This is a genomic window from Chryseobacterium lathyri, from assembly GCF_019970085.1.
Classification (GTDB): Bacteria; Bacteroidota; Bacteroidia; order Flavobacteriales; family Weeksellaceae; genus Chryseobacterium; species Chryseobacterium lathyri.
Genome location: NZ_JAHXYG010000005.1, coordinates 57,672 through 173,014, shown reverse-complemented (window position 1 = coordinate 173,014; position 115,343 = coordinate 57,672). Strand labels below are relative to the sequence as shown.

114 protein-coding genes, 2 tRNA genes and 1 riboswitch (2 of these 117 cut by a window edge) are annotated in these 115,343 nt (G+C 36.9%); of the genes, 64 read left to right on the top strand and 52 right to left on the bottom strand.

All coding sequences use genetic code 11. From position 1 onward, the window contains the following. The 4 genes from dnaK to LC418_RS16695 form a co-directional block, all read left to right on the top strand. A protein-coding gene (gene dnaK / locus LC418_RS16710) for a molecular chaperone DnaK (protein WP_223559982.1) crosses the window boundary here: on the top strand, positions 1-306 show its 3' end. 1,593 nt of this gene lie to the left of the window's left edge; 306 of the gene's 1,899 nt are visible here — the last part of the coding sequence; its start codon lies beyond the left edge, outside the window; its stop codon occupies positions 304-306. Between the two features lie 130 nt (positions 307-436). Then, positions 437-1,171: an alpha/beta hydrolase gene (locus tag LC418_RS16705; protein WP_223559981.1), complete on the top strand. Its 735-nt coding sequence runs from the start codon at positions 437-439 to the stop codon at positions 1,169-1,171. A 139-nt stretch (positions 1,172-1,310) separates the two neighbouring features. Then, entirely contained in the window at positions 1,311-1,649 is a 339-nt protein-coding gene (locus tag LC418_RS16700; protein ID WP_223559980.1) for a tetratricopeptide repeat protein, read from the top strand. Between the two features lie 240 nt (positions 1,650-1,889). Beyond that, positions 1,890-2,408 carry a thioredoxin family protein gene (locus LC418_RS16695; protein ID WP_111956715.1) on the top strand — a complete coding sequence of 173 codons (519 nt, stop codon included), beginning with the start codon at positions 1,890-1,892 and terminating at the stop codon, positions 2,406-2,408. Between the two features lie 340 nt (positions 2,409-2,748). Here the strand turns inward: LC418_RS16695 and LC418_RS16690 are convergent, their stop codons facing one another. From LC418_RS16690 to LC418_RS16680, 4 genes are all read right to left on the bottom strand, one after another. Continuing rightward, entirely contained in the window at positions 2,749-3,144 is a 396-nt protein-coding gene (locus LC418_RS16690) for a DUF7674 family protein (RefSeq protein WP_111956717.1), read from the bottom strand. 48 nt (positions 3,145-3,192) lie between these two features. After that, positions 3,193-3,324 carry a hypothetical protein gene (locus LC418_RS20925; protein WP_262510831.1) on the bottom strand — a complete coding sequence of 44 codons (132 nt, stop codon included), beginning with the start codon at positions 3,322-3,324 and terminating at the stop codon, positions 3,193-3,195. 79 nt (positions 3,325-3,403) lie between these two features. Then, on the bottom strand, positions 3,404-3,760 hold the full coding sequence (locus tag LC418_RS16685; RefSeq protein WP_223559979.1) for a DUF7674 family protein: 357 nt from the start codon (positions 3,758-3,760) through the stop codon (positions 3,404-3,406). 4 nt (positions 3,761-3,764) lie between these two features. After that, positions 3,765-3,926, bottom strand: coding sequence for a hypothetical protein (locus tag LC418_RS16680; RefSeq protein ID WP_223559978.1), 162 nt, complete (start codon positions 3,924-3,926; stop codon positions 3,765-3,767). A 391-nt stretch (positions 3,927-4,317) separates the two neighbouring features. Between LC418_RS16680 and LC418_RS16675 the strand changes: the two genes are divergently transcribed. Together LC418_RS16675 and LC418_RS16670 are read left to right on the top strand one after the other, a co-directional pair. Further along, positions 4,318-5,331 (top strand): nucleoid-associated protein, encoded by a 1,014-nt coding sequence (locus tag LC418_RS16675; RefSeq protein WP_111956908.1) that lies wholly within the window; start codon positions 4,318-4,320, stop codon positions 5,329-5,331. 63 nt (positions 5,332-5,394) lie between these two features. Continuing rightward, the gene (locus LC418_RS16670; protein WP_223559977.1) at positions 5,395-6,354 is read left to right on the top strand and encodes a hypothetical protein; all 960 of its coding nucleotides are present in this window, start codon (positions 5,395-5,397) and stop codon (positions 6,352-6,354) included. A gap of 87 nt (positions 6,355-6,441) precedes the next feature. Here LC418_RS16670 and LC418_RS16665 read toward each other — a convergent pair whose 3' ends face one another. Genes LC418_RS16665 through LC418_RS16645 form a run of 5 tightly spaced genes read right to left on the bottom strand, consistent with a single transcriptional unit; the run spans position 6,442 to position 12,423 of the window. Beyond that, positions 6,442-7,197, bottom strand: a complete 756-nt coding sequence (locus LC418_RS16665; RefSeq protein WP_223559976.1) for a succinate dehydrogenase/fumarate reductase iron-sulfur subunit — start codon at positions 7,195-7,197, stop codon at positions 6,442-6,444. 12 nt (positions 7,198-7,209) lie between these two features. Further along, positions 7,210-9,126: a fumarate reductase/succinate dehydrogenase flavoprotein subunit gene (locus tag LC418_RS16660; protein ID WP_223559975.1), complete on the bottom strand. Its 1,917-nt coding sequence runs from the start codon at positions 9,124-9,126 to the stop codon at positions 7,210-7,212. A gap of 11 nt (positions 9,127-9,137) precedes the next feature. Further along, a complete protein-coding gene (locus LC418_RS16655; protein ID WP_223559974.1) occupies positions 9,138-9,794 on the bottom strand; it encodes a succinate dehydrogenase cytochrome b subunit in 657 nt (218 codons plus the stop codon). 16 nt (positions 9,795-9,810) lie between these two features. Continuing rightward, positions 9,811-11,241: an anion permease gene (locus tag LC418_RS16650; RefSeq protein ID WP_223559973.1), complete on the bottom strand. Its 1,431-nt coding sequence runs from the start codon at positions 11,239-11,241 to the stop codon at positions 9,811-9,813. A gap of 21 nt (positions 11,242-11,262) precedes the next feature. Further along, on the bottom strand, positions 11,263-12,423 hold the full coding sequence (locus LC418_RS16645) for a porin (RefSeq protein ID WP_223559972.1): 1,161 nt from the start codon (positions 12,421-12,423) through the stop codon (positions 11,263-11,265). Between the two features lie 571 nt (positions 12,424-12,994). On the opposite strand from LC418_RS16645, the gene LC418_RS16640 reads away from it, so the two are divergent. From LC418_RS16640 to LC418_RS16630, 3 genes are all read left to right on the top strand, one after another. Next, on the top strand, positions 12,995-15,184 hold the full coding sequence (locus tag LC418_RS16640; protein WP_223559971.1) for an ATP-binding protein: 2,190 nt from the start codon (positions 12,995-12,997) through the stop codon (positions 15,182-15,184). Positions 15,185-15,210: 26 nt separating this feature from the next. After that, on the top strand, positions 15,211-15,762 hold the full coding sequence (locus tag LC418_RS16635; RefSeq protein ID WP_223559970.1) for a biliverdin-producing heme oxygenase: 552 nt from the start codon (positions 15,211-15,213) through the stop codon (positions 15,760-15,762). 116 nt (positions 15,763-15,878) lie between these two features. Beyond that, positions 15,879-16,805 (top strand): malate dehydrogenase, encoded by a 927-nt coding sequence (locus LC418_RS16630; RefSeq protein WP_111956739.1) that lies wholly within the window; start codon positions 15,879-15,881, stop codon positions 16,803-16,805. A gap of 83 nt (positions 16,806-16,888) precedes the next feature. Here the strand turns inward: LC418_RS16630 and LC418_RS16625 are convergent, their stop codons facing one another. From LC418_RS16625 to LC418_RS16575, 11 genes are all read right to left on the bottom strand, one after another. Beyond that, positions 16,889-17,824, bottom strand: coding sequence for an alpha/beta fold hydrolase (locus LC418_RS16625; protein WP_223559969.1), 936 nt, complete (start codon positions 17,822-17,824; stop codon positions 16,889-16,891). A gap of 160 nt (positions 17,825-17,984) precedes the next feature. Continuing rightward, a complete protein-coding gene (locus tag LC418_RS16620; RefSeq protein WP_111956743.1) occupies positions 17,985-18,233 on the bottom strand; it encodes a redox-active disulfide protein 2 in 249 nt (82 codons plus the stop codon). 1 nt (position 18,234) lies between these two features. Further along, positions 18,235-18,831, bottom strand: a complete 597-nt coding sequence (locus tag LC418_RS16615) for a hypothetical protein (protein ID WP_223559968.1) — start codon at positions 18,829-18,831, stop codon at positions 18,235-18,237. Between the two features lie 103 nt (positions 18,832-18,934). Then, positions 18,935-19,849, bottom strand: coding sequence for a helix-turn-helix domain-containing protein (locus LC418_RS16610; RefSeq protein WP_223559967.1), 915 nt, complete (start codon positions 19,847-19,849; stop codon positions 18,935-18,937). 16 nt (positions 19,850-19,865) lie between these two features. Further along, entirely contained in the window at positions 19,866-20,765 is a 900-nt protein-coding gene (locus tag LC418_RS16605; protein ID WP_223559966.1) for an NmrA family NAD(P)-binding protein, read from the bottom strand. Between the two features lie 145 nt (positions 20,766-20,910). Beyond that, the gene (locus tag LC418_RS16600) at positions 20,911-21,144 is read right to left on the bottom strand and encodes a bacteriocin-like protein (RefSeq protein ID WP_223559965.1); all 234 of its coding nucleotides are present in this window, start codon (positions 21,142-21,144) and stop codon (positions 20,911-20,913) included. Between the two features lie 169 nt (positions 21,145-21,313). Continuing rightward, complete coding sequence (locus LC418_RS16595) at positions 21,314-22,051, bottom strand: SDR family oxidoreductase (RefSeq protein WP_223559964.1); 738 nt, start codon at positions 22,049-22,051, stop codon at positions 21,314-21,316. Between the two features lie 69 nt (positions 22,052-22,120). Further along, positions 22,121-22,705, bottom strand: coding sequence for a TetR/AcrR family transcriptional regulator (locus LC418_RS16590; protein WP_223559963.1), 585 nt, complete (start codon positions 22,703-22,705; stop codon positions 22,121-22,123). Positions 22,706-22,823: 118 nt separating this feature from the next. Beyond that, positions 22,824-23,357 carry a GNAT family N-acetyltransferase gene (locus tag LC418_RS16585; RefSeq protein ID WP_223559962.1) on the bottom strand — a complete coding sequence of 178 codons (534 nt, stop codon included), beginning with the start codon at positions 23,355-23,357 and terminating at the stop codon, positions 22,824-22,826. Between the two features lie 22 nt (positions 23,358-23,379). Beyond that, positions 23,380-23,772: a VOC family protein gene (locus tag LC418_RS16580; protein ID WP_223559961.1), complete on the bottom strand. Its 393-nt coding sequence runs from the start codon at positions 23,770-23,772 to the stop codon at positions 23,380-23,382. A 9-nt stretch (positions 23,773-23,781) separates the two neighbouring features. Next, positions 23,782-24,561, bottom strand: coding sequence for a hypothetical protein (locus tag LC418_RS16575; RefSeq protein ID WP_223559960.1), 780 nt, complete (start codon positions 24,559-24,561; stop codon positions 23,782-23,784). 103 nt (positions 24,562-24,664) lie between these two features. On the opposite strand from LC418_RS16575, the gene pafA reads away from it, so the two are divergent. After that, positions 24,665-26,311, top strand: coding sequence for an alkaline phosphatase PafA (pafA, locus tag LC418_RS16570; protein WP_223559959.1), 1,647 nt, complete (start codon positions 24,665-24,667; stop codon positions 26,309-26,311). 184 nt (positions 26,312-26,495) lie between these two features. On the opposite strand, the gene LC418_RS16565 is transcribed toward pafA, so the two are convergent. The 6 genes from LC418_RS16565 to LC418_RS16540 form a co-directional block, all read right to left on the bottom strand. Further along, positions 26,496-26,810, bottom strand: coding sequence for a barstar family protein (locus LC418_RS16565; RefSeq protein ID WP_111956765.1), 315 nt, complete (start codon positions 26,808-26,810; stop codon positions 26,496-26,498). Then, entirely contained in the window at positions 26,807-27,397 is a 591-nt protein-coding gene (locus tag LC418_RS16560; protein WP_223559958.1) for a matrixin family metalloprotease, read from the bottom strand. The genes LC418_RS16565 and LC418_RS16560 overlap by 4 nt, the downstream gene beginning before the upstream one ends. 13 nt (positions 27,398-27,410) lie before the next feature. Further along, a complete protein-coding gene (locus tag LC418_RS16555) occupies positions 27,411-27,926 on the bottom strand; it encodes a ribonuclease domain-containing protein (protein ID WP_223559957.1) in 516 nt (171 codons plus the stop codon). Between the two features lie 22 nt (positions 27,927-27,948). Next, positions 27,949-28,743, bottom strand: a complete 795-nt coding sequence (nadE, locus tag LC418_RS16550; RefSeq protein ID WP_116010855.1) for an NAD(+) synthase — start codon at positions 28,741-28,743, stop codon at positions 27,949-27,951. Positions 28,744-28,897: 154 nt separating this feature from the next. Continuing rightward, a complete protein-coding gene (locus LC418_RS16545) occupies positions 28,898-29,425 on the bottom strand; it encodes a GNAT family N-acetyltransferase (protein WP_223559956.1) in 528 nt (175 codons plus the stop codon). Positions 29,426-29,433: 8 nt separating this feature from the next. Continuing rightward, positions 29,434-30,075: a leucine-rich repeat domain-containing protein gene (locus tag LC418_RS16540; protein WP_223559955.1), complete on the bottom strand. Its 642-nt coding sequence runs from the start codon at positions 30,073-30,075 to the stop codon at positions 29,434-29,436. A 52-nt stretch (positions 30,076-30,127) separates the two neighbouring features. Between LC418_RS16540 and gldB the strand changes: the two genes are divergently transcribed. From gldB to LC418_RS16485, 11 genes are all read left to right on the top strand, one after another. After that, positions 30,128-31,111, top strand: coding sequence for a gliding motility lipoprotein GldB (gene gldB / locus LC418_RS16535; protein ID WP_111956775.1), 984 nt, complete (start codon positions 30,128-30,130; stop codon positions 31,109-31,111). A 196-nt stretch (positions 31,112-31,307) separates the two neighbouring features. Beyond that, positions 31,308-31,634: a gliding motility protein GldC gene (gene gldC / locus LC418_RS16530; protein ID WP_111956777.1), complete on the top strand. Its 327-nt coding sequence runs from the start codon at positions 31,308-31,310 to the stop codon at positions 31,632-31,634. 31 nt (positions 31,635-31,665) lie between these two features. Beyond that, complete coding sequence (locus tag LC418_RS16525) at positions 31,666-32,226, top strand: hypothetical protein (protein ID WP_223559954.1); 561 nt, start codon at positions 31,666-31,668, stop codon at positions 32,224-32,226. Between the two features lie 11 nt (positions 32,227-32,237). Then, positions 32,238-33,380 carry a cystathionine gamma-synthase gene (locus tag LC418_RS16520; RefSeq protein WP_262484397.1) on the top strand — a complete coding sequence of 381 codons (1,143 nt, stop codon included), beginning with the start codon at positions 32,238-32,240 and terminating at the stop codon, positions 33,378-33,380. A gap of 19 nt (positions 33,381-33,399) precedes the next feature. Beyond that, positions 33,400-33,882: a nuclear transport factor 2 family protein gene (locus LC418_RS16515; RefSeq protein WP_111956781.1), complete on the top strand. Its 483-nt coding sequence runs from the start codon at positions 33,400-33,402 to the stop codon at positions 33,880-33,882. A 4-nt stretch (positions 33,883-33,886) separates the two neighbouring features. Then, complete coding sequence (locus LC418_RS16510; RefSeq protein ID WP_223559953.1) at positions 33,887-34,348, top strand: GNAT family N-acetyltransferase; 462 nt, start codon at positions 33,887-33,889, stop codon at positions 34,346-34,348. Between the two features lie 99 nt (positions 34,349-34,447). Next, positions 34,448-34,954 carry a DinB family protein gene (locus tag LC418_RS16505; RefSeq protein ID WP_223559952.1) on the top strand — a complete coding sequence of 169 codons (507 nt, stop codon included), beginning with the start codon at positions 34,448-34,450 and terminating at the stop codon, positions 34,952-34,954. Between the two features lie 187 nt (positions 34,955-35,141). After that, a complete protein-coding gene (gene tnpA / locus LC418_RS16500; protein WP_223559951.1) occupies positions 35,142-35,567 on the top strand; it encodes an IS200/IS605 family transposase in 426 nt (141 codons plus the stop codon). A gap of 284 nt (positions 35,568-35,851) precedes the next feature. Then, positions 35,852-36,400 (top strand): L-threonylcarbamoyladenylate synthase, encoded by a 549-nt coding sequence (locus tag LC418_RS16495; protein WP_111956789.1) that lies wholly within the window; start codon positions 35,852-35,854, stop codon positions 36,398-36,400. Positions 36,401-36,507: 107 nt separating this feature from the next. Then, positions 36,508-36,852, top strand: coding sequence for a nuclear transport factor 2 family protein (locus tag LC418_RS16490; RefSeq protein WP_223559950.1), 345 nt, complete (start codon positions 36,508-36,510; stop codon positions 36,850-36,852). A gap of 45 nt (positions 36,853-36,897) precedes the next feature. Further along, the gene (locus LC418_RS16485) at positions 36,898-38,319 is read left to right on the top strand and encodes a CCA tRNA nucleotidyltransferase (RefSeq protein ID WP_223559949.1); all 1,422 of its coding nucleotides are present in this window, start codon (positions 36,898-36,900) and stop codon (positions 38,317-38,319) included. Between the two features lie 155 nt (positions 38,320-38,474). Here LC418_RS16485 and LC418_RS16480 read toward each other — a convergent pair whose 3' ends face one another. The 3 genes from LC418_RS16480 to LC418_RS16470 all read right to left on the bottom strand — a co-directional run bounded on the left by LC418_RS16480 (position 38,475) and on the right by LC418_RS16470 (position 42,388). Beyond that, the gene (locus tag LC418_RS16480; RefSeq protein WP_223559948.1) at positions 38,475-39,518 is read right to left on the bottom strand and encodes a DUF5074 domain-containing protein; all 1,044 of its coding nucleotides are present in this window, start codon (positions 39,516-39,518) and stop codon (positions 38,475-38,477) included. Positions 39,519-39,531: 13 nt separating this feature from the next. After that, entirely contained in the window at positions 39,532-41,373 is a 1,842-nt protein-coding gene (locus LC418_RS16475) for a TonB-dependent receptor plug domain-containing protein (RefSeq protein ID WP_223559947.1), read from the bottom strand. A gap of 31 nt (positions 41,374-41,404) precedes the next feature. After that, positions 41,405-41,579: riboswitch (cobalamin riboswitch) on the bottom strand. A 326-nt stretch (positions 41,580-41,905) separates the two neighbouring features. Continuing rightward, a complete protein-coding gene (locus tag LC418_RS16470) occupies positions 41,906-42,388 on the bottom strand; it encodes a cytidine deaminase (protein ID WP_111956797.1) in 483 nt (160 codons plus the stop codon). A 97-nt stretch (positions 42,389-42,485) separates the two neighbouring features. Between LC418_RS16470 and namA the strand changes: the two genes are divergently transcribed. The 17 genes from namA to LC418_RS16385 all read left to right on the top strand — a co-directional run bounded on the left by namA (position 42,486) and on the right by LC418_RS16385 (position 58,410). After that, the gene (gene namA, locus LC418_RS16465) at positions 42,486-43,538 is read left to right on the top strand and encodes an NADPH dehydrogenase NamA (protein WP_223559946.1); all 1,053 of its coding nucleotides are present in this window, start codon (positions 42,486-42,488) and stop codon (positions 43,536-43,538) included. Positions 43,539-43,546: 8 nt separating this feature from the next. Then, entirely contained in the window at positions 43,547-43,840 is a 294-nt protein-coding gene (locus LC418_RS16460; protein WP_223559945.1) for a DUF2752 domain-containing protein, read from the top strand. 184 nt (positions 43,841-44,024) lie between these two features. After that, on the top strand, positions 44,025-44,429 hold the full coding sequence (gene tssD / locus LC418_RS16455) for a type VI secretion system tube protein TssD (protein WP_111956803.1): 405 nt from the start codon (positions 44,025-44,027) through the stop codon (positions 44,427-44,429). A gap of 156 nt (positions 44,430-44,585) precedes the next feature. Then, the gene (locus tag LC418_RS16450; protein ID WP_223559944.1) at positions 44,586-46,517 is read left to right on the top strand and encodes a type VI secretion system Vgr family protein; all 1,932 of its coding nucleotides are present in this window, start codon (positions 44,586-44,588) and stop codon (positions 46,515-46,517) included. A gap of 1 nt (position 46,518) precedes the next feature. Beyond that, the gene (locus tag LC418_RS16445) at positions 46,519-46,689 is read left to right on the top strand and encodes a hypothetical protein (RefSeq protein ID WP_157963379.1); all 171 of its coding nucleotides are present in this window, start codon (positions 46,519-46,521) and stop codon (positions 46,687-46,689) included. A gap of 64 nt (positions 46,690-46,753) precedes the next feature. After that, positions 46,754-47,728 carry a DUF2931 family protein gene (locus LC418_RS16440; RefSeq protein WP_262901814.1) on the top strand — a complete coding sequence of 325 codons (975 nt, stop codon included), beginning with the start codon at positions 46,754-46,756 and terminating at the stop codon, positions 47,726-47,728. A 51-nt stretch (positions 47,729-47,779) separates the two neighbouring features. Continuing rightward, positions 47,780-49,198 (top strand): T6SS phospholipase effector Tle1-like catalytic domain-containing protein, encoded by a 1,419-nt coding sequence (locus LC418_RS16435; RefSeq protein ID WP_223559942.1) that lies wholly within the window; start codon positions 47,780-47,782, stop codon positions 49,196-49,198. A 55-nt stretch (positions 49,199-49,253) separates the two neighbouring features. Then, positions 49,254-50,294 (top strand): hypothetical protein, encoded by a 1,041-nt coding sequence (locus LC418_RS16430; RefSeq protein WP_223559941.1) that lies wholly within the window; start codon positions 49,254-49,256, stop codon positions 50,292-50,294. A gap of 17 nt (positions 50,295-50,311) precedes the next feature. Continuing rightward, positions 50,312-51,352, top strand: coding sequence for a hypothetical protein (locus tag LC418_RS16425; protein ID WP_223559940.1), 1,041 nt, complete (start codon positions 50,312-50,314; stop codon positions 51,350-51,352). A gap of 2 nt (positions 51,353-51,354) precedes the next feature. Next, positions 51,355-51,843: a DUF4280 domain-containing protein gene (locus LC418_RS16420; RefSeq protein WP_111956815.1), complete on the top strand. Its 489-nt coding sequence runs from the start codon at positions 51,355-51,357 to the stop codon at positions 51,841-51,843. A gap of 11 nt (positions 51,844-51,854) precedes the next feature. Beyond that, positions 51,855-54,650: an OmpA family protein gene (locus tag LC418_RS16415; protein ID WP_223559939.1), complete on the top strand. Its 2,796-nt coding sequence runs from the start codon at positions 51,855-51,857 to the stop codon at positions 54,648-54,650. Positions 54,651-54,660: 10 nt separating this feature from the next. Continuing rightward, positions 54,661-55,248 (top strand): hypothetical protein, encoded by a 588-nt coding sequence (locus LC418_RS16410; protein WP_223559938.1) that lies wholly within the window; start codon positions 54,661-54,663, stop codon positions 55,246-55,248. Positions 55,249-55,250: 2 nt separating this feature from the next. Beyond that, on the top strand, positions 55,251-56,021 hold the full coding sequence (locus LC418_RS16405) for a hypothetical protein (protein ID WP_223559937.1): 771 nt from the start codon (positions 55,251-55,253) through the stop codon (positions 56,019-56,021). Positions 56,022-56,045: 24 nt separating this feature from the next. After that, complete coding sequence (locus tag LC418_RS16400; RefSeq protein ID WP_223559936.1) at positions 56,046-56,810, top strand: hypothetical protein; 765 nt, start codon at positions 56,046-56,048, stop codon at positions 56,808-56,810. Beyond that, the gene (locus LC418_RS16395; RefSeq protein ID WP_223559935.1) at positions 56,810-57,370 is read left to right on the top strand and encodes a LemA family protein; all 561 of its coding nucleotides are present in this window, start codon (positions 56,810-56,812) and stop codon (positions 57,368-57,370) included. Before LC418_RS16400 ends, LC418_RS16395 begins: the two co-directional genes overlap by 1 nt. Continuing rightward, positions 57,336-57,728 (top strand): hypothetical protein, encoded by a 393-nt coding sequence (locus LC418_RS16390; RefSeq protein ID WP_223559934.1) that lies wholly within the window; start codon positions 57,336-57,338, stop codon positions 57,726-57,728. The genes LC418_RS16395 and LC418_RS16390 overlap by 35 nt, the downstream gene beginning before the upstream one ends. 28 nt (positions 57,729-57,756) lie before the next feature. Next, complete coding sequence (locus LC418_RS16385) at positions 57,757-58,410, top strand: hypothetical protein (protein WP_111956823.1); 654 nt, start codon at positions 57,757-57,759, stop codon at positions 58,408-58,410. Between the two features lie 74 nt (positions 58,411-58,484). Here LC418_RS16385 and LC418_RS16380 read toward each other — a convergent pair whose 3' ends face one another. The 3 genes from LC418_RS16380 to LC418_RS16370 form a co-directional block, all read right to left on the bottom strand. Next, complete coding sequence (locus LC418_RS16380; protein ID WP_223559933.1) at positions 58,485-60,011, bottom strand: endonuclease; 1,527 nt, start codon at positions 60,009-60,011, stop codon at positions 58,485-58,487. A gap of 325 nt (positions 60,012-60,336) precedes the next feature. Next, a complete protein-coding gene (locus tag LC418_RS16375; protein ID WP_111956827.1) occupies positions 60,337-60,864 on the bottom strand; it encodes a DUF4136 domain-containing protein in 528 nt (175 codons plus the stop codon). Position 60,865: 1 nt separating this feature from the next. Then, entirely contained in the window at positions 60,866-61,048 is a 183-nt protein-coding gene (locus LC418_RS16370; protein ID WP_048502239.1) for a C1orf53 family protein, read from the bottom strand. A 40-nt stretch (positions 61,049-61,088) separates the two neighbouring features. Here LC418_RS16370 and LC418_RS16365 point away from each other — a divergent pair, with 40 nt between their 5' ends. The 7 genes from LC418_RS16365 to LC418_RS16335 all read left to right on the top strand — a co-directional run bounded on the left by LC418_RS16365 (position 61,089) and on the right by LC418_RS16335 (position 69,230). After that, entirely contained in the window at positions 61,089-61,415 is a 327-nt protein-coding gene (locus LC418_RS16365; protein WP_223559932.1) for a hypothetical protein, read from the top strand. A 325-nt stretch (positions 61,416-61,740) separates the two neighbouring features. Further along, positions 61,741-62,649 carry a 1-aminocyclopropane-1-carboxylate deaminase/D-cysteine desulfhydrase gene (locus LC418_RS16360; protein WP_223559931.1) on the top strand — a complete coding sequence of 303 codons (909 nt, stop codon included), beginning with the start codon at positions 61,741-61,743 and terminating at the stop codon, positions 62,647-62,649. 16 nt (positions 62,650-62,665) lie between these two features. Continuing rightward, positions 62,666-63,727 carry a glucosaminidase domain-containing protein gene (locus tag LC418_RS16355; RefSeq protein ID WP_223559930.1) on the top strand — a complete coding sequence of 354 codons (1,062 nt, stop codon included), beginning with the start codon at positions 62,666-62,668 and terminating at the stop codon, positions 63,725-63,727. Positions 63,728-63,800: 73 nt separating this feature from the next. Then, positions 63,801-65,087, top strand: a complete 1,287-nt coding sequence (gene hemL, locus LC418_RS16350) for a glutamate-1-semialdehyde 2,1-aminomutase (RefSeq protein ID WP_111956835.1) — start codon at positions 63,801-63,803, stop codon at positions 65,085-65,087. 374 nt (positions 65,088-65,461) lie between these two features. Continuing rightward, a complete protein-coding gene (locus tag LC418_RS16345; protein ID WP_223559929.1) occupies positions 65,462-66,796 on the top strand; it encodes an amidohydrolase in 1,335 nt (444 codons plus the stop codon). A 268-nt stretch (positions 66,797-67,064) separates the two neighbouring features. Beyond that, positions 67,065-67,907 (top strand): helix-turn-helix domain-containing protein, encoded by an 843-nt coding sequence (locus LC418_RS16340; protein ID WP_223559928.1) that lies wholly within the window; start codon positions 67,065-67,067, stop codon positions 67,905-67,907. An 84-nt stretch (positions 67,908-67,991) separates the two neighbouring features. Beyond that, positions 67,992-69,230 carry an amidohydrolase gene (locus LC418_RS16335; protein ID WP_223559927.1) on the top strand — a complete coding sequence of 413 codons (1,239 nt, stop codon included), beginning with the start codon at positions 67,992-67,994 and terminating at the stop codon, positions 69,228-69,230. A gap of 147 nt (positions 69,231-69,377) precedes the next feature. Here the strand turns inward: LC418_RS16335 and LC418_RS16330 are convergent, their stop codons facing one another. Both LC418_RS16330 and LC418_RS16325 read right to left on the bottom strand, forming a co-directional pair. Next, on the bottom strand, positions 69,378-70,589 hold the full coding sequence (locus tag LC418_RS16330) for a hypothetical protein (RefSeq protein ID WP_111956842.1): 1,212 nt from the start codon (positions 70,587-70,589) through the stop codon (positions 69,378-69,380). 33 nt (positions 70,590-70,622) lie between these two features. Beyond that, the gene (locus LC418_RS16325; protein ID WP_223559926.1) at positions 70,623-73,223 is read right to left on the bottom strand and encodes a TonB-dependent receptor plug domain-containing protein; all 2,601 of its coding nucleotides are present in this window, start codon (positions 73,221-73,223) and stop codon (positions 70,623-70,625) included. Between the two features lie 197 nt (positions 73,224-73,420). On the opposite strand from LC418_RS16325, the gene LC418_RS16320 reads away from it, so the two are divergent. From LC418_RS16320 to LC418_RS16270, 11 genes are all read left to right on the top strand, one after another. Then, positions 73,421-74,098: a response regulator transcription factor gene (locus LC418_RS16320; RefSeq protein ID WP_111956846.1), complete on the top strand. Its 678-nt coding sequence runs from the start codon at positions 73,421-73,423 to the stop codon at positions 74,096-74,098. A gap of 46 nt (positions 74,099-74,144) precedes the next feature. Continuing rightward, positions 74,145-75,176 (top strand): sensor histidine kinase, encoded by a 1,032-nt coding sequence (locus LC418_RS16315; protein WP_111956847.1) that lies wholly within the window; start codon positions 74,145-74,147, stop codon positions 75,174-75,176. A gap of 134 nt (positions 75,177-75,310) precedes the next feature. Next, positions 75,311-75,901 (top strand): plasmid pRiA4b ORF-3 family protein, encoded by a 591-nt coding sequence (locus LC418_RS16310; RefSeq protein WP_223559925.1) that lies wholly within the window; start codon positions 75,311-75,313, stop codon positions 75,899-75,901. Between the two features lie 423 nt (positions 75,902-76,324). After that, positions 76,325-77,671 carry an alpha-amylase family glycosyl hydrolase gene (locus LC418_RS16305; RefSeq protein WP_223559924.1) on the top strand — a complete coding sequence of 449 codons (1,347 nt, stop codon included), beginning with the start codon at positions 76,325-76,327 and terminating at the stop codon, positions 77,669-77,671. Positions 77,672-77,830: 159 nt separating this feature from the next. Continuing rightward, a complete protein-coding gene (locus LC418_RS16300) occupies positions 77,831-78,271 on the top strand; it encodes a hypothetical protein (RefSeq protein ID WP_223559923.1) in 441 nt (146 codons plus the stop codon). Positions 78,272-78,435: 164 nt separating this feature from the next. After that, entirely contained in the window at positions 78,436-79,230 is a 795-nt protein-coding gene (locus LC418_RS16295) for a thymidylate synthase (protein WP_223559922.1), read from the top strand. A 197-nt stretch (positions 79,231-79,427) separates the two neighbouring features. After that, entirely contained in the window at positions 79,428-80,750 is a 1,323-nt protein-coding gene (locus LC418_RS16290) for a serine hydrolase domain-containing protein (RefSeq protein WP_223559921.1), read from the top strand. Position 80,751: 1 nt separating this feature from the next. Next, complete coding sequence (locus LC418_RS16285; protein WP_111956852.1) at positions 80,752-80,982, top strand: hypothetical protein; 231 nt, start codon at positions 80,752-80,754, stop codon at positions 80,980-80,982. An 11-nt stretch (positions 80,983-80,993) separates the two neighbouring features. Continuing rightward, entirely contained in the window at positions 80,994-83,504 is a 2,511-nt protein-coding gene (locus LC418_RS16280) for a M1 family metallopeptidase (RefSeq protein ID WP_223559920.1), read from the top strand. Positions 83,505-83,653: 149 nt separating this feature from the next. Further along, a complete protein-coding gene (locus LC418_RS16275) occupies positions 83,654-84,982 on the top strand; it encodes a hydroxymethylglutaryl-CoA synthase family protein (protein ID WP_223559919.1) in 1,329 nt (442 codons plus the stop codon). Positions 84,983-85,095: 113 nt separating this feature from the next. Beyond that, positions 85,096-86,127, top strand: coding sequence for a hypothetical protein (locus LC418_RS16270; RefSeq protein WP_223559918.1), 1,032 nt, complete (start codon positions 85,096-85,098; stop codon positions 86,125-86,127). Between the two features lie 50 nt (positions 86,128-86,177). On the opposite strand, the gene LC418_RS16265 is transcribed toward LC418_RS16270, so the two are convergent. After that, positions 86,178-87,101 carry a helix-turn-helix domain-containing protein gene (locus LC418_RS16265; RefSeq protein ID WP_223559917.1) on the bottom strand — a complete coding sequence of 308 codons (924 nt, stop codon included), beginning with the start codon at positions 87,099-87,101 and terminating at the stop codon, positions 86,178-86,180. A gap of 179 nt (positions 87,102-87,280) precedes the next feature. Between LC418_RS16265 and LC418_RS16260 the strand changes: the two genes are divergently transcribed. Further along, the gene (locus LC418_RS16260) at positions 87,281-88,810 is read left to right on the top strand and encodes an aldehyde dehydrogenase family protein (protein ID WP_111956860.1); all 1,530 of its coding nucleotides are present in this window, start codon (positions 87,281-87,283) and stop codon (positions 88,808-88,810) included. 432 nt (positions 88,811-89,242) lie between these two features. Further along, entirely contained in the window at positions 89,243-89,626 is a 384-nt protein-coding gene (locus tag LC418_RS16255; protein WP_111956862.1) for a DUF779 domain-containing protein, read from the top strand. A 178-nt stretch (positions 89,627-89,804) separates the two neighbouring features. Here the strand turns inward: LC418_RS16255 and LC418_RS16250 are convergent, their stop codons facing one another. Continuing rightward, the gene (locus LC418_RS16250) at positions 89,805-91,004 is read right to left on the bottom strand and encodes a dicarboxylate/amino acid:cation symporter (RefSeq protein WP_111956864.1); all 1,200 of its coding nucleotides are present in this window, start codon (positions 91,002-91,004) and stop codon (positions 89,805-89,807) included. Between the two features lie 93 nt (positions 91,005-91,097). On the opposite strand from LC418_RS16250, the gene LC418_RS16245 reads away from it, so the two are divergent. Genes LC418_RS16245 through LC418_RS16235 form a run of 3 tightly spaced genes read left to right on the top strand, consistent with a single transcriptional unit; the run spans position 91,098 to position 92,890 of the window. Continuing rightward, the gene (locus tag LC418_RS16245) at positions 91,098-92,012 is read left to right on the top strand and encodes a DnaJ C-terminal domain-containing protein (RefSeq protein WP_223559916.1); all 915 of its coding nucleotides are present in this window, start codon (positions 91,098-91,100) and stop codon (positions 92,010-92,012) included. Positions 92,013-92,015: 3 nt separating this feature from the next. Next, on the top strand, positions 92,016-92,318 hold the full coding sequence (locus tag LC418_RS16240) for a chaperone modulator CbpM (protein WP_111956868.1): 303 nt from the start codon (positions 92,016-92,018) through the stop codon (positions 92,316-92,318). A 44-nt stretch (positions 92,319-92,362) separates the two neighbouring features. Beyond that, entirely contained in the window at positions 92,363-92,890 is a 528-nt protein-coding gene (locus tag LC418_RS16235; RefSeq protein WP_223559915.1) for a hypothetical protein, read from the top strand. A gap of 67 nt (positions 92,891-92,957) precedes the next feature. Here the strand turns inward: LC418_RS16235 and LC418_RS16230 are convergent, their stop codons facing one another. Then, the gene (locus tag LC418_RS16230; protein WP_223559914.1) at positions 92,958-93,941 is read right to left on the bottom strand and encodes a PLP-dependent cysteine synthase family protein; all 984 of its coding nucleotides are present in this window, start codon (positions 93,939-93,941) and stop codon (positions 92,958-92,960) included. A gap of 226 nt (positions 93,942-94,167) precedes the next feature. Next, positions 94,168-95,397, bottom strand: a complete 1,230-nt coding sequence (locus LC418_RS16225; protein WP_111956874.1) for an ABC transporter permease — start codon at positions 95,395-95,397, stop codon at positions 94,168-94,170. 4 nt (positions 95,398-95,401) lie between these two features. Here LC418_RS16225 and LC418_RS16220 point away from each other — a divergent pair, with 4 nt between their 5' ends. Next, positions 95,402-96,598, top strand: a complete 1,197-nt coding sequence (locus LC418_RS16220; RefSeq protein ID WP_223559913.1) for an exo-beta-N-acetylmuramidase NamZ family protein — start codon at positions 95,402-95,404, stop codon at positions 96,596-96,598. 106 nt (positions 96,599-96,704) lie between these two features. Here the strand turns inward: LC418_RS16220 and LC418_RS16215 are convergent, their stop codons facing one another. The 9 genes from LC418_RS16215 to LC418_RS16175 all read right to left on the bottom strand — a co-directional run bounded on the left by LC418_RS16215 (position 96,705) and on the right by LC418_RS16175 (position 108,306). After that, the gene (locus LC418_RS16215) at positions 96,705-96,911 is read right to left on the bottom strand and encodes a hypothetical protein (RefSeq protein ID WP_072921985.1); all 207 of its coding nucleotides are present in this window, start codon (positions 96,909-96,911) and stop codon (positions 96,705-96,707) included. Positions 96,912-96,915: 4 nt separating this feature from the next. Continuing rightward, positions 96,916-97,539, bottom strand: a complete 624-nt coding sequence (locus tag LC418_RS16210; RefSeq protein ID WP_223559912.1) for a DUF3575 domain-containing protein — start codon at positions 97,537-97,539, stop codon at positions 96,916-96,918. Next, positions 97,540-98,715, bottom strand: a complete 1,176-nt coding sequence (locus LC418_RS16205; protein WP_223559911.1) for a thioredoxin family protein — start codon at positions 98,713-98,715, stop codon at positions 97,540-97,542. Positions 98,716-99,167: 452 nt separating this feature from the next. Next, on the bottom strand, positions 99,168-99,659 hold the full coding sequence (locus LC418_RS16200; RefSeq protein ID WP_223559910.1) for a hypothetical protein: 492 nt from the start codon (positions 99,657-99,659) through the stop codon (positions 99,168-99,170). Next, on the bottom strand, positions 99,660-106,313 hold the full coding sequence (locus LC418_RS16195) for an RHS repeat-associated core domain-containing protein (RefSeq protein WP_223559909.1): 6,654 nt from the start codon (positions 106,311-106,313) through the stop codon (positions 99,660-99,662). Between the two features lie 13 nt (positions 106,314-106,326). Further along, a complete protein-coding gene (locus tag LC418_RS16190) occupies positions 106,327-106,803 on the bottom strand; it encodes a hypothetical protein (RefSeq protein ID WP_223559908.1) in 477 nt (158 codons plus the stop codon). A gap of 348 nt (positions 106,804-107,151) precedes the next feature. Beyond that, complete coding sequence (locus LC418_RS16185) at positions 107,152-107,430, bottom strand: hypothetical protein (RefSeq protein ID WP_223559907.1); 279 nt, start codon at positions 107,428-107,430, stop codon at positions 107,152-107,154. Between the two features lie 303 nt (positions 107,431-107,733). Continuing rightward, positions 107,734-107,806, bottom strand: a tRNA-Phe gene (locus LC418_RS16180). Positions 107,807-107,943: 137 nt separating this feature from the next. After that, positions 107,944-108,306, bottom strand: a complete 363-nt coding sequence (locus LC418_RS16175; RefSeq protein ID WP_111960897.1) for a winged helix-turn-helix transcriptional regulator — start codon at positions 108,304-108,306, stop codon at positions 107,944-107,946. Between the two features lie 140 nt (positions 108,307-108,446). Between LC418_RS16175 and LC418_RS16170 the strand changes: the two genes are divergently transcribed. Further along, positions 108,447-109,388, top strand: a complete 942-nt coding sequence (locus LC418_RS16170; RefSeq protein ID WP_223559906.1) for an alpha/beta hydrolase — start codon at positions 108,447-108,449, stop codon at positions 109,386-109,388. A gap of 23 nt (positions 109,389-109,411) precedes the next feature. Then, positions 109,412-109,978 (top strand): cysteine hydrolase family protein, encoded by a 567-nt coding sequence (locus LC418_RS16165; protein WP_223560200.1) that lies wholly within the window; start codon positions 109,412-109,414, stop codon positions 109,976-109,978. Between the two features lie 189 nt (positions 109,979-110,167). On the opposite strand, the gene LC418_RS16160 is transcribed toward LC418_RS16165, so the two are convergent. From LC418_RS16160 to LC418_RS16140, 5 genes are all read right to left on the bottom strand, one after another. Beyond that, positions 110,168-112,735, bottom strand: a complete 2,568-nt coding sequence (locus tag LC418_RS16160) for a TonB-dependent receptor (protein ID WP_223559905.1) — start codon at positions 112,733-112,735, stop codon at positions 110,168-110,170. Beyond that, positions 112,735-113,481, bottom strand: a complete 747-nt coding sequence (locus tag LC418_RS16155) for a GLPGLI family protein (protein ID WP_223559904.1) — start codon at positions 113,479-113,481, stop codon at positions 112,735-112,737. The genes LC418_RS16160 and LC418_RS16155 overlap by 1 nt, the downstream gene beginning before the upstream one ends. 75 nt (positions 113,482-113,556) lie before the next feature. After that, complete coding sequence (locus tag LC418_RS16150) at positions 113,557-113,865, bottom strand: hypothetical protein (RefSeq protein ID WP_223559903.1); 309 nt, start codon at positions 113,863-113,865, stop codon at positions 113,557-113,559. A gap of 528 nt (positions 113,866-114,393) precedes the next feature. Further along, positions 114,394-114,466: transfer RNA gene (locus LC418_RS16145), tRNA-Phe, on the bottom strand. A 106-nt stretch (positions 114,467-114,572) separates the two neighbouring features. Further along, positions 114,573-115,343, bottom strand: the 3' portion of a protein-coding gene (locus tag LC418_RS16140) for a lysophospholipid acyltransferase family protein (protein WP_111960686.1). Its footprint extends 1,071 nt past the window's final position; only the last 771 of its 1,842 coding nucleotides appear in the window; the start codon falls outside the window, past its right edge — the gene reads right to left on this strand; it ends in the stop codon at positions 114,573-114,575.

Sequence of the window (115,343 nt, the reverse complement as noted above, 5' to 3'; positions counted from 1 at the left end):
AAAGCTGACGGATTGATCTTCCAGACTGAAAAGCAGTTAAAAGAATTCGGAGAAAAGCTGTCTGCTGATAAAAAAGCAGCTATTGAAGCAGCTCACGGAGAATTGAAAACAGCTTTCGAAGCTAAAAACGCAGACGATGTGAAGGCTAAAACTGAAGCTTTAGATGCAGCATGGATGGCCGCTTCAGAAGAACTGTATGCAGCAGGACAACAGGCTCAGGGTGCAGATGCAGGAGCTCAGAATCCTGGAGGAAATGCAGGAGGTGCTGATGATGTACAGGATGCAGACTTCGAAGAAGTTAAGTAAGTAGCAATTATCATCGGTTAATATCGATTAAAATAAATTATCAAATCGCTGTAAATTTAATGTTTACGGCGATTTTTTTATTTTACATTATATCTTTGCAGTCTAAATTTAAAATACTTTAAATAAAACCATGAAATCATTTTACAGTTCTCTCATCTTACTTTTATTTTCATTCTTTGTTCAAGCACAGAATTACGATCGCTTTAGCACTGGATTTTCAGAAACCATATCTTCAAAAATATTGGGAGAAGATCGGGAAATTCTAATACATATTCCAAACAGTAATGGTGGAAGCAAAATAAAAGACAGAGGTCGTTACCCAGTAATTTATTTGTTGGACGGTAATGATAATTTTAATAGTGTCGTAAGTATTACCGAGCACATGGAAGAAACAAGCCTAGCTCCGCCAATGATTGTAGTTGGGATAGTACATTCTAATAGAATGAGTGAATTGACAACAAACTCTGATGAAGAATTTAAAGGATTTGTCGGTAAAGGAGAAAACTTTATGTCTTTTGTTGAAAAGGAGCTTATTCCTTATATTGATTCAACTTATCCTACCACATCATATAAGACATTTATAGGTCATTCAGTAGGAGGTTTAACAGTGATTAATACATTACTTCATAAACCTAATTTGTTTAATTCGTATGCTTCTCTAGACGGAGCATTGTGGTGGAATAAGGCAAAGGTTGTAGAAGATGCTAAAAGCATTTTAGCCAATCAGAATTATGAAGGAAAGACATTGTATATTGCTATGGCTAATCGGTTGGAAAAAGGAGTTGATACGGTAAGTGTGATGAAAGATACGAGCGGGAGTACAGATCTTATCAGGGGCAAACTTAAGGTTTATAGAGGAACTTAAAAAATCGAATCGAAATCAGCTACGTTACAAATACAAATTTTACGAAAATGATAACCATCCATCAGTAAGACTGATCGGTGAATATGATGCACTTCGATATATCTTTGATTTTTATCGTCTTAAGATTTATGACAGTGAGATGGGCGATCCAAACTTTAAACTAGATTCAATAGTAGTTGCTCACTACGAAAATGTATCTAAACAAATGGGGTATATTGTGAATCCAAATGAGAATTTGGTCAATAATTTTGGGTATCAGATGATGGCAAATAAGCAATTCAAAAAAGCAGAATCATTATTTAAACTAAATATTATAAACAATCCCAAAAGTTGGAATTGCTACGATTCTATTGGAGATCTTTACCTTGCCATGGGAAACAAAGCAAAGGCAATAGAATCATTTAAAAAAGCGTTGACGCTAAAAGAAATTCCGGAAACAAAAGAAAAGTTGGAAACGTTGTTGAAAGAAAAGAAATAAAATGATAGGCTTAAAATCTTTGCTAAGTCTTATCATTTTGTATCATAAAATTTAATTAACGATTTACAATGGGAATTATTTTCGAAAAAGTAAAATAAGGATTAATAATCCCAGACTATAAAAATCCCCGAACTCATGTTTGGGGATTTTTGTTTTTTAAATACATTTTTTCTAAATAAATGAAATATAGATATTCACTTTTATGTAAATTAGTGTCAGTAAAACCAAACCAAAATTTAAATGAAATTTTTTAAAGTAATCATCGTAGCATCTTTATTCCTGTTTCAGCTGAATGCTGCTCAGGAAAAAGCCGATATAGAATTGAATAAAGCTCTTGCAGAAGCCAAAACCCAAAAGAAAAATGTTTTGCTGGTATTTCACGCTTCATGGTGTGGCTGGTGCAAACTGATGGAAAAAAATATGAATCTTCCTGAAACAAAGCCTATTTTCGACAAGAAATTTGTAACGACTTATATTGATGTTCAGGAAAGAGGAGAAAAGAAAAAGCTTGAAAATCCCGGCGGGCAGGAACTGATGAATACCTATAAAGGAGAAAATGCCGGACTTCCTTTCTGGCTGATATTAAATCCGAAAGGAGAAGTGCTTGCCGATTCATTCGACAGTAAGGGGGAAAATTTGGGGTCACCCGCAACTCCTGAAGAAGTTTCTTCGTTTCTGGCCAAGTTGGAAAAGAGTTCAAAAATGAATAAAGAGGAACTTCAGATCATCCAGAAAGTCTTTGTGAAAAAAGATAAATAAAAAGAAAACTCCCCTGGCAATTAGTCGGGGGAGGTTGTTCTCAGATCAAATAAATGTATGAAAGGATATTTCTATGATCTGATTACACATCGTCAAAATTTGTAAATTTTTATAATCAGTAGCTGACTAAAGATCAGTATCTCCGATGATTATCAGCAGCATCGGATCATTTTGTAAAAGTATGTATTTTGCACCATATGGTGAAATATAATTCAATAAAATATCTGTAAAGCATAATAATATTTTGTTAAGTCTCCGTTTTGCCCAATATTTCAAAAAACTTAAATAAAAAGCTCCTCAGACAAGATGCCTGAAGAGCCTATTTACAAATTAAATTATTTTACTTACCGAAAAAGATCTCGTCCTGTTTCTGCTGCTCATGATAGATAAGCTGAAAATTATCAGGCATATTCTGATAAAGAAGCTTCCAGTGCTGGATCTTTGCATGTTTTTTAAAGCTTTCCAAAGATCTTACAAACAGGTTTTCAATGACGGTTCTTACATAAGAATCGCCGTTTCTGTAGATCCAGTCCATCAGTTTGATGTGATGGGCTACAATGTAGATCTTTGATTCCTGCAGCATATCCTTCAAATAATTGATGGTAGCCTGAATAACGCCGGCAAAGTTTTCCTGAACAGATAACTGTGTAATTTCATTTCGAAGTGGCGGATAGAAAAATTTTAAGTATTCAACGGCTATTTTCTTATTAATAGCCTGCATTTGTACTTTCATCATAACTAATATTTTTCAGTACTTATCTTTCAGCGAAATGTATACCAAAATTTACAGCATGGCAGCAAAAATAAAAACTCCTATAATCACTGCGATGTGAGTAGCCAATACCTCTGCATTGTGTCTGTTAGTCGTGGTTTTCAATGTTTTCCAGTCTGAAATTTTTCTGATTTTTGTTTTCATAACGTATTGATTTTGAGTGGTTTTGATTTTTGAATAAAAAATGCTTTTGTAATGAAACACATGAAATATGTAACAAAATTTATGTGCCATGGTTGTAAATCTGTCTTGAATAGCTCTGCTGTAAATCTTTTGAAATGTGACTAAAGATCACTTTTCTATATTCTAGGGTGCAGAAAGCTGTAAAATTGTCCAGAGAATAAATGAAAATTCCTTCTACTGCGTTTTTTAATGCAATATCTCCTTCTGTATAAATTTTGTCCATTTTCTGAAGACTTTTAAATAGAATACTCCTGTCATCCTGTCGGACCATATTTTTGATACGTTCTGTGAAAGTACGAATCACACTGTACGAGTTCTGGGGCATCGTTTTCGTAAGTTCGTTTTCAAAGTCAGGGATAATTTTTGAAATTTCCCGGACAGCTTCTGAATAGTTCATATGATTAATGATTTTGTTCTAAGACTTTAATGATGGCTCCAAAGATGAAAATGGTCAGGAAAGCCATGAATAGCATATGGTAAGGTTTCAGCCATTTCGGAGTTTTCGGACCTCTGCTTTTTAATCTTCTTAGCTTGTCGATGCGGTTTAAGGTATTTAAGTCCATATTATATATTTTTAAAATAATGAAGCGAATGGCATTCCTTTGAAGCGATTTTTATTTAATTAATTGAAAATCAAATAATTATTTAATTTTAATAAAAATATTCGATCTTAAAAAACATGTCAAAATGATAAGGTTTTTATCAAAACGAAATGAAGGAACTTATTTATGATTTAATTATCTGCTTCATCTGCAAAATCTGCGGGAAAACATAAACAGTTGATATTTTAATTTTTTATCTCTCACAGATTTTGCAGATGGAGCAGATTTTTTTAGTCTTAGTTTATCAGTTGACAAAACTTAATGTAATATCAATTTTTGGTTTTTGGGATTATTTTATTTGTATGATGGAAAGAATAGAATGAATATCTTTGCACTCCAAATTATTCAGGACATGTTTTCAAAAATTATAGTACACAGAGTAGGAAATAAAATCAACGGAGAATCTTTAACGCTGTCTCAGGAAGAGCTGAAGCTGGAAGAAGGAATGGCAGAATTGCTTGAAGATTACTTTTTAGGTTCTTTTAAATCAGAAGAAACCTTCAATTTTTACAGTGACACGTATTTGGTCAATAATCCGGTATACAGTTCAGTATCCGAGATCTTTGAAGACAAGGCCAAATTCCTTTGGGAATCTGAAAATATTGCAAAACATCTTTTTGAAGCGGCTGAAAATCCAAGAGTTCAGGGTGGGGAGCTGTTTATTGTACTTTTCGAGGAAGAAAGTGACCGTCCGGATAAAGTAGATAAGATCGGGATCTTTAAAACCGAAAAGAGAGAATCTTTCCTGAAAATTTCGCCTAAGGAAGAAACATTTGATATTGAAAAAGACCAGGGAATCGGTTTGTCTAAAATTGATAAGGCAGCTTTGATCTATAACAATAATAAAGAGACCGGATATGTACTTTCTGTAGTTGATAATAACAAAAACGGAGATATGTACTATTGGTTCGAAGATTTCCTGAAAGTAAAACAGCGTGACGACGAATATTTTCATACCCAGGAAGCCCTGATGGTGTACAAAGATTATATCACGAAACAGCTTCCACAGGAATTTGAAGTTTCCAAAGCAGACCAGGCAGATTTCCTCAATAAATCCATCAATTTCTTCAAGGAAAAAGAAGAATTTAAGCTGGATGATTTTGCCAATGAAGTATTGGGAGACCAGCACGTCATTGAAAGTTTCGTGAACTTCAAGACCGATTATGAACAGGATATGCAGGTGAATATTGCTGAAGAATTCCCGATCAGTGAAGCAGCAGTAAAGAAAACCCAGCGTCATTTCAAAAGCATTATCAAACTGGACAAGAACTTCCATATCTATATTCACGGTGACAGGCAGAAGCTCGAAATGGGAGAAGATGACAAAGGAAAATACTACAGACTTTACTTCGATAAAGAAGTTTAAAAAGAGAAAAGCCCATTAAAGAATAATATCATAACTTTATATCGCACCGCAAAATAAACAGTTATGAAATTTATGATCATTTTCTGGACGCTTTATATGCTTTTTTTCTGCATACCATTTCCGATCTTTATTTATATGACGACTTCGGAAATAACAACGGAACCGAGAAATACATTGGCAGTGAGCTATGTATTTCTCGGTTTTTCTTTGTTAATATGGCTGTATGTCTTAGCTTTTCTGATCAACAATCTTCTTATTAAAACCTTTAAGGAAAAAAATACTATCAGCTATATTTTGCAGAACGGACTTCCGAGGGAAGCGGAAATTACAGACTATAAGCTTGTAAAATATAATCCCAGAACCAATATCAATCTCATCCATATTGTGCTTTCTTTTCAGAATCTCCGCAATACACTGATCCGGCACGAAATGATGTTCTATGATACAAAACCCCAGGAAAAAAGATTTGACGTCGGAAAAATGGTTAAAATACTTCTGAATCCTGATCCATCGAAAGAGCCTTATTTTATTCTAAGCGGGGCACAGACTAAATTTAAAGTTAAAAATATGATCTTGAGGATCTTATTTGTGATTTTTATGATCGTTTATGTCATAGGTCTGTACGCTTATTTTTACCTCAAGGAATCATTTGATTTCGGCTGGAGGTTCCTTACCTTTATGCATCCAATTATTTTCAGCGGGGTCATGTTTATTTTAACCCTTTTGGTATATAAGCTGATCGTTGGAAAATTTATAAAGAATAAAAAAGAAGAACAGATCCTGTTTGCCGGGAGAAGTGCTCAGGCAGAAATCATCAGTGTCAGTCAAACCGGATTAACAGTGAATGATCAGCCCCAAATCATGTTTCAAGTTAGATTTAAAGACTTTAAAGGTATTGAACATATGACAGTCTACAAAAAGATTGTACGGCTTCTTGATCTTTCTTCTGTTCCAAAACAAGGAGCTGTAGAAATCCTGTACAACGAAAACGATCCTAAAAAAATAACGATACCGGGAATCTAGAATGATCAAAAATAAATAACCGGAACTCAGGTAAAATAGAAAAAAGCGGATTGGCAATTTGCTTCCTCCGCTTACTTTTATGTCCTTTTATTTATTCCTTTTCTTAAAAAACAATGCTCTTCCATACTCATAATTCATCCGGGCAATATTCAGCACAGAAATTCCCTGAGGACATTCCACTTCACAGGCTTCCGTATTGGAGCAATGGCCGAAAAGTTCATGATCCATCTGGGTAACCATATTCAGGACACGTTCGCTCCTTTCCTCCTTACCCTGAGGGAGAAGGACCATGTGGGTGATTTTTGCCGAAGTGAATAAGGCAGCACTTCCGTTTTTGCAGGTGGCTACACATGCACCACACCCGATACAGGCTGCAGAATCGAACGCTTCCTCAGCTGTTTGGTGAGTCACTGCTATAGCTGTTGCATCAGGAGCCTGACCCGTATTCACCGATACAAATCCGCCTGAAGAAATAATCCTGTCAAAAGCCGACCGGTCTACTTTAAGGTCTTTCTTCACCGGGAAAGCTTCTGCCCGGAAAGGTTCGATTAAAATAGTTTCACCATCTTTAAAAGACCGTAAGTGAAGCTGACAGGTCGTTGTATTTTTTAAAGGACCATGGGCAATTCCGTTGATCATCATACCGCACTGTCCGCAGATCCCTTCACGGCAGTCGTGATCGAATTCTACAGGTTCGTCGCCTTCCGTAATGAGCTTTTCATTTAAAGTATCCAGCATTTCCAGGAAAGACATATGGGGATTCAGTTCTTTCAGGTCATAACTGACCAGTTTCCCTTCGCTCTTTCTGTCTTTCTGTCTCCATATCTTAAGATGTAAATCCATAATTTCTGTTTTTTATTTGTAGCTTCTTACTGTCGGCTGTATTTCTTCAAATATCAACGGTTCTTTAATTAGTTCCGGTTCGGCACTTTCGCCTTTCCATGCCCATGCTGAGATAAACTGATATTCGGTATCATTTCTTAATGCTTCTCCGTCCGGAGTTTGAAATTCTTCGCGGAAGTGGGCACCACAGGACTCATTCCGGGTTAAAGCATCATAGCACATGAGCTCACCGATCTCGAAATAATCGGCTACACGTCCTGCTTTTTCTAGTTCTGAATTCATTTGATTATCCTGTCCGGAAACCCGTACATCTCTGTAAAATTCCTGTTTTAATTTCCTGATTTCTTCTATCGCGTATTTCAAACCATCTTCATTTCTGGCCAGACCGCAGTAATCATATAAAAGTTTCCCCAAAGTTTTATGGAAATAATCAACTGTTTTGGTTCCTTTAATATCCATGAAACCCTGGATCTGTTCTTTCACCGCTTTTTCTGCCACATCAAACTCAGGAGCATCAGGTGAAATTTTTCCGGTATGAATCTCATCGGCCAGATAATTGGCGATGGTATAAGGCGCAATAAAATAGCCGTCCACAGAAGCCTGCAGCAATGAATTGGCTCCCAGTCTGTTGGCCCCGTGATCCGCAAAATTAGCTTCTCCCAAAGCAAACAATCCGGGAATAGTGGTCATCAGCTCATAATCTACCCAAAGCCCACCCATTGAAAAGTGAGCAGAAGGAGAGATCATCATCGGTTCATTATAGGCATTGTATCCTGTGATTTTAAGGTACATATCGAATAAATTGCCATATTTCTCCTGAATCTTTTCTTTTCCCTGTTCTCGTATCGCTTTGGAAAAGTCAAGATAAACAGCATTTTTCAAGGGCCCGATTCCAAAACCGGCGTCAATTCTTTCTTTGGCGGCACGGGAAGAAATATCTCTTGGAGCCAGGTTTCCAAAAGCAGGATACCGGCGTTCCAGATAATAATCTCTTTCGTTTTCCGGAATATCATTGGGCGGTCTGGTTTCATCAGCTTTTGAAGGAACCCAGATCCTTCCGTCATTACGCAATGATTCTGACATTAGGGTTAATTTAGACTGATAATCTCCCGATTGCGGAAGGGAAGTAGGATGTACCTGAATCCAGCTCGGGGAAGCCATTAAAGCTCCTTTTTTGTGAGCCCGCCAGATCGCAGAACCGTTACAGCCCATCGCTAAGGTTGAGAGATAATAAATTTTTCCATAACCTCCGGTTGCCAGAATAACTGCATGGGCAGCATGTCTTTCAATTTCCCCGGTATCTAAATTTCTGACAATAATTCCCCTTGCTTTGCCATCGATCACGACCAGATCAAGCATTTCATGTCTGGAATACAGTTGCACGGTACCTTTTCCAACCTGTCTCATCAGTGCCTGATAGGCCCCCAGAAGTAGCTGCTGCCCGGTTTGTCCCCTTGCATAAAATGTCCGGCTCACCTGAACGCCACCGAATGAACGATTGTTGAGATAACCACCATATTCACGTCCGAACGGCACGCCCTGCGCTACGGCCTGATCGATGAGGTTTAAAGAACATTCTGCCATGCGGTAAACATTGGCTTCGCGGGCTCTGAAATCTCCTCCTTTCAGCGTATCTACAAACATTCTGTAGACGCTGTCACCATCATTTTTATAATTTTTAGCGGCATTCACGCCGCCTTGTGCGGCTACAGAATGGGCTCTTCTCGGGCTGTCCTGGAAACAGAATGATTTCACATTGTAGCCCATCTCACCCAGAGAAGCAGCTACTGAGCTTCCTGCCAGTCCGGTTCCCACAACAATAATATCCAATTTTTTACGGTTAGCAGGATTGACGAGCTTAGCTTTCTTTTTATAGTTGTCCCATTTTTGTTCCAACGGGCCTTGAGGTATTTTTGAATTTAAGATCATAACTTTTCTTTTTAATGGGCAGTAAAGAATACATAAACCGGCATCAGCGCAAAACCTACGCTGATAATTACTGAATAGACAATTCCGGCAGTTTTGAACCATTTGACAAACTTAGGATGGTATAATCCCAGCGTTCTGGCCGCACTGTGAATCCCATGAATGAGGTGATAGCATAAAGCTCCCATTGATAATACGTAAATGATAACGTACCACCATTCTTTGAAAACCGTTACGACAAGAATGTACAGATCCTTATTTCCGTTGTTATCCAGCGGTGGGTTTCCAAATTTGTAGACGTACCAGAAATTCTGGAAGTGGATCACCAAAAAGATCAGAATCAGCGTTCCCAGAATTCCCATATTACGGGAATACCATTTACTTGCTCTTCCACGTCTTTCCGACTGGTAACTGCCTCCCGATTTTTTATTTTTTAAAGTAATGACCAGTCCGTCCAGAGCATGCAGAATAATACTTGCATACAGAACGTACGAAACCATTTTGATCAGAATATTTCCGGACAGAAAATGTGAATAGGCATTAAACTGTAAGTGCGCCTGCTCCGGCGGAAGAAACAGCTGGAGGTTTCCCAAGAAATGGATCAACAGAAAGAAGCTCAGGAATAGTCCTGTAAGGCACATCAGCATTTTTCTTGACAAGGTTGACAGCATATTTTTTATTTAATGATTAATAATATCCTAAAACTTTCATCCACAGTCCTCCGACTACCATATAGATGATAAGTAACACGATTCCGATTTCAAGACCTCTCAGCCACCAGGCTTTCAGTTCGACATAACCGCTTCCGTAGAATACCGGAGCAGGACCATGGCCGTAATGGGTAAGCACCCCGTAAATTGAGCCTAAGAAACCAAGCATCATCGCCAATAGCATAGGCGGGATCCCTAGAGAAACACCAACTCCCAATAACGCTGCATACATAGCAGCTACGTGAGCCGTTGCACTCGCAAAAATATAGTGGCTGAAAAAGTATACGACAATAATTACCGGAAAGGCAACCTGCCAGCTTAATCCACCGATTTTTACTTTGATCAAATCACTGAACCAGCCAATAAAACCAAGTTCATTTAAAGAACTGGCCATCATCACCAGAACAGCGAACCATACAATCGTGTCCCAGGCTCCTTTTTCACCTTTGATATCTTCCCAGGTCAATACAGAAGTAAGAAGCAACATCGTCAATCCAATAAAAGCTGTTGTAGTAGCATCGATAGACAATGCTCCTCCAAATATCCAAAGCGCTAAAAGAATGAAAAATGCCAATAACATCAGCCATTCATTTCTGGAAATAGGCCCCATTTCTTTTAATTTCTGAGCCGCCATTCTCGGGGCATCACCTGTTTTTTTCAATTCAGGCGGATATAATTTGTATAAAACTAAAGGAACGACAAAGAATGCAACCAATCCCGGAACAAAACCAGCTGCAGCCCATGACATCCAGGTGATATTGATCCCTAAATTGGCTGCAAATTTCTGACACATCGGGTTACTCGCGGTTCCGGTAAGAAACATAGATGAAGCGATGAGGTTCATATAGTAACTGTTCAGGGTAAGGAAAGAGCCCAGTTTTCTATGGGTTTCCGGCTTTTCAGGAACAGAATCGAAACTGATAGCCATAGATTTCATAATCGGGTAGATGATTCCGCCACCTCTTGCAGTGTTACTCGGAATGGCTGGAGCTAAACAAACATCTGCAAGTCCAAGCCCATAAGCCAGTCCCAATGAGCTTTTACCGAATATTCTGATGAATAAAAATGCAATCCGGTTTCCCAATCCGGTTTTGATAAATCCTCTGGCAATAAAGAATGAGATCCCGATAAGCCAAATTACTTTATCTCCGAATCCGGAAAGTGCTTTTGTGATGGATTTTCCTGCATCTCCGGGAGCTACAACCTGTGTAAGTGCTGTAAATGCAATGGCCATCATACACATGGTGCCCATAGGTGCTGCTTTAAGGATGATACCTAGTATGGTTGCTGCAAAAATAGCAAACAGATGCCATGCGTTTTCGGCAACACCTTCCGGAGCGGGAATAAACCATATGATCAGCGCAACGGCAAACGTTATCGCGATATTTCTGATATTAATTTCTTTCATGATCTATAAATCTTTAAGCGGTTAAAATCTACTTTGTACCTGAACAATGAACAGATTATTATTGTATTGTGATGTGTTTTCTATCTGGTGCCTGTAACGGTCAAACTGTACACCCAGCTGGATTCTTGCACCATAGTTTTTCAGGAATTCCAGTCCGAACATAGGTGTAATGGTCTGTCTTGGATTGGAGTTCAGCCTGAAATTGGTATCCAGATATTCATACCGACATGACAGCTCGAAGGCGCTGAGGTTTTTGTGATTGATCTCGTATCTTACATTCGGAAGGAAGTAAGCGCCACGGATCAGATACTGGTCAGGATTCGAAGGTCTGAGCTCAGGATCGATCGTATTGTAAAGAACATGATTGGTTGCCTGTTTGGCTTCCAACTGCATGTCCAGACTCCATTTCGGATCAAACTGGATCAGCGAGCTGAGGTCAATTCCCACTGCGTATACTTTTTTACTTAAAACTTCGCCGATACCTCCGTTCAGTCCGACATTGAAATTATACTTTTTTGAAAGACCGAAAACGAGTCTTGTGGAATACTGTTTTCCGTTGTCGTTATCATTCACCTGGTTTTTACCATTTCCATTAACAACTGAAACAGCATACTGGAAAGGTATTTGTCCCAGTTGAAGCTGTCCGGTTGCAGAAAGTCCGATCTGAAAGCTTGTCCAGCCCAGTTTCCCGAATTCTGTATACTGATTGGACCAATCCAAAGATTTGATGATGTCGATAGGATACGTTTCTTCAATTCCGAACCAGGGTCTGAACTGACCGACAGTAAATGCTAACTTAGGATTGAAAGTATATTTCAGGTAAGCATTTTCAAGAACCCTGCTTTTAGGGTCGTTTTTAAAGTCAGCGAAATTGGCGAGTGCTACGACTTCTGTTCTTTTGCTGATTTGTGCACGTACCTGAACCCTCATATACTTGAGCATAAAATTGTTGCTGGTTCCTGATCCGTCCGTGTGATGCAAGCCGTTCACATCGACATCTTCGGCCATACCTACAAGATAGCGTGCCTGAAAAAGTCCTTTTATCTGAAGTACAGGGTATTTCACATGGTCTTCTTCCTGTTTATCGGGGCGGAGTGAGTCCTGAATCTGTGCATTGGCTGAAAAAGCAGCCAATAAAATGCATAGTAACAGGCTTCTCTTTTTTGGTGAAAAAAGGGTCATAGTATTTGTGTTAATGGATTATTATTTAAAAGTTCCGGAAATTTGAAGGGCATTGACTCCAATTCATAGGATGAGTATTGATTATCCTATTTTTTTGAGCCTTTGTAATTTCGTTTATACTGGCGTTATAACTGGTTCCTCCGATTCCTAATATGCAAATAGAGATGACGATTATTAAAGGGAACTTTTTCATAGTCGTGTTATTTGAATTTAAATGAGAATTTAATTGGAGATAATGTGAAAAAAATCAACAATTTTTAAACGTATTCATTGTTTGGTGATATAAATTTAATAAATTTTGCTTAATTAATATAATTATTTCAGGTGTTAATCCGAAATTCATGCAATGAATCATGATCAGAAAATTTAACTTGATTTGTTTCAAAATTTTTAATATATTATGAATAAAGTCCATTATTATATTAAAAAAGCGGGAGTATTTGCGCTGGAATTCAGGAGATTTCAGCTCATTAATTATAGGAATAATGATGTTTCAGGAACTTCGTGATTTAATACCACAAAGTAATATGCCGTTAAAAAAATCGTTATCTTTGATAGATCAAAGAAATATATGAATTTTGTAGAGTGTCATGAGGAACCTATCCATATTCCTGGGTATATACAAAGTTTTGGATACCTGATTGGCATTGATGCAGAATCTCAATCCATCACTTTTTTCAGCCGGAATATTACGGATATATTTAAAGTCGGAAATGCGGAGCTGCTTTTTGGAAGAGGCCTTATGGATTTTCCTGAAATCTTCCGGACTGTTATTGACTCCGATCTTTATACTTCCCTGCAGGACTTTACAAGAAGAGAAAATGAAACCCATTTCGATAAAGTATTTATCGGTGATAAGGAATATCATTTTTCCGTTTTCAGAAGCGGTAAACACATTTTCCTTGAATTTGAGGCGGTACTGAAAAATCCCAACAAGCGCATTTCTAATAAGTACGACAATTTTTATGTCATAGATAATGAAAAGGAGCTGTGGGAGCAATTGCTAAGCACGCTTTCTAAAATTGTGAATTATGACCGGATGATGGTTTATAAATTCATGATGGACGGTTCGGGAAAAGTGATTGCAGAAAGAAGGAATGATAATATGGAGAGCTATCTGGGACTTTATTACCCTGAATCAGATATTCCAAGACAGGCCAGAGAGCTTTATTTAAAGAAAAGAAAAAGAATATTCAGTAATGTATATGCTGAAACGGTTCCGTTGATAAGCAGAACGGATGAAAATATTGATCTTACTTTTGTGGCTTCAAGAGGAATGTCGCCTATTCATGGCCAGTACATAAAAAATTCCGGAGCTTCTTCCAGTTTCAGTGTATCTATTATTATTGAGGATCATCTTTGGGGTTTGGTTACCTGCCAGAACTCGGAGGCAAAGCATATTGATCTTGAAGATAGGGTACAGGCGGGAATTTTTACGGCTCTGGCTTCCAATGCCTATTCTTCGTTCAAGTCTAAAAATGAACTGAAATACCGCCTGGAGCTGAACGAAAAATCGTCACAGCTGAAAGCGGAGTTTTTGAAACATAATAATCTTTTTGATTCACTAGCAGACAATAAAGGAAAGATAAGAAAGTTGCCTGAGGCAGACGGTTTAGCTATTATTTCGGAAGGAAATACAGTGACTGTTGGAGTGGTTCCTGAAAACAGGATTATTGATGCCATTGCACATTGGGCTCTTGAGAATACTGCTGACAGTATTTTTGTGAGCAGAAGCTTCCTTAAAGATTATGGAAAGGAGCTGGGACTGGACGAAAATGCAGCCGGAATCATTATTTATTTTATTGAGGGAAATAAAAAGGAAATGCTGATCTGGTTCCGTAAAGAGTTTGATGAACATATCGACTGGGCCGGAAATCCTGAGAAGAAAGTAGAAGTATTGCTGCAGGACGGTAAGGAAATACAGGTTGTTTCGCCAAGAACCTCTTTCCAGATTTTTACAGAAAATATTAAAGGAAATTCAAAGAGATGGAATTCCAGAGATATCGTTTCGGTGCAGGCTGTCCGCGATGTGATCCTTGAAACCTCGCACAAGCAGTACAATGCGATCAAAGCGCTGAATAATGAGCTGAGAAAGGTAAATGAAGAGCTTGACAGTTTTTCTTACACGATCTCTCATGATCTGGGGACACCTTTGACCGTGATGAAGCTGAATGCACAGATGTTGCTTTCTAACTTTGAAAAAACAGAAAAAAATAAAAATAAGCTGAATTCCATTGTTGAAGAAATCGACAATATGGCGGAAATGATGCATGATGTACTGCAGCTCAGTCGCGCCAAACACAGCGAGATAGAACTGGAACGCCTGCAGCCTCTGAATACGATCCAGAAGATATCGGAAAATGCAAAGATCACCTTCGATAGCCCGAAAAGTATAATCACGATTAAGGAGTGCCCCGATGTACTTTCGGATAAAACGATGCTTCATCAGGTATTTTTAAATATCATCAATAATGCAGTGAAATATTCTTCTCATCAGGAAGAGCCGAAAGTGGAAATCTGGGGAACTGAAGAAAACGGGACTGTCGTGTATAGGATTTCAGATAATGGTATTGGAATTCCCGAACAGGAAAAACATAAAATGTTCAAGATATTTAACAGGATGGATAATGCTAAAACCTTCAAAGGAAATGGGATAGGATTGTCTATTGTGCACAGGATTATGAAGCGTATCGGAGGAAATGTGGATTATGAGAGCAATAAAGGAGGAACTTGTTTTATTTTAACGTTTAAAAAACCCTAAATTTGGGAAACTTTAAATCCTTATTTATGGTATCAGAATATCTTAAGCAAAATACAGCGGAATATCACGATGCAGCAGAGAAACTTTTCAATTCTGAAAAAATTTTCAATAAAACCTTTACCTTAGAAGATTACAAAAAGATCATCAATACGAATTATCTTATGCTTCTTCACAGTGAAGATAAAATATTCAAAAGTCTTTCCGATAAGTATTCCGAAAAACTTCAGCTCAGCGACAGGAAAAAGCTTTCTCTTATCGAAAAGGATCTTGAAAGTCTTTCTCTTGAAAATCAGAATGCTTTCCACAATCTTGAGTTTAATAATGAACATGAAGCTTTGGGAGCAATGTACGTAATTGAAGGTTCTACTTTAGGTGGAAATGTAATCGCCAAACAGCTTTCTAAAACAGAGGGTTTTGATGAGGTGACCTTCAATTTCTTCGGATGCTACCAGGAAAATACGGGCTCCATGTGGAAGAACTTCAAAGAGGTTTTAGATACTGAAGTTACCGAGGAACATTACAATGAGGTCCTGTTGGGAGCAAAAAAACTATATACGTTTTTACTGAACGTCAATTAATTTCAACGAACCCTAATTAAATTCCTGAAAAATTGCCCACATTTTCAGGAATTGTTAAATTTGGGCGTTTCAATTTTTAGACTAAACTAAAAAATAATTTAAAAAAAGTATACAATATGAAAGTAACTGTAGTAGGTGCAGGCGCTGTAGGAGCAAGCTGTGCAGAATACATCGCAATGAAAAACTTCTGTTCAGAAGTAGTTTTAGTAGACATTAAAGAAGGATTTGCTGAAGGTAAAGCAATGGATTTGATGCAGACTGCATCGCTTAACGGATTCGATACAAAAATTACCGGAACAACAGGAGATTACAGCAAAACTGCAGGTTCTCATGTGGCAGTAATCACTTCAGGTATTCCAAGAAAACCTGGAATGACAAGAGAGGAACTGATTGGTATCAACGCCGGTATTGTGAAAGAAGTTACTGAAAACTTAGTAAAGAATTCTCCGGAAGTTATTATCATCGTAGTTTCTAACCCAATGGATACTATGGCTTATCTGGTACACAAAACTTCAGGTCTTCCTAAGCACAAGATCATCGGAATGGGTGGTGCATTGGATTCTGCAAGATTCAAATACAGATTGGCTGAAGCATTGGAAAGCCCTATCTCTGATGTAGACGGTATGGTAATCGCTGCACACAGTGATACAGGAATGCTTCCGTTATTGAGCAAAGCTACAAGAAACGGTGTTCCTGTAACTGAATTTTTAAGTGATGAGCAACAAAAATATGTAATTGAAGAAACTAAAGTAGGAGGGGCTACATTGACTAAATTGTTAGGAACTTCAGCTTGGTATGCACCAGGTGCAGCAGTTTCTGTAATGGTTCAGGCAATCGCTTGTGATCAGAAGAAAATGATCCCTTGCTCTTTAATGCTTGAAGGTGAATACGGACAAAATGATATCTGCTTAGGTGTTCCGGCTATTATTGGGAAAAACGGAGTAGAGAAAATTGTAAATGTAACGCTTACTGCAGATGAGCAGTTGAAGTTTGCCGAAGCAGCGAATGCGGTGAGAGAGGTAAACGGAGATCTTAAATTTTAATTGATTTAAGCTTTATATAAAGCCTCAGCGCGGCCGAAGGCCGCGCTGAGGCTTTTTTATTCCAGAGGCCAATTCCTCATTTATTACTTGTGTTTGCTTATGAAATGCCAAACTGCATTCACAAATTCTCTATTTTTCTCATAATACAAAAGATGTCCCCCATCAATGGCAACCACCTTTTGATCTGGAAACCGGAATGTTTTATAATGCATGGTTCCTACGGCTTTGTCCATTTTTCCAGTGATAACTAAGACTGGAACATGAATATCTTTTGTGATCGGTGCATAATCAGTATAATATTCAGGAAACTCTTTTGGTTTTGAAATCACGGCCATCCCAAAATCTATGATTCTTGGGTGAAGAGAATCTATTTTATCGGTTTGTCTGATGGTTTCAATATCTTCGGTAAGGAATTTATATCCGATTCTTTTCTTTCTTAAGGCAGCACTAATTTTTGATAGTTCAGAGGAAAGACTGTCTCTGGGAATTGCTTTATTCTGCAGTTGAAGAAGGCTGTTTCCATATTCTATTTGCTCTTTCAGGGTTTCATCATTGAGGAAATGAAGCGTGATATTAGCCAAAATTAATCCCTTTGTGTGCTGAGGATATTTTTTTGCATAATTAACCGCTATAATTCCTCCGAAAGAATGAGCCAGTAGAAAAAATTTATCAAGCTTCAGGTGTTGCCTCAGTTCTTCAATATCCTGAACCATTGCATCCAGGTGATAATTCTCTGATTTCCCGGATTCACCGGATCCCCGCTGATCCATATAAACCATCTGCATGTTTTTTTCAAGGTTGTTTCCACCTAAAAGTTCAAATGACGGATATCCCTGCCCAGGTCCTCCCGGAACATAAATGCAGGCTTCTCCTTTTCCGGAAACTTTATATCTGATCTTAACATGATCAGAGGTTTCAAAAGATTGTTCTGTACTGCTTTTCTGTGCTGAAATACCAATTGCAGCAAGGAATAATAACAGGAGAAAGTGGATGTTTTTCATATCATAATAACAGTTCATGGAGAAGATTTATTACTTCATGGCAGGTTATTTTTTTCTGCTTTTAAGTTCAATCATCTGCATCGATTATTGTATAAAAAATACTTATACAGCTATAAGACTCTGTACTTTCACTTTTTAAAATGAACTTTACAGATTTCAAAATGTTGAATTTTAAAATTTACTGAAGATTTCTTCTTTGCTTTTCTTTTTTGAGATTTTGCCAGTTAATGATATTGACGACCACTAAAGGGAATAAGCAGATGGGAATGATCATGATTGGGCTGAAGCCTTTCTTAAGCATCAGGGCCATAGAGGCAAGAAAAAGAAGAGTTATTGATACACCAAGCATAACAGTAAGTATCTTCAGTTTTTTTTCATTACTGATCAGTTCTTCATCGGTGTATTCGGATATCGGTTTACTTCTCATATTAGTTTTTTTTGATGACTTCTAGGGTTCCTATATTCCCGACAGGTGCAATGATGATGTTTTTATTTCCCTTTGAGACATAAAAATAATATGTACTGTTGATATCAATCAAATAAATATCTGCAGGTGCTCCTGAGCCGGAAGTTATTTTATAATTATATTTTAAATCCTGGCTTTCAATTCTTTTTTTGATGATGTTGCCCTGTCCGATACCTAAACCCACAAATAAAGCGAGAAGTTCTATCGCCACCAGTAAGCCAAATATTGGAATCATCGCTTTTCGAAGGCCTTTCTTATCAACTTCATTGTCTATTTTGTAGTTTCCCAGCAATTTCTTACCCCAGTTTGTATGACTGTTTCTGAAGATAATAGTCTGAATAATAAAGAAAAAAAGAATGACAGAGATCACCACGATGATCAGAATAGGACTCGAAGTCATATCTGCAAGCGGGCTGATCAGGATATCCGTGATCGATGAATATTTCAAAATATTTACATCCAATTGATAAAAAAGAATACTTTCCTTTAAAAGTCCAAGAATGATAAGATATAAATATCCTAAAGGCAGTAATCCCTGAATTTTTTCTAAATATTTCATCGTACTAATATATTATTTTATCCTGATATTGCAGTATCTTATAGAAAACATATCACGGGATGCATTTTTATTATCATTATGGGAAAAAGATTGCATAAAAATATCAGCTAAAAGACTTTCTGAATTCCAAGGGAGAAAGACTAGTTTTACTTTTGAATAGCTTGCTGAATGATTGAGAGTGCTCAAAACCTAATTCATAAGCAATCTCACTGATCGACAGCTGGGTGGTGGATAATTTTTCTTTTGCTTTTCCGATCAGTCTTTCGTGGATGTGCTGTTGGGTATTCTGGCCGGTAAGAACTTTTAGCAAACCGGTTAAATAACCTGGAGATACATTCAGTTCATCAGCAATATGCTGCACACTTGGTAGCCCTTTGGTGATAAGATCTTCGCTGTTGAAATAATCAGCAAGCAATGTCTCCAGAGAATCCAGGATTTTGTGGCTGGAAATTTTGCGGGTAATAAATTGACGCTGATAAAAACGTTCCGAATAATTGAGCAGCGTCTCAATCTGTGAAATAATAATATTCTGACTGAATGTATCAATATTGGAACGATATTCCTGGTGAATATTCTGAACAATATTATCAATGATATTTTTCTCTTTCTCGGATAGAAACAACGCTTCGTTCACGGAATAATCAAAGAATTCATAATTTTGTATAGTCTTTGCCAAAGGAGTGTGCCAAAGAAAATCGGGATGAATGAGCAGTATCCATCCCGTATGTTTTGCAATTGAATCCGGATCTCTTTTAATGCTGAAAACCTGTCCCGGAGCCATAAAAAACATGAATCCTTCATCAAAATCATACTGCTGCTGACCATATTTTATCTTTGTGAGAGATGTTCGCTTAACAGAAATAGAGTAGAAGTCAAGGATCCAGCTCAGTTCAGCTTCATTTGCATCATCCTTAATCGTACTGTAATCTACAACACTGATAAGCGGATGCTCAGGTTTGGCCAGGCCACGGAACTGGTGAAATTCACTAATTGTTTTGATTCTGATGGGCTGCTTCATATCACAAAATTAATTATTATTGATGATAAGCTGCTGCAAATTCTTTTGCAAATTCTTTCAGTTTTACTTTTCCTAAAACAGGTTTGTGCAGATAATAATCTTCGTATAAAATGCTGTTTCCTCTTGCTGCATTCATCTCTACAAAACCTTTAGCTGTTTTCGGATTCATTCCTGCGTTCACCATACCTTTTAGAAGGTCTTCATCAGAAACAGTTAGCCATTTAAGATCTGTTTTACCAATAGCTTCACCCAATGTTTGGGCAATTTCGTTGGGTGAAATTTCTTCGCTAGCAATATAACGGATTTCTCTTCCACTGAATGGTTTTTCAATCTCTTCCGCGATGGTACTGGCAATATCCAGTGGCGATACCCAGGGTTCTTTTTGATCTCCACCATAATTTTGAATGATTAAACCTTGTGATTTGATTGTAGGAATGAATGAGAACATATTGTAATAAAACCCGACCGGGCGCATAAATTTAATGGAAACATCATCCGGAAGTTCATTCAGTATTTTTTCTACATTATAATGAGATCTAAGAATCCCGTTTCCTTCACTCATATGTGCTCCGATACTGCTTAAATGAACAATATTCTTTACGCCTGATCTTTCAAAAGCCTCTTTGTAGTTTCTTGCGATCTGGATATTGGCCTCTATAAAATCAATAGTATGATCAAAGAATACGCTGGCATTCAAGGCCTCCATAGCATACACAACATCTGCACCTTTAAAGGTTTCTGCTAAAAAATCAACATCTTCCATGGATCCGATTGCGGCTTTTGCTCCTAAAGCCTCAATTTCGGGTTGTCTTTCACTGCTTCTGCTGATAACGGTTACAGAATGTCCTCTGCCTGCCAATTCTTTTGTCAGCGGTTTGCTGATATTTCCTAATGAACCTGTTACGATAATTTTCATTTTGACTTTTTTTTGTTGAAGCAAAATTCCATAATTGTTAAAAGATATTTGTATCCGAATCTGCTTTTCGCGTAGTCAAATCTGGTAGTAATAATAAAAAAGAGCGGTAAAAACCGCCCCTCATTTATCTAACAATAATTTCTTTCTAAAAATAAACGCATCCGCATCCGGTTTCCCAAGGCTGACATAAGCGTTGTGGTTCATCGCAGTCACCGCCAGGATTTCCACCACCGTCAGATCTGTAACAGGTTCCGTTGCTGCAATAGTAAGATCCGCTGGTAAGAGGGCAGTTTCCATCCATATCACACAATGCATAGGCAGTATCACCCCCGCTGATAATTCCCAACTCTTTTCTTGTTAATTTCTTTAGATTTTTCATAGCAGTTAATATTTTAGTTTGTTGATTACTAAGATATAAAAATTTTAATACACGTGGATGTGATTTAAATGCATTGTTTTAAATTAAAAGAAAAAGTAGAAAGGATAGTAACAAAACTGCGGGAGAAAGTTTTTCTTTTTCCCGCAGTGAATAACCGGTACGTTAAAAATTATGCGTTCATCATGCTAAAAGCTCCTTCGGAATTTGCAAAAAAGTTGTTATAGAGAACTTCAGTAATTCCTACACGGATTTCGTAAGTATCATTAATAAGGGCATTTACAAAGCTGTCTGCTACCTCTGACGCAGGGATACCATTCTCTCTACCTCCGATTTCTGCTGAAAAATCTGTATTAACAAGAGGTGGCATCAATTCAAAAACTTTAACAGAAGTGTCTTTTGCCAGCTCATGCCTTAATATTTTAGTGTAAGAATGGAGTGCTGCTTTAGAATCGGAATAAGTAGGAACGTGGGAACCCGGAGCAAATGCTACAATAGAAGAAACATTCACAACTGCAGCGTTTTCCTGTTGTTTCAGTAAGGGAAGTAACTTTTCGGTCAGACGAATGGGAGCAAAATAATTGGTTTCAAATTCAGCAACTGCCTTGCTATACGTGTCTGATGTATCAGAAATTGTATAAGCATAGGCATGTCCGGCATTGTTGATCAGAATATTCAGCCCTCCGAAATTCACTTTAATTTCCTCGATCAGACGGTTTACATCTTTTTCATTGGTAATATCTGCCTGAATAGTAAAGACATTTTCAAGACCTTTTGCTGCTGCATCAAGCTTTTCTTTATTTCTTCCTGCAATAATAATCTTGTTTGTTGTGCTCAGTGCTTTTGCAATTTCTAATCCGATTCCTGAGCCTCCGCCAGTAATTAAAATTGTGTTGTCGGTAATGTTCATAACATTTTTGGTATTAAATTAATAGGTATTTTAAATTGTACTAAATGGTACATAATTGAATAAAAAATTTTAACTGAGTATTTTAAGATTCATTTCAATAATACTTTTAAGAATTTCCGGTGAGCCTTCCATTCTTCTCGTAACATGAATCCCGTTCCATAAATTGCTCAGGTACCACCCGGTCATTTCGGGATCTTCGATACTGGTGATCTGCCCGTTTGCCTGTGCATTTTTGATGGTTTCTGCAAACAGTGTCTGCAGTTTTTTCAGCAATTGGACTGTTATTTTTTTTATTTCAAGATCTTTTTCAGAAAGCTGAACCAAGGCATTTCCTAAATAGCAACCACGTTCTTTATCGCAATCAGAAGCGTCAGCAAGATTCAGGAAAAACTGTCTGATGAATTGTACTTTGTCTTCAGACTCGGCAATGCCGTCTGAAAGCTTTTGATAAAAATATTCTGAAAACTGGGTGATCGACCGGATATAAAGTTCCCGCTTTCCACCTTTAAAAGCAAGATAAAAACTGCCTTTTCCGATACCCATAGCGCATAATAACTCATCAGCAGAAGCTGTATCATAGCCTTTGTCCCTGAAAACTTCAGTTGCCTTTGCAACAGCTTCTTGTTCGTCAAATATTTTAGGTCTTCCTGCCATTGGGATTATTTCTGAGACAAAGGTATGTTATTGTACTGTTTGGTACAAAATAATATTTTCAATATGTTTTATAGTTTCTGTCGATATAAATTAATGAATAGAGTAAAACTGCATCATCCTATAGATCTAAAGTCATAAAAACAGCAGTTTCTTCCGGGTTTTTATAGAGTCTTGTATTAATTCCCGTGATGCTGAAGCTCATTCTTCTGTAAAACTGTATGGCCGGATAATTGGTATTTTGCGTTTCAAGCTCAATGATTCTGCAGTTTAAATGTCTGGCTTCCCGGACAGCATTTTTGATCAGTTGCGTCCCGGTTCCATTTTTTCTGAATTTTTCATTGATCAGAATATTCTCAATGTAAAAGCTGTTGTTCCATGTCCGGTGCTCACAGATGATCCAGCCTATCAGTTCATTATCTTCAAAAGCTCCGAAAGAATGTCCTTTTTCAATGATTTCATTAAGTTCTTCAAGCTCATCCGAATGGGTTTCCCAAATCTTAGAGTAGGGTATAGATTTTTCTTTTAATACAAATTCAAAAGAACCGCCATATTCAACAAAAGAAATGGATAAGATCTTATCTGTGGTGTATCCGTTAAGTCCCCAGTGTAGGGTAGGGTTTTCAGTCAGTTTTTCTAATTTTTTTATTTCCATGGAAATGCGGAATGTGATTGGTTTATTGAATTTCTGTACAGATTTCTACTAAATAATGATCAGGATCTTTGATATAGGCTACTTTCTGTCCCCAAGGTTTTACTGCAATACCTTCATAAAGAACGGCTCCGTTTTTAACTGCTTTTTCAACCAGTTTCTCAACATTATCTGTTGTAAAACCCAATTCAATTCCGAAAGGTTTTTCTTCAGATTTGGAAAACAGAAATCCTTGTTTTATATTGGAACTGGCCAGACTTATAGATGCGAAAGAAAGACTCGTTTCCCCGGTAAGAAGTTCTCCGTAATCTTTTTCAGGAGTGATGAATTTAATGGGCATATCAAATGTTTGGTGATAAAAATTCATTGATTTTACAACATCTTCAACATATAAAATGACGTATTTGAATTTGATCATAGTAATAGCTTATTTTTTATTTAAAATATATTCTTCGTCAGTAATCAGTTCTACAAAAGGACCATTCCGCGGATAATATTCCATTCCTCCGAAATGCCCGAAGTGAAGCTGATATTTCTGTTCCAGTTGACGCATTTTGTTTCCAAAAGTATTTACATCGACATTTTGAACTGCATTTTCCAACTGTCTTCCGTTGGAGAAAAAAAGCATCAGATTGGAATGCTGTTTAAAATCGCAATGATAATAATAGAACACGTGAATATTTTCTTCAGTACATATCCGGGTCAAATCATTGACCAGATCTTTTTTGTTTGCTGAAGGCAAATTACAATCAATCCTGACAGAAAGGTTTTCAGCATTGTTTTTCTTGAAATCGGAACCGGTGATTTGCAGAAAACTATGCTCTATAGTTTCAAAATTTTTCCTTTCCGGACTGAACCTTCTGCTTGATTTTACTTCAAAAGGCAGATCAGCCAGAACTGCATTGTGATGAATCAGCAACTGTTCTATTTCCGAAACAAACTGAAAATGCTCATCAAAAAGAGTATAATCGCCTGTGGAAATCAATAATTGGCTTTCATTGATCTTAATATCTAAATACAATCTTTTAAAACGGAAATGCAATTCCCCCAGTTTTTTGATGAGATTTTCGAGATGATCTACTGAAACCCGGGCTTCTAACTCAGCCGGATTGTCAGCATGCCCTCCAAAGCCTTTGAAAAACTTGAAAAATTGGAAACTGTATACATTTTCCGGGAATTTAAAATACCAATATACTCCTAAAATCATTTCTGCACTTATTGGTTTAATAGACGGTTCTCAAATTTAAAGAAAATTTCACACTCCAAAACTTTCAAAACCCGTAAATTTGTGGTCAACAAAAATTTACTAGATGCTTAGGAAAATTTCAATTGCGGCAGCAGCTTTATTGTCCGTGATTACAATCAATGCTCAGAAGAACAAAAATTCTCAATTAGAAAGACCCAAATTAGTCGTAGGATTAGTGGTAGATCAGATGAGGTGGGACTATCTGTACCGTTTTTACAGTAAATACGGAAATGACGGTTTCAAAAGACTCCTGAATACCGGATATTCTTTAAATAACGTTCATATCAACTATGTACCTACTGTTACGGCTTTGGGACATACCAGCATCTATACAGGTTCTGTACCTGCGATTCATGGTATTGCCGGAAATGACTGGACGGATAAAGAAACAGGGAAAAATGTTTACTGTACAACAGATGAAAACGTTCAGCCGGTAGGAACAACCAATACAAAAATAGGAAGCCATTCTCCAAAAAACCTTTGGTCTACAACCGTAACGGATGAATTGAGACTGGCTACCAATTTCCAGGGAAAAGTGATCGGGGTTTCGTTAAAAGACCGTGCTTCCATTCTTCCAGCGGGACATACTCCGAACGGAGCTTTCTGGTTTGATGACAGTACCGGAAGCTTTATTACGAGTACATGGTATATGAACGATTTGCCTCAATGGGTTAAATCTTTCAATTCGCAGAACCTGCCTGAAAAATTAGTGGCAAACGGATGGAATACTTTGCTCCCGATTAATCAGTATACAGAAAGTTCTCCTGACAATTCTTCTTGGGAAGGGCTGTTGGGAAGTGCAAAAACTCCTGTTTTCCCTTACAGTAATTTAGCACAGGATTACCAGGCTAAAAAAGATAATATCCGCTATACGCCTTTCGGAAATACGCTGACGCTTAAATTGGCTGAAGCTTCTGTGGAAGGTGAAAAATTAGGAAGTGATCAGATTACCGACTTTTTAGCGATCAACCTGGCTTCTACAGATTATGCAGGACATAAATTCGGTCCTAATTCTATCGAAGTGGAAGATGTTTATTTAAGACTTGACCAGGATCTGGCTCAGTTTTTCAGCTACCTGGATTCAAAAGTAGGAAAAGGAGAGTATACTGTTTTCCTTTCTGCTGACCACGGTGGAGCTCATTCTGTAGGATTCCTGAAAGAACATAAAATTACTACAGGATTCTTTGGTGAAGGAATGGAAAAAGATATCAATCAGAAGCTGAAGGATAAATTCGGAGTCGATAAGCTTATTAATGCAGTAGACAACTATCAGATCTATTTTGACAGAAAGCTGATGCAGGATAATAAAATTGAACTGGATGACTTGAGAGACTTTACGATAAAAGAGCTTCAGAAAGATCCTACTGTTTTATATGCTGTTTCTGTGGATGAAGTTCAGGAAGCTACTATTCCGGAGCCTATCAAACAGAGAATCATCAACGGGATCAACAGACAGAGAAGCGGAGATATTCAGCTGATTTCTCACGATTCCATGCTTCCTCCATATTCTAAAACAGGAACTACCCACAGCGTATGGAATTCTTATGATGCACACATACCATTGATCTTTATGGGATGGGGAATCCAGAAAGGAGAAAGTAATAAGCCTTATAATATGACGGATATTGCACCTACCGTTTCATCATTACTGAAAATTCAGTTCCCGAGTGGAAATATAGGAAACCCAATCACAGAAGTTATTGGAAGATAAAATCACAAAAAAGCATTTCGAAAGGGATGCTTTTTTTTTATTATTCATAGCTGATCATTTGACCTTATCAGCCCCTTGAATCTATTCTACAGTAGATTCTATTTAACAGATTGAAAAGTGAAAATAAAAAAATGAACAAAAAACTCGCAGGATTTTCTACGAGTTTTGTTTTATTGAATTGGAATTATTCTTCATCTTCAGGATTACCTTCATCTTCTTCATCCTCATATTGTTCGAGGTAATAAGTGAAGCTGAAATCTTCTGTTTCATCTTCTGCATCTTCAAGAGTTGTCAGAAGATCTTCAAAGATCTCAAGCTGGTCTACCGTCATATTCACAAATTCAATGTGAAGCGGCAGCTCCAATCCTCCGGTAATAATGTCGGAAAGAGCATCAAGATTATCTCCAAAATGTTCTGGAAGACTAACTTTTTCCTTTAATTGGGTATAAAAGTCTTCATAGTCTCCTATGTCTGTAAAATCGATATATATTGTCTTCATATAGAATTAAATTTCCAGTTTTTATTGATCAAAAATGTTTTGCATTTATTGCAGAAATCTGTTTCTTCATCGGTAGGATTTCCTCCTTCTGCATCCCTCATAAAACATGTTTTTTCGGGACAGTGTTTTAATCCCTGCGTATGTCCGAGTTCATGAATGGCTATTTTAAAGAACTGTTGATCGGTATTATTTCTGTTGAGTCTGTATTGAGAAGCTACACAGGCTTTTCCTGGTCTGTAACCGAGTCCCATAATCCCATAGTCTTTTATTTTACCTTTGGTAACGCTTATATCTTTTGAGGTTAATCCAATGGTTACAAAGCCTTCTTTTGTTCTGCTGCTCAGAAATTTAATGATAGAATCTGCCCTGTAGCGGTTCCTGTCTTTGTAGTATGCATTCTCAGGAAGGTCAATTGCTTCAAGAATTTTCACATTCGGGTAGACATTTCTGATTCCTTCAGAAGTTTTCTTCACATTTTCAGAGTTGATATCTTTGAACGGTTGAATCAGTATGGTTATAGGTTTATTGTTCCTTACAGGTGGCTGCTGTTTTTCTGAGCATGAAAATGCTAAGAATAATGATGTCATAAGGACATAAAGACTATTGCTTCTCAAAACTTTTATAATGGTTTTTAGTCAGATAAACATTACCATTTTCCGTAAAGATAATCCGGTCTGCATTTCGGTTTCCACAGCTGTAATTCACATCAGCTTCATAATATTCTTCACCCTGAGGAAGTTTCTTTTCGCGGTTTCCGAACTTATCTCCGCCTATAGCCTTGCCTGGCAATACATCGCAGAGGTTACCTTTTGAAGCATTCCAACCCTGTTTTCTAGCCTCATTTTTAGTGATATAATAATCAGGAAGTCTGTGATTCTGCTTTACATAATTAATGACCGTTTTCTCCTCTGTGAGCCGGTCAATAGGCTGCGAGGGATGGTTTGCATTATTACTTTGAGAATGTGGAGATTCACTTCCATAGCTTGTAGCCTCTGTTTTTACAGTCTCTGTATTCCCCTTTTTGTCTGCAATAAAGTTATTGTAGATATACATCGCGGACATTCCGAAAAGAAGTCCCAGACAAATAAAAAATACTGACCTTATTTTACCGTTCATATATACATCTTATCATTCAAAACTAATCGTTTCTCCATTCCTCAGGAATATCACAAACCGGAATAGGATTTATTTTATGCTGAGCTGCTTTATGCATTCGGTCAAAAATTAAAAATACCTCTTTATCGCGACCCTCATAATCCTCTGCAGTTTTAGTTCCGTATTCTTTTTGAATTTCCTCCAGTTCCGGATATGTTGCTCCGATTTGATCTTCGTCGGTTCTGTCTGCATCCCAAAGTCCGTCTGTCGGAATTGCATTTTGAATACTTTCGATAAGGTTTAATCCTTTTGCCAACTTATAAATCTCAGTTTTATATAGATCAGCAATTGGAGAAACATCTACACCACCGTCCCCGTATTTGGTATAAAATCCGATTCCGAAATCCTCCACTTTGTTTCCGGTTCCGCAGACCAAAAGCCCGTGAAGCTGCCCAAAGTAATACAATGTCAACATTCTGAAACGGGATCTGGTATTGGCAAGAGCAAGATTGTTACTCCATCTTCCTTCAATATGATCTTCAACGACATCTTCAAAAGTTTCAAAAACAGGAGTTAGATTGATGGTTTTACCCTGAACGTTTGGAAATCTTTTTTTAAGATCTTCAATATGATCCTGAGCACGGTTGACCTGGTCCTGTTTCTGACGTATCGGCATTTCGAGAAGCAATACTTCAAGTCCGGTCATTGCACAAAGCGTGGAAACTACTCCAGAATCTACACCCCCGGAAACACCTATTACATATCCTTTTACATTAGCTTTTACAGCATAATCCTTTAACCATGCTACAATATGATCTATTACTTTTTGAGTCTGCATTATTTATTTTTTTAGTCTATTACAAATTCTTTAGGCATTTCTACGCCTTTTACATTTTTTAATCCGTCTTTTATCATTTCCACAGCCATTGCATTCACTTCACGAATTTCAAACGGAAGAGAAATCCAAAATTAATGGTTTTTTTGTAACCATACTATGGTAAATATTTTTCACGTCTGAGTTCATACCAGTGACAGACTCCATCAGGTTCTGTGAATTCACCTGTTTTTTCAAAGCCTAATTTCTTTAAAATATGATTGGATCCTTCATTTCCGGAATGGGCATGTGCGTAGATCACATCAGCTTTCATGTCATTAAAACCAAGCTCCAGGGATGCTTTTGCAGCTTCCAGTGCATAACCTTTTCCCCAGAATTCAGGTAAATAACGGTAGCCAAGATCGAGTATGTTTTTATAACCATTGATCTCTTCGGTCAGTAATTTCAGCCCGCTCCAGCCAATCAGCAGCCCGGTTTCTTTTTCAATGACAGCAAGCCTTCCTATGCCGTTTTCTTGATATTGCTTCTGAATCATTCTGATTACAGCTAATGATTCACTTTGTTCTGTGAGTACCGGAACGCCAATATATTTCATCACTTCCGGGTTAGAATCCAGCAGAAATATCCGTTCAACGTCTGATTCTTCAAATTTTCTTAAAATAAGTCTTTCTGTTTCTAGTTTCATGGTCATAATTATTGTTCAGCTCCGAAAATGGTTATATCAGTTTTCACTCCTTTCTTGATGTCTGATTCCTTCATTGGATTCCCACCTATATTCAGTGTTTGAAGGGCTGGATTTTTTGAAATGTCAAGTTTCTGGATCTTATTGTGTTCTACGTTTAATTTTCTTAAATTTTTGAGCGGAGTGATATCAACCGCTTTTAGTTGATTTAAAGATAATGTTAATTGATCAATTCTTGGGGTTTCCTTTAACGAAATACTCTCCAGAAGATTGTTGTCAAGATACAGTGAAGCTAAGTTTTTAAGACCTTCCGCCCTGAAAGAAGATATTTTGCATCCTGTACAGGAAAACAGCTCGAGCTGTGGTAGTCCCATAATCGAAACATTCGGAATGGTATTATCATCAAGCACGATCATCTTGGCATTGCTAAAAAGGAGCATATCATCAGCTGATGTAATGCCTTTCTGAACCAGAAACAAATTGGTGATCATATCAGCTTCCAGTTTCTCCAGTGAGCCATTTTTATTGAGATCAAAATTTTCAAGGACAGCTTTTTCAAAGTTCGGATCCTTAAAATTAAGTTTTTGGGCACGGAAAAGAAAAAATTCTGAAATAATAAGGCTGAAAGTTGCAAATATTTTAATTTTCATCATCGAATGTGTTTTTAATCCTTATTTTTGTACACTTAAATTTCATGTAAAAATAATGAAGATTTTTAGAATTATTGCCCTTTCTTCTATTTTGGTTCTCGCTTTGTATTCCTGTAAAAAAGAACCTGAGAACCAATGGAAAATAGAAGTAAAAGCACCTGCCGAAAAAGTTGAGATGACAGATATTTCCAAAGAATTCTATAATCAGGATATTCCTCTGGACCAATTCAAAGCTAAGTTTCCCTGGTTTCAGGGAACGGTTTCCGATGCGGATTTTGGAAAAAGAAGATCAGATGCAGAAGAGATTAAGATCTATAAAGAAGCAGCTGCTAAAATAGATCAGGCGAAACTTCAGAAGGAGCTTCAGGATCTGTTTTCTCATATCAAATACTATTTTCCACAGTTTAAAAGTCCTAAGGTTTACCTTTTTTCATCAGCACTTCAGATGGTTCAGGATCCTATTTTTTACGACTCAAAAGGGAATCTTCTGTTCATAGATATTACCGGCTTTATGGGAGATGGCAATGCCAATTACAAAGGACTTGAACTATATTTTCAGAAATCGATGAACCCGCAGAATATTATTCCGAAAGTTTCACAGATTTTCGCCGAAAGTATTGTGACGGAATCCCCTGATCATCAGAAATTCATAGACAAAGTTATTTTGAACGGAAAGATCATGATTTTGCAGGATGCTTTTCTTCCGGATACACCGGATTACTTGAAAATGAACTATACCAAGAAACAATACGACTGGGCTGTTGCCAATGAAGCCAATATCTGGAATTATTTCGTAGAAAGTAACCTGATCTTCGGCGATGATCCAAGACTGGTAGAACGTTTCATTTCTCCGGGACCATTCTCAAAATTTTATACGGAAATCGATAATGAATCTTCACCTCAGATCGGAATTTTTACCGGATGGCAAATCTGTAAAGCCTATTTTAGACAAAAACCTGAAACTAAACTTGTTGATTTTTTAAAGCTTGATGCTACCAACATCTTTAATGAAGCGGTATACAAACCTAAAACCCCGTAATAGTAATAGTCAAAATAATATAAACCTTCAAAGTAATTTGGAGGTTATTTTTTTGATTTGAAAACTCAGGGTTTTTGCATCTTAATAAAGCGAAATTTTTTTTTACATTAATCAGCATTTTCAGATGAAGATAAGTTCGTAGAAATTTTAGATAAGCTGAAGAAGTAGTAACTTTGCGGAAAAATTTTAGATTGATATGAGAAAAACTCAGATTACAATAGATGTAGAGTTGGATGAAAATCACATTCCTGAAAATATAACATGGAATGCCCAGGATGGCGGTGTGGAAAAAGAGGAAACAAAAGCAACAATGATCTCTGTTTGGGATGATAAAACAATGGAAGCTTTAAGAATCGATCTTTGGACAAAAGAAATGCCGGTAGACCAGATGAAGATGTTTATTCACCAGATTTTGGTATCTTTAGGCAGTACGTACCAGAGAGCTACCGGGGAAGAGGATGTAGCGCAGTGGCTGGAGCAGATTGCAGACGAGTTTGCTATAAAATCAGCCATCAGAATGTAATATCCAAACTGCACACCAATCACAAAATTATATGAAAAAAGCACTTTTACTCATCAGTACAGCGGTATTGTTGGCCGCGTGCGATAAAAAAACCGAACTCAAAGAAACCAAAACAACAGATTCTGTTGTAACGGCTGAAAAACTTCCGGCTTCTGAAAACAAAGATCTTTCCGGTACGGAGAAGGTTTCTGAAAATGCGGATATGGAGATCACCTTATTCAAAGAAAAAGAAATCCCTGCAGACATGCTAAAGGGAAGCCTTCACCCACACGATATGGAAGGCGAATCTGTCATGGAGCTTGTTCCAAGCATGGACGATTTCATTAAAGGAAACGGCTCGGATATTGCTTATATAGATGATTCCCTGAAGAAAATAATTCTCAAAATCAACGGGAAATTTGAGCAGCTGAAAGAAACAGGTAAAGATAAATACGAAAATAGTGAATACCTGGTTTCTTTTACAACCACAGTTCCCGATAAAGTTCCGGAAGAAATAGACGTTCTTGCGTATGCTTTTAACGGAAAACTGGAAGTGAAAAGAAAATCTGATAACGTTTCAAAGAGCCTTGATTTTTTCATGGGAGGCTTATAAAAAATAAAAATATTATGAATTTTAATACAAAAGTAATTCACGGAGGGCAGCATCACGAGTCTGCAACAGGTTCTGTTAATGTTCCTGTATTTTTAACTTCTACATTCGCTCAAAAAAGCCCGGGAGTACATTCCGGATATGAATATTCAAGAGCTGCCAACCCTACAAGACAGGCTTTGGAAGACTCTCTGGCAAGCATTGAGAACGGGGCAAGAGGACTTGCTTTCGGTTCAGGACTGGCTGCCATCGACTGTGTTTTGAAACTACTGAATCCGGGTGATGAGGTAGTAGCAGTAGATGACCTTTACGGAGGTACTTACAGAATGTTTACAAGACTTTTCGAAAAATATCAGCTTAAATTTACTTTTGTGAACTTTGATGATGTTTCGAAGATTGCTGATGTAATCACGGACAAAACAAAACTGATCTGGGTAGAAACCCCTACCAATCCTTTGATGAAGCTGGTAGACATCAAAGCGGTAGTGGAAATGGCAAAAGGAAAAGATATCCTGGTTGCTGTGGACAATACTTTTGCAACACCATATATTCAGAGACCTATTGATCTGGGAGCAGATATCGTTATGCACTCGGCTACAAAATATTTAGGCGGACATTCAGATGTTATCGCCGGAGCACTGATCGCAAAAGATGCTGAACTGGGAGAGAAGCTTCACTTTATTCAGTTTGCGAGCGGTGGTATTTTAGGACCTCACGATTCTTACCTTGTTTTAAGAGGAATCAAAACTTTAGCATTAAGAATGCAACGCCATTCAGACAACGGACTTGCTGTAGCGAAGTACCTTGAAACGCATCCTGCAGTAGATAAAGTAATTTATCCGGGACTGGAATCTCATCCTCAATATGAGCTTGCCAAATCCCAAATGAAAGAATCAGGAGGAATGGTTTCTTTTACGTTCAAGTCAGGGAAAAAAGAAGATGCTGTAAAATTCCTTGAGAAAGTAAGAGTGTTTACTCTGGCTGAATCTCTAGGAGGGGTAGAGTCTTTAGCGAATCACCCTGCATTGATGACGCACGCTTCCATTCCTGCCGATAAACGTGAAGAATTAGGTATTACAGACGACTTAGTTCGTTTGAGCGTGGGTATCGAAGATGCTGAAGATCTGATTGCAGATCTTGAGAAAGCTTTTTCTTAACACTTTAAAATAAAATATAATGAGAAAGATTCAGTTTTTTTTGATCTTAAGTTTTGTCAGTCAGATGGTATACTCACAGGTAAAAACTACCGACGAATTGTATAAGACAGCTAAAAAGCTGGACAGTCTGGTATTTGATGTCGGATTTAATAAATGTGATCTTTCTCATTATAAATCTATAGTCAGTAAGGATCTGGAATTTTATCACGATAAGGGAGGAATTACTTCCGGTGAGCCTGCTTTTACCGCTTCTATTAAAAACAATATCTGTGGTAACCGAAACAAAGTAAAGCGTGATCTCGTGCCTAATAGTATGAAAGTCTATCCTTTATACAACAATAATGTTCTGTACGCTTTCATAGAAGAAGGAGAACATGAATTTTTCGAATTTTCCAATGGCAAATGGAATCAGGGGAGTAGGGCGAAATTTACTATTTTGTGGATTCTGGAAGATAAGCAGTGGAAGATGAAAAGGGTATTGAGCTACGATCATCATTTATAATCATATGAAAAACACCAGAAAGGCAACCTTTGAAGATGTGAATCAATTGGCAGAATTATTTGACCAATACAGAGTCTTTTATCACAAAGAATCTGATATTCCTGCAGCTGAACATTTTCTCAGAGATAGAATAGAAAACAAAGATTCCGAAATTTTTGTAGCAGAAGAAGACGGCAAACTAACAGGATTTGTTCAGCTGTATCCAATATTTTCATCCACAAGAATGCAGCGATACTGGCTGTTGAATGACCTTTATGTTAATGAAAACCATAGAGGCAAAGGCTATTCCAAAGAACTGATCGAAGAAGCCAAAGGGTTGTGCAGATCATCCAATGCCTGCGGAGTTCTCCTGGAAACAGGAAAAAGCAACGATGTGGGAAACCAGTTGTATCCCGCCTGCGGATTTGAACTCTATGACTCTGTGAATTTTTATGAATGGACGAACAGGGAAATGGAACAAAAGTAAATTGTGAATGATCAATAGTGAATTGTGAATTTCACTTTACATATCATTCATCAATTATAATTTATCACTTATCATTAATAACTTATAACTCGAAAAAGCATGTCTGATTTTCAAAAATACGTACAAAGATATCTGGACCAGATTCCTTCAGAGGACTGGATTGGAGAATTAAAATTATCAGGAGAAAAAACAGTAGAAATATATGCAGCTCTTACAGAAGGACAGTCTCTTTTTGCCTATGCAGACGGAAAATGGACCCTGAAAGAACTTTTACTCCACCTGTCTGATGCCGAAAGAATATTTCAGTACAGAATTCTGGCTTTTGCCAGAGGAGAAAAAGCCCAATTGCCCGGCTTTGATGAAGAAGAATATGCTGCGGCCTCTTTTGCCAATAACAGATCATTGGAATCCCTGCTGGAAGAATACAAACTTGTAAGAAAGTCTTCACAAATCCTCATTGAAACCCTTGAATCCGGTGTTTTAAATAATACAGGCATAGCTAATGGAAATAAACTGGCTGTGGAAACAATCGGGAAACTGATCGTGGGACACAATTATCATCATTTAAATATTATTAAAGAGAGATATTTGCCGGGCTTGAAATAGGGTTTGGGATTTGTAGAATGAACAATCAGGAACAAAGAGATAAGATCTATGATCCATGATAATTCGTGAATGATATTTAAATTCAATAGGAACGGGCTTTAGCCTGTTTTTTTTTGGATAATCAGTCAAATATGGCTTTAGCCAAAATATAGATTAAAAAATATTATTTTTGGTTAAAACAACACAAATGTCATTTATTAAAATTTATATTCATCTTGTTTTTTCCACAAAAAACAGAGTTCCACATCTGGATACATTTGATTTGAGGGTTAAAGTCTGGAAACATATCAAGGAAAATGCTTCTCAAAAAGGAATTTATTTAGATATGGTTAACGGCTATTCAGATCATTGCCATTGTCTGATTTCACTAGGATCAGGTCAGAATATGGAAAAAATAGTACAATTGCTAAAGGGAGAATCTTCTTTTTGGATTAATAAAAATCAACTTACTCGGGAAAAATTTTCATGGCAGGATGAATATTTTGCCGTTTCTGTTTCGGAGTCAAAGGTTGAGACTGTGAGAGAATATATTAAGAATCAGGAGAAACATCATCAGAGAAAAAGTTTTAGAGAAGAATATCAGGAATTTCTTGAAAGGAATAATTTCTTATAGGTTTTGGCTAAAGCCAAATGTTATGGAACCTTATTTTAAACGGGCTAAAGCCCGTCCCTATTGAATTTTTGTATACATATTTTGTCAAAAGCTTGTACATTACTTTTAAGAGACCAATATATTCAATAGAAATGGGCTTTAGCCCATTCAACAAAAGAAGACCTATTATTTAGGCTTTAGCCCAATTTAAAACATTCATCTAAACAAAAACATTTATCCTATATTTTTTGGATGAACCTTCTTGTTTTTTTACCTTTATACAGGTTTTTATGCCTTATTAAATTATGGAAAACATTATCGAAATATTAAAATCCGGCGGAACGATTCTTTACCCTACAGATACCATTTGGGGAATAGGTTGCGACGCCACCAATATAGAAGCTGTCAATAAGATTTTTGACATCAAAAAAAGGGAAAAAAACAAATCCATGATCATTCTGGTGGAATCTGAAAAGAGACTTCAGGATCTTGTGGATGTTCCGGAAATGGCTTGGGAAATTATTGACCTAAGCGAAAAACCGGTCACCATTGTTTATGAAAATCCACGCGGGCTTCCGAAAGAACTCCTTGCTGAAGACGGAAGCATAGGAATAAGGCTGGTAAAAACTGATTTCTGTAAAAAACTGATCACCAAGCTAAACAGACCTTTGGTTTCCACTTCCGCCAATTTCAGTGGGGATAAAAGTCCTTTGAAGTTTTCCGATATTTCTCCGGAAATAATTAAGCTGGTAGATTACGCAGTAGAGGAAGACAGAGAAAAAGTTTCAAAATATTCGGGTTCTTCCGTGATAAAAATATGGAGTGATAACAGAATTAAGGTTCTTCGTGAGTAAAAATTCTATAATAATTCCTTCATTTTAAAATCTTGTCAATGTATATCGGCAGGATTTCTTTTTTTTAATTTCTATCTTTGCATTCTTCAACTGATAAAAGAAGTGCCATGAACCACCAAAATTTTGCTGAAGAATGGATCCGTGCCTGGAATTCTCATGATCTTGAAAATATACTGTCTCATTATGCCGAAGACATAGAGGTGACAACACCAATGATTGCCTTGGCTACAGGAGGAAAAGAGAATACATTGAGGGGAAAAGAAGCGGTCCGTGAATACTGGAGAAAAGCACTGGACAAATTTCCCGATTTGCATTTTGAATTAATAAGATCAACAGCAGGCGTCAATTCGGTGGCATTGTTCTACAAATCTATTATGGACAAACATGCTGTGGAAGTTATGTTTTTTGACGATGGAGGAAAAATTAATAAAATGTATGCCCATTATGATTAATGGAAAAGATGCATTGACAGAAAAAAGACGATCTATTTATTAACGATGAAAATTAATCTTACCCAAAATAAAAATTTAAAACTATTTAAGATCATTGCTGATGCTGCGGAAAAGAATAATCAATCCGTATACATTGTCGGTGGTTATGTCCGTGACCTCCTGATGAAGAGGACTGCATCTACAGATATAGATTTTGTGACGGAGCAAAGCGGTATTGAGCTTGCCCAGACTGTTGCGAATGATATTGATCCTAAATTAAAAGTTTCTGTCTTCAAAACGTACGGAACAGCCATGATCAAATACAAAGATCTTGAGCTTGAATTTGTTGGAGCCAGAAAAGAAAGTTATACCGAGAACAGTCGAAAACCTGAAGTAGAAGGCGGGACACTTGAAGATGATCAGAAAAGAAGAGATTTTACCATCAATGCCATGGCGATTTCTTTAAATAAAACTAATTTCGGAGAACTGATAGACCCTTTCAATGGTGTTGAAGATCTGGAAAAAAGAATTTTGAGAACTCCTTTGGAACCGGCACAAACCTATTCTGATGATCCATTGAGGATGATGAGAGCCGTTCGTTTTGCTTCAACATTAAATTTTGTCATTGAAGAAAAATCGCTGAACGCTATAAAGCAGGAAGCAGAAAGAATCAAGATCGTTTCTATGGAAAGGATCATGGTTGAATTCAATAAAATTATGATGTCCAAAAAACCTTCTGTAGGATTGGGATTAATGGAAGAAACAGGCCTTTTAAAGCTGATCATTCCCGAATTGATTGAGCTGAAAGGAGTAGAAGAAGTAGAAGGGCAGACCCATAAAGACAATTTCTACCATACCTTAGAAGTGGTGGACAATATTTCTCAAAATACAGATAATCTTTGGTTACGCTGGTCCGCTTTGCTGCATGATGTAGGTAAAGCGCCAACCAAAAAATTTGTAGAAGGAACAGGATGGACTTTCCATGGTCACGAGTTTTTAGGCTCAAAAATGGTGAAGACTCTTTTCCACCGATTAAAACAGCCGTTGGGAAGCGATATGAAATATGTTCAGAAAATGGTAAAGCTTTCATCCCGCCCAATTGCCCTGATCACCGATGATGCTTCAGACTCTGCATTGAGAAGACTTTTATTTGATGCCGGCGAAGACCTGGAAGATCTGTTTACCTTGTGTAAAGCAGATATTACCACCAAAAACTCCAAAAAGCAGGACAGATTCAAGAAGAATTTTGAGTATGTAGCAGTGAAGATCAAAGAAGTGGAGGAGAAAGATCAGGTGCGCAATTTCCAGCCGCCAATCACAGGAGAAGAGATCATGCAGATGTTTGATCTTAAACCCGGAAAAGAGATCGGAATCCTTAAAGAAAAAGTAAAAGAAGCCATCCTGGAAGGTGAGATTCTCAATGATAAGGAAGAAGCTGAAAAGTTTGTGATTGCAGAAGCTGAGAAGCTAGGATTGAAGTGTAATTAAACTTAAATATAAAAAGGCTTCGGCGGGACTTTGTCCCGCCGAAGCCTTTTTTATCAGTAAAAACAAAATCAGGCCGCTTCGGAGAAGCGGCCTGAAAAAAAACACAAATGATGAAAAAAAATAAAATTTATAAATAATACCGAAGTATTAATATCTTAGTTTGCATAGACTGAATTTGAGCCTATACCCGTTGTAAATGATCTGATGATAGCTCCTGAGGTATTGTAAACTACAATTTTGCTGGCCTGGGTAAATCCATTGGAATCCGAAGTGAAAATTTTGTCATTGATCACGCTGAATCCGTATAAAGCAGAATACGCATCAACACTGTTTGCTACAGTAAACAGCGGCGATGTAGGTGCTGTTGTAGCGCTCATATCCATCTTGTAAACGTTTTTCCCAGAAGTGAAATAAAACTTACCATTGGCAATTTCAAGATTCGTAGCATTGGCAATACCTGTTAAAGTAGTTGTTTTTGTAATGCTTCCTGTGCTTGAGATCTCGTAGATATAAGAATCTGCTGTTCCCGCAGCAATAGCATATACATTCTGATTACTTGAAATGATCTTGTTGATATTTCCTGCCGGTAATGTAATCGTAGACTGAACATTGTTGGTAGAAGTATTGATGTAAGAGATCTTATTTCCAAAGCCAAATGAAGCATTCTGTACAAAGATATTGTTTCCGGCTTCTACAATTCTTTCAGCAGCATCTGTGAAAGTGATTTTTTTGATGAAAGAACGGTCTGAAACTTTATAGATGCTTACATACTTGGCACCTAAATATTTATCGTTTGTTACATAAATATTGTTGTTGGCAAAAGCCATATATCGCGGAGAATTAAGTTCAGCGGTAATCTCGCCATTCGCCTTAAAATTGTAACGGTTTGCGATTTGGATCTTATTAGAATTATTCAATAACAGATAAGCATTTTCACCATTGAAAGCAACCATTTGTAAAACATCACCTAGTTTTGCTCCTCCGTTATTAAGGGCAAAAACATTATCCTGTTTAAGGTTTAGGTCTGCACTTACAAACGTTACGTCACCTTCAGGTTTTCCGAAAGTACCTTCATTAGCAATTAAAAAACCATTGCCATAGAATATTTCCTGCTCATCATTATTATCACTGCTACAAGACACGATGCCTAAAAGGAGTGTAAAAGCAAAAAGAAGAGGTAGAAGTTTGTTCAGTTTCATAATATTTTTAAGTTTAAAAATTAATAGTTGCATACATACTGTAATTCCTTTTCGGCATCGGATACAAAGATACCGTCTGATAAACTGCATTGGTAACATTGTTCACTTTAAATCCCAAAGTGTATTTTTTGAAAAGTGAGGCCGAAATTCCTGTATTTAAAATAAAATAAGGATCAATAGCTGTAGACCTTTGCTCATCCGTAGTCGTATAGGTAAGACCGTTGAAAAGTCCCTGTGCGTATAGCTTAAGGAATGAATAGCCATACTCAATATTTCCGACAGCTTTATGGATCGGAACATACATCATCTGCATTTCAGTATTCTTGTTGACAGATTTCGAATATGTGTACCCTGCATCCAGCTTCAGAGCATGTTTCCCGAATTTTTTGTTCCATTTAACCTGTGATTCCAATCCGTAAGATTCAACTTTATACGTATTCACAGGTGCCCAGTATCCATAAGGTGTAGGAAGCCAGTTGATGAGGTTTTTGATGTCCATATAATAAGGACTCAATGTAATTTTAAAATCTCCTAAGCTGAACTCATGGCTCATGTCAATATTCGTGGATGTTTCAGGAAGCAAATTCAGATTTCCTCCCGGCTGCCAGTAAAGATCATTAAAAGAAGGATATCTGAAGTTTCTTGAAAAACTGGCTCCCATACGATACCATTGTAAAGCATCCCATTTTCCCGAAAAAGAATACAGAAGCGGAGAAGAGATATCTTCCACAAAATCCTTCTTGATCCCGGCTTCAAAACGAAGCTCCTTCGTGGCAAAATACCTGATTAAGCCGGATAGGGAACCTACATTTCTGCTGATGACTCCAATTCCGGATTGATAACCTTCCCCTTTATTCACCTGAAATTCCCCGATAGCATTGATGTTGATCTTTGGAGTGATGAAATAGTTGAAATCATTTTTGAAAATATAATTCTTTCCTTCTGCACCGCTTGCTTTAGGCTGGTTAAGATCCGAAAAATACTGGAAATTATCTTCTGTATAAGCTGCTTTTAAGCTGTTTGAAAGATTACTTTTATTGATATCCCATGCGATCAGGCTTCTTAAAGTCTGCGCGTTATATTTTGTTCTGTTTCCGATTTGTTCAAAAACAGGATAATGCTGTGATGCATCGAACATCTGGTTCTGCCATGAAATAGTCTGGTGATCAGCAATTTTATAAGAAGCTCCGATGTTAACTGAAGTATTGTAATATCTGCCGTTAACATTATAAAATCCCGTACTTCCTACAACAAATTCAGGAACTTTATAATCATTCTGACTCGTTAAATAGCTCCCGGAAACTTTAACGCTTAATTTATCATTGCTGAATGAAGCCTGCAGAAAATTATTATAAGTATCAAAAGAGCCCGCCTCCGAATAAACAGAACCTTTGAAGCCCCTGTTGAAATCCAAAATATTATTTAAATGAATACTTCCTCCAATAGCTCCGCTGCCATAAACAACACTTCCGCCACCCGCTTTTATATCAATCTGATCATATCCGAAAAGTGGAATATTATTCACATCTCCTTGCCCCAAAAAGCTGGAATTAATGTTGATTCCGTTCCACACAAAAGCAGTCTGCTGAGCTGTTGTTCCCCTAAATGAAGGAGAAGAAACCGCCCCACGGCCATTTTCTTTCACATAAATAGAAGACTGAAAGCGTAAAAGTTCAGAAAGATTGGCTGAGTTTTTCTCGAGATCTTTTGGAGTGATCGTACGTACCGGATGGAAAAGCTTTACCTTGCTCATCTGGCTGTCGAAAATATAAATGGTGTCAACCGCCTTCTCCTGTCCGAAGAGAAAGCTGCCGTAAGACGAACAAAGTAGTAATAAAGACCTTTTTATATCCATACTATTTTACTTTTCCTCCGAAAGTAATACGTTTTTAGTTATAATTTTGGCAGGTCTCCTGACTTTCGCTTTCTGCACCTTCCCGTCTGAACAGTGGTTTTTTACAGAAATCTTATTGCGATTTACAGTTGCGGGGACAGTCTGGGAGTTACACCCAATTCCCTATTATTTCCAAAATGCTGGAAACCAAAATTTTTGCAAAGATAACTTTTTAAAATTATTGCGCAAAAAAGACAAAAAGTCAATTGTGAGTGGTCAATTGTGAATAGTGAATGGTGAATAGTGAATTTTGCTTCGCAGGGAAATTTTTAAAAAGTATAAATGATCAGTATTGAACATGACACTACAAAATTGAAAATAATCCTTAAATTAACAATTCACTTGTAAAATAAAATTGACCATTGACAAAAGTATGGTATTTGAAATCTTGATTTTTGGTTTTTGATTCTTAAAACTTTAATTCACCATTTACTTGCGAAGCAAAATTCACTATTCACATCAACCAAAATTTCCTATTCACAAAATTTCACCTTTACAAAAACGATGAATCAAAATAGAAAGGCAGCAAATCCTTAATAGAATGAACCTTTACTACTTCATCATTCATGCTTGAAAAATAAAGGATGATGTTTTCGTTCTGTTTCGTTTCATATTCTATCAGGCTTTGCCTGCAGGCTCCACAAGGTGGAATCGGAGGATTTTTCTCATGAAATTCCTTAGGCCCCCCAACGACAAAGATCTTTTTCACCTTGACATCCGGAAAATTGGCTGCCACCCAGAAAAGAGTCGTTCTTTCTGCACATAACCCCGATGGATAGGCTGCATTCTCCTGGTTGTTGCCGGAATAAATTTCACCGTTTTCCAGTAAGACGGCACATCCTACAAGGAAATTCGAATAGGGCGCATAAGCATTTTCACGGGCTTGTATTGCTCTTTCAAATAAGGTTTTTTCTATATCGTTCAGTTCACTGCTGTTTTTAAAATGCTCGTAACTGATCTGTATGTCTTTTTTCATATATTAGTAAGACTAAAAAGGGGCCAAATTTACTTCTTTTTCATCACTTCGACAATGTTTTTTTTATTCATCATTAAATTGAAAATCAAAAAGTAAAATGTTATACACACCAATAAAATTTAGAAATATAGAATTGAAAAATAGATGGGTAATGTCTCCCATGTGTATGTATTCATGTGAAAATGGATTGGCTAATGATTTCCATTTTGTACACTACGGAAGCAGATCTCAGGGCGGAACCGGACTTATCATGGTTGAAGCCACCGGAGTAGAGCCTCGTGGAAGAATTACCAACCACTGTATGGGTATCTGGAATGATGAGCAGGCAGAAGAACTTAAGAAAATTGTTGATTTTGTCCATTCCCGTTCAGAAAGTAAAATAGGGATCCAGCTTGCCCACGCCGGAAGAAAAGGTTCCACATGGAATAACCTGCAGATTCCTGTTGAAGAAGGTTGGGAAACCGTTGCACCTAGTCCTATTCCTTATCATCCTACTGAAAGGATTCCGCATGTTCTGACTGCTGACGAGATTAAGGAACAGGTACAGAATTTTAAAGAAGCAGCAAAAAGAGCTGTAAAAGCCGGTTTTGATATGATAGAAATTCACGGTGCACACGGATACCTTATCCACCAGTTTTTATCACCGCTTTCCAATATCAGGACAGATGAATATGGCGGAAGCTTTGAAAACAGAATCCGTTTTCTTTTGGAAATTGTTGACACTGTTAACGAAGAACTGGACGAAAATACAGCCCTTTTCGTAAGGATTTCCGGAACCGAATATGCCGAAAACGGATGGGATATCAACGACAGTGTAAAGCTTGCTAAAGTTTTAAAAGAACATTCCGTAGACCTGGTAGATGTTTCAAGCGGAGGAAATATCCACGGCGCTAAAATAGCTGTATTTGATGGCTATCAGGTTCCTTTTTCATCCCAGATCAGAAAAGAAGCCGGGGTAAAAACCGGAACAGTCGGGTTAATCACAAGGGTGGAACAAGCTGAAGAAATTCTGGAAAAAGGAGACGCAGACCTCATATTTGTAGCAAGAGAAATTTTAAGGAATCCGTATATTGCCGTTCAGGGATCATTTGAAATGAAGGAAGACTGTTTCTTTCCACACCAATATACAAGAGCGAAAATTTCATCATAACATCCGGAATGAACATTGAAGACTTTATGCTAACCTGTCCCAGTAAGAAATTTCTGAGAATAGAATGTTTGGGATGTGGTGCCCAGAGAGCTGTCGTATTAGTATTTGAAGGCAGATTTTCAGAAGCCTTTCATCTGTATCCGGCTGTTTATACACTACTCCTGTTCCTTTTTACCCTGAGTCTGAGTTTTGTAGATAAGAAAAGGAAATACAGTAACATTCTCATGATCATGGTCACTGTAAACTTGGTCATCATGATCATATCTTATTATGATAAACATTTTTACATGCATTCTTATTGATAAAAAACAAAGCTAAGAACTGTATTTTTTTAATGTCAAATTAATATAAGTAGAAAAAAAGTCGTAGAATTACTACAAAATGTAAATCTGTTCACTAAAAACTTTTTAAATTAGACCATGAAGTCTATCTTTGTTAGATAAACTTTATGAATAGTATAATCATTAATGATTAAAATAGAAGAATATGGCAGGAAATTCAAGAGGAATCTTAAAATTCAATGGAGGTGAAGGACAAAAGTTGTTAAAGCTTAATTACAGCGTATCAAGGTCTACAGATGTTTCAGGACGTGTAGCATCAGATCCGTCGAACGCTTTGATTAAAGTAACAATTGAAGCAACTGAAAAGTCTGATATTCTGGAAAGCTTACTGAATGGTAAATATAAGCCCACAAGTGGTGAAGTTACATTCAATAAATCACATGAAGAAGGAACTTTAATTACCCTGAAGTGGGAAAACGGATATGTAATTCAGCACGAAATGGATTTTGATGCTATTGACAGCAACAATATGCTGGTAAGCTTTGTGGTAAGTGCAGAAAGCATTACGTATGGAAATTCATTATACGACGGATTCTGGCCATTAAGCTAGGTCCGGAGTAGTACAAAATATAAAGAGACTGTCCCTCAAGACGGTCTTTTTTTACCTGTTGTGAACACTATTTTCTGGCAGGGGATCTTTGTTTATTTTCAAAAATTCCCGATTGGATGAATAATATATATTTTAACACAAATCACTTTATAAAATATGTCTACTACACCTGAAAAATCAAAGGGAACGAGTTTTCGCCCGGCACAGAATGCAGACGGGGTATCCGAAAATCATCATACCGGTATCAACCGTCTGGTTAAGCTTTCCTTAGTCATAGAAGGAAAAATCATCAAATTTTATAAACATTTCAAACTTAAACAGAGTGCTCAGCATCATCATGAGTTTACACTTACCCTGGCTCATGATACCTTGGGAGACCGCCAGACCCATTCGCTGGAAGAGGCCAATAAATTTCTGGGAAAGCGTCTCACAGCAGTTATTTCATATAAAGGCATAGACAACAGTCCAGAGAGAACCTTTGTAGGAATCATTACAGGGGTGGCATTCAGCCAGGAAAAAATGAGCCTGGGGAATATTGTGCTTACAGGATCCAGCCCAACCATTCTTTTAGACGGAGCTTCCCATATCCAAAGCTTTGGAGGAAGTCAGCCGGTCAATATAGGAATTATTGCTGAAGAAGTGATTAAACAAGGGATTGATAAAGGCCGCTTTGACGTAAGGATAGATGCCAATAATTTTTCCCAGATCATCTATAGTAGCCAGTATGACGAAACCCATTACAACTATCTGGCAAGAATGGCAGAAGCATATGGTGAACAGTTTTTTTATGACGGCGAAGTCCTGCATTTTGGGAAACTGCCGCCTCAGAACAAACCTATTATTCTCACCTATGGAAGCAGCGCCAACGATATTAAAGTTGAGCTGAAAGCAATCCATACCAAGCCTCAGTTTTATGGGTATAACAGCAATAAAAATGAAAAACTTACTTCAGGTTCCACGCCTATTCAGCATGTAAGTGATATTGCAAAGACAGCTTACGATCACAACAACAGTATTTACAAAACCCCCGCGCTTCAGATAGCCCCTATTAAGGCAACAACCCATCTGGATGTAGAATATTCACAGAAAAGTGCTTCGGGAAGTGCAGCAGTGAACGTTTTTTCCATTTCAGGAAATACAACCGTTCCATTCCTTCATCCGGGATGCATAGCCGATGTTCAGATGCGGAAACAGGATTCCAATGAAACCTCCTATTTTACAAGAATTATGATCACGGAAGCTGAACATGAGATCGACACCATAGGGCACTATAAAGGAAGCTTTTCAGGGATAGCTGCAGATACGGGATTTCTTCCAAGACCGGAATATAAGATTCCTAAAGCTGAACCGCAGACTGCAGTCGTTATATCCAATACCGATCCGGAAGGACAGGGCAGGGTACAGGTACAGTTTGACTGGCAGACTAGCGATACAACCCATTTTATCAGGATGATGAGTCCTGATGCAGGAGGAACAGATCAGATCACGCAGAACAGAGGATATGTTGCCATTCCGGAAGTAGGAGATCAGGTAATGGTAAATTTTGTTCACAGCCATCCGGACAGACCTTTTGTGATGGGAGGTATGTTTCATGGAGGAATAGCCCTGGGCGGAGGAGTCAATAACCATTTGAAATCCATCCAGACCAGAAGCGGAATCAGAATTCTGATGAATGATGAAGAAGGAAGTGTAAAGATTATGGACCCTAGCGGAAATATTTACTATATGGATGGTGCCGGAAATATCAGCATGAAGGCTCCTAAAAATTTCACCCTGAATGCGGGGGATAATATCAACATTACGGCCGGAAAAGAAATTTCGATCAGTGCGGGAGAAGGAATCAACAGTTCTGCCAACAACAGTATTATTTCTACAGCCGGAAAAGATATTGTACAGACAGCTTCCGGTGATATCCGTGAATCTTCGGACACCAGAACCGAAATGGTAGAAAAAGAATTCAAAAGACAGTCCGAAACATCCAATGAAATAGCCGGAGAAATATCCATGTTCAGCGAGCTTGAAAACATGACGATGCAGAGCGGTAAAATCGTAGAATTCAACAGTGCTGAAAAATCAAAACTTTTCTGATATGGCGATCATTAAAACAGCTAAGAATATACAGATAAAAGTCACAGACTCTTATCATCTGAATGTTGGCAAAAAGGTTGAAAAAATTGCCCAGAAAATTAATGTGGAAGCACAGAAAAACAATCTTGTTTTGGCAAGCAATAAGAAAATAATGTCTCATGGAAACAAGTAAATTAAGAATTCTGATTCTTTTTATTGTAAGTAGTTTCTCGTTAATCAATTGTCAAAATAAAAAAATGGAACAAAAATACAGCTGGCTGGGAACCCTTTCGGCACCGCAGGAATATCCGATGGAAATTTACAAAGGAGCCCTCATCGCAGATGATTTTACCTACGGCTTCGATGCCATCTGGGGTACACAGAATACAGGATGGGGAAATGAAGGCGGAACAATGAGTGTAGAAACCAGCCAGATGGATATTCCCCACAAGCTGGAATTTACCTGGTATTCTCTGGTGGAAAATAAATTCTATACCGGAAAATGGGACCTGGATAAAGAAAAAATAAAAGATCTTTTCGATAAAGGTTTTATAGATCAGGATAATGGTAAAAAGACCACATACAGTAATTTCATTGTCGGTCTTGCTCCAAAAGGGAAGGTGGTTTTATGGATCAACGGTCCGGGAAACCAGAAAGAAGTAGGCGCTTTTCAGGCTCATGATACCATTATTACCAAAGAAAAAGCATACGAAAACGCACAGTATATGCTAAAAGAAGGTTTTGCAGACAGAATGCTGAAAGATCCGTCTTACGAAACATTTAAGCCTGAGATCAGAGCTAAAATAGAAAAAGAAGGGTATCCAGCTCCGGATCTCTATGAAGTATACAGAGAAAAATATAACTGGAAACCCTCAGTTATTTTGCCGGAAGGCGGTGAGTGGATTGATTTCGGATTCACTAATTACAATGGGGAACAGGAAAACCTCTTCGGGGAAAGCCTGACAGCTGATACTTATAAAAAACGGGCTGCCCCAAAATTCTGCGGTTTTTACTGGAGGGATAAGAATAAAAAAAGATACGGCGTATGGGTAGACTCTTTTGATGAAAAAGAAATTTTTGAATTATTCAGGAAACTCGGAAATGAAAAAAATATAGACTTAATCATTAAAGTCAATGCAGATAATACAGGAGCTAATCTATCATTAAAGAGCGAGAAAGAAGAACTTCCGGTTACAAAAGCAAAAATCAGGCTTTCGCGTGCAATAGAATAATATCCTTCATAAAATTATAATCAGTCTGTCAACAAAAATAAAATAAGAACGATGCACAATAATAAATTTGGAGATTATACACCGGAAATATCCAAAGAGGAAGTGTTAGACATTACTCTTGGGATGTTTTTTGACGGAACTTTGAATAATAAAACCAATACCATAGAAAGAAGAAACAAAACTGCCGACTACAAGAAAAATGGAGGCTCACCCACCGATAACAACAGTTATAATAACGACTGGAGCAATGTGGCGCGTTTATGGGACAATTATGATAAAAATTTTGGCATTTACATTGAAGGTATCGGTACAGAAGATAAAGAAGAAGATTCTATGCTTGGCTATGCCTTCGGAACAGGTGCTACCGGGATCCGTGGGAAGGTGAGAAAAGGCTGCGAAGAGATCGTAAAAAAAGTAAAAAATATAAAGAATGCAAAAAAAGCAGATAAAATTGCAGTCCTTACTTTTGATGTTTTCGGTTTCAGCAGAGGTGCTGCTGCCGCCCGTAATTTCGTCCATGAAATAGGTAAATCCAAATATAAAGCGACCACCACTACTGTTTCACATCAAGGTGTCACGGTAACTGCCCGTTACGACAGCGACGGTACCGGAGGAATACAAAGTGAAGAGCTTCCGAAATGGGGCCATCTGGGACTTAAGCTGCAGGAGGCCGGAATTACAGTGGATGTGCTGAAAGTGAGGTTTCTGGGTATTTATGATACCGTTTCCTCCTATTCAAAAAACTTTTCTGCCACGCCGAACTTTCATAATGACGTAGAAGAACTGAGCCTGAATGATATCGGTAGAGCACAGAGCGTAATTCATTTTGTGGCAGAAAATGAACACAGGGAAAATTTCGACCTTACGAATGTGCATGTAGGAATAGAAAAAATATTTCCCGGCGTTCATTGTGATGTAGGAGGAGCTTACGAAAACGGCCCGGAAATCTGGGAAGAACTTGAAACATCCTGGACAACCAGCACAAAATTAAAGGCCTTTAGAAGCGAGCTTATAGCAGAATCCTGGTATAAAGAAGAAGAACTTACCATTACTCCGGGCTTTTATCTGTCGTTAAGGGGAGAACGTAAGCTTATAAAAAAAACATACAGCTATATTCCGTTACATTTTATGGCAGAATATGGTGTTCAGAAAACAGTTCCCCTGACTTTAAAGAAAATTACTGACGAAAAGTATTCCATTTCATCAGATGCCCTGCTGGTAAGAATAAAAAACCGCTTAAGACCTTATGCAATGGGAGATGGGAAACAGTACATTTTTAAGCGGTATAAAGATCTTGAAAGAGCATACGGAGGAATACCTATACCGGAACATAAATATGCTGACTATCAGAAAGAGATGAAAGAACAGGATGACTTGAGAACATTAAGAAACACGTACCTTCACAGGTCAGCAAGAAGAGAAGGGATAGGAATGGATCCGACACCGGACAGAGTAAGAGTGCTCCATTAATGGCTTATCATAAACAAGCAAAATAAGAAAGAGAATACGAAGCCGGATTATTTTTATGCAGAAATTTAATATACATACCGTTCAGAAAGGAGAAAGCTTAAAAAGCATAAGTCTGTTGTACAATTTAGACGCAGGTGCTTTAAAGTTATTTCATAATAACCACTGCAACGTAAAAGATATGATTCTGATTGAGCTCACGGGGCAGAAAGAAATTTTTCTTCCCAGGACGGCTGTAACGGATAAAAACAGACTGGTAAAGTTCGGCCAGGCAAACAGCCTGATCTTTCAGCCGGAGAACTCATTCAGCAGATATGGAGTTACGGTGACTATTGAAAATAATGATCATAAAAATGAACTGAAATACGAAACATCAGTACGCTGGCTGAAAAAGGAAAATAAGCTTCATTTTTTTGAAATAGACAGAACTTCCAATCTGTATCTGAACGAAGAGGAAGTAAATGAAATAGCTGATCTCCTGGCATATAAAACATCCAAAGTTTTGTATCCCTTACAGATCAGTGTCGATGAGCAGGGGAAATTTAATGCAGTGGAAAGTTTTTCAGTCTTTAAAGAAAGGTGGGCAGCTGTAAAAGAGGAAGTTTATAAAGAGTTTGAAGGCGAAACGGTAGACACCTACTGTGAAAAGATAGAAAAAATAATAGATGAGCCTGATGTGATCAGTCTTTATCTTAAAAATGATTATTTCATCAGAACATTGTTTTTCGGGGTTTATCAGAGCTTCGGACAGAATTATGAGACAAAGCTAATGGAAAGTTTCCCTGTGGTAGATAATCCGGTAGAGCCGAAGTATGAAATAAAACTGGAGATTGATCCGCTGAAAGGAGAATCAGGCTTGGTTAATGTAGAAGGCGAAGGCAGATTAAACGATGAAAGAAGCATATATGATTTCGTAAATAAAGCTCCTTTTTCCATGATCATTGAAGATAATCCGGAGATGAATCATGAAGGGAATTTCAGGATAGTGTATTATCTGAACGGGCAAAATTTACTTGTAAAATCCATGTATTTAGAATGTGATATCCAACTTGAGAAGAAAAAGAAAATAGCAGTAGTCATTGCGATGCTGACTGAATAATTAAAAAAACTACCAAAATGAAAATTAAACCAAATCATAAATTTTCCATATTTGTTTTTATATTGAGTTTTAGCCTGTATTTCGGGCAAAAAGTGGAATTTAATGTCCCGCAAGATATCGAGACCTTACAAAACTCTATTTTTTATTTCCAGAATGACTTCACCAAAGATGAAGCTAAAGCTGCCGCAGCATCCGACAGAGATTTTTCAACCACTGTCGATCTTTATAATCTGAAATATGATGCAGATACCAAAAATCCTTATCTGGATCTGGCATTAAAAAGCGGTTCGAAGCCTAAACAGTTTATCCAGCAGGCGGTATGGAATGTCAATTTGAAAAAGATCTCCGCAAAAAGCACGAAAGTCACCGTTTTTCTTGAAAAAGTAATTCCGGACAGCTGGTCGAAGAAAGAGGTAGATACAAAACTGACCAAATCTACTGGGAAAGTGGAGAAAGAGATTAAAGAATTTCTTTTAACCTACAAACACACAGAACCTTCAAATGATTATGATGCATCATTAACTGACAGCGTAGCTGCCACAACCTATACTACCGCAGTAACTACAACGGATATGATTGAAGAAAATCCGAAGCAGAAAAAAGTGTCAAAAAAACTACAGACTCTGTTCGGGAAGAAACAGTTTATAGCGCTACCGGCCACGTCCGATACCTTCACAAAACTGTTACACGTAAGTCCAAGTGAATTGGAATGCAAAGACTGCAAAGGTGGAAAATATTCCAACTGGGATTTTGATGATTTCAATATGATCTACGCAAATATGAGCACTGGCCTGGAATATTATGCCATTCAATATTACGGGGAGGATATGGTTTCAGGATTACCTCATGGACTGGTATTCAATGACAGCTCACCATCAGAATGTAAGCAGAAATTTTCAAGGTATAACGCAAAGCTTTATCAGACCGTAGGAGATACGAATGAAAATTCAGAAAAAGCTCTAACCGTTGTTACTTTCAAGATGAATTCCTCCTTTGTCCGTCTGGAATTCGGGAATGAATATTTAACCAGAGTAGTAATTTCAAATAAAGAATTTTAGCCATGGCAGAAAAACATATTGTAGTACAGGGTGCTATCTGCAAATGCCAGTTCGGACAGCTTCCGGACAAACTCAAAGTGCTATCACATCAGAAAGAATACGCGAATGATAAAAATGCCTCCAAAAAGCTTATCGTAACCACGAAAGAAATAGGAGCGGCTACATTTGAAAAAAATACCTTCGGGAACTGTATCAAAATGGGAGTTCCGCCGCCGCCATGCAAAATCATGGTAACAGAGTGGAAAGATTTTTATGAAAAAGTGCAGCTTAATAACGGCGGCTATATTATCGTAGAAACCAGCAAAGCCATCTGTGCCATTGCCGGGACACCGTGTATTGAGATCATAGACCACGGACAGCGAACAGAAGGCAGCCCGCAGAACTTTAAAAATGCTGATCCGGATGTACAGCAGCAGATCAATCCGTTGGTGAATTCCGAAGAAATGTATAAAGAACAGCCTGAGTATGGCGGGCAGGATGGTGTAATCTAAACGACAAAGAAATGGCAAAAGGAGTAAAAAAAATAAAGGTTACAAAAGGCAGGTATTATCCAAAAATGTCTGTTCCGGGTCAGAGAGTTACTATTGTCCCGAATCAGGATGTCACTTTCCAGGTAGAAGAATGGCTGCCGGATACAACAGCCGAAGATAAAAAGAAACCTGTGATTTGGATGAGACAGACCAACGACCGCAAAATTATTATCTATCAGGTTCCATCTTCCACAGGGTATAAATTCAGTATAGATAAGCAGTACTGCGGAAGTTATCAATTCTATATTGAGGCAAGTTTTTCAGGAAAGAGAGACACCAAAAATAATGTGGGACTTTATGTGAAAGGCTGGTGCGAACCCAAAATTGTTACCAGTAAATGGACTACCCAGAGAGGAAGCAAGACCAGCATTAAAAACCAGAATAAAGTCAATCATATTTCCTACGGTCATATCGTATATCTTAACCTGACCACAGAAGGTCTTAATGGAAATACGCTGACTATTGAACTTTGGAACCAACAGTCTGCAAAAGATGACAAGCTGGTTCATGTATACAATAATGTACAGGTTATAGATGGTGAGGTCAATTTAAAAATAGAAAATACCTACTCATGGATGGCACATGTAGATAACATCCAGAACGTAGAAGAGTTTTATGTCAAAGTAAAAGATTCCGCTTCCAAAAAGTACATCAAAGATAATCTGGGTGATGATCTTCATGCCATCTACCTGAATGTGAAAAATAAAGTCGTTACCACCAACGCCAATGTCAGTAAAAATCAGACCCCTACAAAAGTATACAAGCCGGATGTAAGCGCTATCCGGTACGAGCCCTGTAAATTTGAAGTCATTAAAATCACCGAAACCGAAATGAAGGACGGGAAAGCTGAAAATACAACAGCTTTAGTCTTTGATAACGGAAAAGGCACTAAGCTGCTTAAAACAGCTCAGATTCAAGAGCATATTAAAAGAACTATTTATTATAAATTTGATTCTGCTGTCATCGATAAAGATGGAGAAGCAATACTTAATAATGTCCTTAAGTTCCTTCTCGAACATAAAGATTCCACGATCAACCTTAGTGGTTATGCCTGTGTAATAGGAAAACAGAATTACAACAAAGGATTGTCCCAAAAAAGATCCGATCTTGTTAAGAAATTCTTTGCAGACGGAGGATTGGATCCACGGAGAATTATCTCTACAGGAAAAGGAGAAGTAGATCCCACTGATGATAAAATGGGAAGGGATAACATTAAATACAGAGATGAAAAAGATTACGAAAATAACAGAAGAGTAGATATTTCTTTTGTGTTTAATGCCCACGATGCCCAGACTATCATGTACGAAATTGTAGCTCCCAGTGTTACGACCAAAAAAAATCTTACCATAGATGTGGCAGGTTTTGATACCAAAATCTGTTTCAGGGACAGCAAGCATAAACATAAAAAAGAAATTTATGTGGTAGATGTAGGTCAGGCTGTAGATGCGGGAGACAGCAAAAAGACATTTACTACGCCGTCATTTAATTATTCCGTATATTCTGATCTCTCAGAGTTTAATGCGCTCCCGATACAGTATATATTACCGGGTGCTACAACTCCCAATCAGTTCCATCTACACGTTCATAGCTGCAGATATTACAGTAGTGAAAAACGGACGACAGTATTGATAAAAGTCTATCCGGATATCAATTGGACGCTGAGCTTTACATTGAACCTTACCAACGATCTCAGTGTAAAATGGATGAACATGGATCCGCATGAACATAAAGAGCTGCAGAAAAAAGCCGGTAAAATGGGTGCTGAGAAAAGATGGAAGCAGAAAGAAGCATCATTGGGATTTAGCTTGAAAGCAAAATGGAACAATGATAAGCAGGAAAAAGAGTTAAAATACGAATACGAAACCAAGTTTAAAAAAATATACGATACATTTGCTTCCATAGGAGCAATGTCCGACGGAATTACCAACCAGGCAAAAGGAAAAGTACGCTCCATTTCGCCAAAAGGAATTCCGGTAAGTTTTGTTGTAAAGCCACCCAATATGGAGCTGTCAGGGAACTGGCTTTTAAAGCATCCTAAGGACAATAATATGATTATCGGCACAGATGTGGCTATAGCATTGAAAGCAAATCCGCTGATAGGTCTGGAAATGACCGTGGATCTGCTGGGAGCACTGGTGTTTGGTATTTCGGGAGCCGTGAGCGGAGGTACGGCGGCACCGGGAGTGACGAGGTTGTATCAGGAAATTCAGGGGAAACTGAAATCAGGAATTGATGTAGGAAATGATAATGCAGGTTTTAAAGCATCAGTTGATATTTTTATGGATCTTATTATTTCCAGTACAATAGAGGTGGAATCTGAATTTAAGTTTAATACAGCCGGAAAACTGAAAGATTCCGAATTCAAAGTCTCCAGTAAGACTAAACTTAAAATAGAACTGAAAGTAGGGGTCAAAATTCAGGGAGAGGTTTCACTCGCTGTCATAAAAGCAGAGGCCTACTTTGAGGCTTCGGCTTCAGGAAGTGCTTCCATTACATTTGGACATGGGATCAATTATGATGAGAAGGGACTTTATTATCGTCCTGCTCTTGGATTTGATGGGCTTGATGCTCAGTACGTAGTCTCCATAAGCGTTGGTCTTGCGATTAAAATTGCAAAGAATAAGCATAAAGTTCAGGAAAGCAGAAACGGAAAATATGAAATTGCAAAAGGAGATTTCAAAAATGTAATCCCTCCTTTTGATGTAATAAAAGAACTGGAATCTTATTTTGGAATAAGTGCGAATATTCCGCTAATTAAAAATGATTAATACTCATACAATGAAAAATCTTATCTTATTATTTAGTTTTTTGGCTATTGTGTCCTGCAACGGACAAACCGATCTGGAAACTTTGAAGTTTGACGAAAAAGTACCCGGAAATATTGTGAAAGGAGAGAAGGAAACAGAAGCCAATTATGGGTTATTAGCATATAAGCAGGCAGATGTTCAGAATTATAAGCTGGGTACAGCATCATTTTCGGCCTATTCAGTTCCAAAAGGATACGAGTATTCAAACAACAATCTTTCTGTACTCGTCAACTCTTATCAGAATAATAATTACCTAGGATTTATTCTTAATCTTGCCAAAGAAGATGAAGGAAAAAAGGTAATTGATTATCTCACCAAAACCTATGGAAACCCGGAAAAAAGGTCAACTGATAAAACCGGAACTGCTTATTTTTGGGATGCCGCCGCAAAAAATAAATGGATGTTTTTAACCCAGACCCAGGAACTGACTCAGGACAATGCCAAATATACCAATACCAAGCTGATTGTGGTAAAGAAAGGAACACGGGTGGAAAATGCTTCGGATGCCAGCGTTTTTTCTATTTTAGACAGTTTTAATCTTGCCTATCCAAAAAAATAAAAATGAAGCCTTATTACGAAATAGATTTTAGCGCTGTAATGTGTTCATTTCAGATCAAAATTAATGATGTGGAATTAATTTCATTAAGTATCGAAGGACAAACCAGATCAGACTTTCCGGTGAACCACCTGATTCTCGAAAGCGGTAAACAGACGATAGAAGTGAAAGGACTGCCCATGAGCGGGCATACAGAAATGCATGACGATTCCTATATCAGATACAGGGTAAATGTTTACGATATGTCTTCCGGGGAATATGCCTTTGTGAAACAGTTTGATGAATATTTTACCAAAAAACCCGACAAAAATATACCTTTTATAGGTCATACAAGTACATTCAACGCAGATGTTCCCTATAAGCTGGATGCATGGCAGAACGGAATAAACCTGAAAGACACTAAGATCGATATTAAAGAAAAACTGATCAGGAAATATAAGGAGGTTATAAACCTGATCAATGGTGGCAACTATGATTCATTTGTTACGCAGTACCAAAAAAGAGAAGGAAACAATGCCTTAGCCATGTATTTGAACAAAAATCAGGCAGAAAGCAGAATAGGCGGTGTAGTTTCGGATATAAAGAACGGATACAGGGCACAAAACCTTCCGGATGACATCTATGTTGAATACTCAGCTTACGGAAAACTGGCGGCTCTGAAATGTACAGATATGATGTCTGCACTGCGCCTTGAAAATCCTGAAGAAGAGGATGAGCTGGTTTTGCCCATTACATTCTATATCCCAGAAGGAAAAGACGAGTTTGAAATTATCTAAAGCTAAATGCAGAATAACAGTAAAATGTCAAAAACAGGATATATACTTTTAGGAGTTATAGGATTCTGTTTTCTTTATTTTATTTTGTGGCTCATCTTCAAAGAAAAGATGCCGCTGCATGAATATGCTTTTGAAATTGCCAATAATTATGATGCCTACGCAGCAAAGGCTGTCATTCTTATTCCTTTACTGATTTTTGTACTCATTTTTTTTACCTTCATGAAACCCACGGCTACCAAACGTTTTTTACGGTTGCAGTCATCACTGCCAACCTCTAAGATCCATTCCGTGGCAAAAGGTCTGGCAGAGATTGAAGGAACTCTGATCATGAAAGAGCCGCTGACCTCTCCGGTTGATCATGAAGTATGTATCGGATATTACTATACCATAGAAAATATCAGCAAAGATTCCGATGGCAGGCTCTCATACACAACCACTCACAGAGAAACACAATGCAATGCTTTCCGGATTACTGATGATACCGGAATGATAGAAGTAGAGCCGGAAGGAATAGAGTTGGTTTTATTAGGAGAAACCAATGTGAGCAGCACCAACAGCAAAAGATATACAGAAACCCTTTTAAAAAATGGGCAGAAAATACTGTTGGTAGGCTATGTCGATTCTAAAAACGGAGTACCTTTCATTAGAAAAGATGAACATTATAAAGTCCTCGGAATTACGTCAGCATCAGGAATCAATGTTTGGAACAAATATCAGCCATTGCTGAGGTCGTTTATATTTACCTGTTCCATCATCCTTTTAATAATTATTTATATACTTACACAATAATGAATCAGACGGTCGCTATCATATTACTTATTTTGCTGGGAGTAGCTCTCATCAGCTTTTTGATCAATCTTTATAATAAGCTGGTTATGCTCAGATTTAATGTAGATAAAGCCTATGGTAATATTGATGTAGTCCTGAAGCAGCGCGCAGATGAAATTCCCAATCTGGTTACTGTTGCCAAACATTTCATGGAATATGAAGAAAAAATTCTTGCCCGCCTTACAGAACTCAGAACATTTTATAATAACAGTACTGATGCAGATAAAAGAACCAAGCTTGCTAATGAGACTTCAAAAGCACTTTCTTCATTCTTTGCTGTTTCAGAAAATTATCCAGAACTGAAATCCAATACTAATTTCCTTGAACTGCAGAAAAGGGTTTCCGAACTGGAGAACAAAATAGCAGACAGAAGAGAATTTTTTAATGACAGTGTGAATCTTTATAATATAGGGATTCATGAATTTCCCAATGTTATATTGGCGAAAATGCTAGGATATAAAGACAAAGCTTTACTGGAGGTAACAAATGCTGAGAAACATTATGATGGTGTTCAGTTTTAATACCTTTTTCGGACTAGAAGATAAAATAGCTGATTACCCGGAGGTAACCATTTTCGGGGCTATGTTTCTGCCACTGCTTCTGTTTGTTCCAATTGCATTGATAGGATGGGTCTTCAGAAAGCTTAAATTCAATATGTACATCATCCATGTATTGTTGTATACGCTTATGTTTACATTTGTATTGGGATCTCTTGCCATGCTTATCCTTTTTTTTATTACCGATAAAAATGGAGTAAAACTAGCCTATTGCTGGCTTACGGTACTCGCAGGAATGTTCTTTTTCAGCCTGATTAATGCCAATACCATAACCAAGATGTTTACCGATTGGTCCAAAATAATTAAAGAAAAAGATCATTAGTAATTTCAGGAAAAAAACATTTAATCTGATGAAAAAAGGAAAATTCTTGGCATTAATTTTCATTGTATTGATCAATATCTGCTGCGGAAATAAATCATTTGATCTTTCATCTGTCTCTTTAGGGGAAGATGCAAAAAAATATGATCTTGAAAATAAAGATATATTTCTGAAAGATAAAGGCAGCAAACCGGATGTTATACAATACTATGCAGATGAAAATAAAGGATTGACGTATGGCGGAATTCTTCTGGACAATACCATGGGAACAAGAATTACCGTATTCAAAGGTAAAGTAAGTGCAATCGACACCAATGCCGCTGAAAAAAACTCTTTGGAGTTTGTTGAAAAAATTGCAGGAAAACATGGAAAACCTACCGCTACAGTGACAGATAAAGCAACTGTAGATGCTAAAATGGTAAAGCAGATTTTTGAAAAGCTGAAGAAAGTGGCACCGGATAAGGTATCATGGAACCAGGGTGAGAAAAACTCATTTACCTATCCTACTTCTTTTTTCTGGGACGACGGGAAAAACTATTCCATACTGAGTATTTCTATTGAGGACGATGGAAGAATCAGAAATAAATATGTAACCGTAACCAAAGATGCCTACAGAAATGATGTGGTTTTCGGATTAAAATATCCTACTCCGCAGGGATCTCCTTGGTATCAGTATATGAAATAGTAGAAACACTATTTTTTAAATAAAAAAAAGCCGGCTCAAAACATTGAGCCGGCTATATTATTTTAATCAACAGATTATTTTACAATGAATTTCAAAGCAGACTGGTCAAGCTTTAAAATATAAACACCCTGCTCAAGATTTTTGATCTTAATAGAGTTTCCGTTTTTAAAAGGACTGTTAATGGTCTCAAGCGTTTTTCCCTGAAGATTAACGATCTCTGCCTTTTTAATATTCCGGGTGTCACCTTGTACAAAAATTTCCTGTCCTGAAATCGGGTTAGGAGATATCTGAAGTTCCTGAACTGTGATTTCATTTGCTGAGACTTTTTGAGCCATTCTTGCAGTTCCTGAATAACACGTCCATTTAAGATCATCAATAGCCACTCTGTTGCTTGATGAGCTGTTAGCAAGGCTTACCGTAACATTCCCGGTGATATTGATATTATTGATGGTTGTAGTGGTAGCAGTGGCACTGTAAGGCACTGTTCCTACTGTTGTACCGTTTACTTTTACATCAAAAGTTCCGCTTGTTCCCGAAAACTTAAGCTGAGTTGTTACCGTCAGTGATCCGATACCGTTGGCCGAGCTTCCCGAAGTTAAAGAACCGTTTCTTACCGTAATAGCCTGGCCGTTGATGGTCTGGTCAGTTCTTGCATCTGTAGCCGTCCATGAAATACCGCTGCCCGTCCAGGTTCTTGTTAGATAAGAAGCACTGCTGGCGGTAGGAATTGTTCCGAATGTTTCATTGATGCATTCTGTTCCAGGAGTAGGAGTTCCGGGATCCGTGGTTCCAGGACTGGAGCCCCAGATCTGACCTACATAACTAGGATTGTCGATAAACGGGTTTCTATTCCCCTGAAAAGTATAAGAGGCGTTATTTCTATTAATTTCAGCTTGTGAAACAGGATCCTGAGCATGCCATGCCAGAAGAACATTCAGCTCCCAGGTCTGAAGTCCCGGGAATGTTGAGCTGCCCAACATATTTCCTGAAGAAAAAGAAGAAAGTTTGCTCTGATAACGGGTTACAAAGTAAAAGATCATCCTTGCCACATCCCCTTTAAACTCGTCAATCGGTTCAAAAACAGTTCCTGCATATCCTGAAGATGAAGAACTGCCCAGTTTTGAGCCGTTTTGAGAGGTAAATGTAGCTGAACCTACCTTTCCGAAAGGATAATTGCTTCTCATTCCGTTTACCTTTCCGTCGGTAGCCCGGATAAAATGAATGTCCGAAACCATAGGAGCAGCCTCACTGAATAAACTCTGTGGAACAATATGTTCCCTGTTATAGCAGTTACCCTCCGTAGAATATGTTCCGCATTGGTTCGTACCGGGGGTATATTTGTAAGGATCAGTCCCGGAAGGTCTTTCCGAATAAATATCCATGATAGAGCCATCATTTTCATAGTTCTTATCAATATCAGTCGTTTTATAACCTGTCCAGAGTCCGCTGTAGCCTTTGTCCTGGTGTCCGTTTGTGATGATAGAACTTAATTCCGTTTTTAACGCTGCACCACTCAGTCCGTTCGCTGAATTGTAGTATCCTGCAGGAGCCTGGGCATTGGCAAGCCCCGCTATTGCAGTAAATAAGATAATTTTTTTCATACAGATAAAATTTCTGTAAGAATACTATATTTTTGCGAATAAAAAATTACATTAGTGTTAATTTTAAGATGTACCGCATGCAGTTTATGAAGATTAGAATTACTTCAAATGATTGTAGACTCATTTCAATGGCAGACGATTTATCTAAAGGGGGAATCTAACCGACCTAGGAAGATTCCAGTCTTGAACTTTTCGTTCTTTTGTTTCAAGACAAAAGAACAGGTAAAAAGAAATTTAATGATGTTGAAGCTTTCAGTTATTTTGGATGAAAAAAAACGGCACAGAAAAACTGCACCGGATTATATATAAGATTGATTTAAATATCTTACTTTCTCTGAGGAGGATAATTTTTCATAATCTCAGCCATGATCTCAGGAATCTGTTTCTGTTTAGCTCTTGGAGAATCCACGGAGATTCCGCTTCCGATACCTTGCCAAACCAGTTTATTGGTTTTGGAATCGATGAGATCAACAATCAGTGCACCTTCGTTATAATTGCTTGTCCATGTTCTGCTCATGCCAACACCCCATCCGAAAGGTCCGCCCCATCCCCACATTCCGTAAGGAGAACTATTGTTGATGTCCGTGATTTTTTTATGATTGGCCTTTACGTTAACGATCAGATCAGGATTTTCTCCCGACTGAAGTCCTTTGCTTTGAAGCTGTCTCGATAATTCGTTTAAAACTCTGTCTTTATCAATGTCATTCAGTTTCAGATCGTCAATCCTAATTTTATAAGTCTTGTAAGTCGTAAAATTAGCTGTTTCAGCATAATCCGAACGTACCTGGAACGGGCTGCACGATGTAAGGCCTAATGCAGCCGATGCTAACAAAATAAAAATATATTTTTTCATTTTATTTATTTTTTTTATCGTTTTTAATGAATGTATCAGTCTTTTTATCGTACCCGTAAGGACAGTGTCTGCATCCGCTTTTACAGCAATATCCTCTTTTCAGATGGAATTTTTCCGTAAAAACCTTGTACCCCTGTTCATTATAGTAGAAGTCTTCACCTTCTTTGATGTCATATTGGGCCATAAGTTAAATCTCTAAGTCAAAAAACTTTATATTTGTTAGTATGATAATTATATGCCAAAAGCCATTAAAAAAATTAAAAATTAACGGCATTGCTCTCTTTCCCTTTATCTTCATTAGGAAACCCGAAGATAAGGAAAATAAAGTACTTATCAATCACGAAAAAATCCATTTGAGACAGCAGTTGGAAATGCTTATTATTTTCTTTTATGTTTTTTATGTCATCGAATATTATTACTGGTTTTTTAAACTGAAAGATGGCTTTCTTGCTTATAAAAGAATCTCATTTGAAAAGGAAGCATATGCAAATGAAAGCAATCTGAATTACCTGAAAACAAGAAAAATCTGGAATTTCAGGAAGTATTTGTAGTTAATGTAAAATGTAAAATGTTTACCTTAAAATTCAATAGGGATGGGCTTTAGCTTACCTTCAAAAAATAAACCGCCTTTACCCGGCTTTAGTCAAAACCTAAAATTAAAACACAAATTTCACAAATATTCCCACAAATAATCACAAAAACAACTTATAAATAAACAATCCATCATCTGTGAAAATCTGTGTCATCTGTAGTCAAAAAAATAGGCATAAATTTTTCTGTGCTCTTTAAATGTAAAAAACAAAATGATTCATGTTGTTATAAATCACACAAAGCAAATCTTTTACTAATTTTGCAGATAATAGTTAAACAACAGAAATGCTATTAAAACCTCCGGCAGAGCCTATTCCCATTCAGGAAATACCTATTTATAAAAATGTAAAGCTCTTTATAAAAAGGGAAGACCTTATCCATCCTCAAATCTCAGGAAATAAATACTGGAAGCTTTTTTACAATATCAACAGCTACCTGGAAAAAAATTCTGAAAATCCCTATATCATCACTTTTGGAGGAGCATTTTCCAATCATATTGCTGCCGTTTCTGCTGCAGGAAACCTGTCCGGAATTCCTACGTTGGGAATAATACGAGGGGAAGAACTACAAAATAAATGGAGGGATAATCCTACACTTCTTTTAGCAAAAAGAAACGGGATGAACCTGAAATTTGTAACCCGGGAAGAGTACAGGCATAAAGAAAAATTAACCGAATTTCTGCATAAAGAATTCCCCGACGCTTTAATTGTTCCTGAAGGCGGTACCAATAAAGATGCTGTAGAAGGCGTTAAAATGATGCTCAATGACCAAACAAAAGATTTTGACTATCTTTGCACCGCGGTTGGAACCGGAGGTACAGTTGCGGGAATGGCAAAGTTTTGTGAAGAAGATCAGAAAGTTATAGGATTTAATGTCGTTGAGGATGCTTCACTGGAGAATAAAATTTTAGAATTAACCTCAAGACAGAATTTTAATCTAATAGATTCATGTTTTGGGGGTTATGGTAAAATAAAAGATGAAAACATCCGTTTTATCAATGATTTTAAAGAGAAGTACGGCATTCCTTTGGAGCCGGTGTATACAGGAAAAATGATGCAGAAAGTTTTCGAACTGATTGATGACGGATATTTTCCTGAGAACAGCAGGATCTTGTGCTTTCATACCGGCGGACTGCAGGGTATTGAAGGAGCCAATCTGCTTTTGGAAAAACAGAATAGAAATTTAATTATATAAGTAAAAATTGAAAAACATGAAAAGACTTTTCTCAATCATAAGCCTTTTAGTTTTATCAACATTCTCAGCCCAAACTTGGGCGACTGAAGACCAGTACATTCAAAAATTTGCTAAATATGCAGTAGAAGAAATGGAAAAATATAAAATTCCGGCTTCTATTACATTGGCTCAAGGTCTGTTAGAGACTGGAGGCGGACAGAGCAGACTGGCTCAGGAAGGTAAAAATCACTTCGGAATAAAATGTAAGGAAGACTGGACAGGAAAAACCATGAGGCACACCGATGATGCTCCCAATGAATGTTTCAGGGTTTATGACGATCCCAGACAGTCTTATGAAGACCATTCCATATTTTTATCCACAAGAAAATATTACACCAATCTTTTCAATCTGGATATAAAAGATTACAAAGCGTGGGCACATGGACTTAAAAAAGCAGGCTATGCAACCAATCCCCGCTACGCTTCAATTTTAATCGGTAAAATTGAAAGATACAGACTTTACGAGTATGACGATACCAACTCCAGAGAAGTACTGTATGCCGTTCTTAAAATGTATCCGGACCTGAAAGACGACAGAACATTCATGGCCCAGCTGGAACCTTCAAAAATGACAGTGAAGAAAGCTAAAGATCCTGTTACAGTAGAAGTTCCTTATAAACAAACCTCGTATGCCCAGCAGCAGAAAAGAGTTGAAAAAATCAAAACAAAAGCTGAAATTTTAAATTCAATTCTTATCAAAAGCCATCCGAATGAGGGCTTAAAATACATTGTCATTCCCGAAGATACTAACGTTAAATTCATTGCAGACAAATTCAAGGTAAGCGAAAGCAGACTGATTAAGTGGAATGAGCTTAATAGTGATGTTTTAAAGAAAAATGATATCGTATTTCTTGAATCTAAAAATTCTGCGGGAAATACAGCCATTTATAAAGCTGAATCTGGTGAGGATATGCATGATATTGCTCAAAAATTCGGAATCAAATTAAATAAATTATATGCAAAAAACAGAATGGACGAAGGACAGAAACCGTCTGCCGGTCAGCTGATTTATTTAATTGATAAAAAACCCAGAAACTAATTTTTGTTGCCGGTTTCTCATTGCCAGTTGCTATCTGACTGTCGATTATAAGCCATCAACGTTCAACTAAAATATGAAATACCAAAGAAGTTCAGCTTTATTCGATGAAGCATACCAATACATTCCGGGAGGTGTAAATTCTCCGGTACGTGCATTCAAATCAGTAGGAGGTGTTCCTGTATTTATGAAATCTGCAAAAGGGGCCTACCTTACCGATGCAGATGATAATACATACATCGACTACATCAATTCATGGGGTCCTGCTATTTTGGGACACACCCATCCTGAAGTGCTTGAAGAACTGAAAATACAGGCCGAAAAAGGCTTTTCGTTCGGAGCACCTACAGAGCTGGAAACAGAAATTGCCAAATTCATCGTAGAAAACGTTCCTAATATCGACCAGATCAGAATGGTATCTTCAGGTACAGAAGCCTGTATGAGTGCCGTAAGACTGGCAAGAGGTTTTACAAAAAGAGATAAGATCGTTAAATTTGAAGGTTGCTACCATGGCCATTCAGATTCATTTCTGATCAAGGCAGGAAGCGGTGCAGCTACTTTCGGAAACCCCAATTCTCCGGGAGTAACGGAAGGAACGGCTAAAGATACTCTTCTGGCCCGTTATAACGATTTTGAGCAGGTAGAAGATCTGTTCCGTCACAACCAGGGTCAAATTGCTGCCGTTATCATTGAGCCGGTTGCCGGAAACATGGGCTGTGTGCTTCCTGAAAATAATTTCCTTCAGAACTTGAGAAGGATCTGTGATGAAAACGGAGCTTTATTGATTTTTGATGAAGTGATGACCGGTTTCAGGCTGGCTTTTGGAGGAGCGCAGGAGCTGTACAATGTAAAAGCAGACCTGGTTACTTACGGAAAAGTAATTGGTGGAGGCCTTCCGGTAGGAGCTTTTGCAGGAAGAAACGAAATTATGGATCATCTGGCCCCGAAAGGAGGTGTTTATCAGGCCGGAACCTTAAGTGGAAATCCACTGGCAATGAGAGCCGGACTGAAAACTTTACAGCTTATCAAAAATGATCCGGAATTTTTTAGCAGAATCAATAAAACTGCAGAAACATTGGATTTCGGAATCGGGAAAATTTTAAATGAAAAAGGAATTCCTCACAAAATTAACAGAAAAGGATCCATGATGTCTGTGTTTTTCCATACGAACAGGGTTTCCAATTTTGATGAGGCAGAGGCTTCCAACCATTCTCTGTTCAATAATTTCTTTCACCAGATGCTGAAGAACGGAATATATCTTCCGCCAAGTGGGTATGAAACATATTTTATCAGTGATGCCATCAAGGATAAAGAAATTGACATGACACTGGAAGCCGTAAGAAAATTTGAATATTCTTCTTAAGAGTTAAAAAATAAATTATAAAAAGACTGGGTTTTTAGATCCGGTCTTTTTTATATCCACCAGAAAAGTATTAAGTATTTAGAAACGACATAGGAAGTGGAGGTGTTAAGAAAATGATTTCTATGAACGTTAAAAAAATTCTACTGTTTGAGTGCGGGACAAATCTTGATTCTAAACATAGATAGTAACCGCACGAGTTTTAGAATTTTTAGAGAATAGAATTCATTTTTAGCCGAGAATTCCAGTCTTGAATTTTTGTTTCTTTTGTTTCAAGACAAAAGAAATTAAGCCATCCAATAAATCATACAGATATTGTAATAAACCATACACCTTGATCATTCGCGTTCTTTCTACTTTTGTATAAATAGTTTGGAATGAAGACCTCTGACAATTCGATATCCCGTAAAGATTTTATAAAAAATTCAACGCTGGCCGCAGCCGGGCTTACTTTAATACCTAATATTATGGCAGCATCACCGTTTTTTGATACACAGAATATTTCGGCAAAAGGAAAATTAAGCCTTAAAAATGTCCGTCTGGAAACCGGTTTTGAGTATGAAGAAGGAGAGGTTGTTTCTACTAAAACCGATCTGTTTTATATTGAAATCGAAAACGGAAAAATCAAAAATATAGCTCCGAACCAGCCGAATGCAAAAGCTGTTGATGCCAAAGAAATGCTGATGCTTCCTGCGTTTAAGGATATGCATATTCATCTGGATAAAACGTTTTACGGCAATAAATGGCAGGCGGCCAGAAAAAGAACGGGCGGTGTAAAAGGAATGATCGCGCTCGAGCAGAAAATGCTTCCCAAAATGCTGAAAAACTCAACGTTCAAAGCAGAAAGGATGATTGAACTGTTGCAGTCAAAGGGAACATCTTTTACGAGAAGTCATGTCAATATTGAGCCTACTTCAAAACTGGACTCATTAAAGAACCTTCAAAAGGCTTTGGAAAATAAAAAGAAAGGTTTTGGAGCCGAACTGGTTGCTTTTCCTCAGCATGGTGTCTTTTACACGGATTCGGTGCCTTATCTTAAAGAAGCGGCCCGGATGGATATTGATTTTATCGGTGGAGTAGATCCGTTTACGATTGATGGAGCTATTGAAAAGACAATTGATTTTACCGTTCAGTTGGCTTTAGATCATAAAAAAGGAATTGATATCCACCTTCATGAATCTGGTGAGTCCGGGTTGAATACGGTAGAGTACCTTATTAAAAAAGTCAATGAGAATCCTTCCCTGAAAGGAAAAACCTATCTGAGCCACTGTTTTGTTTTAGCAAAATTGGACAAAGTAAAACAGGAAGAAACAGCAGAAAAACTGGCTGAGGCCCAAATCGGAATTGTTTCCACCATCCCTTTTGGGAGTCTTGTAATGCCGATTCCTACTCTGTACAAACATAATGTAACCGTTCTGACAGGTAATGACAGTATTGTGGACCACTGGAATACTTTCGGGACCGGGAGTGTACTTCAGAAAGCCAATCTGATGGCGCAGCTGTACGGATATTCTACGGAGTTTTTATTATCAAGAAGCCTGAAACTGGCAACAGCGAATGTCCTCCCGCTGGATGATAAAGGAATTCAGCAATGGCCAAAAGCCGGAGATCAGGCGGATTTTGGCCTGATAAATGCAAGTTGCTCGGCAGAAGCGGTTTCAAGAATTTCAGAGGTGAAATCTTTAGTTCATCAGGGAAATACAGTTTATTAAAATGATCTTTTCTTCTACGAAAATAATAAAACCATGAAGATTCATTCCGTTTTTAAGAATACTAAGTAGAGCTTAACTTTTCTTATTTACTTCATTTATCTTAATGTTTTAAAAATTATTCTGCTCTGTAGGAAATTAAAAATATTGAAAATCCATACAGTCGCTTTTTATGGTTAAAAGCAATCATATCTGTTTAAAAATGAAAATATCTCCATCTATTCAGATTTCTCGCATAAATTTTACTAATTTTAAGAGAAAATCAGAGTACGTGGGGCATCATAACGATCATTTTCCAATCCTGGGAATTCAGGAGTTCAGCGAAAATCAGCTTCAGGGCTGTCATCTGCTGTTCAATGAACTGCACGGGGAACGTTCTATTGATGAACCTCACAAGCATGATTTTTTTATCATTAATCTTTTTGAGCATGGAAAAGGGACTCATACCATTGATTTCACAGAATATGAAGTAGAAAATTGCCAGATCCATCTTGTTTTTCCGGATCAGGTACATCAATGGGTGATTGAAAAGGAAACAGTGGGCTATCAACTGATGATCAGCAGAGACTGGTTTGAAAGTTTTCTGCCTTCGCTGAGGTTTTCTGCTTCGTATTACCAGAATCATCCGGTCATTAATCTTTCCAAAGAAGCCTTTCAGACTTTCCTGTATGAATTTCAGGCTATCCGGAAAGAAGTAAATGAGAAGAATGTTTTTTGGGAAGTCATTCAGAAACGGAGCGAGCTCATCGGGCTGTTGGTTAGTAAATCGGTGGAGGGGACTTTTAAAGATTTTGAAATGTATCATTCCAATCCTATTATTTCCAAGTTTCTACATCTTATTGATGAACATTTCAGAACGGAAAGATCGGTTTCTTTTTACGCGGAAAAGCTTAATATTTCGGCCAATTATTTAAATATTGTCTGCAGAAAAAATCTGAATGCTTCTGCTTCATCCCTCATTCAGGACAGGATCCTGCTGGAAGCAAAACGCCTTTTAAAAGTATCGGAAATGTCTGTAAAAGATATTTTGTACGATCTTGGCTTTTATGATCATGCCAGTTTTTCCAAATTTTTCAAAGCACAGACGGGAATGACTCCGTCACAGTTCAAATAATAATCTGTACAACACAAAGCATAATTGATACACCGGTTTTGCAACGGGGTGGTCGTAGCTTTGTCCTGTTAAAAAAGATAAGTCATGCAGTTTCCCTATCAATTGGCCGCAAAAGGAACCTATTCACTCAAAAATGTCCGTCTCGAAACGGGATTTGAATATGATGATGAAGAAGTAATCAGAACGAAAACCGGTCTTTTCAGTATTGAAATAGAAGACGGAAAGATCAAATCCGTAAAACCGAATGATCCGGCTTCTGATGCTTTGGATGGTAAAGGTTTTCTGATGCTTCCTGCCTTCAGAGATATGCATATTCATCTGGACAAGACATTATACGGACTTCCGTGGCAGGCGCTTTCACCGAAACGGAGAACAGTGAAGGATATGATTGCCTATGAGCAGGAAATTATCCCTGAACTTTTAAAAACTTCTGTGGAGAGAGCAGAGCAGCTGATCAGCCTGCTTCAGCATTACGGGACTCATTTTGCAAGAGCCCATTTTAATATTGATCCTACTTCTGGTTTACATTCACTTGAGAATCTGGAAAAAGCATTAGAACATAAAAAAGATTCTTTTAAAGCTGAACTTGTTGCTTTCCCGCAGCATGGCCTGTATTATACAGATACGCTTCCTTTGATGAAAGAAGCGGCACAGCTGAAAAGTGTAGGTTTTATCGGAGGTCTTGATCCGTTAAGTATTGACGGGAATATTGAAAAAGTAATTGATTTCACAATACAACTGGCTTTAGACCATAAAAAAGGAATTGATATCCACTTGCATGAAGTAGGAGAGTCCGGGATGAAGACCATCAATTATCTTATCGATAAAGCTATTGAAAATCCACAGCTTCAGGGAAAAACATTTGTAAGTCATGCCTTTGCTTTAGCCCACCTTTCACCAAAAGAAACGGAAAAGATTGCAGAAAGACTGGCTGAAGGAAAAGTGGGAATTGTCTCTTCTGTACCCTTTAGAGGAACGGTAATGCCCATTCCAATGCTGAAAAAGTATGGAGTGAAGGTTGTGATCGGAAATGATAATGTGCAGGATTACTGGAGTACCTTCGGATCAGGAAATATGCTTCAGAAAGCGAATCTGATTGCGGAACTGTACGGATATGAAACCGAATTTGAATTGTCAAGAACACTTCAGTTTGCTACTCAAAGTATTCTTCCGCTGGATGAAAAAGGAAAACAGCAATGGCCCAAACCAGGCGACGATGCAGCCGTTGTATTTACTGATGCTTCATGTTCTGCAGAATCTGTTTCCAGAATATCCAAAATAGAAGCCCTGATGAATGACGGGAACTTATTTTGGAGACATTAATTGAAATATATTTTTTAATATACTTGTTTTTTGTAATAAAGCCATTGGATTTTCCAGTGGCTTTTCTTTGATTTATTTGAACAATCAAAAGCCACCAGAAAGAATTCTGATGGCCTTTAGATTTGATATGAAGAAACTAGTTACTTATTATTGTAATCCTGCTAAAAGGTTTACTCCGTCTACAGTAGCCCAAGCTCCAGGAGTTAGAGATACTTTTGTAACAGTAGCGGTGTTCGTGAAAGTTTTTCCACCATTAGTTTGAGCATACCCCCAAACTCCCAAGTTATCTGAATTTAAATAGTTAATTGGTGATACAACTACTTTTCCTGCATTAACCTGGCTTGCATTAGTAGCATCATCCTGAATAAGCACTGCATAAGCATTTTTACCCCCTGTGTTTTTATATCCGCTTATATATACATTAGAGAAAATACCTGTTCCTTGTCTTTTGAATTGGATAGCAGAAATTTCTGTAGATCCCGCAACCTCAGGAGCTGTATTGGTATCTCTTATCAAAGTAATATTTGAAATCTTAGGTGCTGTATTGTCTACATTGGCGGAAGCTTCAATCTCCATTCCATAGTTACCAGTCACTGTTTGAAAAGCATACCAGTTGGTGTTGTTCTGTCCGCTCCATGCATCCTGCCAGTCAAAAGAATCATCATAGTTACCATAAGAAACAATATTCTTGGCACTTACAGTACCTCCGAAGAATTCATACCCGTCATCAGTTCCTTTGTAGGCAACTAAGTTTTCTAAAATTGTACCATCTCCTACAGCATAGAATGTGAAAGTATTGGTTTCAGAAGTTCCATCATTAATTTTTTTACCTGCATATTCTACTCTTACATATTTTAAGATACCTGAGCTAAAGTTAGCATCGGTTCCACCATATGTTATAGCATTTCCATCTTCAGATACTGCAGTAGGATTTCCGTTTACAGCTTTGATAGGAGCTCTTCCGTAAAGTGTTATTCCACCCCATCCGCCAGGAGTCTTTGCTGTAGTTGTGAAAACTATTGGCTCCGTTGCGGACCCTAAAGCAAGTATTTTACCGCCTTGTAAAACAACTAAACTTGATGTAACGGCAGTAGATACGGTAAATGTTGCACCAGCTTCGATAGTAAGAGTCGCTCCATCAGCTACTTTTACAATACCTTCTAATGTATAATTCCCTTTTTTTATTGTTAAATTAGAAGTGATTTCACCAGATAATTTTCCTCCTTCAGGTAAAACACCAGCTGTATTTCCAGGGTTTGTATTAGTAGGAGTTCCTGAATCATCATTTACTTCGATTGTACATGAGGACAAGCTTAAAAGTAAAGTTAATGATAATAAAGTTAAAAGATTTCTTTTCATTTTATAATAAGATTTTATTTTATAAGTTAATTTTTAAAAGGTATAACCTACGGTCAAATTAAAAGTTACACCGTTGAAATAATTATTTAAGGAATAAATACTGTTTGTGTTTACAGTATAATAACTGTCATCTCCTAATTCAACGCGGTATTTACTGTTTAGAATGTTTTGTACTCCTGCTTTTATGTTCCAATTCTTATCAATTTGATTTTGATAAACAAAGTCTAATTGATGGAACGGTTTTTCATAATAGTTATCTGCACCTGAACCTCCTACTGCATAAATTTTAGAACCAGATACATTATATACCAAAGAGAAAGTTTTGCTGAAATTTTTTGAATTTTTGTATTCATATTTCAGATCAGCATTGATCGTATAAGGAGACGCCCCTTGCAAGCCTCTTTTATGAAGCTGATCATTGGTAAAGCCTTGTGGTCTTTCAGTTTTTAATTGATCTTCACTTCTTGTTACATCAGAATACATAAAGGTAGCATTAGCTCCTAAGGTAAATTTATCTAAAGATTCAGAAAATCTGCCTAAGTTAAGAATACCTTCCAGCTCAACTCCTGCAAGAGTAGCTTTTTCAGCATTATAAAATGTAATAACGGCACCACTTGCATTTGCTGAAGGAGCCATAGAACGCTCTATAGCCTTGTCTATTCTCTTGGCAAATAAGTTAACAGCAAACATTTCTTTGTTAGTTGGGAAATATTCCCATTTTAGATCTACATTATAGTTTTCACTGTTTTGAATATTTGCATTACCAAGGATAGAGGAGTTATCGGGATTGATATATTCAATAGGCATTGTTTCAATAAGAACAGGACGGGTAATGGTCTTGCTTAAAGATAATCTTAAGTTATTTTTATTATTTAGGGCTTTTTTTATAGAGAGCGAAGGCAAAAAGTAGTTTTTATTTGGTGTTAGGTTTTCTCTATTTGAATTACCAGGTCTGTTAAACCTAATAATTCTCATGTCATTTTCAAATCTGCCACCTAATAATATATCCCAAGTATCAGTAGGCTTGTAATTAATATTAGCATATCCAGCATTTACAAACTGATATATGTTAGATAAATAAGCATAAGAATCACTACCTTCATTATAATAAAGTTGATTATTTTTAATGGAAGTATTTAAAGCATCTTGAGGACGGTCGACATTGATATAAACAGAAGAGCTTCCGGTTCCTGGGTTACCGAAAATAAAGCGATATGAATTCTTTCTTATATCTGTAAAGCCATTATAACCGATAGATATTTGTAATGGATAATCCTTTCGATCGCCCTTCTCTCCTAATAAAACAGAATATTCTCCAAATGCAGAACCATAAAATCGGCCATTAACATCCAAATATTGTCTGATAAAGCTATTACCTCCATATGAAATTAAAGCATGGGTAAAATCCTCAGGCTGGCTAAGTTCAAAGATCTTTCTGTCCGGTTGGCTATAACTATTGATTACATAGCTAGCCCCCGCCTTAAACTGATGGCGTTCTCCGATTTTTTGTGCCGCAGTTAACTGTAGATCCAAAAATCTTGAGATATCCTGCTGATTCGTTCTAAAGAAACGTTGATCCAGAACCTGGCCATTTTTAAATCCGGTAAAATCCTCAATAATATTGGATGAGTTCTGTAGGTAAATTGCATTCAGGTTAACATTTGTACCTTTATTTTTATAGCCCAATCCTAATAAAACTGAAGATTCTGTTTCATATTCGTAATCTTTTTTAGTTAATAAGTTGCTGAGCTCTATTGTAGAGCCATTATTTCTAAATTGGTTATTATCTCCTTCTCTGTATGAATATTTTGCTGACTGGTTTAAAGAGAATAAAATTCCTAAATTCCCTGTTTCACCCATTTTTGTTTTCTGTACAGTCGTAAATCCAATACTTGTATTAGGCATTGTTTTTACATTGTCTACATTCCACGAATCTTTAAAAGAATTTAGTGATTCATTTGCTGTAAATCTATAGTTACTTGGTCTTGAGTCTCTAACCTCGTTTGGTAGTTTTCTGTCTCTGGAATTTAAACCTAAATATCCATTAATACCCTGCGAGCCCTCAGATACTTTAAAGTTATCTCTGAATGTACTTAAAGTATTTACCCCTACACTGAATTCTACCTTCGTAAAAGGCTTGTCGATCGTTAGTGTTTCAATATCAAAAGTTGCTCCTGCAAAATCTCCGTAAAGGTTGGAGTTGAAGGTTTTATAAATATTTAATTTTCCTACCACATCTGTTGGGAACTGCTTCAGGGCAATAATCTTTTGGAATGGGTTGTTGGAAGGTGATCCAAGACCATTGATCAATAAATAATTGTATCGTTCCTCAAGACCCCTAACGAAAAGACCTCTTCCTTCTACTGTAGTGATTCCTGTTACTTTCGTAAGTCCCTGTTCCACGTTGGAGATCCCTTTTCTGGAAATCTCTTCAGCACTTACAGCCTGCTTTTGAATAACCGCTTTTTTTTGTTCTCCTAATACAGCAGTTTCAGTTTTCTTGTTGCTGCTTCCCTGGATTACTACGCCATCAATTTTTTTCTCCTTAATGATCGTGTCCTGCTTCGTTTCCTGAGCGTAAAACATGGATCCGGATAAAAATATGACTGCAATGCTAAGTTTATTAATTTTCATTATTTTACCTACTTTATTACTAGATTCTTTCGGTGCAAAGGAATAAAAGATTAGTGGGGTAAATGGTTTAGGTTGTTTTAATTTTTTTTTAACTAAACATTAATAAAAGCAGGTTATTGTTAACTTTATATGAACGATAATAGATTTGTTCATCTGTGCTTTAAAATTTATTAACTTTGACTCTGTAAAAATTGAAAATGAACCAAAAGAAAATACTCTTAATAGACGACGAACTGGATATTTTAGAGATTCTGTCTTACAACCTGGAAAAAGAAGGCTATGATATCTATACAGCCACAAACGGTAACGAAGGAATAGATAAAGCCAAAGAGATCATTCCCGATCTTATTCTGTTAGATGTTATGATGCCCGAAAAAGATGGTATCGAAACCTGCCAGGAACTCCGTAAAGTAAAAGAGCTGCAGAAAACACTTATTGTCTTTCTTTCTGCAAGAAGCGAAGAATTCTCTCAGTTAGCAGGATTTCAGGCCGGAGCCAATGACTACATCGTAAAGCTGATCAAGCCGAAAATTCTGATTTCTAAAGTGAATGCTTTATTGAAGCTGACTTCTCAGGTTTCTGATAATGCTAAACTGATTGAAATTGGTGATTTAGTGATCGACAAAGACAATTTCAGAGTTTCCAAAAGCGGACAGCAGTTCCTTCTTCCTAAAAAAGAGTTTGATTTGCTTTATCTTCTTGCTTCAAATACTGAAAAAGTATTTAAGAGAGAAGAAATTCTGGAAAAAGTATGGGGCAATGATGTGATCGTAGGAGAAAGAACAATTGACGTCCACATCAGAAGACTGAGAGAAAAACTGGGAATTAATACCATCCAGACATTAAAAGGAATCGGGTATAAGCTTATCGTTTAATACTTTAAATTCCTACCTTTACATAAACCTATAAAAACTTGTAAAATTGAAATTTTACAGACTTACACTCGTCGCCTCGTGTCTTCTGACACTGGTGATGTTTCTTTTAGTGATCATCTTTGATTCACTGAAGGATATCTATTACCAGACGCCTTTTTTTAAGATTGGTCTTTTTACCTGCCTCATCCTCATTTTTATGATCAATTATGTGGTCCTCGAGCTTCTTTTCAACTATTACGGGAAAAAGCAGGTTCGCGGTCTTTCACAAATGCTTCCGCAGGAAATTGTTCATGACAATAACGAGAATATTACCATTAAAGAACTGGGTGAGAGGTTTTCCGATCTTAACCAGCAGCAGATAACGGAAATCGATATGATGAAGGAAATGGAAAGCTACCGTAAAGAATATATCGGAAATGTTTCCCATGAGCTTAAAACACCGCTGTTTTCCATTCAGGGATATGTAGAGACCCTCAGAGACGGAGGTGTTGACAATCTTACCATCCGCGACAAATATCTGGAAAGGATAGATAAATCCGTAGAAAGGCTGATCGCAATCGTTACAGACCTGGATATGATCAACCGCCTTGAGGCAGGAGAAATCAGTATTACGGTATCAAGATTTGATGTTAACCTTCTGATCAAAGAAATTTTTGAGCTTCTTGAATTTGAAGCAGAAAAACATAATGCTACCCTGCAGATCCAGACCCTTCATCCACAGATTTTTGTAGATGCCGATAAGCAGAAAATTTCACAGGTTTTCATTAACCTGATTTCCAATGCCATTCATTATGCCAACAGGCAGGAAGCAAAAGTAGCCGTAAAAACCAGTGTTCTTAAAAATAAGGTACTGATTGAGGTGATCGACAACGGAATGGGAATTAAAGCTGAAGCTCTTCCGAGAATCTTTGAAAGATTTTACCGTGTCGAAACCAGCAGAAGTAGGAGAGAAGGTGGTTCCGGCCTTGGGCTGGCTATTGTAAAGCATATTCTGGAAGCCCATAACGAAAATATTACCGTAGAAAGTGTCTATCTTGAAGGCACTAAATTCAGTTTCATGCTTGAAAAAAGCAAATAATTCTGGTAAAATGTAAGAAAAAAAAATATTTTAAAAAATCCTGAAATATTTTTTTGTCACATGTCATTTATTATATATTTGCAACAGAGATTTATCATAATAATTAAGGCAAAAAAGTAATTTAAGAAACTGATATGGTTTACAAGATCCGCGTAATATTAGATGCGAAAGAGGATATTTTCCGTGATATTGAAGTAAAGGGAAAACAATCACTATGGAACTTACATTTGGGAATTAAAAGTGCGTTCAGTCTGCAAGGAGACGAACTTTCCACTTTTAATATGTTGGAAGACGACGGAACAATAATTAAAAGCGTTCCCCTGGAAGATATGAGTGACGATGGTGATGGCGAAATTATGTCGGACGTGTACATTGATGAAGCTTTTGGAAATGTAGGCGACAAAGCTCAGTTCCAGTATGGGCTTCTTGATCTTTGGGAACTGTATTGTGAGCTTGTAGAAATCATCGAAGAAACAAAAGGAGTTAATTATCCTATTACGGTATACAGATTTGGAAACGTTCCGTTAAAGGCACCAAGCAAAGGCGGAGGATCCAAAAAAAGATCAGCAATGCCATTGATGGATGATGATTTCAGTTTCGAGGATGACTTTGGAGGAAGTACAAATTTTGAAGATGAGGATGACGACAGTTTCGATGATGAAGAAGAAGAAAACTACGATGACGATGTTTTCGAAGAGGATGATGATAACGATGAAGAAAGATAACATCTGAACAATATAAGGCCCCGGATTCTGTCCGGGGCTTTTTTATGTCAGCTATTGCAGGTAAATTGTGAATTTTGCTTCGCAAGCGAATCATGAATTTTAAAGATCTGTAATTTTTAAAATTTCTTAGAATCCGTTTAAATTTTATTCAATAAAAATTCTGGTGCAGAATAATTACTAAAAAAACATATTCCTCTCGCTGATTGCCCAGATTTATTTCAGTTATAAAAATCTGCGTAATCTGCTAAATCAGCGGGATTTTAAAAATCTAAACAGCCTCTTATTCATCGTTCACTTTTTCAAACTTAAATTACTTTGCGAAGCAAAATTCACCATTGACTATTCACATTTTACCTTTCTCACTTCTTCACGTTCTCTGCTTCTAACAAAAAAACATTCCTTACTTTTGCTAAAAATAGATGAATGAAGAAATTAATTCTATTAGCAATAATTGGCCTGGGAATTGTTTCCTGTGCCACTCAAAACACTCAAAACACTATGGATCTGCCGAAGGAATGGAAGCACACGACCAATATTTACGAAGTAAACCTAAGACAATATACACAGGAAGGCACATTTAAAGCATTTGAAAAAGAAATGCCACGTCTGAAAAAAATGGGAATCAAAACCCTGTGGTTCATGCCCATAACCCCCATTGCCCAGCAAAACAAAAAGGGAAGCCTTGGAAGCCAGTATGCAGCTTCAGATTACACGTCCATTAATCCCGAATTTGGAACCATGAATGATTTCAAACATATGGTGAACGAAGCCCATCGGTTGGATTTTAAAGTTATCATAGATTGGGTGGCCAACCATACAGGCTGGGATCATGTCTGGACAAAAACACACCCGGAATTCTATCTGAAAGATCCTGATGGAAAATTTCATATTGCTTCAGGAATGGATGATATTATTGAGCTGGATTACAAAAACCAGGAAATGAGATTGGCGATGATAGATGCCATGAAATTCTGGGTAAAGGAAACGGGAATTGACGGTTTCAGATGCGATCTTGCCTCTTGGGTAGAAGTGGATTTTTGGCAGCAGGCACGCCCGGAAGTCGAAAAAATAAAGCCTCTTTTCTGGCTGGGAGAATTTGATGAAATCGAGAGCCCCGAATACGGAAAAGTATTTGATGCAAGCTATTCATGGAAATGGATGCATAAATCTGCAGACTATTATAAGAAAAATGAGCCTCTTCAGGAACTTAAAGATTTGTTGCAAAAATATTCCAATATCGGAGATGCTTCCATGAGAGCCTGGTTTACAGCCAATCATGATGAAAATTCCTGGAACGGAACAGAATACGAAAAGTATGGAACAATAACCAAACCTATGGCTGTATTCTCTGCAACATGGAATGGTATTCCCCTGTTATATTCAGGCCAGGAACTTCCCAATATGAAAAGGCTTGAATTTTTTGAAAAAGATGTCATCAAATGGACCAATACCTACCAGATGGCAGAATTTTATAAAACTTTGCTGGAACTGAAAGCCTCCAATCCTGCATTAAGAGGCGGAGATAGCAACGTATCTACCTATCTTTTAAATACCACAGCCAACGACAAAATTCTGGCTTACGTCAGAAAGAACGGAAAAGATGAAGTGTTGGTAGTCCTGAACATGTCAAAAGAACCTGTAAAATTTACCATTGAGGACCAGAATCTTTCAGGAGTTTTCCGTAATGTTTTTGACAAGACCAAAAGAGATTTTGACAGCGGGAAAGATTTCACATTCAAAGTTTCAGACTATGCAGTTTTTGAAAAATAAATCAGAAATTAAACATTAAAAATCAGAAATATTTATATTCCTTTTATTTTTAAAAGAATATTAATCTTCTAAAATATTCAATAGGGGCGGGCTTTAGCCCGCTTATTTTATGCATATTTGTAACCGGTTTTAGCCAAAATTTACACGAAACTTCATGATATGAACAAACAGGAATTATTAAACATCATAAAAGCAAAGCTTACAGAAAAAATACAATCTTTTGAAAACCTGATTGCAGAAACCCGCGCTTCTAATAATGATACCAAAAGTTCCATGGGCGACAAATATGAAACAGGCCGCGAAATGCTTCAGCAGGAAATCAATAACCTTCAGCGGCAGCTTAATGAATCTTTAAATCAGCAATCTGTGATTCAAAAAATATCAGTTGAACCTTCAGATAAAGCTCAGATCGGAGCTTTGGTCAAAACAGATAAAGGTTTGTTTTATGTTGCCGTATCTGTGGGCGAAATTACTTCTGAAAAACAAAAAGTGATGACAGTTTCTGTAGAATCACCCCTTGTGAAAGCCATGTCAGGGAAAAAAGAGGGGGAGACTTTTGCCATTAATAACATGGTCCAGACTATTCAGCATATCTGGTAGAATTATCCTGTTTGAATTTTGAAGGTAAAATTTACTTCTTTTGATTGAAGATCAAAGACTCTAATAAACAAAGCATTCATGGAAATGGATGCTTTTTTATGATCCATGATACCCGTAAATCGTTTAAATTTTTCTAAATTTGAACCATAAAAAGCACTCTCAAAATGCAGAACTACCTGGAACTTTTACAGCATATTTTAGACAATGGAACAGACAAGACGGACAGAACGGGAACCGGAACCAGAAGTGTTTTTGGGTACCAGCTGAGATACGATCTGTCAAAAGGCTTTCCGATGGTGACTACAAAAAAAGTACACCTGAAATCTATTATTTATGAATTGCTTTGGTTTTTGAATGGCGATACTAATGTCAAATATCTCAACGACAACGGAGTGAGCATCTGGGACGAATGGGCTGATGAAAACGGTGACCTGGGACCTGTTTACGGCGCACAGTGGAGAAGCTGGCAGGGAGCCGATGGAAAAATAGTAGATCAGATCACTGAGGTAATAGACCAGATCAAAAAGAATCCCGATTCAAGAAGACTGATCGTTTCCGCTTGGAATGCCGCTGAAATACCCAATATGGCCCTTGCGCCATGTCACGCTTTGTTCCAGTTTTATGTAGCAGATGGAAAACTTTCACTGCAGTTATATCAGAGAAGCGCTGATGTATTTCTTGGAGTACCGTTTAATATTGCAAGCTATGCCTTGTTGCTGATGATGGTGGCTCAGGTTTGCGATCTGGAAGTAGGAGATTATATTCATAGTTTCGGAGATGTTCATATTTATAACAATCATTTTGAACAGGTCAATAAGCAGCTTTCCAGAGAACCTAGACCACTTCCGGTTATGAAGCTGAATCCTGAGATAAAAGATATTTTCAGTTTTAATTTTGAAGATTTTACCCTGGAAAATTATGATCCGCATCCGGGAATCAAAGCTCCTGTGGCAATTTAATTAATCGTATGAAATATAAAAGTGAAGCAAGGTCTTCACTTTTTTTATCTCAAAAAAAGACAGTTTGTGCAAAGATGAACATAAGATAATGTCACAACTGAGAAATCTTGATTTCTTCTGAAGACTATAAATAACTTTCCGGTACGTACTGTTGTAACAGAATCCTTAATTTTACTACTGATTGGAAAATTAATAATATGATTCTGAAAAAACTGTTTTTTGTGGCGACAGCAAGTATTTCATGTATGGCATTTTCTCAAAGTGCAAACAAACAGAAATTAATGGATTATCTTGATTCACTTTCTGTTCATCATAAAGTCATGGGAAGTTTTGCTATTGCAGAAAACGGACAACCTACTTTTCTGAAAACTACAGGATTCTCCGATGTTGCAAAACAGCAGAAAGCCAATATAAATACCCAATACCGAATAGGTTCCATTTCCAAAACATTTACCGGAGTACTTGTGATGAAGGCTGTTGAAGAAAAAAAGCTATTCCTCGATGCTAAACTTTCCACCTGGTATCCGGAAATAGAAAATGCAGATAAAATTACCCTCGAAAATCTTTTACAGCACCGAAGCGGAATTCATAATCTAACGGATGAACAGGAGTACTGGAGCTATAATACAACAGCTCAGACAGAACAATCCCTGGTGTCAATCATCAAAAAATACAAAAGCGACTTTTCTCCGGGAACAAAATATGAATACAGCAATTCAAATTATATTCTGCTGGGCTTTATACTGGAAAAGGTCTATAAAAAAACTTATGCACAGTTGCTTAAGGCTAAAATTACAAATCCTCTGAAGTTAATACTGACGGAAGTGGGCGGAAAGATTGATCCTTCCACAAACCAGGCGCTTTCCTATACCTACTCCGGTGGAAGTTATCAGCCGTGGCAGGAAACAGATATGAGCATTCCTGTTGGTGCAGGAAATATCATTTCTACCCCTACAGAACTTCTGAAGTTTATCATGGCTCTGGAAAACGGAAAGCTCATCAATAAAACCAGCCTTTCCCGGATGAAAAATTTTATCGACGGCTATGGCTATGGAATTGCACAGGTACCTTTTGAAAAATATTCGGGGTATGGACATAACGGGGGAATTGATCAGTTCCGATCAGTACTGTATTATTTTCCTGAGCTGAAAGTAGCAGTGAGTGCCATCACCAATCAATCAGATTACGATAATAATGATATTTCGATCAAAATGATCCAGACAGCTATTGGAAAAGATTTTAAAATGCCTAATTTTAAAGAAGTTTCTGTAGCAGCTGAAATTCTGAAAAAATATGAAGGGCTTTACAAGACAGAAGGCTTTCCATTGGATATAAAAATATTTCAGCAAGAAGGAAAGCTGATGGGGCAGGCTACAGGACAGGGCGCATTTCCACTGGAAGCAGTCTCTGAAAGCGAATTTAAGTTTGAAATGGCAGGCATTAAAATGAAGTTCAATGCTGAGAAAGGAACTATGGACTTCTCACAAGGAGCCAATAATTTTACCTTTAAGAAACAATAAAATGAAATATTTAAAAATCAATACAGAAGACAATGCAGACCTTGCAGCACTTCAAAATGCAGTTTTACAACTAAAAGGTGTAGCTTCGGCAGAGATCGTTGATGATGAAAACCCCGAAAGTGAACTGAAAAAAGCTTTTGCCAAAACCAAGGAACAGCTCAAAAAAGGAGACTACGAGACCTTAGTTAATGATATTTTTGATATAATAACAAAAAATAATTCTAAAAAATAATACAGTAATACATGAAAAAGGCGATTTTGTCCATTGCTATACTCGGAATTTTCTTTTCCGCGAACGTATCAGCACAGACCGAAACTTCAGGAAGGGAAAAGGCTTACAGAGCCACACACACGAAAGTAACGGAACTTAAACATACCAAGCTTAAAGTCAATTTTGATTATCAGAAAGAACAGATGGGTGGGGAAGAATGGCTGACAGCCTCTCCGTATTTCTACCCTTCCAATGAGTTGACACTTGATGCAAAAGGAATGCTGATTCATGAAGTAGCTCTTGACAACAACGGAAAAAGATCACCTCTGAAATATGAATATAAAGATGACATCCTGAAAATCAATCTGGACAAAACCTATCAGAAAAATCAGGAATATACGGTGTACATCAAATATACCGCACGACCTAATGAAGTAAAACAGAAAGGAAGTATGGCCATCAATGATGCCAAAGGTCTTTATTTCGTCAATGCACAGGGACAGGATCCGGATATGCCTACACAAATCTGGACACAAGGGGAAACAGAATCTTCTTCTGCATGGTTCCCAACAATCGATAAACCGAATCAGAAGACTACCCAGGAGATCTATATGACCGTTCCTGATAAATATGTAACGCTTTCCAACGGAATTCTAAAAGATTCACAGAAAGAAGGAAATAATTTAAGAACAGACCATTGGGTAATGGATAAAAGACATGCCACTTATCTGTTCTTCATGGGCGTAGGAGAATATGCCATCGTTAAAGACAAATGGAAAAATATTCCGGTAGATTATTATATCGAAAAAGAATACGAACCTTATGCTAAACAGATCTACGGAAATACTCCGGAAATGATCGAGTTTTTCTCCAAAAAGATGGGTTATGATTATCCTTGGGCAAAATATGCACAGATCTCAGGAAGAGACTATGTGAGTGGTGCCATGGAAAATACAACAGCAACCCTACATGGAAGCGATATCCTTCAGAAGCCGGGGCAGCTGATCGATGAAAACAAATGGGAAGATACCATTGCCCATGAATTATTTCACCATTGGTTTGGGGATCTTGTGACGGCAGAAAGCTGGAGCAACCTTACCGTAAACGAATCTTTCGCGAATTATTCCGAATACCTTTGGAATGAATATAAATATGGAAAAGACCAGGCAGACTACCACCAGATGACCGATGTGAATATGTATATCCACAATCCTGCTGATTTCAAGAAAAACCTCGTGAGATTCAATTACGATTCCCGTGAAGATGTTTTTGATCTTGTGACCTATCAGAAAGGAGGTGGAATTCTTCACATGCTGAGAAATTATCTTGGTGATGATGCTTTCTTTGCCGGAATGAACGACTATCTGAAAACCAATGAGTACCAGAATGCAGAAGCACACCAATTAAGACTTTCCTTTGAAAAAGTTTCAGGGAAAGACCTGAATTGGTTCTTCAATCAATGGTATTTCGGAAGCGGAAATCCAAAGATCAATTACTCATTTACTTTCGAACCGGTAAAAAAACAGGTAGCCGTAACGATCAACCAGACCCAGGAGCAGCCATTCGAGTTTCCTCTTGCTATTGATGTATATGACAACGGAAAGCCGAAAAGATATAACGTATGGGTAAATGCTGAAGCGAAGAATACATTTAATTTTGATGTTTCCAAAACTCCTGATCTTGTGAACATCAACGCAGACGGAATTTTACTGGCAGATATCACAGACACCAAAACTCCGGAGCAGAACCTGTTGCAGTTCACCAACTCCAAAGAATTTAAGAGCAGATATAAAGCTTTATCCGCTATAAAAGATCAGGTAGGCAAAAACCCTGCTGCTACAAAATTACTGGCTGCTGCAATAAAAGATCCGTATTTCAGAACAAGAATCAAAGCTCTTCAATTGATGGATCTTTCAAATCCTGAACAGATGAAGGCTTTGGGGGCAGATGTTGAGAAATTAGCATCTAACGACCCGAAAACATTAGTTCAGGCTGCTGCCATTTCTGCATTAGCTAAAACTAAGGATAAAAAATATCTTCCAATTTTTGAAAAAGGAGTAAACGCTGTCTCCAATGCTGTAAAAGGAACTTCATTAAGCGCTGTTGTAGCTATTGACCCGTCAAAAGCTAATACACTGGCGGATAAAATTGACCTTGAAGGGGCTTCAGACGAATTATTGAGCCAGTTACTTCCGGTGATTGTAAAAAATAAAGTAACTTCACAGATGTCCAATATCACTCCGCTTGTAGCCTTTTATCCATTTATTAAGTTCCAGAATCCGGAATTGGGTAAATCTGCAGAAGAAGGATATAACTGGATTATGAGCTCAGATAATCTGAAAGCTACTGAGAACATTACCAAAATAATCAGCCATGCAAAAGGTGAAATGGGAGATAATCCTCAGGTAAAAATGATGATTTCCCAGATGCTGAAAGATGGTTTAAGTAAAAAAATGGAACTGTTGAGACAGAATCCTCAGAACGCTGCAAGCATCAACAAACAGATTGATGCCATCAATAAAGCGATTGAAGATTTTAAATAAACAGATCATTAAAAATGACAAGAATATAAAACCGCTGTATCGAACAGCGGTTTTTTTATGATTTTTGTATTTAAAAGACAAATTATGCCTTAGAAATGAGGGCTTATTCAAACATCATTTTATAAATTCGTATAAAAATTAAGAATAAAATGACTTTTGGAATTGAGGCTGCGGGCTATTATGTGCCGTCTTTGTACTTAGAAATCAAAGACTTGGCGGAAAAAAGAGGAATTGAACCTGCAAAACTGGAAAAAGGATTAGGACTGCATAAAATGGGATTTCCTGATGTTCATGAAGATGCCGCTACCTTTGCAGCAGAAGCTTTGTTGAAACTGATCAGAGATCATAATCTCAATCCTAAAGATATAGCCAGGATTTATCTGGGAACTGAAAGTGCCCTGGATGCTGCAAAACCTACGGCTTCATACGCCATGCAGATGATAGAGAAAGTTCTGGAAAAAGAATTTGGCGAAAGATGTTTCAGGAACTGCGATGTGGTAGATATGACTTTCGCCTGTATCGGAGCGGTAGATGCCCTTCATAATTCCCTTGACTTTGTAAGGGTGAATCCCGATAAAAAAGCAGTAGTTATTGCCAGCGATTATGCCAAATACGAGCTGGCTTCTTCTGGTGAATATACCCAGGGAGGAGGTGCAGTGGCCCTGCTTGTTTCATCAAAACCGGATCTTCTGGAGATTGAAAATGACTGGGGAGTAGCTACCGAAGGCGTTTTTGATTTCTTTAAGCCCAGAAGAGCCTACAGTAAAAAAGATCTGAATTCAGCTCCGGAAACTTACCCGGATAAAATTGAGATCTTTACGGATGAGCCTGTTTTTGATGGGCAGTATTCAAACCAATGCTATCAGGACAGGATCAGGGAAGCTTACCAGCATTATAAAGAAATTACAGGAAAAGATAAGCCTTATGAGGCCTGGAAATATCTTATTTTCCATCTTCCGTATGCTTTCCACGGAAAAAGAGTCTTCACAGAAATTTATAGCCTGGAAAACGGACTTCCTTATGAAACTCTTGACGAGCAGAAAGCGGTTGCGAAATCTGAAGACTATCTCAATTTTATCAGTGAAAAGATCGAAAGGTCTCAGCGGGCCTCCTCAGAAATAGGGAATATGTATACAGCTTCCATCTTTATGGCATTCCTTTCTGCAATACAGGTCGCTTTTGACAAAGGAGAAGAGCTGGCAGGCGAAGAAATAGGCTTTTTAGGATACGGAAGCGGCTCGAAATCCAAAGTTTTTGCCGGAAAAATATCCAAAAACTGGAAAACTGCAGCAGCCAAATGGAATTTATTTAAAAATTTAAAAAACAGAACGGCAGTTGATTTTGAAACCTATGAAAAACTTCATAGAAAACAGCTTCAGACTTCCGTTAATAAAAATTATAAAGGTTTTGGACTGACCTCAGTAGAAACTGATAATCCTGTTTTGAAAGGAGCAAGATATTATCATTATAAAGATTAAAAGTTTGTCTATGTGGTGACAAATTATTCTGATATTCTTGAAAAATTAGTTAAATTTGCTCACTTTTTATTGAGCTCTTCTGGTTTAATAGGAATAATGAAAACACATATTGTATGAAAAAAACATTATCAATTCTTGGTCTGGCTATCTGTGAACTACTATTTTCTCAGGATATCGCATTCAGTAAATTATATGGTCATGCAGATCCTATAAATTATTATCTAGGGAGCTATCCCGTGACAGGTTCTTCTGGCTTAGATATTAATTGGTATGGAGGAGTAAGACTTCGGACCTCTATAGGAGTAGGTTTGCAATTACTGGAAAACGGGAATGTTGGAATTGGGACTTCAACTCCTCAGGCTAAATTTGATGTTAATTTTGGAAACGAACAAAAAGGAATTAGGTTCTTTCAGCCTTCTACAACGCAAAACCCTGTTGATACGTTGATTTCTTCCCTGATGTTTACATGGTATAATAATCATGCAGATATAGGCATTATTAGAGGAGGTGGAGATAATATTGTAGGACTCGGATTCAGGTTTAATGGCGGAGAGAAAGTAAGATTTACACCTAATGGAGATGTTGGAATTGGTACTGATGCTCCTGCATATAAATTGGATGTTGTTGGCAATGCTCAATTTCAGGATATTATAAGTGGCGGAACAAATTCATGGATTTTCCATACTCCTGATGATGGTAGGAAGACAATACATCTTTCCCCGAAAAATGTGGCGAATAATGATTGGGATTGGGGGAAAGGACTTATTATTAATGGAGAAAATGGAAATGCATTATTAAATGGTAAATTTGAAGCAAAAGAAGTAAAAGTAACCCTTACGCCAACCGCTGATTTTGTATTTGAAAATGAATACAATCTTCCAAAGTTGGAAGATGTCGAAAAACATATTAAAGAAAAGAAACATTTACCGGAAATTGCTTCAGCAAAAGTAATGGAGAAAGATGGAGTGAATATTGGTGAATTTCAGATCAAACTTTTACAAAAGATAGAGGAGCTTACCCTTTATTCCATAGAGCAGAATAAGCAAATCAAAAAACTCCAGGAAGAAAATCAAACTTTAAAATCCCAATCCGAAAAAATTAATAAATTGGAAAAGCAGTTAGAGCAGATTTTAGAGAAACAATAAATGATTTAGAAAATAAAAAAGAGCAGAAGAATCTGCTCTTTTTGGTTTATTCAAAAAAATACTTTTTCATTTTGATAACTTTTCGGTGTAACACCCACCAGATGCTTGAAAACTCTAGTAAAATAATTTGTATCCGAGAATCCTGTCTGATAAGCAGTTTCCTTAATGCTGTTCTGCCCTGCGAGTAACTCCTTTGCTCTGTTGATCCTTTCCTGCAGGATAAAATCGTTGGGAGAAGTTCCCAGCTCATCTTTAAACATTTTAAAGAAATTGGACTTGCTTACATAAGCCAGTTTTGCCATACTGTCGATAGATAGCTTCTGATGCAGGTTTTTACGGATATAATCAACGGCAAAACCTATCCTGGATTTATTTTTAGCAATATTTTTTTCAACCATGCTTCTGGCCTGCGTCTGCATAAGTCTGATCAAAAGTTCTTTCAAAGCAAAATCTGCCATGATATCCTTCTGGGAATTGTCGTCCATTGCAATCCTCATGATATTGTTGGTAGCAGACGCTAAGGATTTGTTATTAAACAGGAAAAATTCATCCAGCTTGATATTCCATTGGGAAGTTTCATCCACTTTGGGAAGACTGTAATTTAAATAATTAAGCGAATTTTCTATAAATTCAGGATTAAGGCTTAAAGAAATACATTGGGTAGGAGATTCGTCTGCATCAGGAAAATCAATGACCATGGTTTCACCGGGTGCAACGAGAATGCTTTCACCGGGAAAATAATCAAAATAATTTGTTTTATTATCCAGCTTCATATGCTTTTTGCCCCTTAGCATTGCTGTAAATGCGATGTTTTCAAAGTGAAGTTTCACACCGAAAGCTGTTTTGTGGGTTTCATAAATGTTAAATTCACAGTTGTTTAGATTGAATTTTGTCTGGTTTTCAACAAGGTTCAATAACTGGTTCTCCTTCTTTAATTCAGGAGTATTTAATAAAAATTTATTATTGTTATTCATTTCTAAACATTTTGTAAGACCCAATTACTCAAATATATAAATTTTAGCCCTAGACTGTTGTTAATAAAATTATAAAATTAACCATCTGCACTATTGTGATATTTTTTTACACGATTGTGCTATCACTTTTTCATCTGGAAATGTAATTTGGCATTACGAAAAAATAAAATTACATTAATATGAGCACTATGACAGAACCGAAATCAGAAACCGCTTTTCAGTGGCCTGAATTCAAAAACAAATATGATAATTACATTGACGGTAAATTTACACCTCCGGTAAACGGACAGTATTTCAATGTAGTTTCTCCGGTGAATGGTAAAAACTTTACCCAAGTAGCACACTCTTCCAAAGAAGATCTGGAGCTGGCCGTAAATGCCGCAGACAAAGCATTCCAAACCTGGAAAAACACTTCATCTACAGAAAGAAGCGTTATATTAAACAAAATTGCAGACAGGATCGAGCAGAACCTTGAATACCTTGCCATTGTTGAAACCATCGACAACGGGAAAGCGGTAAGAGAAACGCTGGCTGCCGATTTACCTCTTGCTATAGACCATTTCAGATACTTTGCTTCCGTGATCCGTGCAGACGAAGGTTCTCACAATGAACTGGATAAAGACACTGTTTCGTTGATCGTTCACGAACCGTTGGGAGTAATTGCCCAGATCATCCCTTGGAATTTCCCAATATTGATGGCCGTATGGAAATTGGCCCCGGCTTTAGCTGCAGGGAACTGTGTTGTATTAAAGCCCGCTGAAAGTACTCCGGTTTCCATCTTGGTTTTAATGGAAATTATAGGCGATCTGCTGCCTGCAGGTGTTATTAATATTGTCAACGGCTTCGGAGCGGAGCTGGGAAGAGCCTTAGTGACTAATCCTAAAGTTTCAAAAGCAGCATTCACAGGTTCTACAGCTACAGGACGTCTTGTCATGCAGTATGCTACAGAAAATATTATTCCGGTAACCCTTGAATTAGGTGGGAAATCTCCAAACGTTTTCTTCAGTTCCGTAATGGACGCAGATGATGAATTTCTTGATAAAGCAATTGAGGGAGCTGTTCTTTTTGCCCTTAATCAGGGAGAGATTTGTACCTGTCCTTCAAGACTGTTGGTACAGGAAGATATTGCAGACGCATTCATTGCAAAAGTAATTGAAAGAGTAAAAGCGATCAAAGTAGGAAATCCGCTTGATAAAACCGTGATGATGGGTGCCCAGGCTTCCCAGATCCAGAAAGATAAAATATTGTCTTACATTCAGTTAGGAAAAGAAGAAGGGGCTGAGGTTCTTGTAGGTGGTGACGTAAATAATGTGGGAGAAAACTTAGAAGATGGATTCTATATCCAGCCTACCATTTTCAAAGGAAACAACAGAATGAGAATCTTCCAGGAAGAGATCTTCGGACCCGTCCTGGCATTTACGACTTTCAAAGATGAAGAAGAAGCTGTAAAAATCGCCAATGACACCATCTATGGTCTTGGAGCAGGAGTTTGGACAAGAGATGCACACCAGCTGTACAATGTTCCGCGCCAGATCCAGGCGGGAAGAGTTTGGGTGAATCAGTATCATTCCTATCCTGCAGGAGCGCCTTTTGGAGGGTATAAGCAGTCGGGAATCGGTAGAGAAAATCATAAAATGATGCTTGACCACTACCGTCAGACCAAAAATATGCTGATCTCCTACAACAAAAACAAATTAGGTTTCTTTTAATTTTTAAATATTAGGGCGTGCCCGTTTGCCCCGGCAGAGCCGGGGCAAAACGGTCGGGCTTTTCCAGGGCTTCACTTCGTTTCGGTGCTCCATTTCATTCCGCACCGGCTCGTTCCTCGCCGCCCTTCCAATCCCTCACGCGAAAACTTAGCCATTATTTTGGAATTACAGTTTGCATTTTAATACATAATAAAATCAGAGATCTGAGGTAAAGCAGAGGACCATATGCTGATGATAATTTTTACGATTTGACATGTAAAATTGTTCAAAATGACAGCAGTATACAATTGTATCATAGATAAAATCTTTGCGTCCTAAAACAGCATGAGATAAAAACTTTTGTGCCTTTGCGATTAAAAAATATATTAAGAGAAAGAGTTCATCAATTAATCTTCGTACCTTAATAGAAACAACTCGTTTAAAAAGAAAGAAATGGAAGCGACAATATCCAGATTATCAGCAACAGAAAAAGCGCTTGATGTTATTTATCAACTGGAAGATAAATACGGCCCCCTGATGTTTTATCAGGCCGGCGGATGCTGTGAAGGTACTCAGCCACAATGCTTTGAGAAAGGCGGATTTTTTCCGAGAATGAATGATGCTATGATAGGAACCATCAACGGTCATGAATTCTGGATAGACCGCGATTTATTTGAATATTGGAAATATTCCCACTTTACACTGGATGTCACAGATGGATTCGGTCCGGGAGGTTTTTCTCTGGAAACTCCTTTAGGCAAGACATTCAAAGTCCAGTACAGACTTTTCACCAAAGAAGAATATGAACATCTGGAACCAGTAAAACGTAGCGAATAGAATATTGACTATCAACTGACCTTTGAAACAATCGGCTAGAAAAAACATATCCGATCAACTTAATCACTCAGAAAATAATTATCTAAACTATTGCAGATCAAGAGGATTTATAAGTATAGATTTGAACCAATCGTATAAATATGTACTATACCTGCTCTTTATTCTTTTCTCTTTCCCATCAGACCTTCACAAACCGGTTGACAAACATAGCAGCGACTATATCTCCCACAGCATTAAGAACCGTAGCTAAAGGATCCACCAGCGTCCCAATAATCATCACAGCCGGAATAGCTTCCTGTGGCAGTTTATAAACCGAAATCATCAGCATTTCACCAATATACCCGCCGTTCGGAATTCCACCGGCTACAATGCTTACAAAAACAGTGATTCCTAGTGCCAGCAATAAATTTGCAGGGTCAAAAAAGTCTTTCCCAATGATCAGAAAAGCAACATATATCTTGATAATGGATGACATGGAAGATCCGTTCTTATGCAATGTGGTTCCAATTGGAATAACCAGGTTGGCAATGGAATTCGGGATACCTATTTTCGAGGCAGCCTGAAGATTCGCCGGCATGGTCGCAAAACTGCTGCAGGTACTCAGAGCAGTTAGAGTAGGGTAGACTGCATTTGTCCAGAAACTTTTGATCCCCTTTTGCCCGTTCGCCATAAAAGCATACAGAGAAAAAAAGACAAAGAAATAAACGATTCCTGCAATATAATAAAGTCCTAAAGGTTTAGCATAAAAACCAAAAAGCTGAGGTCCCAAAGTGGCTACCTGATAGGCAAAATAAGCCCCAAGACCAATAGGTGCAAGCTTCATGATCAATAAAAGAAGCTCTTTCATTACCTCATATCCGGAAGCGATAAAAACCCTGAATGGCTGTCCTTTTTCTCCGGCCTTGCGGGCTGCAAATCCGGTCATAAAAGCAAAAATAAGAAGAGCCAGCATATTTTGTCTTGAAAAAAGCTGGGTAAATTCTCCAACAGTAAAAAAGCTTACGATCCTGTTTCCCCAACTGTCTTCACTAACCGTTTCAGAAATGATTTCAGAACTACCGGAAATCCCGGAAACTGGAAATACATAAACGACACAGATCGTAAAAATGGCTGCTGTCAAAATAAAAAACAGAAAAGTAAAGGACATTACTAAAATAATTCTTCCAAATTTAGACTGCTGTTCCAGCGACGCAATAGAATTGGAAACAGCGAAAAATACCAACGGTACTACACTCACAAAAAGGAGGTTCAGAAAGATATCTCCCAAAGGTTTAACATATTCCACAATATTGGGAGCAGTAATACCTATAATGCTTCCTGCAACAATTCCTAAGAGTAAAAGTATAATTCCTGAGTAGTTGTTCAGTACCTCTTTCATTCAATGCTTTTTATCAAAGATAGGTTTATTTTTAACACTCTCTTATATAATTTTCAGGCTTAAATTTCATAAATTTGAGTAAATATCGTTTCTATGGCTTATATAGATTACTATAAAATTTTAGGCGTAGATAAAAGCGCAACACAGGATGACATTAAAAAAGCTTACCGTAAACTGGCGAGAAAGCTTCATCCTGATCTCAATCCGGGTGACAAAGAAGCTGAAAAGAAATTCAAAGAACTGAATGAAGCCAATGAAGTTCTCAGTAATCCTGAAAACCGTACCAAATATGATAAGTATGGGGAAAACTGGAAACACGGGGAAGAGTATGAAAAAGCTCAGCAACAGCAACGACAGTATCAGCAGCAGAACTATGGCGGCGGTGGATTTTCCGGTGCTGATTTCGGTGAGGGAGAAGATTTTTCAGATTTTTTCCAAAGTATGTTTGGCGGTGCCGGTGGTGGTTTTGGAAGAAGCTCAAGGGGAAGTTCTTCAGGAAAATTCAAGGGACAGGATGTTCATGCTGAATTAAATTTAAGTTTAAAAGATGCTGCCCAGACTCATCCGCAGACTTTTGATATCAACGGTAAAAAAGTAAGAATTACGATTCCGGCGGGGGTATATGACGGACAGCAGATCAAACTGAAAGGACACGGAAACCCGGGTTTTAATGGTGGTCCCAACGGAGACCTGTATATTACTTTCAATATCCCCGTAGATCCTAATTTTGAAAGAATAGGAGATGATCTGAAAACCAAGGTTTCAATAGATCTGTATACCGCTGTTTTAGGGGGCGACGTAAAAGTGACTACACTGGACGGAAGCGTTAACCTTAAAGTGAAGCCGGAAACACAGAACGGAACAACGGTAAGGCTGAAGGGAAAAGGTTTTCCGGTGTATAAGAAAGAAGGGCAGGCCGGAGATCTTTTTGTGACGTATGAGGTGAAGCTGCCGACCCATCTGACAGACAAGCAGAAAGAACTTTTTGAACAACTTAAAAATTCCTAAGCCATGAATGAAAGAATATCACGGGAAGAACTCGTAAAAATATACAATATAGAGATCACTTTTTTTGATGAATTGGTAGACGAGGGTTTACTGCATGTAGAAACAGAGAATGATGTCCGGTATTTACTGTATGAAGACCTGCCTGTTTTTGAAAGGTTTACCAACTGGCATTATGATCTGGAAATTAATCTTCCCGGTCTGGAAGTTATTCATGATATGCTTCGGAAAATGGAAGATTTGAAGAGAAAAAATCGTGATTTACTGAATAAACTTTCTGCAATAAGTGACCAATATGAAGATATTTGATTTAGTTTTGTAATCTTTAAAAACAAATTAAATATTTCTGAGAAATGAATGGAGAGAAAATCATTAAATTAAATATAAACAGAAAGGATTTCGAGGAAATTTATTTCAGCGGTAACCAGGGAAGTTTGTTTTTTTCACAGACTACCAAAGGAAAAACCGTTACTACGGCAGTTGTAGGATTAATTCTGTTGATTCTGTTTTGTTTTAAAGATGATTTAAGCAAAGAAAAGTTTGGGATTCTATATTTCGTGAGCTTTTTGTTCCTGCTTTGTACGGTTTATCTTTCTTTAAGCATCAACAAGGTTTCCCGGTGGAAAAAAGAGGTTAACCGTTATCTGAAATCCCTGGAAGATTCTGAAATCTATGAGATCCGTTTTAATGATGATATTTTTAACGTTAATCTTAATCATCAGGAAGAGCTAAGCAAGTGGGAAGATTTCAAAGTATATGATATAAATAATTCATTTATTGCATTGGAAGGAAAATACAATTATATGTTTCCCGAAAAATCAATGAGTAAAGGAGATTACAGTAGCTTAAAACAGACCATAAAGAAAAACATCAAACAATAAAAAAATCAGAGCAAAACGCTCTGATTTTTTATTTATATAAAGATAAATTTACCTTCTTCGTTTTTGATTAATCCAACCAACCCATTTCCTTCATCCACTCGTCATTGTAGACTTTTCCTACATATCTTGAACCGTGGTCGTGAAGAAGAACTACAATCACATCATCTTTCGTGAACTGATCTTTCATCTGGATCAGAGAAGCAATTGCACTTCCTGCAGAATATCCGCAGAAAATCCCTTCTTCCTTAGCCAGTTTTCTGGCGTAGATAGCACCGTCTTTATCCGTTACTTTTTCAAAATGATCAATAACAGACATGTCATAATTCTCAGGAATAATATCTTCCCCAATTCCTTCCGTAATGTACGTATAAGCATGATCGTAATGAAGCTCACCGGTCTCATGAAATTCCTTCAGAATAGAACCATACGTATCAACACCAATTACTTTGATATTGGGATTTCTCTCCTTGAAGAATGTTCCGCAGCCCGTAACAGTACCTCCTGTTCCGGCACCCGCTACAAAATGCGTAAGCTTTCCATCTGTCTGTTCCCAGATTTCCGGAGCTGTAGATTCATAATGAGCCGCTCTGTTCGATAAGTTGTCGTATTGGTTCACATACCATCCGTTTTCTGTTTCCTTAGCCAGTCTTTTGGAAACTGAATAATAAGAACGCGGATCAGTAGGTTTCACATCAGTAGGACATACGATAACTTCTGCTCCTACAGCACGAAGGATATCACATTTCTCTTTTGACTGTTTGGAATTGGTTACAAAAATACATTTGTAGCCTTTGATGATGGCAGCAAGAGCCAGCCCCATTCCCGTATTTCCGGAAGTTCCTTCAATAATGGTTCCTCCAGGTTTTAATCTGCCGTCTTTTTCGGCATCTTCTATCATTTTAAGGGCCATTCTGTCCTTTACAGAATTCCCAGGATTGAATGTCTCTACTTTTGCTAAAACCAGAGCAGGAAAATCTTCTCCCAATACTTTATTAAGTTTCACAAGAGGGGTGTTTCCTATCGTTTCAAGAATATTTTTTGCGTATTTCATAAATGTTTTATAAGCGGTACAAAGATAAGGCTTTAAAAATTAGCCGTGTGATTTATGTGAATGGTGAATTGTTAATAATGAATTTTTACTTAGGTCATTGAAATGGGTTAATTGTAATAATTGTATAAAGTGAATGGTGAATCGCAAATGGTGAATTTTTTTAATAAATAGAATTGATCACTATTTTGTCATTGACATTGACAATGGACTCCTTTACATTTCACTTTTAATTATACTTAATCGCCTTCACCGGAGATATCTTGCTGATCAGGTAACTCGGAACGATCAAAGCTAGTCCGGAAATAAGCAAAATTCCTAGTGAAATAGATATAATGGCAACAGGATTAAGATCTACCGGAACCGTACTTACATAATAGTTCTCAGGATTAAGTTTAATGATGCCGAAGAATTTCTGAATCAGAATCAAACCCAGACCTATGGCATTACCATACAGAAGCCCCGGGATCATGATGATCAGTGTATAATTGATGAACGTAGCTCTTATCTGTGAATTGCTTGCCCCCAGCGTTTTTAGAAGGCCGATAGAATTAGTTCTTTCAATGATCAGAATTAAAAGAACCATAATGATGTTAATAACAACCACAATCAGCATAATGATGATAATCAGGGCAATATTGGTGTCGAAAATACTGATCCAGTCATTGATCTGCGGAAATTTTTCCGTTGCTTTTTCAGCATAGTTTTTATAGCCAATCAGTTTTTCAATTTCCGGAAAATCTTTGTCGATGTCATTTACATTTTTAAAGAATATATCAAGACCACCTATTTCATCAGGCTTCATTTCCTGAATTTTTCTTACATGATTGATTCCCCCGATGACGAATTGCTCGTCAATCATTTTAATATCAGTTTTATAAATTCCTATCACCCTGAATTTACGGTAGATCGGCTTTTGATCTGCTTTTGAAAATACGGTAACAATACTGTCATTTACTTTCAGGTGAAGATCATTAGCAATCTTCTGTGAAATAGTTACATCATTGTTAAAGCCATTCTCTGTTACTTTAGGAGTAGTACCGGCAACCAGGAATTTTTTGAACCTCAGACTGTCAAAATCCTTTCCAATTCCTTTAAATATAATTCCTGAAAAATTATGCTCATTACGCATAATTCCTGTTACTGTTGCATACTTCTGAACACTTTCTACATCCGGAAGATTTTTAATTTTCTGAATGTTCAGTCCCTGATTGTCAAGAACAGAGGTATTGTAAGAAGAATTAGATCTTGTAGACCGTACTGTAATGTGTCCGCTGAAATCTGCCAGCCTCTCTTTGATGGCTTTCTTTGAACCGAAGCCCGTAGATACGGTAATCAAAGAAACAATGATCCCCAAAGCTACAGAAAGCCTGCCGATGAAGATGATAACTCTTGAAAGGTTATTTTTGTTATCTTTGGAAAACGCTATTTTTCTAGAGAAATATAAAGGAAATTTCAAGCTTATGAATTTAGATTTCAAAATTAAAAATTTACTTCTTATTTGCCTAATTTTTTTAGGTGTATTCAACCAATATTATTCTCAGGTTCAAGATCAGCCGGATTTCAAAACCGGTGCAGATCAATCTGAGCTTTATCTTCCTCTGCTGAAAAATAAAACTATCGGAGTGGTCACCAACCAGACCGGACTGATGAGTGATAAAAACCATGTCGTAGATTTTCTGGTAAAAAATAATATCAAGATTAAGGCGATTTTCGCTCCTGAACATGGTTTCAGAGGAGATGCAGATGCAGGCGAAAAAGTAAAGAACGGAGTGGATACCAAAACAGGAATTCCGATTATTTCTTTATATGGAAACAACAAAAAGCCAAAACCGGAGCAGTTAAAAGGAATTGATATTGTTGTTTTTGATATCCAGGACGTTGGTGTCAGGTTCTATACCTATATTTCAACTTTAGCCTATCTGATGGAAGCTGGAGCCGAAAATAATGTAGAAATAATGGTGCTGGACCGTCCGAACCCACATGATGGTTATACAGACGGACCTGTTTTGAAAAAAAAATGGTCAAGTTTTGTAGGAATGCATGAAGTTCCTGTAGTCTATGGATTAACGATAGGAGAGTACGGGAAAATGGTGAATGGCGAAAAGTGGCTGAAAAATGGAGTTCAGGCAAAATATACCCTGATCCCTATGAAAAATTACCATAAAAATCAACGTTACCCGATTTTAGATAAGCCTTCCCCAAATCTGCCTAATGATAAATCTATCAATCTATATCCGAGCTTATGTTTTTTTGAGGGAACTCAGGTTTCTGTGGGAAGAGGTACTGATCTGCCATTCCAGGTCTATGGTTCTCCATGGACGCAGGGATTTCCTTATCAGTTTACACCAAAACCTAATTTTGGAGCAAAAGATCCTTTTCTAAACGGAAAATTGTGTTATGGTGAAGATCTTTCAGCCTATCCGAAAGATCTTAGAGAAATAAATCTTGAATGGCTGATTAAATCTTATAAAGGCTATAAGAATCCAAAGCAGAACTTCTTCCTGGAGAATTTGTTCTTTGATAAGCTGGCCGGAACGGATGAATTCAGAAAACAGATCGTAGCCGGAAAATCAATTCAGGAAATCAAAGCTTCATGGAAAAATGATCTGGAGAAATTCGAAAAGATCCGCCGTAAGTATATTGTTTATAAAGACTGAGTTTAAAAGTCAATTGTGAATTTGGCTTTGCCAGTAAATTTTATGATCTATAGGTTCACAATTGACAAGACAAAGCCAAATTCACAATTGACCATTCACTTTGATATCAATCAAAATTCTGTGGAGGGTTTTTATCGTTCTTACCTTTATTTAGGATGAAAAGCCCAAGTGATAATCCTATAACTCCGGCAAAAGCTGTCATCAATGCTCTTTCCAACTTGTCGGGCAGGTCATTTCCGATATAATTCATTAAAAAAAGGATCACAAAAGTGATCACTGAAATAATAATATGATTTTTTCCGAACAGTTTCATGCTGTTATTTTAGTTTATAAGAAATCATGACACCTCCTCTGTATGGAAGGATTTCTCCGCTTTTATTAAATTTTTTGGCTAATTCATACCGTTGTCCGGTGGTACGGTCATACCCTTTATAGAAGTCCTGTGATGTACCTATCGTTGCATATACATCAATATTCCAGCGGTCAGATACTTTAAACTGATATCCGCCTGTTACTCCTAATATAAATGATACGCCTTTTTGATACAAGTTTGATGATGTGAATACTTCATTTTTATCATTTATATATGGTGTATCTTTCCAATAGTTCCATTTTTGAAGTACAAATGCTGAGGTTGCAATATTAGCTCCTACATACCAATGGCTGAATGCTTCATTGAAATAATATCTTCCTTCCAGAGAAACAGAATAATACTGAAATTCATGTCCTGCAAAAGACTTCCAGGGAGATACCAGAACGTCACCCTGCATTGTAATCTTTGAAGTCAGTTGCTTTTCCAGACCAATATTGATGAGTCCAATTGAAGCCAGAAGTGCATTTCCTTTGATGTATAGACTTTTTTCCTGTTCTTGTTCCTGGGCTGTCAACATTGCTGCAGACAGAAGTGTGATAGATGCGGTAAGAAATTTGTGTTTTAGCATTTATTTTATTTGTTTCAATAATTCTTCTGCGAGTTTGGAGTCTTTATTGGTCTGAACGGCCATATGTTTAGACATTTCTGCGTAGCTTTTGGCCATTTCTTTATTCCCTGTAAGAAAATAAAGCTTGGCAAGAATGTAAGTGTTTTCCGATGTTTCGCCACGCATTACAGATTTTTCTGCCCATTCCGAGGCTTTCTTTAGTGATGCTGGATTTTTGATGTGATCACTAAATACCCACGCTGCTCTCAACAGTTCATTAGGCTCAAATGCATCGGAGTTTTTATAATATTCCAAAGCTGCTTTTTCGAATTCAGGGAAATTAGCATTCTGCTCATAATAGCTGAGTTTCGTCTGGTTCAGTTTGGATTGTGCGAGCTGTTTTCCTACTAACGGTTCAGCCGTTTTCATGAAATACTCGTCGTTGATCTTTTTATTTTTATCATCAATAGATTGTTCTACGATTTTTGAAAGCTTCAGCTGATTGTCAAATTCATTGTAAGTTTCTTCCGGCAGATATTTAATAATTTCAGCCTTTCTTGATGTAAACGTGCTATAGTTACTGTCTTCCGTCGACTTTACAAAAAATAACAGGAAACCTATTTCCTCTTTAGAAATTTCTTCTGTTTTCTTTTTGTTTTCAAAATACCGTTCGGAAGCTTTTTTAGCGAAATCGTAATCTGAGGAGGAGTTCAGTTTCATAATGTTGATCAGGAATTCCGGATCTTTCTCTCCATTGGCAAAACGTTCTTTTAATGAACCTTTTTTATTACCTGCAGAATTAATATCCTGAGCCATGGCCACAAACATGCTTTGCTCCATATAACCGGAATTCTGAGAAACCAGCTCACCTTCACCATTCAGGAAAAGATAAGTGGGATAGGAGCGTACACCATATTTGGCAGCAATTTCCCTTCCTTCACCTTTTTCCATATCAAATCTGGCATTGACGAAGTTGGTATTGAAATAATCTCCTACAGGCTTCTGGGTAAATACATTTTTCTCCATCATCTTGCACGGTCCACACCAGGAAGCATAAGCATCGATGAAAACAAGTTTCTTTTCCTTTTTTGCCTTTGCTATAATGTCTTTGAAAGGTAGTTCCTGGAACTGTATGGCTTCCTGAGCCAGTATAACAACAGAGCAGAAAACAAATACCCCGGAGATGATCTTCTTCATTTTCAAATTAGATTTGTAGGCGAAGATAGTTATTTTCCAAAAAATAGAGGATGAATTTGACTTAGTATGCTCTATATTAACGAACTTTAAGACTGTTACGGGCCTTAAATAAAATGATTGGTTTAACCTGTAATTACTTTCAAAATTATGAACTTGTTATTAAAGCTTCTTTACTAAACTAAGATTTGTAATTTTCTTGGATAAATAGTTATGGAATATGATCAGTAATTTAATTTAATGGCAATTTGTTTTTGAAAATAAATAATTTTAACATTTTTTTTATATATTTTTTGTCAGTTTTTTAAAAAATTTGATGTTTGTATTTTGAATGTATAAATGAAAAGAGTAGCCTCTTTGGCTACTCTTGTTTTATTAAAAGATTATTACTCTAATGAGACAGTGTTGTGGTAGAATTGATTTTTGTTTCCAAAAAACAATAGTAAGATTTTAGTTTATTCATAAAATAAATTTGTTTGAGGAAGCTTCTTAACTTGACTTTTATTGTACAATATTGAGTCAATTTTCTTACTTACATTTAAAAATCTAATCGCTTTTGAACAGTCCAATTCACTTTTTTTTCTATTATATTGAAAATAAATTTCTTTAATTTTATCATTAAAATAAATTTTAATATGAATGAATTGTGCATCTTTTATAGGCAATAATCCACATTTAATATTATTAGGTAAATTATTGACATTATTCATATTCATTGACTTCAAAATACCATCAATTTCATTTGAGTTAAGATTAACTAATACATTATTGTCAAGATTTCTGTCGTAACCTGCCTCATAATTTCTACTAAAAGCTCCTTCTCTAGAATTATAATAATCCTCTCCTTTCCAATATTCAAAATAAAAATTATTTTTACTAATTGTTTGAGGATAACTTTCAGAACAAGAAAGAAGTAGCAATACTATGAATAATAAAGTCTTTTTCATTTAATATGATAATTTTCGGTTAAAAATTGGCTCAAAAAATTTCATCAATTTATTAAACGCTGTATAACTTGGGCTATCTAACCCCATAATATGTTGAATTAAATGTCCTTCAGTTAACAAATTTAATCCTTTTATTGGTAGATTGTTTAATTTAACTAATGTCCATTCACTACTTTTTATAGCCAAATGTTCTAAATTATTAATTGTGGTAGTAGGGTTTTTGATTCTACCGTGAAGAATTAATCCAGAACCGTTATAATATGCGTGTGCTGTTTCGTGAGCCATAGTTTTACCTAATACATAATCATTATTTACAGCGTACGATGAATATCGAATATGGGTTTTTCCCCAAAAATTCATTTTCGAATCCGCTATATCAGTTCCATTAATTTTACCATTTTGATATTGTAATGATTCTTCTGCAAAAGAATCACTAGCAACATTAAATTGTTTAATTTCTTTTGCTGTGTAATTTTGCTGTCTTACTCGATTTATCTTTTCATTAGGCCCTTCACCCTCTACAGTAGTTGATTTGTCTGCATAATCATCACCAGGTAAAAGTTGTTCCTCCTTAATACCTTTTGTTTTTCCTAGTCCATTTGCATAATACCTTATTGTATAAGTTACGGCCGACACAGCACCTCCGATTACAGCACCTTTTAAAACTCCCTGTAAAACATTTCTTTGGTTGACCACTGCATCCACAGCACCTCCTGCCGCACCAATAGCAGCACCTTGCGCTACTGTACCCCAGAAGCCATTTCCAAAGACATTAAGTGCACCCACCCCGGCACCTATACCTCCGGTAATAAAAGAAGTAAGAACAGTTTTTAAAAATCCTGCTTTACTGGCATTTCCTGTCACAGCAGCCATAGCCGTATAGATCAGACCTCCAATGATAACACCCTTTAGTGCACCCACAATGATAGGAATAAAAACAGCAAAAGCAATCTCGCCATTAGGATCATTATACATTAACGGATTATTCATTACATACCCATATTTATTATAGTTTTGGGTGTTGTTAGGGTCCTGTATGTTTTCATCTGCATTTAAGAATCTCCTTAATAGAGGGTCATATAATCTACCATTCATATGGATGATTCCAACATCCATTAAATGCTCATGGCTGGTATAACCTCTATCAATAAGTAGTGAAGTTTGGGCAATAAGTGCTTTATCTGTTATAACAGGTGAATTCCCTATTTTGAGATGAGTGAAATTTCCCCAGGCATCAAAATGTCTTTGTTCAAGCTTGTTACCGTCCTCATCACTGATCGCCAAAATACTACCTATGTAATCTTTATGTAAAAACTTATAAGATCCATTGGTTTCATTGTTATACTTAACATAGATAATATTAGAGTCATAAGGGGTACCTCCAATGTATAAGATATGTTTTTCCTGGTTGGTGGCCTGATCCCTTACCATCTCAAAACTTCCGTCTTCGCTGTATAATTTGGTTAGAGTTCTCTGCCATAGAGGGGCGTTAGGGTCCCATACTCCGGCTGTTTTAGACTCAGTACTTCCACCATCACCACCTCCGATTTGCTTTAGTTTGTCTATATCAAGACGTTGTCTCATATTTCCCAGTCCATACTCAAAGCTGATACGTGTTTTCTCTCCATTGATCTTTACTGGGTCGTTATTTTCATTGTAAACAATACTTTGGATCAGGTCGTTGCTATAATTCTGTGTTCCGGCCGTATTCAGGGTCATTCCGGTAGGCTGATAAATCTTGGCAGAATTTTCATACTTCATCGTTCCTACCTGATCATTTTCCATAATCCTGCCTTTGATGTCATAAACATTTCTATTGAGGGCAGGCTTAATACCTGTTATCGGATTTGTCCAGTTTACTAAGCGGTTATTATCATCGTAATCAAAGGTTTCTACAATATTGAAATCTCCGCCTGTGGTTCTGCTTTTCAATTCATTTTTAATAGCATCAAAAGAATATGATAATTGCAGAATACTTGGCTTTATTGCCGATGAATGATTGATACTTGTCAAGAAGCCGTTTGGATCATAAGCATTATTAATGTCTGCTGCCCCTAATTTGGCATTTACTACCTGGCTTCTAGCATTGGTTTCTTTAAGTTCCCATAAGATTTTACCTGTTGTTTTGTCTTTTATTTGGGAGAGCTCACCATTCCAGGTACTGTATACATTCTCAATCTGAACCTTTGTAATCATTCCGGCAGATTGTAGTTCTTTTTCGTAGGAAATTACTCTGGATTTATTATCATAGGTAATCCCTTTTTGAATGTAGTTTCTTTCGTTACTGGTTTCTGAGGAAGATAAGAGTCTTCCTTGTGGATCATAAGTAATATTGGTGCTGAATAGCTGCCCTTTGAAAATACCGGATTTTGCTGTCAGCCTGCCTTTATTGTCATAGGTGAAAGAAATTGTTTTATTGGTTGCCTGTCCGCCATCTGTGGTGGAAAGTTCCTTTTGAGTGATGAGTTGCCCAAGATTATTATAGGTGTATTCTTTTGTTCCTTTCGGGCTGGTGATTTTTTTCGGCTGTCCGAACCCGTCGTATTCATATTTATACGTACCATTGGAAGGATCGTTAAATTCGGATTTCCTTCCCCAAGCGTCATATTGGGTGGTAACGATATTTTCAGCAAACTGTGCTTTGATCTGCTCTCCTGCGGAATTGTATGCAAATGTAATAGTTCCCCCTTTATCTGTTGAAGAGACTATATTACCTAATGCATCAGCAGTTTTAGAGGTGGTTCTTGCATATCCATTGATTTCCTTAATGGTTGTTGTTAAACCTGAGACGGAGGTCTCCATCTGCTTACCATTAAATGCGGTAGCCGTTATTTTGGCCGGGAATACGGAATTATCATAAGCGATAGTATTCCATTCATTAGTACCTTGTCCTTCAAAAAAAGGTTCAGATTCTTTTATTTTCCTACCTAATACATCATACTGAATCGCTTTTAGTATGGAGTAACCTTGATTAAAAGCTTTAACGGAAGTCATGTATTCCTGACCTAGTGTATTGGTAAATTTCTTTAAAACGTCACCATCGGGATCATTTTGAGTAACGATTCTATTAGAAAGGAAATCTTTTTCATACTGATAGGTAGTTGTTCCTTCCAGATTGGTTGTAGATGTCAATAATTTGCCCCAATTATCATAAGTATTGGTAAGGGTATTATTGAGCGGATCTGTCTGAGTTAAAATCTGTCCCCGATTATTGTATGTAATATTTGTTTCTAAACCTAGATTATTCGTTTTCTTTTCAACAAACCTTCCCTTCGGCTCATACAGGCTTGTTTCTGTTTGAGTTTGGGAATCGATGTTGTTGCTAATTACTTTTTGGGTAATATTTCCAAAGCCGTCATAACTATAAGTTTCTAGCAAATATCCTGTATTATCTCTGTTCCACGTTTTTAAGGTTTTTAAAAGGTTATTTTCATAAATATATTCTTCCTTAGCAGATTTGGTATCTCCGTAAGCAGAAGATTGATTGGTTTTGGCTTTTGGGCGACCAATATAATAATCTGCTCCGGTTCCAGCGGGATTATGAATATATTCAAAGATAGAAGTGGTGACTCCATAGCCGTTGTTGGTATTGGCTACACTCTGTGCCGGAAGATAATAATCCCCATAGGTAATAGTGCTTTCAGTGACTATTCCGGTTAAAAAGTCTTTTGTTTTGTTGGTTTTAGGAATAATAGCCGTTACCACTTTGGGCTTGTCAATATCTGCAATCGTAGTGACTATTTGTCCGTTTAATAACTTATCTATTTGATAGTTGGTCGATTTGAAACTTAATAATTGCGTATTATTTTCAGAAATGTCAGCAGGAAATATCTGATTTTCATTATTAGTTTTGATGGTCCATTCTTTAATCGGCAATCCCTCATTTAAAGGATCTATTTCTATACCATTCCATATTTTGGTATTTTCAAATCCATCAGCATACCATGAAGAGCGGGCAGTTTGGCGATAGCCAATTACTCCTTTACCAAGCAAGTGGGCAATATATCCTCTATATCGGAAATCCTGTTTTCTTCCTGCCATTCTGATCTGGGATACCGCATAGGTTTGAGAAAGTCTATCTATTTCCACATAAGGATATTGTTCCTTTTTTATAGGGGCATATATATTAGCATTGATAGCAGGGTCAAGTTCTTTATAATCTATATCGTACTGAAGATCAGCTTGTGAAATGGATGAAATATTTTTATCTGCATTGAGATTATAATGCTGATAGCTAACAAGCTTTCTTTCATTGGAAGCGGTAGTAGATTTTAATAAAAATAATACCTTCGATGAGGAATTATTAACCCTAAAATTACCGAATAAAGGACTTACTACTGATTTTGGCCTTTCAGAAGACATTAATCTTTTTTCATTGAAACGCCATTTAAACTGGCTGTCGTATGGATTATAATAAGGCTCAGAATAGCTGTCTAATCTCCAGTTGACTTGAAGATTGGTATTGATATCACTAAAAAAAGTATATGAGTTTACAATTTCACCTTTTCCGTCATTATCAAGGTCTATAATAGAAGTCGTTGAAAGAATATCCGGTCTTGTGACAATGTCTTTTTTGTAAATCATCAACCCTTGCAGGCTTTCCTCTAAATTAGCCCCCGTATTCAAATAAATTGACCAACCAGGGGTGTATTCGTCATTGACTTTGTACTCATGCAGAGGAAGCAAGACTTCAACATTTTTATCTCCGTTCAGGTCGCCAAATTGGATTCCATCTGCTAATCCTTTTATGGTATAGCTTTTCTTGAGCTCAATAGTATAATTGCTATTTTGCTTCTTGAGCTCGTATTGTGCTAAATTATTTGTTGGAGTACTCGATGTTTTCGAGCCGATACTTCCATTGATAAAGCTTTTGGTATAATAAGTAGCATTTGTGCTCGTATTGGTGGGGTCAATAAAAATAATATCCTGCTTTCCATCATTATCAAAATCCATAATTCCTCCCTTGCTAAGGATATTTTTAGGGGTTGTTCCGGGGATAATGTGAATAGTATTATTTTGTATATCCTCATTGTCTACAACTAAATACCTGTTTCCTAATGTTTTGCATTGCCATCTCCCCTTAGGCGGATCAGGAACAATGATCACATATTTACATTTTTTATCCTCTAGAGACATGATCAGCTCAGACATTCCGTCGGAATCAATATCTACTTCTTTTATATTTAAAGCATGAGAAACATTTAGTCCTCCCATATATTCGGGATCCGTTTCAGGCGGGTACAGAGAACTATTGTATAAATAATTGTTTGAAGGTATTGTTTTTGAATATTCTAAAACAAGGGGATTATTATAGGTATTAAGTACCGAAGCATCACTTTTAATAGAATAGTATTTCAGTTCTATATCTCCTGTAGTGGGAGGGTTAGAGCCTGCATTAGCTTTTGAAATAATAAGTCCCTGTTTCGTTTTAATATAGTTATCTGCTGATTTTATATTAAATGTAGTAAAACCGCTGCTTGGCCAATAAGTACTTGAAGAACCTAAGTAAACAAAAGAAGGGCTACTGCTGTTAATAGCATCAAAATAAATATAGTAACCATCAGGTCTGCCATTTTGGGCAGGTTGCATCACAATAAAATCTACCAGTCCGTCTCCATTATAGTCTCCTGTAGTAACGATGTTATTGAAATCACCAAAATTACTTTCGTTTGTACCTGTTGCTAAGGGCTTTGTAGAAAATACTACGGGATTAGCATCTTCTCCGGCTGAATTGGTTTCAATTACCTTCTCAACAAAATCATAATTAATTTTGTTATTAGAATCATTATTCACAATGTTCTGTGTAGTGGAATATTGTATTGAATAATTTTTAAACAGTGAGCTGTTAGAAAATATGGTGATTTGTGATAGTCTTTTGTCCTGTATTAATGAAACTCCTTTAATGTAGGAAGATTCTTGTACATTTCTTGGAGAATAATAAAAATTTACCTGATTAAAATGAGGCTTCCCCAATTCTTCGTTTCCTCCCCATTGAATAGTATTAATCAAAGAAATATTATTATTTTGAGTATAGTTATAGGTAATATAATTTCCTTTTTTATCTCTCCATTTGACAATATTGTATTCTATTGGTGTTCTGGCAGTATTACTTCCTGAAGAAATGCCACCGTACCAGGCCTGAGATCCATCCTCAAAGGTTATTTGCCAATATTCTGGACCTTGCCAGGTTTGCCCTGTAATAGAACCGACAGATTTAATTTTGGCATTAGAGTATTTTTCGGTTACATATTCAGCTCCGTCTTTGCCATATTCTCCCGACTTTAAGATTAACCGTTGTCCGTTAAAGCTGTAATAATCGGAGTAATCCAATTGAAGCCCTTTCAGTTCTCCGTCTTTTTCAATGGTTTTTCCGCTTCTGGATATGGTCGTAACTCCCGAAACGCTCCACCCATAACCTGCAATACCGCTTCCTGAACTACTTAAATATGTCATGTCCATATTGGGCGCAACATCTTTGATACCCGGAGGTAAAGCAATAGGAAGTGTATATTGCAGCTGTCCCGATGAGGTAACGTTGACACCTCCTTTGGTATCATGGAAGCTTTGTCCTGATAAAGTCTGTAAAAATCCTAATATGAATATACAGGATATAGCAGATGAAAATAACTTCATCCTTTTGTCGTAAAATTTCATGGTTAGTTTTTATTTATCTTTTGGTAATGTTTTTACTGAAAATTCTGCCATCTTTTAGGGTAAAGCGTAATACATATACTCCCCAATCATAGCCTGTCATATTGATTTTTATCTGTTTGTTTAAGTCAGGCATATTTTGCTGTTGAAATTTCCAGTGAACTGTACTGTGTTGATATAAGGATACAGATTCTATTAATCCGTCTACTTCCTCCGTCCAGTCGATGGTTAGTACATCATTAACAGGAACAGGATACAGACGTATCTGCTTCCAGAATGTTTTCTCATCAATTACTGAAGATTGATCAGGTTGAGTTAAAGGAGCTGTCTTAGATTCAGCTTTCGATAATGTTTCAGGTGCTTGTTTAGCACTGACGTCAGTACCCCGGTATCGTTGATTTCCGGCTTCATCATATTTAAAATAGACTTCGGTTTGGGAAAATCCCAAAAACCCGATTAGTAGTGATGATAATGATAATAATTTTCTCTTCATCAGGATATTTTATGGTTATTAGTAAATAAAAAAGCTTTTAAAGGCAATTTCCACAAATATAATATTTTTTTTACTCTTATTTCATTAAAGAGTGAAAAAGTGATGTTTCTCATAAATTTTATTTTTAATGGGTTGATTTTTTACGACTTATCTTTTGAAAGTTCTTTATTGAAAAGCTATCACGACATAGTGACAAAACTCGACGTATCATAATATTTTCAAATGAAAATTTTTTATTATTTCATTTATCATTTCTAAGTTTTTCAAAGATCAGCCTATTATTAGAGAAATTTAATTTTCCTTTGGTGTATACTGATGGATTGCAGGGTAAATCATCATCCGTAAAATCTATAACTCCAGTAAGTTCTCAATACTGTTACTCCGTCGAGGTCTAACATTTGTCAAATTCTCCTCTGTGATAATCTTTATTTGCTGCTCAGCTTCATGAGCTGGTAGATAAGTAGCATTAGCTTGTTTTATAATTTTAGATGTAAGTAAATTCTTCTCTATAATTCCTCTATTCTTAAAATTAAATATGCTTTTTATCCCTTTAACATTGTTAATGATTTCTGTAATAAAAGAGTGTGATTCATCATAGCCATCAAGTAGTGAAACTTGTTCTCTCATCCATTTATCTAAATAGGTGTCATTTTCTAAAGAATAGTATTCAAGTGTATATTTACACAGGAAATATTAGTCTTCATAGGTAAAGAAAGTTCTTTAGGCAAAGACATTATAGACGCAAAATGGAAAAACAACTTTTGTAATTTGATCTTCACAAAATCATTTAATTTCTATTTTCGGAAGTAGGTAGATTCAAACAAAGTCAATCTGGCAGGAAGTTTCCGGAAAGTTTGAGCATATATTTGAGCAGTTGTTATTTTTAAAATAAAAAAGCCCCTAAAATAGGGGCTTTACAATGATTTGTTGTGGTTTCTCCAGGAATCGAACCAGGGACACATGGATTTTCAATCCATTGCTCTACCAACTGAGCTAAGAAACCAATTGTTTCGTTGTTTAACGTGGGTGCAAAAATAGAACTTTTTGCAATATCGTGCAAGTTTTTTATAATTAATTTCAAAAGTATGGGTAAAGATATCTTTTGTGATTTGTATTTGCTTAAAAATCAATACAGTCATTTTATAATCCTTTCTTTATTTTCTTGTGATCTTCGCCCCATATTTCCAATTGATCCAAAACAGGGATCAACTGTCGCCCGATTTCCGTTAATTCATATTCTACTCTTGGAGGAACTTCAGCATAGACCTTTTTTAGAACAAGCCTTTCTTCTTCCATTTTTTTGAGCTGCATGGTCAGCATTCTTTCACTGATATTTGGGATGCTGTTCTTGAGTTCAGAAAATCTCAGTTTTCCTGTTTTAAGGCAGTAGCAGATTGAAAGAATCCATCGGCCACTGATCAGGTTTACGGCATATATCTCAGAACAGCTAAGCTCCAGACCTTTTTTATTTTCTTGATTGGTTGATGATTCTTTAATGCTCATACTTACTTTTTTGTTTGTTCCACACAATTCATTGAGTGTTTGGAGACCCGATATTCATCATATAAATTTACAAAAATAAAAAGATTGACAGTTGAGCCAAAACTTAAAATTCGTTCATCCAAAGCACATTACATAATACAATGGATTTCAATAGAATTGATAAAGACCTGAAGAAAAGTATAGATAGTTTTCCGTTTTCATTGGAAATCAATCAAGCTGAATTTCTTAATAACCCGGAAATCATTCAGAAAGAGAAAAAAATATGGGCAAAGAATAATCCTTTTAAGGGGCCTGATAAAATTAATGTGAAAGATATTTTCATAGAAAGCTCTTTTGATAATCATTCAATAAGGCTTCATATCTATCAGTCGGAAGAATTTGATAAAAATAGAACTATCATTTATTTTCATGGAGGAGGATATGTCTTTGGCCTTCCGGAACAGGTAGATAACCAGATGTTTGAATTGGCAGAGCATCTTAATGCTACAATAATTTCGGTTGATTACAGGCTGTCTCCGCAATATAAATTCCCTGTTCCGGTACTGGACGGATTTAACTCGCTGGAGTGGACCATTGAACATGGTGCGGAACAGCTTGAAATCGATCCGAATCATATTGTTGTTTTTGGGGCAAGTGCCGGCGGGCATCTGGCTGCGGCTGTTACCCAGATGGCTAATGATAAAGGAATAAGAAATATAAACCATCAGTTTTTATTATATCCGGTGATTCACAATAAGCTTAATACCTTTTCTATGAATGAATTTACAGATGCTCCTTTATGGAATAAAAAATATGCAGAAACCGCCTGGCTTCATTTTTTGGGAAATGATAATAAGGATAAAAGTATAAAGTATGCAGATCTTACGAACTATAATGCCTTTCGCGATCTTCCAAGAACAACAATAGTAGCCTGTGAGCTGGATCCTTTAAGGGATGAAAATATAGAATTTTCACAACTTTTATATAGGGTAGGAGTCAAAACAGAGTTGTGGGTGATACCGGGAGCATTGCATGTATTTGATCTGTTTGATTCTCCTTTAAACGACAGATATAAGGAATTCCTTTACAGCCGTATATTTTAATCATATTAAGAATAATATAAATGATAAAGTTAAGAAATAAAAAACCAGCCCTGCTTCTGATTGATATTCAAAAAGGATTTTTGGCTGAAAAGTACTGGGGTGGAAACAGAAATAATAAAGATGCAGAAAAGATCAGTGGAATATTGCTGGAAAAATGGAGAGAATTGGGACTCCCGGTTTTTCATATCAGACACAGCTCTGTGAATCCGGAATCTAAATTGCATGAATTGGACCCGGGTTTCCAGTTTAATGATCATGTTCTGCCTCAAAATGACGAACCTGTTATCACAAAAAATGTAAACAGTGCCTTTATCGGAACGGATTTAAAAGAAAAGCTGGACGAACATAATATCAATACTTTAGTGATCATAGGAATAACTACCAATCACTGTGTTTCAACGACGGCAAGGATGGCTGGAAACTTTGGGTATGAAACATATGTAATTTCAGATGCAACAGCAGCATTTGACAGGGTAGGGGTAAACGGCGAAAAATATGATGCCGAGCTGATCCATCTGACGGCCCTTGCCAATTTAAATGATGAATTTGCTTCCGTCTGGGATTCAGAAAAATTATTAAAAGAATTGTAGAGGGTTCAATTGATAATCTGGAATGTTCTGAATAAAACCTTGTGAGAAATGAAATTATCTAAACTCTTCCTTATTGTCGGAGCAATCATGGATGATTCTTTGATTTTTTAGATCTGCTTCTAAATAAGATGTCTTCTTTCATCCACATAGAAATTGTTCATGTTTAACATCTTAATAAATCATTCTTACTTAAAAGTTATACTTTAAACCACCAATAATATAGCCTTGTAAAGCAGTTGTAGAAGCTTCTTCTGTACCAAGTTGGCTTGTATAACTATTGATATACTGGAAAGAATTTAAATTTAAAATGTTATTCAATAACAGGCTGTATTCAAAATTTGATTTTTCTTTTCTATATGAAACTTGACCTCCGATTAAGAAGTTCTTAAGTGTGTTATCTCCTGTTTTCTGTATTAAATATTCACTTAAAATATTCCCAATCCATTCTTTTTTAATATTGGCTCTTATTCCAAAAGACAATCTGATGTTATCTTGTTTAGAAGTTGTATCATAAAAGCTCTGCTCGAAAATACCTTTAGTAAAGGTGTAGCCTAAATCAAATTGCAGGGGCTTGTTTTTAAAATTTGTAGATAGCTTTTGGGACAGCTCAAAATTTTGAATGGTAGAAATATTTTCGTTATCACTAATAAAATTTACATTTTTAGTTAAAGCACTTGTAAATTTTGTTTTTAATGTAAAATACTTACCAAATCTTCTATCACTGGCAAACAAAAATATCAGTCGGTCATTATATCTTCCCATTGTATTTTCCATAGCTGAAAATGTACCATAATTGATGGTATTTGTCGTAAAGCTAGGTTTGGTTTTATCATACATCAGCATAAGAAACATGCTGCTTCCTTTTTCTAAATAAGCTCTGTGAAATGTTAATTTATAACTGTCTGTGTTGCTTAGCAAATCGGGGGTAAGACCCATATTTTGATTAAAATATAAATCCTTTGTATATAAAGGGTTGTATTGCAGAAGCTTTAAAGTGGGGAGTTTATATATTGAGTTATATTCCATGCTAATTTCTGTACTGGCTTTAGATGCAGGGGTATATTGAAATTTTAGCCTTTTCTCAAAATAATGTTTCTCATATTCATTGATATTCAGAAAATGAGAACTCAAAGAAGCTGATAGATCAAATCGCCCGAATTGTTTATATACATTCAGATCATTGATATAATGATAAGTTTTTAACGTCCTATTCTCATTTGCCTGTGATACCTGCTCCGTAAGCTCCGATTTTTCATTTTTATAAGAAAATCCTGAATGAAAATTAAAATTGACAAGCTTGTTTTTATTCTTCAGGTAAAAGTCCAGCCCATATCTGTTTGAATTCACGTCATATTGCTGAAATAATGAATTATTATCAGTCAGGAATAGATTGTTATTGGAAAGTATATTTAAATTTCCCGAATAATCTTCATTCATTTGGTTGAAAGCGAAGATTATTTTTGAACTATTCAACTGTTTATTCCACGAAAGAAAATTGCTTACCCCATTATTTTTTACAGTATTATTAATAGTGTAAAAATTGGCATCTGTAGAATATCGGTCTATATTTTGGTTAAAATTGTCCTGAGTAGGATTATATCCGAAGTTGTAATATAGAAAACTGTCATCTGCAAAGCTCTTCTTTATTTTAATTTGAGTAGTTCCTAAAAAGCCTTTATTATTTTCTGTCCTTTGCTCATAAAAATTAAAATCCTTTGACTGCCCTTCGAATGCAGTTCTTTTAGAAGTTGAAAATTTATTCAATTGAGCATTATTGAAAATAGAAAAAGCCGTAATGCTAAAATTCTTTTTTGACTTAGAATACTGCAAAGCTCCAAACTGATTATCCTTAGATTTTACTTTTCCATCATTATTAAGAAAAGTAGGAATATCTATGTTTGAACTGCCATCTGCATTATCTATATCTTCCTGCGTATTCATTTCGTAAAAATCCATGAAGCTAATAGGGTCTTTAGCAATATTATTCGCGTCAGCAATAAGCGCTAAATTTCCAAGTTTTCCGATCCGAAACAAATTAGCATGTCCCAGATATGAATTATTAGTACCATAATTACCTTCTACATTTCCGGTAATCTTTCCTTTATATTCTTCTTTCAGCTTTAAATTAAGTGCTGTGGAACGGTTTCCATTAATGGTAGTATAGTTTTGCCAGAGATCAATGCTTTCAACCATATTAGCCGAAATATTCTGAGTCGCCATTTTATGGTTTTTCCCGAAGAACTCGTTTCCTTCTACTAAAACCTGACCTATTGATTTTCCTTTATAGGTTACTTTTCCGTTTTCATTAATATTTAGTCCCGGAAGCTTTTTAATGAGATCTTCAGTTGTTCTTTCTGTACCGTCTCTTACTGCTTTCAGGTTAAAAGCTATAGTGTCTTCTTTCGCACTGGCTATTTTGGGACGTGCTTTTATTTCTACCGTGGGTATCGTTTTAACCTGTGATTCTAACACAATCTCAAAATCATTTTTTTCGTTTGTGTTAATTTCTACAATCTTTGTTTTGTATAATAGAGATGTAAATTTTAAAGAGAATTTTCCTTTCTCGGAGAACTGGAAATTACAAACCCCTTTATCGTTTGTTTTTTGGAAATCTAAAGTTTTTTCGTTTTTAAGAAGCTGAACATTAACTTCTGGTATGGGAGTTCCATCCATTTCTTTAACGTCAATATTAATATTTTGAGAAAAAGAATAGCTGAAAAAAAATAAAAAAATAATAATCGAAAATTTAAAATTCATTATAAGCGAATATCAGTATGTGTTTCTTTCACTTTTGATGCCTCCTTCATGATTTCCTGAATTTTATCTTTGTCCTTTTCCTGATCTAAAATTTTAAGCTTTGGATTCATAGGCTCAAAATCTGTTTCTTTTCCATCATTATTTATTTTTGTTGCATATACAATAAAATTAGGGGATTCCACTTTTAAAACAAGTCCGGGAAAACTATTATAAACATAAGGCCCTGCACTTACTGGAAAATCTTCTGCATACCATACTTTTACCAAACCTCCATTATTTAATGTAACCTCTGCTAATTTACATGTGTATTTTTCAATTTGCTCAACATTATCTTTATATTCTACTTTGGAAAACTTAGGTGCATAATATTTATAATATTCTTCATCTCCAAAATTTTGATATTGATAGAAGCCGGGATCATTTTTTTTATGGTAAATCTTAATCGGTTTTATAACAAAAGATTCTTTTGTTATGTTAGTCGTTCTTTCGTCCACTTTTTTTCTTTCTTTCTCGTTTTCAAATCCTTCATCAATAATATTTTTATAAAAAGTATTTCCTTCATGAAAGTAAAGTATTTGCTTTTGAGCTTTTTTAAGCCGTTCTTGGGCCTGACTTTTAAATGTGCTTGAGGATTCTGAAGAGTATTCGCTAAGATCCTGCTTATTTACATATTCATATTCTACTTTTAAATTTTGGGCATTAATAAAATTTAAAAAAAATAAAGAGATAAAAAGAGTGTATTTCATATCTGATAAATTATATTTATAAGAACGCCTAAATAAATAGACGTTCTTATTATTTATACTTTTACTAACTATTATTTAGCAACCGTACCAATATGTGGTCATTACCAAATCAGTTGATTTTGTTACAATAAGATTTCCCATACCATCATCAAAATAACTATACGTAACCTCAGTAGTAAAAACAGTCTGATGGCAGATGTTTTTAACATCTTCTGCTTTTTCATCATTTTTCACCTCTTCCAAAGAATTTACTTTGTCAGATGTAGATTTCAAAGATACAGTTTCTTTGCTCTCATTAGAAAAATTATGAACCGGTGCATTGCTTTTAGCAAATCCTAGAGTTGTTCCTGCAAATAAGAACGCTGCGAATAATAATGTTTTCATTTTAGTTTAATTTTTAAATTAAGTAAATTATTTTGCCATATAATCCCTGACACGGGTTTTTGCTGATCAGCGTTGTTGTATTTTCTATACTGTACACATACAAAAAATAAATGGTTATGTTTTTACCCGGAGCAAAGATGCATAAGAAGATGGTATGAAAAAAGTAAATGAACCCTAAATTTGTAAATTTAGAGCTATAGATTTATAAAAATAGAATATTTAGGATGTTGAATATGAATTACTTGTAGTCTTTTTTTTAAACTATTCGTTCTTGGAATCTCTTTGAGATAAATAGAAATAGCAGTACCTTTTCTTTCTTAAAAGCTAAAAAAATGCTTGCTCATGTCTTTTACTAATCGGTTGAATGCATATTCAATACAAAGATAATTAAGATAAGCTGCAAAATAAGGTAACCGAAAAGGTCACCTTCAATTTGAGAGAATTTGTCTTATTTTGATATATCATACAAAAAATAACCCCTCAAATTGTACAATTTGAGGGGTTTTGTTAGAAATTATTTAATTTCTGTGGTTTCTCCAGGAATCGAACCAGGGACACATGGATTTTCAATCCATTGCTCTACCAACTGAGCTAAGAAACCATTATATTTTGTTGGCTTACTTCGTTGTTTTAAAGTGATGCAAAAGTAGTAAGTTTTCCTATATGAAGCAAGTATTAACCGTACTTTTTTAAAATAAAAATAAAACCTACTGATTTTCAGCTGAATTATTTTCCTGTTCCTTTCTGATGTGGTCACTCATCTCCTCCAATACAGGCTTTATCGTACTTTCCGGAAGATCACTGATTCGGATATACATCAATCCGTCAATGGCATCGTTAAAGTTTGGATCCACGTTAAAAGCAATCACTTTCGCATTCTGTTTAATATATTTTTTGATCAGGACAGGTAACCTTAGCTCAGGTTCAAGGTCATCAATAATCTTGTCAAGCTTATTCAAATCAGATTCCATTTCCTCAAAGAAAATATTTTTATCCCGGTCACGAAGCTTTACCTTGTATTCATTTCTCGGCGTGATATATTGTGCAACTGCTGAATCAAAGTAGTTTGAACGCATGAATTCAATCATCAGAGATTTTGAAAACTCAGAAAACTTATTGGAAATACTTACACCGCCCATCAAAAACTTATGGTCGGAATTTCTTAAACATACATGAACGATTCCTCTCCACAAAAGGAAAAGCGGAAGCGGCTTTTGCTGATATTCTTCACAGATGTAAGCACGGCCCATTTCGATCACTTTTTTGAAGAATGGATGGATATCCTGCTCAAACTCAAATAAAGAGCTTGTATAGAATCCTTTGATGCCATATTTCTTCATAACCTCTTTCCCCAAAGCCATTCTGTAGGCTCCTGCAAGCTTCTCCGCACTGCTGTCCCAAAGGAAAAGATGATGATAGTGTTTATCGTATTCGTCAAGGTCAAACGGTAAATTGCTTCCTTCGCCCACAGCACGGAA

Excerpts from the sequence above, each read along its gene's own strand:
- LC418_RS16375 (WP_111956827.1), bottom strand. The coding sequence starts at position 60,864 with ATGAAAAAATATATTTTTATTTTGTTAGCATCGGCTGCATTAGGCCTT.
- LC418_RS16235 (WP_223559915.1), top strand. The coding sequence starts at position 92,363 with ATGAATGGAGAGAAAATCATTAAATTAAATATAAACAGAAAGGATTTC.
- LC418_RS16285 (WP_111956852.1), top strand. The coding sequence starts at position 80,752 with ATGAAATATTTAAAAATCAATACAGAAGACAATGCAGACCTTGCAGCA.
- LC418_RS16630 (WP_111956739.1), top strand. The coding sequence starts at position 15,879 with ATGAAAGTAACTGTAGTAGGTGCAGGCGCTGTAGGAGCAAGCTGTGCA.
- LC418_RS16620 (WP_111956743.1), bottom strand. The coding sequence starts at position 18,233 with ATGAGAAGTAAACCGATATCCGAATACACCGATGAAGAACTGATCAGT.
- LC418_RS16540 (WP_223559955.1), bottom strand. The coding sequence starts at position 30,075 with ATGATGAAAATTAAAATATTTGCAACTTTCAGCCTTATTATTTCAGAA.
- nadE (WP_116010855.1), bottom strand. The coding sequence starts at position 28,743 with ATGCAGACTCAAAAAGTAATAGATCATATTGTAGCATGGTTAAAGGAT.
- LC418_RS16320 (WP_111956846.1), top strand. The coding sequence starts at position 73,421 with ATGAACCAAAAGAAAATACTCTTAATAGACGACGAACTGGATATTTTA.
- LC418_RS16405 (WP_223559937.1), top strand. The coding sequence starts at position 55,251 with ATGAAGCCTTATTACGAAATAGATTTTAGCGCTGTAATGTGTTCATTT.
- LC418_RS16255 (WP_111956862.1), top strand. The coding sequence starts at position 89,243 with ATGGAAGCGACAATATCCAGATTATCAGCAACAGAAAAAGCGCTTGAT.
- LC418_RS16160 (WP_223559905.1), bottom strand. The coding sequence starts at position 112,735 with ATGAATTTTAAATTTTCGATTATTATTTTTTTATTTTTTTTCAGCTAT.
- LC418_RS16310 (WP_223559925.1), top strand. The coding sequence starts at position 75,311 with ATGGTTTACAAGATCCGCGTAATATTAGATGCGAAAGAGGATATTTTC.
- LC418_RS16480 (WP_223559948.1), bottom strand. The coding sequence starts at position 39,518 with ATGAAACTGAACAAACTTCTACCTCTTCTTTTTGCTTTTACACTCCTT.
- LC418_RS16355 (WP_223559930.1), top strand. The coding sequence starts at position 62,666 with ATGAAAAGACTTTTCTCAATCATAAGCCTTTTAGTTTTATCAACATTC.
- LC418_RS16685 (WP_223559979.1), bottom strand. The coding sequence starts at position 3,760 with ATGAACTATTCAGAAGCTGTCCGGGAAATTTCAAAAATTATCCCTGAC.
- tnpA (WP_223559951.1), top strand. The coding sequence starts at position 35,142 with ATGTCATTTATTAAAATTTATATTCATCTTGTTTTTTCCACAAAAAAC.
- LC418_RS16565 (WP_111956765.1), bottom strand. The coding sequence starts at position 26,810 with ATGAAGACAATATATATCGATTTTACAGACATAGGAGACTATGAAGAC.
- LC418_RS16600 (WP_223559965.1), bottom strand. The coding sequence starts at position 21,144 with ATGAAAAATCTAAAGAAATTAACAAGAAAAGAGTTGGGAATTATCAGC.
- LC418_RS16290 (WP_223559921.1), top strand. The coding sequence starts at position 79,428 with ATGATTCTGAAAAAACTGTTTTTTGTGGCGACAGCAAGTATTTCATGT.
- LC418_RS16250 (WP_111956864.1), bottom strand. The coding sequence starts at position 91,004 with ATGAAAGAGGTACTGAACAACTACTCAGGAATTATACTTTTACTCTTA.
- LC418_RS16300 (WP_223559923.1), top strand. The coding sequence starts at position 77,831 with ATGAACAAACAGGAATTATTAAACATCATAAAAGCAAAGCTTACAGAA.
- LC418_RS16420 (WP_111956815.1), top strand. The coding sequence starts at position 51,355 with ATGGCAGAAAAACATATTGTAGTACAGGGTGCTATCTGCAAATGCCAG.
- LC418_RS16660 (WP_223559975.1), bottom strand. The coding sequence starts at position 9,126 with ATGATCTTAAATTCAAAAATACCTCAAGGCCCGTTGGAACAAAAATGG.
- LC418_RS16560 (WP_223559958.1), bottom strand. The coding sequence starts at position 27,397 with ATGACATCATTATTCTTAGCATTTTCATGCTCAGAAAAACAGCAGCCA.
- LC418_RS16230 (WP_223559914.1), bottom strand. The coding sequence starts at position 93,941 with ATGAAATACGCAAAAAATATTCTTGAAACGATAGGAAACACCCCTCTT.
- LC418_RS16670 (WP_223559977.1), top strand. The coding sequence starts at position 5,395 with ATGAAATTTATGATCATTTTCTGGACGCTTTATATGCTTTTTTTCTGC.
- LC418_RS16365 (WP_223559932.1), top strand. The coding sequence starts at position 61,089 with ATGATAATTATATGCCAAAAGCCATTAAAAAAATTAAAAATTAACGGC.
- LC418_RS16700 (WP_223559980.1), top strand. The coding sequence starts at position 1,311 with ATGGGCGATCCAAACTTTAAACTAGATTCAATAGTAGTTGCTCACTAC.
- LC418_RS16265 (WP_223559917.1), bottom strand. The coding sequence starts at position 87,101 with ATGAATAACAATAATAAATTTTTATTAAATACTCCTGAATTAAAGAAG.
- LC418_RS16445 (WP_157963379.1), top strand. The coding sequence starts at position 46,519 with ATGGCGATCATTAAAACAGCTAAGAATATACAGATAAAAGTCACAGAC.
- LC418_RS16205 (WP_223559911.1), bottom strand. The coding sequence starts at position 98,715 with ATGAAGAAGATCATCTCCGGGGTATTTGTTTTCTGCTCTGTTGTTATA.
- LC418_RS16295 (WP_223559922.1), top strand. The coding sequence starts at position 78,436 with ATGCAGAACTACCTGGAACTTTTACAGCATATTTTAGACAATGGAACA.
- LC418_RS16705 (WP_223559981.1), top strand. The coding sequence starts at position 437 with ATGAAATCATTTTACAGTTCTCTCATCTTACTTTTATTTTCATTCTTT.
- LC418_RS16200 (WP_223559910.1), bottom strand. The coding sequence starts at position 99,659 with ATGAAAAAGACTTTATTATTCATAGTATTGCTACTTCTTTCTTGTTCT.
- LC418_RS16415 (WP_223559939.1), top strand. The coding sequence starts at position 51,855 with ATGGCAAAAGGAGTAAAAAAAATAAAGGTTACAAAAGGCAGGTATTAT.
- LC418_RS16275 (WP_223559919.1), top strand. The coding sequence starts at position 83,654 with ATGACTTTTGGAATTGAGGCTGCGGGCTATTATGTGCCGTCTTTGTAC.
- LC418_RS16645 (WP_223559972.1), bottom strand. The coding sequence starts at position 12,423 with ATGACCCTTTTTTCACCAAAAAAGAGAAGCCTGTTACTATGCATTTTA.
- LC418_RS16155 (WP_223559904.1), bottom strand. The coding sequence starts at position 113,481 with ATGAAATACACTCTTTTTATCTCTTTATTTTTTTTAAATTTTATTAAT.
- LC418_RS16695 (WP_111956715.1), top strand. The coding sequence starts at position 1,890 with ATGAAATTTTTTAAAGTAATCATCGTAGCATCTTTATTCCTGTTTCAG.
- namA (WP_223559946.1), top strand. The coding sequence starts at position 42,486 with ATGTTATACACACCAATAAAATTTAGAAATATAGAATTGAAAAATAGA.
- LC418_RS16190 (WP_223559908.1), bottom strand. The coding sequence starts at position 106,803 with ATGAAGAGAAAATTATTATCATTATCATCACTACTAATCGGGTTTTTG.
- LC418_RS16605 (WP_223559966.1), bottom strand. The coding sequence starts at position 20,765 with ATGAAAATTATCGTAACAGGTTCATTAGGAAATATCAGCAAACCGCTG.
- LC418_RS16555 (WP_223559957.1), bottom strand. The coding sequence starts at position 27,926 with ATGAACGGTAAAATAAGGTCAGTATTTTTTATTTGTCTGGGACTTCTT.
- gldB (WP_111956775.1), top strand. The coding sequence starts at position 30,128 with ATGAAGATTTTTAGAATTATTGCCCTTTCTTCTATTTTGGTTCTCGCT.
- LC418_RS16240 (WP_111956868.1), top strand. The coding sequence starts at position 92,016 with ATGAATGAAAGAATATCACGGGAAGAACTCGTAAAAATATACAATATA.
- pafA (WP_223559959.1), top strand. The coding sequence starts at position 24,665 with ATGCTTAGGAAAATTTCAATTGCGGCAGCAGCTTTATTGTCCGTGATT.
- LC418_RS16475 (WP_223559947.1), bottom strand. The coding sequence starts at position 41,373 with ATGGATATAAAAAGGTCTTTATTACTACTTTGTTCGTCTTACGGCAGC.
- LC418_RS16615 (WP_223559968.1), bottom strand. The coding sequence starts at position 18,831 with ATGAAATATTTAGAAAAAATTCAGGGATTACTGCCTTTAGGATATTTA.
- LC418_RS16360 (WP_223559931.1), top strand. The coding sequence starts at position 61,741 with ATGCTATTAAAACCTCCGGCAGAGCCTATTCCCATTCAGGAAATACCT.
- LC418_RS16440 (WP_262901814.1), top strand. The coding sequence starts at position 46,754 with ATGGAACAAAAATACAGCTGGCTGGGAACCCTTTCGGCACCGCAGGAA.
- LC418_RS16545 (WP_223559956.1), bottom strand. The coding sequence starts at position 29,425 with ATGAAACTAGAAACAGAAAGACTTATTTTAAGAAAATTTGAAGAATCA.
- LC418_RS16680 (WP_223559978.1), bottom strand. The coding sequence starts at position 3,926 with ATGGACTTAAATACCTTAAACCGCATCGACAAGCTAAGAAGATTAAAA.
- LC418_RS16260 (WP_111956860.1), top strand. The coding sequence starts at position 87,281 with ATGAGCACTATGACAGAACCGAAATCAGAAACCGCTTTTCAGTGGCCT.
- LC418_RS16690 (WP_111956717.1), bottom strand. The coding sequence starts at position 3,144 with ATGATGAAAGTACAAATGCAGGCTATTAATAAGAAAATAGCCGTTGAA.
- LC418_RS16170 (WP_223559906.1), top strand. The coding sequence starts at position 108,447 with ATGGATTTCAATAGAATTGATAAAGACCTGAAGAAAAGTATAGATAGT.
- LC418_RS16335 (WP_223559927.1), top strand. The coding sequence starts at position 67,992 with ATGCAGTTTCCCTATCAATTGGCCGCAAAAGGAACCTATTCACTCAAA.
- LC418_RS16435 (WP_223559942.1), top strand. The coding sequence starts at position 47,780 with ATGCACAATAATAAATTTGGAGATTATACACCGGAAATATCCAAAGAG.
- LC418_RS16380 (WP_223559933.1), bottom strand. The coding sequence starts at position 60,011 with ATGAAAAAAATTATCTTATTTACTGCAATAGCGGGGCTTGCCAATGCC.
- LC418_RS16390 (WP_223559934.1), top strand. The coding sequence starts at position 57,336 with ATGCTGAGAAACATTATGATGGTGTTCAGTTTTAATACCTTTTTCGGA.
- LC418_RS16495 (WP_111956789.1), top strand. The coding sequence starts at position 35,852 with ATGGAAAACATTATCGAAATATTAAAATCCGGCGGAACGATTCTTTAC.
- LC418_RS16515 (WP_111956781.1), top strand. The coding sequence starts at position 33,400 with ATGAGAAAGATTCAGTTTTTTTTGATCTTAAGTTTTGTCAGTCAGATG.
- LC418_RS16635 (WP_223559970.1), top strand. The coding sequence starts at position 15,211 with ATGGTATCAGAATATCTTAAGCAAAATACAGCGGAATATCACGATGCA.
- LC418_RS16625 (WP_223559969.1), bottom strand. The coding sequence starts at position 17,824 with ATGAACTGTTATTATGATATGAAAAACATCCACTTTCTCCTGTTATTA.
- LC418_RS16525 (WP_223559954.1), top strand. The coding sequence starts at position 31,666 with ATGAAAAAAGCACTTTTACTCATCAGTACAGCGGTATTGTTGGCCGCG.
- LC418_RS16425 (WP_223559940.1), top strand. The coding sequence starts at position 50,312 with ATGAAAATTAAACCAAATCATAAATTTTCCATATTTGTTTTTATATTG.
- hemL (WP_111956835.1), top strand. The coding sequence starts at position 63,801 with ATGAAATACCAAAGAAGTTCAGCTTTATTCGATGAAGCATACCAATAC.
- LC418_RS20925 (WP_262510831.1), bottom strand. The coding sequence starts at position 3,324 with ATGAAAACAAAAATCAGAAAAATTTCAGACTGGAAAACATTGAAAACC.
- LC418_RS16575 (WP_223559960.1), bottom strand. The coding sequence starts at position 24,561 with ATGATTTTAGGAGTATATTGGTATTTTAAATTCCCGGAAAATGTATAC.
- LC418_RS16655 (WP_223559974.1), bottom strand. The coding sequence starts at position 9,794 with ATGCTGTCAACCTTGTCAAGAAAAATGCTGATGTGCCTTACAGGACTA.
- LC418_RS16330 (WP_111956842.1), bottom strand. The coding sequence starts at position 70,589 with ATGAAAAGAAATCTTTTAACTTTATTATCATTAACTTTACTTTTAAGC.
- LC418_RS16215 (WP_072921985.1), bottom strand. The coding sequence starts at position 96,911 with ATGAAACTGTTCGGAAAAAATCATATTATTATTTCAGTGATCACTTTT.
- LC418_RS16345 (WP_223559929.1), top strand. The coding sequence starts at position 65,462 with ATGAAGACCTCTGACAATTCGATATCCCGTAAAGATTTTATAAAAAAT.
- LC418_RS16395 (WP_223559935.1), top strand. The coding sequence starts at position 56,810 with ATGAATCAGACGGTCGCTATCATATTACTTATTTTGCTGGGAGTAGCT.
- LC418_RS16585 (WP_223559962.1), bottom strand. The coding sequence starts at position 23,357 with ATGGAAATAAAAAAATTAGAAAAACTGACTGAAAACCCTACCCTACAC.
- LC418_RS16505 (WP_223559952.1), top strand. The coding sequence starts at position 34,448 with ATGTCTGATTTTCAAAAATACGTACAAAGATATCTGGACCAGATTCCT.
- LC418_RS16385 (WP_111956823.1), top strand. The coding sequence starts at position 57,757 with ATGAAAAAAGGAAAATTCTTGGCATTAATTTTCATTGTATTGATCAAT.
- LC418_RS16410 (WP_223559938.1), top strand. The coding sequence starts at position 54,661 with ATGAAAAATCTTATCTTATTATTTAGTTTTTTGGCTATTGTGTCCTGC.
- LC418_RS16195 (WP_223559909.1), bottom strand. The coding sequence starts at position 106,313 with ATGAAATTTTACGACAAAAGGATGAAGTTATTTTCATCTGCTATATCC.
- tssD (WP_111956803.1), top strand. The coding sequence starts at position 44,025 with ATGGCAGGAAATTCAAGAGGAATCTTAAAATTCAATGGAGGTGAAGGA.
- LC418_RS16485 (WP_223559949.1), top strand. The coding sequence starts at position 36,898 with ATGAAAATTAATCTTACCCAAAATAAAAATTTAAAACTATTTAAGATC.
- LC418_RS16325 (WP_223559926.1), bottom strand. The coding sequence starts at position 73,223 with ATGAAAATTAATAAACTTAGCATTGCAGTCATATTTTTATCCGGATCC.
- LC418_RS16150 (WP_223559903.1), bottom strand. The coding sequence starts at position 113,865 with ATGAAAACATTATTATTCGCAGCGTTCTTATTTGCAGGAACAACTCTA.
- LC418_RS16220 (WP_223559913.1), top strand. The coding sequence starts at position 95,402 with ATGAATTTAGATTTCAAAATTAAAAATTTACTTCTTATTTGCCTAATT.
- LC418_RS16595 (WP_223559964.1), bottom strand. The coding sequence starts at position 22,051 with ATGAACATTACCGACAACACAATTTTAATTACTGGCGGAGGCTCAGGA.
- LC418_RS16580 (WP_223559961.1), bottom strand. The coding sequence starts at position 23,772 with ATGATCAAATTCAAATACGTCATTTTATATGTTGAAGATGTTGTAAAA.
- LC418_RS16245 (WP_223559916.1), top strand. The coding sequence starts at position 91,098 with ATGGCTTATATAGATTACTATAAAATTTTAGGCGTAGATAAAAGCGCA.
- LC418_RS16665 (WP_223559976.1), bottom strand. The coding sequence starts at position 7,197 with ATGGATTTACATCTTAAGATATGGAGACAGAAAGACAGAAAGAGCGAA.
- LC418_RS16270 (WP_223559918.1), top strand. The coding sequence starts at position 85,096 with ATGAAAAAAACATTATCAATTCTTGGTCTGGCTATCTGTGAACTACTA.
- LC418_RS16430 (WP_223559941.1), top strand. The coding sequence starts at position 49,254 with ATGCAGAAATTTAATATACATACCGTTCAGAAAGGAGAAAGCTTAAAA.
- LC418_RS16470 (WP_111956797.1), bottom strand. The coding sequence starts at position 42,388 with ATGAAAAAAGACATACAGATCAGTTACGAGCATTTTAAAAACAGCAGT.
- LC418_RS16175 (WP_111960897.1), bottom strand. The coding sequence starts at position 108,306 with ATGAGCATTAAAGAATCATCAACCAATCAAGAAAATAAAAAAGGTCTG.
- LC418_RS16280 (WP_223559920.1), top strand. The coding sequence starts at position 80,994 with ATGAAAAAGGCGATTTTGTCCATTGCTATACTCGGAATTTTCTTTTCC.
- LC418_RS16490 (WP_223559950.1), top strand. The coding sequence starts at position 36,508 with ATGAACCACCAAAATTTTGCTGAAGAATGGATCCGTGCCTGGAATTCT.
- gldC (WP_111956777.1), top strand. The coding sequence starts at position 31,308 with ATGAGAAAAACTCAGATTACAATAGATGTAGAGTTGGATGAAAATCAC.
- LC418_RS16460 (WP_223559945.1), top strand. The coding sequence starts at position 43,547 with ATGAACATTGAAGACTTTATGCTAACCTGTCCCAGTAAGAAATTTCTG.
- LC418_RS16640 (WP_223559971.1), top strand. The coding sequence starts at position 12,995 with ATGAATTTTGTAGAGTGTCATGAGGAACCTATCCATATTCCTGGGTAT.
- LC418_RS16650 (WP_223559973.1), bottom strand. The coding sequence starts at position 11,241 with ATGAAAGAAATTAATATCAGAAATATCGCGATAACGTTTGCCGTTGCG.
- LC418_RS16590 (WP_223559963.1), bottom strand. The coding sequence starts at position 22,705 with ATGGCAGGAAGACCTAAAATATTTGACGAACAAGAAGCTGTTGCAAAG.
- LC418_RS16510 (WP_223559953.1), top strand. The coding sequence starts at position 33,887 with ATGAAAAACACCAGAAAGGCAACCTTTGAAGATGTGAATCAATTGGCA.
- LC418_RS16400 (WP_223559936.1), top strand. The coding sequence starts at position 56,046 with ATGTCAAAAACAGGATATATACTTTTAGGAGTTATAGGATTCTGTTTT.
- LC418_RS16185 (WP_223559907.1), bottom strand. The coding sequence starts at position 107,430 with ATGAGAGAACAAGTTTCACTACTTGATGGCTATGATGAATCACACTCT.
- LC418_RS16675 (WP_111956908.1), top strand. The coding sequence starts at position 4,318 with ATGTTTTCAAAAATTATAGTACACAGAGTAGGAAATAAAATCAACGGA.
- LC418_RS16610 (WP_223559967.1), bottom strand. The coding sequence starts at position 19,849 with ATGAAGCAGCCCATCAGAATCAAAACAATTAGTGAATTTCACCAGTTC.
- LC418_RS16450 (WP_223559944.1), top strand. The coding sequence starts at position 44,586 with ATGTCTACTACACCTGAAAAATCAAAGGGAACGAGTTTTCGCCCGGCA.
- LC418_RS16305 (WP_223559924.1), top strand. The coding sequence starts at position 76,325 with ATGAAGAAATTAATTCTATTAGCAATAATTGGCCTGGGAATTGTTTCC.
- LC418_RS16370 (WP_048502239.1), bottom strand. The coding sequence starts at position 61,048 with ATGGCCCAATATGACATCAAAGAAGGTGAAGACTTCTACTATAATGAA.
- LC418_RS16210 (WP_223559912.1), bottom strand. The coding sequence starts at position 97,539 with ATGCTAAAACACAAATTTCTTACCGCATCTATCACACTTCTGTCTGCA.